Origin of the sequence: Pseudomonas sp. NY15435 (assembly GCF_048068295.1) — a bacterium.
GTDB lineage: Bacteria > Pseudomonadota > Gammaproteobacteria > Pseudomonadales > Pseudomonadaceae > Pseudomonas.
The window spans coordinates 109627-223908 of the sequence record NZ_JBLUQA010000008.1; the positions used below are offsets into that span (position 1 = coordinate 109627).

The following is a 114282-nucleotide window of genomic DNA, read 5'->3' on the forward strand; positions in this document are numbered from 1 at the left end:
CTTAGTAATCAATAACTTACAAAGTTCGAATTGCCTTTTGTCGGATTCTTGGCGTGTCGCGACATCGTTCATTGACATGCCTTCACCCCCCCCTCTATTACTATTCACATAGCAATATCGTGTGGTGTCTGGATGAGACACCTCAGGGAGCAGTCGCACGAGCAGTGTGTCACGGAAGATTCTGCCACCTCTTCTTCCTGTCACTTTCCTATCGCTGCCTGACAACTTCCGTCAGCACCCCTCGCTGCGGAAGCGCGATAGATTTTTGCTTTTGTTTTTCCAGATTTTCGGAACTTGGCCGAAGGGCGGTAGCTTTGCCCAGCGAAAAATAACGGCCACTCCAGGGACGAACAGTTGATTGTCGTTAATTGAATCGGGTCATTCGAACTCGGGCGGTAGCCTTGTCTTCGAAATTTGCATGTGGCCCGGCGCAGAGCATCTCCTGGACTGGAGTAAGTGACGATGGCCGCTGGAAGAATGGAAAACGACGGAACTTCGTGTGCCGTCCTTTCAAGCAAAAAGAGCAGCGCCTCCCCGGCGGGAATTGTTTCGCAAGTGAAACTGCGGAAGTTTGGCGCCAATCCCCTGGGTGCTAATGAAAAGTTTAGAAGGACTCTCTCGCTTAGTTCGAAATTTTGTTATGTCCCTATTTGTCGGCGCGAGTCAGGGTGTAACAAATATGAACTTATCGCTGAGAAAGAGCCACGCCAGACACTCTTTGTTTCATTCCTGAAACAGCAACTTCTGTCCATCACCGAAGTTCATCTGCAGGCGTTCGCCATCCATTCCGAACTGACTCCCGCGACCTTCCCGAATAAGGATCGTGCGACGGCGGCTGCGCCGCGAGTGACGGAATTCCGGCGCGTACGCCGCCACCCTGCCGGCCGACAGCGCCGGCATCACGAGAGCCGCGCGCCCCGCCGCGCTGGGAGTCAAGGCTGATGGCCGAGCAAACGCTTCGTTCCAATTATGCCTGTGTGGTCGGCGGCGCCGGCCCGGCAGGCATGGGATTCCTCTTCAACGCCTACAAGACCGGCGCGCTGGCGAGCCTCGCGCGCGATGGCCTGCTGGTCGTGGACGCTGCACTGGCGGTCGGTCGTGGCCGGCTGGGGGACTACCACATCACCGCCAACTCGGTGGGCGATGTGTTCCTCGATTGCCTGCGCGACCCGGCGCTGCTGCCGATCTTCGCGCCGCTGGCGCACTCGCCGGCGTTCCGCGCATTGCAGAACGACCCCCACGGCGCACCGATGCTCACCCAGGTGGGTGAGTTGCTGGCGCATGCCTCGACGCTGTTCATGCGCTACGTCACTGAGCATCTGGGCGTCGAAGTGGCGCTGGGGACGCGCATCGAGAAGATCACCGCGCAGGACGACGGCAGCTTCCAGCTGGCGCTGCGCAGCGGCTCCCATGGCGCGCAGATCGACGCCGGCGCATTGGTGATGAACCTGGGCGGCCGGCAGAACCGTGAATACCTCAACTGGAGCCTCGCCGAGCAGGACCTGATCCTGTCCCACGACGGCCCCACGGTGTACTCCTCCGACGCGCTGCTGAGCCTGAGTCCGGCCGAGCTGGTGGAGCTGTTCGGCGACCGGGTGACCCCGGGCAGCCGCTTCACCGTGGTTGGCGGTTCCCACAGCGCCTTCTCGATCCTCGACAACCTTGCCTGCGCCCTGGATTGCCTGGGTCTGGAACAGATCACCCTGCTGCACCGCGCGCCGATCCGCCTGTTCTTCGAGAGCGTGGAGGAAGCCCGTGCGGCCGGCTATGTGGTGGACGAAGGCATGGACGTCTGCCCGGTGTCCGGGCGGGTCAACCGTTCCGGCGGCCTACGCTATCGCGCCCACCAGGTCGGCACCGACGTGCTGTCCAACGGGGTGGTCAGCGGGACCCGCGTGAAGGTCGAACTGCTGTGCCTGGAAGACCGTTCGCCCGCCGTGCGCGAGCGCCTGGAGCAGTGCTGCAGCGAAGACGGCGTGATCGTCCAGGCCATCGGCTACCAGCCCTGCCTGCCGGCGCTGCGGCGTGCCAACGGCGAGCCGCTGCAGGTGCGCGAGAGCAAGGGCGGGCTGGATTCCGACGCCGCCGGTTGCCTGCGTGACCACACCGGCCGGCCGATTCCCGGCCTTTACAGCTTCGGCCTCGGCTCTGGCCTTGCGGCCAACCCGATGCTGGGCAGCGAGCGTTCCTTCGACAGCCGCATCTACGGCGTCTGGCAGTTCCACAACGACGCCAGCGGCCGCGTCATCGAGGCATTGCAGGAGCACCTGGCCAGTCGCACAGCACAGGCCGAACCCGCTTCGCAGGACCACAGCCACACCCGCATCGACGACGCGCCCTTCGCGCTGTCGGCACTGGGTTGAGCGGCGCCTGCGCCGGCTCTGGCCAACGGACTTTCCATCCAACAGAGGGATGCGACCGTGATCAATGTGACCAAGACCTACCTGGGCAACCTGGACAAGTTCAAGGCCTACGTGGAACAGATCTATGCCTCCGGCTGGATCACCAACCACGGCCCCTTTGTCACGGAGTTGGAAGAACGCCTGCAGGACTACTTCGGCGTTCGCCATGTGATTCTCACCAACAACGGCACCATCGCCCTGCAAGTGGCCTACCGGGCCCTGGGCGTGACCGGCAGTGCCGTGACCACCCCCTTCAGCTTCGTTGCCACCAGCAGCACGCTGCAGTGGGAGAGTATTCGCCCGCGCTTCGCCGACATCGACGCGCGGACCTGGAACCTCGACCCTGCGCGCATCGAAGCCAGCCTTGCGCCGGATACCACCGCCATCGTCGCCACCCACGTGTTCGGTAATCCCTGTGCGGTGGAGGAGATTCAGGCGGTGGCCCAGCGCAACCAGTTGAAAGTGATCTACGACGGCGCCCACGCCTTCGGCTCGCGCTACCGCGACCGCTCGGTGCTGGCCTGGGGGGACGCCACCACCCTGAGCTTCCACGCCACCAAGCTGTTCCACACCATCGAGGGCGGCGCCATCGTCACCTCCGATGACGAGTTGGCCAGGCAGATCCGCCTGATGTGCAACTTCGGCATTGCCGGCGTCGACCAGATCGTCGGGCTGGGCATCAACGCCAAGCTCAACGAGTTCTCCGCGGCCATGGGCCTGTGCGTGCTCGACGAAATCGACAGCATCCTCGCCCAGCGCGAGGAGATCGCCGCCCGCTACACCGCGGCGCTCAGCGGCTACTACGACCTGCAGGCCAGCGAGAGCTACGCGCGGCTGAACAACAGCTACTACCCCATCGGCCTGCGCGATGAGGCGCAGGTGCTGCGCGTGCGCACTGCGCTGAACGAGATCGGGGTCAACCCGCGGCGTTACTTCTACCCGTCGCTGGACACCCTCGATTACCTCGCCCCGCAGGTGCCGCAAGTGCAGTCCCGCGAGCTGAGCCAGCGCATCCTCTGCCTGCCGCTTTATCCGGGCCTGCCGCAGGAGATCCAGCGCGCGGTGATCGAAGTGCTGCTGCTGGAAAGCGGCCGCGTCGCGGTCGCGGTGTAAGGGGACGATCATGCGCACCGCACGCTCGCTGTCGATGGTCCGCAACACCCTGCTCAACTATGCAGGGCAGGCGTACGCCATCGTCATCGGCATCCTGATCCAGCCGTTCTACCTCGGCCACCTCGGGGCCGAGGCCTACGGCCTGATCGGCTTCTTCGCGGTGCTGCAGAGCTGGCTACTGCTGCTCGATGTCGGCCTGTCGCCGGCGCTGGTGCGGCAAGTCGCCCACGGCCGTGGGGTCAATGGCGAAGGCCAGCACCAGGCGCGCCTGCTGCGCTCCTTTGAGCTGATCCTGCTGCCGCTGACATTCCTCAGCAGCCTGGCGGTGTGGGGCGGCAGCACCTGGGTCGCCGGGCAGTGGCTCAACGTGCAGCAACTCTCGCCGGAGCTGGTGGCGCAGTGCATCAGCCTGATGGGGCTGCTGGTGGCCCTGCGGCTCTACGCCACCCTGTATCGCAGCGCGCTGCAGGGGCAGGAGCTGCACGGCTTCATCAATGCGGTGAACGTGTTCATCACCACCCTGCGTTACTTCGGCGGCCTGCTGCTGGTGGCGCAGGTCAGCCAGGACCCGCTGGTGTTCTTCCAGTTCCAGGTCGGTGTGTCGCTGATCGAGGCGCTGCTGCTGGGCGGCAAGGCCTACCTGTGGATGGATGTGCGTCTGCTGACCCGCTTCTGTTGGGACACGGTGCGCCCGGTGCTGCCTTTCGCCCTGGGCATGTCCTTCAGCTCCTGCCTGTGGATCGTGCTCACCCAACTGGACAAGGTCCTGCTGTCGAACCTGCTGCCACTGCAGCAGTACGGTTACTTCTCCCTGGTGGCGCTGATTTCCGGCGGCATCCTCACGCTGGTCAACCCGCTGGCGCAGTCGCTGCTGCCGCGCATGACCATGCTGGTCGCCGAAGAACGCCACGAAGACATGCAGCAGCTCTATCTCAAGGCGAACCGTTTCGTCTGCGTGCTGCTGTTCCCGATGGTCGCGGTGATCGCCGCTCATGGTCATGACCTGGTTCTGGCCTGGAGCGGCGATGCCGAGGCCGCCAGTTGGTGCCGGCCGATCCTCGCCTGGTACGTACTCGGCTCAGGTCTGCTGGCGGTGGCCAGCTTCCAGTTCTACCTGCAGTACGCCCACGGTCAGCTGAGCATGCACGTCTGGTACAGCGTCATTTCCACGCTGGTGACGGTGCCACTGGTGATCGCCAGCGCCTACCTCTACGGCGTGCTCGGCGTGGCGATGTGCTGGTTCGGCCTGCGCCTGCTGTCATTCCTGATCTGGCCGGCGATTGTGCACCGCACCTTCGCCCCCGGCCTGCATGGCGCGTGGATGCGCGACACCCTGCAGATCGCCGCGTTGAGCGCCGCCGGTCTACTGATCAGCGAACCCTTCTACGCGCTGCTGGCCCGTTCCGGCGAGCGCCTGTGGCTGCTGGTGGCGCTGGCCGTGTGCGGCCTGATCACCCTGTTCCTCGTGGGCGCGGGCTCTGCCCCGGCTTTGCTGCGCCTGTTCAAACCGTCCCACAAGCCGAGTGTCTAGACATGGATATCCGCTCCGAGCTGCAGATTCTCTCCAACTGGCCGGAAGACCCCAAGCCCCTTCTGAGCATCGTTTGCCTGGCCTACAACCAGGTGAACTACATCGGCCGCACGCTGGACAGCTTCCTCGAGCAGGTCACCGACTTCCGCTTCGAAGTGCTGGTCAATGACGACGCCTCCAACGACGGCACCAGCGAGCTGATCGCCGACTACGCCGCGCGCTACCCGCACATCATCAAGCCGATCTTCCACAAGGAAAACCAGTACTCCAAGGGCGTCTCCCACGGCCTGCCGGTGTTCCGCAAGGCGCGCGGCCGCTACATCGCCTACTGCGAGGGTGATGATTTCTGGACCGACCCGCGCAAGCTGCAGATCCAGGTCGACTTCCTGGAGAAGAACCCGGACTACGTGATCACCTACCACGACGCCTACACCTACAACGAGGACGGCGTGATCAAGCCCCGGCAGCTCACCGGCAAGTACCGCGGCGATGCCAGCCGCCTGGACCTGCAGAAGGCCCGGCCGATCTCCACCCTCACCACCTGCTTCCGTAACGTCCTCACCGAGATGCCCGAGGAGCTGCGCACCACGCGCATGGTCGATCTGTGCTGGTGGTCGCTGCTGGGTGCCTTCGGCAAGGGCAAGTTCATCGAGGAAATCCGCCCGGCCGCCTACCGCGTGCACCAGGGCGGGATCTTCTCCATGCAAGCCGATCGCGTGCAGCAGCAGATGACCCTGCACACCTACTACTGCCTGTCGCGCTACTACCAGCGTCTGGGGAGTCAGGAGCTCAACGAGTACTTCCTGATGCAGGTCTGCCGGATGTCCATGGCGGCTGTCTCGCCCATGCGCAAGGTGCAGGCCTTCCTGATGTTGATCGGCAATCACGGCGCCAACCTGCTCAAGCGGCTGAACCCGATTCAGGCGCGCTGAGCCGCGCCACCTCAATGGAGGATGGAAGTCCATGAGTGTCATGCCCCAATCACGCCTGGAAACGCTCCAGGACACCCGCATCGACGTTGCCGGCCTGCTGCGCCTGCTGTTCGATCACAAGAAGATGATCCTTGCCGTCACCGGCCTGTTCGCGGTGCTCGGGCTCTTCTATGCGGTGATCGCAACGCCCATCTATGTCTCCGGCGCGATGATCCAGATCGAGCAGAAGAAGAACGGCCTGAACGGCACGCCGGAGGTGATCAACCGCCCCGACTCGGTGTCGATCGCCTCCACCGAGATCGAGCTGCTGAAATCCCGCGCCGTGCTCGGCAAGGCGGTGGAGATTCTGAAGCTGGACATCATCGCCAAGCCCAAGCGGCTGCCGCTGATCGGTGACTACCTGGCGCGGCGCTATCACCCAGAGGCTGGGCAGGCTATCGCCGCGCCCTGGCTGGGCATGGGCGCTTATGGCTGGGGTGGCGAGCAGATCAAGGTGTTCGCCCTCGACGTGCCGGAGGAATACCTGGGCGAGCCGCTGACCCTGGTGGCCGATGGCGGTGAGGCCTATCACCTGCTCAACGCCGACGACCAGTTGATCCTGCGCGGCGAGCTGAAGAAAACCGTAATGGAGAAGGGCTTCAGCATCGAGGTGGACGAACTGGTGGCGCGCCCCGGCACCGAGTTCATCGTCGCCAAGAATCGTCTGCTGACCACCACCCTGAACTACCAGAAGCTGCTCAAGGTGGCCGAGGCCGGCAAGGACTCGGGGATCATCTACATGACCCTGGAGGACCCGAACCCGCTGCAGGCTGACCGCATCCTCGACAAGATCAGCCAGCTCTACGTGCTGCAGAACGTCGAACGCAGTTCCGCCGAAGCGTCCCAGCGCCTGCAGTTCCTGCGCTCGCAGCTGCCGGTGGTGCGCATGGACCTGGAAAAAGCCGAAGCCGCCTACAACGCCTACCAGACCACGGCCAAATCCGCCGACATCAGCGTCGAGACCCGTGGTGTGCTGGACCAGGTGGTGGGCATCGACAACCAGCTCTCCGAGCTCAAGCTCAAGCGCGCCGAGTACGACCGCCTGTACACCCCGACCCACCCGACCTACCAGGCCCTGCTCAAGCAGATGAGCAGCCTGGAAGACCGCAAGGCGCAACTGCAGAAACGCATCCAGACCCTGCCGGCGACCCAGCAGGAACTGCTGCGCCTGTCCCGTGACATGCAGGTCACCCGGCAGACCTACACCACCCTGCTGAACAAGGCCCAGGAGCAGGACATCATCCGCGCCGGCACCATCGGCAACGTGCGGGTGATCGACACCGCCCAGGCCAACGTCGAGCAGCCGGCCAAGCCCATGCGCAAGGTCATCGTGTTGCTCGCCACGCTGCTCGGCTTCTGCGTCGCGCTCGCCATCCTGTTCCTGCGCCAGGCCTTCTACCGTGGCGTGGAGAACCCTGAAGCCATCGAACAGCTCGGCCTCTCGGTGCTGGCCGCGATTCCGTACTCGCGGCAGCAGGAGCGTCTGGAGAAGGAGCGCAAGGGCGACATCCTCGGCCACACGCCGAAACTGCTGGCCGCCTCCACCCCCGGCGACCTGGCCAACGAGGCGATCCGCAGCCTGCGTACCAACCTGCATTTCGCCCTGCTCGAAGCGCGCAACAACGTGGTGATGCTCACCAGCCCCGCGCCGGGTGCCGGCAAGTCGTTCGTCTCCAGCAACCTCGCGGCCATCGTCGCGCAATCGGGGCTGCGGACCCTGTTGATCGACGCCGACATGCGCAAGGGCTATCTGCACCGGGTGTTCGGCCTGACCCCGCGCCATGGCCTGTCCGACGCGCTCAGTTCGCACCGTCCGCTGAGCGAAGTGATCCTGCCCACCGAGGTGCCGGAGCTCGACTTCATCTCCTGCGGCTTTGCTGCGCCGAACCCGTCCGAGCTGCTGATGCACGACAACTTTGCCCAGCTGCTGCGCGATGCCTCGGCGATGTACGACCTGGTGATAGTCGACACCCCGCCAGTGCTGGCGGTGACCGACGCCGCCCTGGTCGGCCGGCTGTGCGGCATCTGCCTGCTGGTGACGCGCTTCGGCCAGAGCCCGGCCAGCGAGATCGACACCGCTCGGCGTCGCCTTGGGCAGAGCGGCATCCACCTGCAGGGAGCAATCCTCAACGGTGTGAAACGCAAGGCCTCGACTGCGGCATACGACTACGGCGCCTACGCCTACCGCTACGACGCCAAGGATTGAGAAAGGAACTTAGGGAAAGGATGCAGCCATGGTCCATATCGTCAGTCTCATGCAGCCGTACCTGTTCCCCTACCTGGGGTACTTCCAGCTGATCGCCGCGAGCAGCCTGTTCATTCTCGGCGACAGCCTGCAGTACACCCGGCGTGGCTGGATCAACCGCAATCGCCTGCTGGTCGGCGGGAAGATCTGGCAGTTCAGTTTTCCCCTGGAACAGGGCTCGCAGAGCCAGGCGATCAACGAGCGCAGGCTGAGCCAGGAGATGCGCCTGACCAACCAGCGCCTGCTGCACACCATTCGCCACGCGTACCACCGCGCGCCCTGTTACGGGCAGGTGATGCCACTGCTGGAGGAGATCCTCGAACACCCCGAGCGCAACCTGTCGCACTTTGCCGAGCATTCGATCCGCAGCATCTGCCACTACATGGGTATCGATACACCCATGGCGCGGGTGTCCGAGCTGGACCTGGCCGAGGACATCGGCCGCGACCAGCGCCTGATCGAGGCGGTGAAGCAGAGCGGCGGCGACGTCTACCTCAACCCGGAAGGCGGCCGCCACCTGTACTCGCCCGAGGTGTTCCAGGCCCACGGTCTGGAGCTGCAGTTCCTGCGCATGGACGAGCTGAGCTACCCGCAGTTCAGCCCCGATTTCGTCCCCAGCCTGTCGATCATCGATGTGCTGATGTTCAACCCGCCGGACGAGATGCAGCGGTTGCTGGGCCGCTACACCCTGGAGCGTCCTGCTCCCTCGTCGGAAATCATTGGGGAGTACGAATCATGAATGCCGTGATCGGCGTGGACCTGAGTGCCGCGCAGTACCGCTGGTACCTGATCCAGAGCAAGCCGCACCAGGAACAGCGCGCCGAGGAAAATCTCGGCCGCCAGGGTTTCTCCTGCTATCGCCCGGTGGTGACGCTGGGCAACCGTTCGCAGCCGCTGTTCCCCGGCTATCTGTTCATCCGTCTCGATCAGCAGCATGACAACTGGTTCCCGATCCGCTCCACCCGTGGCGTGGCGCGCATCGTCAGCTTCGGCGCGCAGCCACTGGCGGTGACCGACGAACTGGTCGAAGGCATTCGCCAGCGCCTGGCGGCCATGCCCGAGCGGCCGTCCAGCGGCTTCCACGAAGGCCAGGTGGTGCGCGTGAAGTGCGCAGGCGAGTGCGAGGTGGAGGCCATCTTCCTCTGCGACGACGGCACCGAACGCGCGCTGATCCTGCTCAACCTGCTGCAACGCGAACAACGCATCCGGGTCCCGCTCAGCCAGCTTTCGGCGGTGGGCGGCAATGACGGCTGGCGCGCCTGAAGCGCGCAGCGCTCACAAGGGCAAGTACAAGGAGGAGTAGCGAGATGAATGGATCGACAGTGCTGGTGACGCTGACCTATGGCGATCGCCTTCAGTACCTGGAGGAGCTGCTGGCCCGAGCCTTCCGCGAGAAGGACATTTCCCGCGCCATCGTCGTCAGCAATGCCTCGGTGGCGGAGCTGGACCAGCTGTTCATGCTCTGGCCCAACCGCGTGCAGGTAATCGAGCTGGACAGCAATACCGGCTCGGCCAATGGTTACGCCGTGGGCATCGAGGCCGCGCTGCAGACCGGCTGCGATTTCATCTGGCTGATGGATGACGACAATGCGCCGACGCCGGGGTCCTTCCCGCTGCTCAAGCAACGCCTGATCGACTGCGCCCTGCGTCATGGCTCCGACAACACCGCCGTGCTGGGCTTCCGCCCGACCCACCAGGCTGACGTTGCCTCCGGCGTGCCGACCCGCTTCATCGCACCGCCGCGCTCCAGCTACTTCGGTTTCCACGTCCGTCAGTTGCCCTACAAACTCTGGCGCCGCACGCCCTGGGGCAAGCCTAAGCCGCGCCCGGCGCAGCCGCTGCTGGAGCTGCCGTTCGCCTACTACGGCGGGCTGCTCGGGCATGCCGACCTGTTCCGTCGCATCGGCCTGCCGCGCCGCGACCTGGTGCTCTACGCCGACGACACCGAATACACCTTCCGCATCGGCGCCCTGGGCGGCCATCTCTACCTGGTGCCGGAGGCCGGCCTGGATGACCTGGAGAACTCCTGGAACATCAAGGCGCGCACCTCCAACATCTACGAGACCTACCTGCTCGGCAGTTCCGACCTGCGCGCCTATTACGCGGCGCGCAACCAGGCCTGGTTCGACAAGAACCTCTGGGTCACCTCGCCGCTGATGTACCGCTTCAACCGCTGGGTGTTCATTCGCCTGCTGCACTTCTTCGCTCGTCGCCATGACCGTGGCAGCCGTCTGGCGCTGCTGCTGGAGGCGATCCGCGACGGCGAGGCCGGCGCGCTCGGCATGAACCGGGCCTACCCGTTATGAGACTGCTGCTGCTCAACACCCTCTACGCCCCGCACATCGGAGGTGGGGCGGAGGTCATGCTGCAGCACATGGCCGAGGGCCTGCGTGCCCGCGGCCATGACGTACAGGTGCTCTGCACCGGCCCGCAGGCGGGCCTGCAACACGAGACGCTGAATGGTGTGCCGGTGCTGCGCGCCGGCCTGCGCAACCTCTACTGGCCCTTTGACGAGCGCAACCACGGCTCACTCCAGCGCCTCGCCTGGCACGGGCTCGATCGCTACAACCGTGGCATGCGCAAGGTGCTGGCGCAGGTGCTGGAAGAGTTCGAGCCGGACCTGGTGGTCTGCCACAACCTGTCGGGCTGGTCGATCTCCGCCTGGGATGCAATACGCGCCGCTGGCGTGCCCATCGTGCAGATCCTCCACGACCAATACCTGACCTGCCCGCGCGGCGTGCGCTTCCACAAGGGGCGCCACTGTGAGCAGCAATGTGCGCCTTGCGCGCTACTGCGGCGCTCCCATGCCGCCGCATCGCGGGACATCGAGGCAGTGGTCGGGGTCAGTCGCTACCAGCTCAATGCTCTGCTCGACGCCGGGTACTTCACCGACAGCCAGGCCCATGTGGTCTACAACGGCTCGCCGATGGCGGAAGTGCCCGTTGCGCCGCCGGCCGGTGAGCGCCGTCCGCTGCGCTTCGGCTTCATCGGTGCACTGACGCCGAACAAGGGCGTGGAGTGGCTGATCGAGCAGTTCCAGGCGCGCGGTGACGATGCCTCGCTGCTGATCGCCGGACGCGGCGACGGTGCCTATGTGAACCAGCTGAAGTCCCTCGCCGACCCGCAGCGCGTGCATTTTGTCGGCTACCGCAAGGCGGCCGAGTTCTTTACCGAGATCGACGTTGCCGTGGTCCCCAGCCTGTCACCGGAATCCTTCGGTCTGGTGGCGCTGGAAGCCTGCGCCCACCACCTGCCTGTGATCGCTTCGCGCATGGGCGGCCTGGTGGAAATCGTCCAGGACGAAATCAATGGCCTGCTGTGCTCGCCCGACCAGCCTGATTCGCTGGGCGATGCGATCCAGCGCCTGGCGTGTGATGGGGCGCTGCGTCAGCGCCTGGCCGCGCGCGCCCGCGAAGTCGTGGCGCCGATGCTCAGCCTGGAGCGAATGCTCGACGAGTACGAAGCCATCCTGCGCCACACCCTGCTTACCCGCGGAGTCCAGCATGGAACTGCAATCCCCGTATCCCCGCTTTGAGCTCGACCGTCGCGTGACCTTCGACCGCTCGCTGCTGGCGCTCGGGGTGCTGGTGGCGTTGCTGCTGGTGGAGACGTTCAATGGCGCGCTGCGCTTCTACACCGACCAGGCCGGGCTGTCGGCCCTCGTCTACCTGCCCAAGGTGGCCTGTGTCATCGCGGTGGCCTGGGAGCTGTTCTCCCGCCCGCAGCAGCGCGGCCTGTGGTTGCTGCTGATCCTTGCGGCGGCTTCGCTGCTGCTCGGCCGGTTGCACGGCGCCGAGTTCAAGAGCGGCTTCTTCGCCGTGTTCATCTACGCGCCGCTACTGTTCGGCCTGCTCTGCGGCCCGTACCTGGAAATGCACCGCAAGGCGTTGGGCTGGATCATCGCCTTCTGCCTGATCGCCTCCCTTATCGGCATCGCGCTGGATCTGCTGATCAACGTGCCGTGGAAGGGATACACCTACTCGATGGGCGGGGTCGAGGTCAGCGCCAACCGCTCCTGGAGCGCCTATGGCCTGGACCGCATCGCCGGCTTCTCGCGGATGTCCTCGAGCCTGGCGATGATGCTGGCGATCTTCAGCCTCTACCTGGGGTCGTTCCGCCTCGCATTGCCGGTGCGCGGGCTGATCTACCTGGTGGCGCTGGTAGGCATTGTGCTGACCACCAACAAGTCCTCCGCCGGCGCCTTCTTCGTCGCCCTGCTGGTGATGAGCGTCAGCCGCCAGCGTCTGCTGTTCCTGCTGGCGGCGCTGCTGGTGGTGCTCGGCGCGTTGCTGCTGCCGCTGTACGGCCTCTACGCGCAGGTCGATCCGTACCTGGCCAGCGCCACCGGCGACAACCTGATGGGCTCGATGGTGGATCGCCTGGTCAATACCTGGCCGAACCTGATCAAGGTGATGGACTACAACGGCTGGATCTACACCGGCGCCGGCCTGGGCATGACCGGCAGTGCCTACGCGGCCTTCCCGATCTTCGGCGTCGAGCAACTGGCGGTGGCGGACAACTCGCTGCTCTACCTCTGGTGCCTGTTCGGTGTCGCCGGCGTGGCGCTCTACCTGATGGCGGTGCCGATGCTGATGCGCCTGCAACGCCAGCCCGGCCGCGAGGCTCGCGCGCTGCTCGGCATCGCCTACTGCATCCTGCTCATCGGCTGGACCAGCGACGTGCTCGAATCGCCGATACCCAGCCTGTTCCTCGGCCTGGCCATCGGCCGTGCCCTGCGCCTGCCGGGCGAGACCGCGCCACAACCGGCCCCGCGCACCCTGCGCCTGCAAGGCGGAATGCTCAGCCTGCTGGCGTGCGCGTTGCTGCTCGGTGGCCTGCTGCAATCGCCTTCCAGCATGGCCAAGGAAGCGCCGGTGGCGAACCTCGGTGCGCCGGAATTCATCGTCGGTGCCAGCACCCACCAGAACATCCGCGCGGGCAACCGTGACGGCATCAATCGCCTGGCCCGCGAGGCCGGCATCCTGTCGTTCCGCGATGACGCCTACTGGTCCAGCGTCGAGCGCGAGCCAGGCAAGCTTTCCATCGACGCCGCTTGGCGCGCGCAGTTGCGCAGCACCCGCAGCTTAGGGATAGACACCCTGCTGATCCTGGGCAACGAGAACCAGTTCTACGGCAACGCCAAGCCGCGCGACGACGCTTCCCGCGAGGGCTATCTGCGTTATGTGCGCTACGTGGTGCGCAGCTTCAAGGGGCAGGTTTCCTTCTACGAAGTGTGGAACGAGTGGGATTCGGAAAACGCCACCGACAAGGACTTCAGCGACGATTACCTGACCCTGGTGCGCGCAGCCGCCAAGGTGATCCGCGAGGAGGACCCGCAAGCCAGGGTGCTTGCCGGAGCCGTCACTCTCAAGGGCATCCGCCAGGGCTTCGCCGAGCGTATTGCCGGTGGCGGCGTGCTGGACGTCGTCGACGGCATTTCGCTGCACCCCTCGGTGTACTGCGAGGGCGAGATGTCCACGCCCGAGGCCTGGCTGAACTGGTTCCAGGGTGTGAACCAGAAGCTGGAGAACGCCGCCGGCAAGCCGGTGCCGCTGTACTTCACCGAGTTCAGTTGGCCGGCCCACGAAGGCGACTGCGGCATCAGCCGCGAGCGCCAGGCCGCGTACCTCGCCCGCGCCTACGTGCTGGTGCGCAGCCTGCCGAACGTGAAGGGCGCCTGGTGGTACGACCTGGTAGACGACGGCATCGACCGCACGGACATGGAGCACAACTTCGGCCTGCTCACCGCCAGCGGCCAGCCCAAGCCGGCCTACCACGCCATGGCCAGCATCGCCGACATCATCGGCCGCTACCGCTTCGTCGGCCGCGTGCCGAACCAGGACCCGAACGTCTACCTGCTGCGCTTCGCCAAGGCCAGCGAGGAAATCCTGGTGGCCTGGACCCTCGGTCACGAACAGACCCTGAACATCACCAGCAAGCCCGGCAGCAGCGACACCCTCTGGCGCCTGGACGCCGTGGAAGGCATCGCCCGCCGCGAGGGCCGGCCGGTGCCCTGGCAGTGCCCCGAAGGCGGCGGCGACTGCCAGGCCAGCATCCGCATCGACGAGTCGCCCACCCTGGTGCGCAGCGCGTCGGCCCCGCAGCTTTCGTTGCGCTGAACAGTGCGCGGAGAACCCCTCATGATCGTGATCAACGCGCGCTTCCTTACCCAGCAGGTAAGTGGTGTACAGCGCTTCGCCGAGCAGATATCGCTGTCGCTGGCGCGGCTGCGCAGCGACCTTCATTTCGTCGCCCCGCCTGGCGAAATCCTTCGCCCGGAGATCGCCCGTCAGCTCAACGTCGAACAGATCGGTCGCAACGGCGGCCACCTCTGGGAGCAGGTCGACCTGCCGCTGTGGCTGGCCCGGCATGGCCGGCCGTTGCTGGTCTCGCTGTGCAGCACGGCGCCGCTGGCGTACTCGCGGCAGGTGATGACGCACCACGACATCACCTACGTACGCCACCCGGAAAGCTTCTCCTGGAAGTTCCGCGCGCTGTACCGCCTGATGATCCCCCTGCTGCTTCGCCGCTCGCTGGCGCAGGTCACGGTGAGTGAGTTCTCCCGCCAGGAGATCGCCACGCACTACGGCGTCGAACCCAAGGGCATCCATGTGATCGCCAATGCGGTGTCCGCCGAGTTCTGCGCCGGCATCGAGCCGGCGGCGCTGGAGCGTCCCTATGTGCTGGCGGTGTCCTCGCCGGCCGCGCACAAGAACTTCGCCCGGCTGATCGAAGCCTTCCGCCTGCTCGGTGAGCTGGACGTCGAATTGCGCATCGTCGGCGCGGCCAACCGCAGCTTCGTCGATGGGCAGTTGCAGCAGAGCGGGCAGGCCGACCGGGTGCGCTGGCTCGGCCGGCTGGATGACGATCAACTGATCGAGCAGTACCGCAACGCCGCCGTCTTTGCCTTCCCGTCGCTGTATGAAGGTTTCGGCATCCCGCCGCTGGAGGCTCAGGCCTGCGGCTGCCCGGTGGTGGCCGCCAGCAGCGCCTCGATCCCCGAAGTGCTGGGCAACTCGGTGGTGTACTTCGACCCCCTCGATCCGCCCGGCATCGCTGCCGCGCTGCGCCGCGTGCTGCTTGACCACAAGCTGCGCGCCGACTTGCGCCGTCTCGGGCAGGAGAACGTCCTGCGCTACTCCTGGGATATCTCCGCGCTGCGGCTATCCAGCCTGATCGACACCTTTCTGATGGAGCGCTCGGACTACCCGGCGCGCTTCGACGCCAAACAGATTGCCAAGCAAGGAGGCAGACCGTGAAAGGCATCATTCTCGCCGGCGGCTCCGGCACGCGGTTGCACCCCATCACCCTGGGCGTGTCCAAGCAACTGCTGCCGATCTACGACAAGCCCATGGTGTACTACCCGCTGTCGGTGCTGATGCTGGCCGGCATCGACGACATCCTGCTGATCTGCACGCCCACCGACCTGCCGAACTTCCGCGCCCTGCTGGGCGACGGCGAACAGTTCGGGGTGCATCTGGAATACGCCGTGCAGCCGTCGCCGGATGGGCTGGCGCAGGCCTTCCTGATTGGCTCGCAGTTCATCGGCGACGACTCGGTCTGCCTCGTTCTGGGTGACAACATCTTCTACGGCCAGGGCTTCACCGAAACCCTCCGCGAGGCCGCCGCGCGACCCCATGGCGCCACCGTGTTCGGCTACCAGGTCGCGGACCCGACACGCTTCGGCGTGGTGGAGTTCGACGCTCAGGGCCGGGCGATTTCCATTGAGGAAAAGCCCCGCGCGCCGCGTTCGAACTATGCCGTCACCGGCCTGTACTTCTACGACAACCGCGTCGTGGAAATGGCCCGCCAGATTCGCCCTTCGGCCCGTGGCGAGCTGGAAATCACTGACATCAACAACCTCTACCTGGAGCTCGGCGAACTGCACGTGAGCCTGCTCGGCCGAGGGTTCGCCTGGCTGGATACCGGCACCCACGAGTCGCTGATGGAAGCCGGTCATTTCGTGCAGACCATCGAGGAACGCCAGGGACTGAAGGTCGCCTGCCTGGAGGAAATCGCGTACCAGCAGGGCTGGCTCAGCGAGACGCTGCTGGCCCTGCAGGCCGAGCGCCTGAGCAAGACCGGCTATGGCCGCTACCTGCAGCAGTTGCTGCTGGACAAGCGACAGTGAACCCGCACCCGGCGAGCCCGAGGAGGGCCCACCGGCACTGCGCCCGATAACGGACTGCGATAACGATGCAGCGGCGCCAGGAACGGCGCCGGCAGTCGTGAGGTCATCATGCCCAACAAGACGAAAGGAATCCTGCGCGCGCACCAGTCGCTGATCTCGCTGGCGCATCGCCTGAGTGACATCCTGGTGATCGTGCTCACCGGCGTGGTCCTGCTCAGCGCTGGCAACGGCGTGCTGGACGCACAGATCTGGGTCTCGGTGCTGCTCTGCGTGATGCTGTTCCACTGGCTCGGCGAGCTGAACCAGCTCTACGGCTCCTGGCGCGGTGAGTCGCTGCTGCGTGAATCGCTGAGCGTCACCCTGTACTGGTCACTGGCGTTCTTCGCCGTGCTGCTGCTGGACATCTCCCTGCGCCACGTGGAGCTGGAAGAGCCCCGGCGCCTGGGCTGGTTCGCGGCGGCGCTGCTGATCATGTGCGGCTACCGCCTGGCCATCCGCATGTTGCTGCGGGTCGCCCGCCGGCACGGCTTCAACAGCCGTAACGTGGCCATCTATGGCACCGGCGAAGTCGGCGCGCGACTGGCCGAGACCATCCTCGCCGCGCCCTGGATGGGCCTGCGCCTGATCGGCTTCTACGACGACCGCCCGCAGCAGATGGAGCTGGGCGAGCGCGTGCCGGTGAAGGGCGACCGCCTGGCTCTGATCGAGGCCGCCCGCTCGGGGCAGATCGACAAGGTCTACCTGACTCTGCCGCTGTCCCGCGAGCCGCTGCTCAACGAACTGATCCGCGAGCTCTCCGACACCACGGTGTCGGTCTACCTGATCCCTGACCTGTTCATGTTCGACCTGCTGCACGCGCGCAGCGAAAGCATCAACGGGCTGGCCACCATCAGCATCTTCGACACTCCCATGGACGGCCCCAACGCCGTGCTCAAGCGAATCGAGGACGTGGTGCTGGCCTCGCTGATCCTGCTGCTGATCGCCGTGCCCATGCTGTTCATCGCGGTGGCGGTGAAGCTCACTTCGCGCGGCCCGGTGCTGTTCCGTCAGACCCGCTACGGCATGGATGGCCGGCCCATCCGCGTCTGGAAATTCCGCAGCATGACGGTCATGGAAGACGGCGCCGCCGTCACCCAGGCCTCGCGCAACGATTGCCGCATCACCCCGCTGGGCGCCCTCCTGCGGCGCACCTCGCTGGATGAACTGCCACAATTCTTCAACGTCTTGCTCGGCGACATGTCAGTGGTCGGCCCACGCCCCCACGCCGTGGCGCACAACGAGCAATACCGGCGTCAGGTCAGCCGCTACATGCTGCGTCACAAGGTCAAGCCAGGCATCACCGGCTGGGCCCAGGTGAACGGCTGGCGCGGCGAAACCGACACCCTGGAGAAGATGCAGAAACGCATCGAGTTCGATCTGGACTACATCGAGAACTGGTCCGTCTGGTGGGACCTGAAGATCGTCATGCTGACCCTGTTCAAGGGTTTCGTACACCGCAACGCCTATTGAGTTTTCACACTCGTTTCAAGGAAGGATTGCCATGAAAAACCTGCTCGCTTTCAGCTTTGTAGTCGGCAGTCTGGCGCTACAAGGCTGCGTGTTCTCACCCGGTCAGCACATGACGGACTCCGATATCCAACGCGAGGCACAGAAAGAGGGGATGAACATCACCCTCGTGCCCATCACGCCCCAGGTGCTGCAACGCCAGGAGGCGGCCTTCGCCGCCAGGCCCGGCGTACCGGCAGAGCTGACGAACTACCGTCCGCCCCAGGAGGATTATGTGATCGGCGGCGGCGACGTGCTGCTGGTGACCGTCTGGGACCACCCCGAACTGACCAGCCCCGGCTCAACCCAGCAGATGGAAGCCAACGGCCGTGTGGTCGGCGCCGACGGCAACATCTTCTTCCCCTATGCCGGCGTTGTGCGCGCCGAAGGCCAGACACCGGCGCAACTGCGTAAACGCCTGTCCAGCCAGCTGGCGAAGAAGGGCATCGTCGACCCGCAGGTGGACGTCACCGTGTTGCGTTACGCCAGCCAGCACGTGGTTCTTTCCGGAGCCTTCCAGAACGGCGGACAGGTCGAACTGAACAACACGCCGACCACCCTGGTGCAGGCAGTCAGCAAGGCCGGGGTGATCACCGGCGAGGCCGACCTGTCCGGGCTGGTGCTCAAGCGTGACGGTCGCGAATACGTGCTCGATGTCGATGCGCTGAACCGCTCCGGTTCGACGCTCAGCGGCATCTACCTGAAGAATGGCGACCAGATCCACCTGCCGTACAACGACCGCAAGAAAGTCTACGTGGTGGGTGAGGTGGAACGTCCGCAGGTGGTCACCTACCGCACCACCGGCCTGTCACTGCTGGAAGTGCTTGGCAACGCTGGTGGCCTGGCCCCGGAAACCTCCGACGGTGACTCGGTCTACGTGATCCGCGGCAACCCGCAATCGGTCGCCGGTAGCGCACCGGGCACCTTCCAGGCCCAGGTCTTCCACCTGGAAGCCAAGCGCCCGACCGCCTACGCCCTGGCCAAGGAGTTCGCCATGCAGCCGCAGGACGTGGTGTTCATCGGCCCGGCCAACATCACCCGCTGGAACCGTTTCATCAGCCAGTTGCTGCCGTCGGCCAACATCGTCAGCACCAGCGCCGCCGTTGGCGGCAACTGATGGCATAGCCGGTCCGGTGGGCAACCACGGACCGGCCTGACCTGGGTGTCTCGCCGAGTCTCTGCGGCTAGGGAATTTTCTTACGGCTGAGGGAGGTTTGTTGGAATCGACTCTTTGCAGGCTGTTGGCCACTATCCCGCCAGCCGGCGCAGTGATGCGCCACTCCTTAAGGCTGACTGACGTCTGCCACTCTCCTTTGGGGCTTTCCCCTAGCACAAGGCCCCGACCCCGCCCGCGTTGCAGCGCCGGCGGGTTTTTTTTGCCTGGCATTTGATGGGCGAAGATTCCTACAACCAAATTGCTGGCAGGAGTACCACTAGCGATGGACTGCCAAAGGCATTCGAGACGCGTATCATATATTCCATAAAGAAATTACATATTAATAATTAATTCTTTTTGGATTTATGACGGTTCTTTTATCGTTGCCCTGCGTTGCCGCGAGCTGTCTCGGGCAGAGCAGAAGAGGGTGGCGATAAACCGCCAGTCCATTGCGGTAGTGTGGCGGTTTTCCGCTGACCTGGCCTTGGGGGAGTGGCTCTGAAATCGAGCCGGAGGCCGGAAAACGGGAGTGTCGGGCAGGACAGGCCGGTTGGCCTGGGGATTGCCTTGTCAGGTGGCGAATGCCCAGCGCATCGCCACAACAACAAGACACGAGAATCGATCCATGCCCTTCCCATCTTCTGCCGTATCCCTGTCCGCCTGCCTGCGCTTCGTTCCCGTCTAGCGGGGCGTCGAAACAACCAACGAATCCTGCATGCCCGTCGTGCTCGTCACGCCGTGGCCGCTGCCTGCCATTCGGTCGGACTCCCGGGGGAGCCAGTCGTCGTTGCGAATGGTGTGTTTCCAAGATCAATAAAATGGGGAAATTCCAATGAAAAGCCGCACTCTCACGCAATCGAGCCTCGCGCTCGCCATAGCCGCCGCAGGACTCGCGCAGTCCGCCGTCGCCGGCGGCTTCATCGAAGACAGCAAGGCCAACCTGACCCTGCGCAACTTCTATATCAACACCGACAACCGTAACGGCACCGCCGACCCGAGCAAGCAGGAAGAGTGGGGCCAGGGCTTCCTGCTCAACTACAGCTCCGGCTTCACCGAAGGCACCGTCGGCTTCGGCGTCGATGCACTGGGCCTGCTGGGCGTGAAGCTCGACAGCGGCGGCGGCACTCACTACGAGTCCTCTTCGCAGCGCGGCGGCACCGTCTTCCCGTCGGATAGCCACGGCGATGCGGTGGATGATTTCAGCAGCCTGGGCCTGACCGCCAAGGCCAAAGTGTCCAACACTGAATTCCGTTACGGCACCCTGCAGCCCAAGCTGCCGGTCGTGACCTACAACGATGGTCGTCTGCTGCCGGTCACCTTCGAAGGCGGCCAGGTCACCTCCACCGACCTGAAAGACTTCACCCTGACTGCCGGTCAACTGGAACACTCCAAGGGCCGTAACTCCACCGACAACCGCAGCCTGAGCATTGCCGGTGCCAACGGCAGCTCCGCCAGCTCGCGCGACAGCAACAAGTTCTACTACGCCGGTGGCGACTACAAGCTGAACAAAGACCTGACCCTGCAGTACTACTACGGTCAGCTCACCGACTTCTATCAGCAGCATTTCCTGGGCCTGCAGCACAACTGGGCCATCGGCCCGGGCGTCCTGAAGACTGACCTGCGCGCCTTCGACAGCAGCTCCGACGGCAAGAACGGCAGTTCCACCGGCCGCGCCGATGGCTATGTCAGCTCCGGCTATTACGGCAATGGTGTGACCAAGGGCGAAGTGGACAACCGCGCATTCAGCGGCCTCTTCACTTACTCCGTCAGCGGCCACAGCTTCGGCGCCGGCTACCAGGTGCTCAACGGCGATAGCGACTTCCCGTTCCTCAACCGTGGCGATGGCGAGGGTTCGACCGCCTACCTGATCACCGACGTGCAGATTGGCAAGTTCCAGCGTGCCGGCGAGCGCACCTGGCAGGTCCGCTACGGCTACGACTTCGCCAAGGCCGGCCTGCCGGGTCTGACCTTCCAGACCCTGTACCTGCATGGTGACAACATCGACACCAAGTACGGCGACAAGAGCGAGTGGGAGCGTGACATTTCCCTGGCCTACGTGATCCCGGATGGCACCCTCAAGGGCCTGGGCTTCACCTGGAAGAACGCTGCGCTGCGCAGTGGCCTGCCAGTCAGCGGCTCGGGCACCGCGACCCAGCGCGACCAGGACGAAAACCGTCTGATCGTCAGCTACACCATCCCGCTGCTGTAATCCTCGCAGGTTGAAAAAAGCCGCCGTTCTCGCAAGAGACGGCGGCTTTTTCATGTCTGCCCCACACCTTCGGGCGTTGCTCTTTGTAGGAGCGAGCTTGCTCGCGAACGGCTTCGCAGCCGGGATCGTTCGCGAGCAAGCTCGCTCCTGCAGAAGCATTTCTCTGCCAATGAAAAAGGCCGTCACTCCGTTAGGGGCGACGGCCTTTCATTACTCAGCGAATCAGCGAATCAGCGAATCAGCGTTTCTGCGGTGCCGGCTGCTGCTGGGTGATGCAGTGGATGTTGCCGCCACCCAGGAGGATCTCGCGGCCGGGCACCATCACGATTTCGTGCTCGGGGAAGATGCGCTTGAGGGTCGCCTCGGCCTCGGCGTCCGCCGGGTCGTCGAAGCGCGGGGCGATGATGCCGCCGTTGACGATCAGGAAGTTGACGTAGGAGCCGGCCAGGCGGATCGACGGATCGCGCGGCTGGGTACCGATCACCAGGTCGATGCCTTCGCACTCGGCTTCGGTCGCGTGGATCGGGCCGGGGATGACGATCTTGTGCACGGTCAGCTGGCGGCCCTTGGCGTCACGGGCGCTTTCCAGCACGCGCATGGCGGCCTGGCAGCGCTCGTAGTTCGGGTCGTTCACATCGTCGGTCCAGGCCAGCAGGACTTCACCCGGGCGCACGTAGCAGCAGAAGTTGTCGACGTGGCCATCGGTCTCGTCGTTGAACAGGCCGTCCGGCAGCCAGATCACGGTGTCGATGGCCAGGTGCTCGCGCAGCACGGCTTCGATTTCTTCGCGGCTCATGTGCGGGTTGCGGTTGTGGTTGAGCAGGCATTCCTCGGTGGTGATCAGGGTGCCTTCGCCGTCGACGTGGATGGAGCCGCCTTCCAGCACGAAGCCTTCGGTGCGGTAGCCGTCGCAGCGCTCGATGCCGAGGATCTTGCTCGCCACCTGGTCGTCGTGGTGCCAGGGGAAGTACAGGCCGCCTTCCAGGCCGCCCCAGGCGTTGAAGGTCCAGTCCACGCCGCGCACGTCACCCTGGCCGTTGGTGACGAAGGTCGGGCCGGTGTCGCGCACCCAGGCGTCGTCATTGCTGATTTCCACCACGCGGATGTTGGCCGCGTCAGCCAGCTGGGCGCGGGCGTTCTCGTACTGGCCGGCGGAAACGCCGATGGTCACCGGCTCGAAACGGGCGATGGCGCGGGCCACGGCGCTGAAGGCGGCCTGCGCAGGCTTGCCGCCCAGGCGCCAGTTGTCCGGACGCTCGGGCCAGACCATCCAGGTCTGGGTGTGGGGTTCCCATTCCGCCGGCATGCGGAAGCCATCGGCGCGGGGAGTGCTGGTCAGCGTGGTCATGGGGCGGTCCTTGGTCAGTGGTGCGAGGAAGGGGCGAGCCGATAGCCATCGATGGATATCGCCGCGCTCCACCCATCCTACGGAGAGGGTTGTGGCATTCGGGAGATCGTCGCCGGTAGCGCCGCAAGAGCGGTCCAGTATAGGTCGCCAGTGACGGCGTCGCGTCAGGACTCTCCCAGGGTGGGAGAATTTATATCCGATAAAAATCGGTTTATGAAGGGCGATCATGAAATATTTCGCCCGTCCATCCGGATATTTATCAGATAAAAATCGATTATTTAAGGGGCGACGGTCGTTTTGGCAGGCAGGGTGGCAGGTACAGCGACAGGTAGGCGTCGATCACCCGCATGCCTTCTTCGGCCAGGCGTTCGGTGATTTGCCCGTGGCGCTGCACGGAGAGGGCGTAGACGCGATCGCCCAGCTCGATGGCCAGGCTGAAAACCTCGATGTCCTGCGGCAGCGGCGGCAGCTCGAAGTGGCGCTCGAACAGTTCGCGCATGGCCTGGCCGAGTTGAACGTCGTGCTGGCTGTCGGCCTGGGTGACTTCGGCGAGGCCGTGGCTGGCGAGGATCAGTTGGCGGGCAGCGGCGTCTTCGGCGTAGACCGCCAGGGTGCGTTGCTCGACCAGTCGAGCGAGGTCGCGCCAGTCGCGCAGAGTGGCATGGTCGACGGGCTGTTCCAGGCAGGCGCGGAAGGCGGCGTGAACGTCGCTGGTCAGCCCCTGCAGCAGCGCCGGCACGCTGGGGAAGAAGTGGTAGACGGAGGAGGGCGGGATGTCTGCGCGCTCGGCCACCGCGTAGATCGACAGGCTCGCCGCGCCACTCTCGGCGAGCAGGGCGCGGGCAGCCTCGAGGATCACGGCGATGCGTGCCTGGCTGCTGGCGCGAGGCTTGCGAGTGGGAGAGGGAGCGGGCATGACGACCTCCGGAGCTGGGCGGCTATTGGACGCCAGCTCCGGGGTGCTCGGCAAGTCAGCTGCCGCCGGCGCGCAGTTTGTCCCAGACTTCGGTGATCACCGGGGCGGTCTTCTCCGGCGCGGTTTCCAGGGCGAACAGGCGACGCTTGGTCTCCTGGTCCGGATACAGGCCCGGCTGGTCGCGCAAGGCGGCGTCGAGGAACTGCGCGGAGTCCTTGTTGCCGTTGGGATAGAGGGTGGCGGCGGTGATCTGCGCGGCGACCTTGGGTTGCATCAGGTAGTCGATGAACTTGAGCGCCAGGTCCGGGTGTTCGGAGGCGGTGGGGACCACCAGGTTGTCGATGAACAGCACCGAGCCTTCCTGCGGCACCACGAAGCGCACCGGCTGGCCCGCATTGGCGGCGCCCAGGGCATCGCCGACCCAGGCCATGGCAACGCACAGCTTGCCGGCGTTGAGGTCCTGGATATAGCGCTCACTGTCGATGTAGCGCAGGTTCGGCCGCAGCTCGGCGAGCACCTCGCCGGCGCGGCGAATCTGCGACGGCGCGCTGCGGGCGAAGTTGCGGCCCTGGTAGTTCATCAGCACCGAAAAGGCTTCGTCCGGCGCATCCAGCAGGCTCATGCCGCAGGCCTTCAGGCGCTGGCTCTGCTGCGGGTCGAAGAGGATGCTCCAGCTGTCGGGCAGCTTGCCGCCGTAGGCCTTCTCCGCCTCGGGCTCGTTGATCGCCAGGCCCACGGCGCCCCACAGATAGGGCACGGCGTGCTGGTTGTTGGGGTCGACGGCGGCCAGTTTGCTCAGCAACTGGGTGTCGAGGTGGCTGCGGTTGGGGAGCTTGCTGAAGTCCAGCGCCTGGATGCGCTTGTCGCGGATCAGCGCTGGCAGGTCGTTGTGCGAAGGCACGGCGACGTCGATCTTCTCACCGCTCTCCAGGGCCTTCTTGACCTCTTCGGCGGTGCTATAGGTGGTGTACTCGACTCGAATGCCGGTGTCCCTCTCGAAGTCCTTGAGCACTTCGGGGGCAATGTAGTCGTTCCAGTTGTAGACGCGGATGACCTGGTCTGCCCAGGCGGACAGCGGGCACAGCAGCATCAGAATCAAGGCGTACAGGCGTGGCATTGGCGATCTCCCTGAATGAACCACGTAATCAGCGGATGCGGCTTTAGCCGCTCGAAAGCGCAACAGCAAAGACACGACAGACGCGATGGCGCCCAGGCGGGCGGATGGAGACATCGCGGGCAGGAAGGAACGACGGATATGACTCGCCCTGGCGCCCCTCCTCGCCGTTGCGATGTCGCAGTTCCCCGGATGTGCCAGAGGCACAAGGAAACGCCGGCGCGAGGGCCGGCGTTTCGATTACCACTTATACGGTGTGCAAGTACCAGTTGTACTCGAGATCGGAGATCGAATACTCGAACTCCTGCATCTCATGCTCCTTGCACGCGACGAAGATGTCGATGTACTCGGGGCTGATGTACTTGTTCATCACGTCGCTGTCGTCCAGCTCGCGCAGGGCATCGCGCAGGTTGTTCGGCAGGCTCTGTTCCAGCTGCTCGTAGGCGTTGCCTTCGATCGGCGCGCCCGGCTCGACCTTGTTGGTCAGGCCGTGATGGACACCCGCCAGTACCGCCGAGAGCAGCAGGTACGGGTTGGCGTCGGCGCCGGCGACGCGGTGCTCCAGGCGCACCGCTTCCGGCGCTCCGGTCGGCACGCGCAGGGCGACGGTACGGTTGTCCAGGCCCCAGCTCGGTGCGTTCGGCACGAAGAAGGCCGAACCGAAACGGCGGTACGAGTTGACGTTCGGGCAGAGGAACGCCATCGACGCCGGCAGGGTCTCGAGCACACCGCCGATCGCGTGGCGCAACGCGGCGTTCTGCTCGGGATCCTCGCTGGTGAAGATGTTCTTGCCGTCCTTGTCGAGCAGCGAGACGTGGACGTGCAGACCGTTGCCAGCCTGACCCGGGTAAGGCTTGGCCATGAAGGTCGAGTCCATCTCGTGGTCGTAGGCGACGTTCTTGATCAGGCGCTTGAGCAGGACTGCGTAGTCGCAGGCCTTCAGGGCGTCGTCAACGTGGTGCATGTTGACTTCGAACTGGGCCGGGGCGCTTTCCTTGACGATGGCGTCGGCCGGGATGCCCTGGGCGCGGGCGCCGTCGATGATGTCCTGCAGGCAGTCGGCGTACTCGTCGAGGTCGTCGATGGAGTAGACCTGGACCGATTGCGGACGCTTGCCCGAGATCGGCGAGCGCGGCGGCTGCGGACGGCCGTTCACGTTCTCCTGGTCGATCAGGTAGAACTCCAGCTCGAAGGCCGCGACGATGGTCAGGCCGATGTCGGTGAACTTCTGTACCACTTGACGCAGTACTTCACGCGGGTCGGCGAAGAACGGCGTGCGTTCTTCCATCTCGTGCATGGTCATCAGCAGCTGCGCGGTCGGGCGCTTCTGCCAGGGTTCCATGGAGAGTGTGTTGGGGATTGGGAAACAGACGCGATCCGCGTCGCCAATGTCCAGGCCGAGGCCGGTGCTTTCTACGGTGGAGCCGGTAATGTCGAGAGCGAAGAGAGAGGCGGGGAGGTTGATGCCCTTCTCATAGACTTTGGGCAGGTTGGTGCGTTCGATGCGCTTGCCGCGGACCACACCATTCATGTCTGCAATAAGGAGGTCGACGAACTGGACCTCGGGGTGTTCCTTCAGGAACTCACTCGCTTCTTCGAGCGACACGGCACTCTGGGGTACCGACATGATGTAACACCTTTATTGTTAAAAATTTCAATCATTCGAAAGCTGAGGTGTGAGTCAATCCGAATTGGCAAGGGTTGTCAATGTCGCACCAAAGTGGGGCGCACCGGTCGGGATGGGCCGTTTTTGGGGCGTTTCGAGCCGCTTTTGATGAGCGGAGAGCCTTTGCTGGCGGGCTGTTCAGTGGGGCGTGTTTGATTTTTTACATGGCTATTGTGTAAAAAAATGAACAAGGCTAAGCTCGGCCTCAAGCCCATAACACTTACAAACACGGGTGTCCCATGTCTCGCCTGCCGTTAATCGGCGTGTCCGCCTGCATCAAGCAGATCGGTTCCAAACCCTACCATGTTGCTGGCGACAAATACCTCAGAGCGCTGATCTCCGGGGCCTCGGGCATTCCTTTGATCATTCCCTCCCTGGGCGATGCCATCGACCAGGAAGACATGTTGGCCGCGTTCGACGGCCTGCTCTTCACAGGCTCGGCGTCGAACGTCGAGCCTCATCATTATAGTGGCTCCGCCAGCATTGCAGGCACCCCTCATGATCCCGAGCGCGACAGCACGACGCTGCCGCTGATCCGCCGCGCCGTCGCGGCCGGGATTCCGGTGCTGGGCATCTGCCGCGGTTTCCAGGAAATGAACGTCGCCTTCGGCGGTTCGCTGCACCAGAAGGTGCACGAAGTCGAAGGCTTCATGGACCACCGCGAACCCGCCGGTGAGCCGATCGAAATCCAATATGGTCTGCGGCACGTCGTCGACGTGCAGCCGGGCGGCGTTTTCGCCGGTATCGGGCTACCCTCGCAGTTCCAGGTCAACTCTATTCACGGCCAGGGCGTTGATCGTCTGGCGCCCGGCCTTCGTGTAGAAGCTCTGGCGCCTGACGGGTTGGTTGAAGCCTTCTCCGTCGAAGGTGCGGCCTTTGCCGTCGGGGTGCAGTGGCACCCGGAATGGCAGGTCGAAACGAACCCCAACTATCTCGCTATCTTCCAGGCATTCGGCAAAGCCTGCAGCAAGAGGGCGGGGAACCGCTGAGTCCGGCGTTGGGGCCGGGCTCTCAAACCCTGAGGTCTTTATGACTAGCAAGTTAGACCAGCTCAGTGGCTGGTTGAAGGAACGCAAGATCACTGAAGTGGAATGCATGATCGCCGACCTGACCGGGATTGCCCGGGGCAAGATCGCGCCGACCGCGAAATTCCTCAACGAGAAGGGCATGCGCCTGCCGGAAAGTGTTCTCCTGCAGACCGTGACCGGTGATTACGTCGAAGACGACATCTATTACGACCTGCTGGACCCGGCTGACATCGATATGGTCTGCCGTCCGGACGAGAATGCCGTGTTCCTCGTCCCCTGGGCCATCGAGCCGACTGCGATGGTCATCCACGACACCTACGACAAGCTGGGCAACCCCATCGAGCTGTCGCCGCGCAACGTGCTCAAGCGCGTGCTCCAGCTTTACGCCGACAAGGGCTGGAAGCCGATCGTGGCGCCGGAGATGGAGTTCTACCTGACCAAGCGCAGCGATGACCCCGACTACCCGCTGCAGGCTCCGATCGGCCGTTCCGGCCGCCAGGAGACTGGTCGCCAGTCCTTCTCCATCGACGCGGCGAACGAATTCGACCCGCTGTTCGAGGACATGTACGACTGGTGCGAGCTGCAGGGCCTGGATCTGGACACCCTGATCCATGAAGAAGGCACCGCGCAGATGGAAATCAACTTCCGTCACGGCGATGCCCTGGACCTGGCCGACCAGATCGTGGTGTTCAAGCGCACCATGCGCGAGGCCGCCCTCAAGCACAATGTGGCCGCGACCTTCATGGCCAAGCCGATGACCGGCGAGCCGGGCAGTGCCATGCACCTGCACCAGAGCATCGTCGACATCAAGACTGGCAAGAACATCTTCTCCAACGCCGACGGCAGCATGAGCGAGCTGTTCCTGCACCACATCGGCGGCCTGCAGAAGCTGATCCCCGAGGCGCTGCCGCTGTTCGCCCCGAACGTCAACTCGTTCCGCCGCTTCCTGCCCGATACCTCGGCGCCGGTGAACGTGGAGTGGGGCGAAGAGAACCGCACCGTGGGCCTGCGCGTACCGGATTCCACCCCGGACAACCGCCGCGTGGAGAATCGCCTGGCCGGCGCCGACGCCAACCCGTACCTGGCCCTGGCCGCCAGCCTGCTGTGCGGCTACATCGGCATGGTCGAAGGCCTCAAACCCAGTGCCCAGGTCAAAGGCCGTGGCTATGAACGGCGTAACCTGCGCCTGCCGCTGACCATCGAGGCCGCCCTGGAGTGCATGGAAGGTAGCAAGACCCTGGAGAAATACCTGGGTGACAAGTTCATTCGGGGCTACGTCGCGGTGAAGCGCGCCGAGCACGAGAACTTCAAGCGAGTAATCAGTTCCTGGGAGCGCGAGTTCCTCCTGCTTTCTGTCTGATCGGCGTGGGGTCCGGCGCGTGGCCGGGCCCCGTGTTTCTTAGAAAAGAGGTTTTATCAAGATGACTAACCAGACCAGCGCCAACACCCAACACTGGCAGGCGCTCAGCCGCGATCACCACCTGGCCCCGTTCACCGACTACAAGCAGTTGAACGAGAAGGGTGCGCGCATCATCACCAAGGCCGAAGGCGTGTACCTGTGGGACAGCGAGGGCAACAAGATCCTCGACGGCATGGCTGGCCTGTGGTGCGTGAACGTCGGCTACGGTCGCAAGGAACTTGCTGAAGTCGCCTACAAGCAGATGCAGGAACTGCCCTACTACAACCTGTTCTTCCAGACCGCCCACCCGCCAGTGCTGGAGCTGTCCAAGGCCATCGCCGACATCGCCCCCGAAGGCATGAACCACGTGTTCTTCACCGGCTCGGGCTCGGAGTCCAACGACACCGTGCTGCGCATGGTTCGCCACTACTGGACCATCAAGGGCCAGCCGCAGAAGAAAGTAGTCATCGGCCGCTGGAACGGTTACCACGGCTCCACCGTCGCCGGCGTCAGCCTGGGCGGCATGAAGGCGCTGCACGAGCAGGGCGACCTGCCGATCCCCGGCATCGAGCACATCGCCCAACCGTACTGGTTCGGCGAAGGCGGCGACATGGACCCGGAAGAGTTCGGTGTCTGGGCTGCCGAGCAGCTGGAGAAGAAGATTCTCGAAGTCGGCGAAGACAAGGTCGCCGCCTTCATCGCCGAGCCCTTGCAGGGCGCGGGCGGCGTGATCATTCCGCCGAAAACCTACTGGCCGAAGATCCGCGAGATCCTCGCCAAGTACGACATCCTGTTCATCGCCGACGAAGTCATCTGCGGCTTCGGCCGTACCGGCGAATGGTTCGGTAGCCAGTACTTCGGCAACGCCCCGGACCTGATGCCGATCGCCAAGGGCCTGACCAGCGGCTACATCCCCATGGGCGGTGTGATCGTTCGCGACGAGATCGTCCATACCCTGAATGAGGGTGGGGAGTTCTACCACGGCTTCACTTACTCTGGTCACCCGGTAGCCGCTGCGGTGGCGCTGGAGAACATCCGCATTCTGCGTGAAGAGAAGATTGTCGAGCGTGTGAAGAACGAAACGGCACCGTATTTGCAGCAGCGCTGGCAAGAGCTGGCCGACCATCCCCTGGTAGGCGAAGCCCGCGGGGTAGGCCTGGTGGCAGCACTGGAGCTGGTGAAGAACAAGAAGACCCGCGAGCGCTTCGAAGGCAAGGGTGTCGGGATGCTGTGCCGCGAGCACTGCTTCCGTAATGGTCTGATCATGCGCGCGGTGGGAGACACTATGATTATCTCGCCGCCGCTGGTGATCGAGAAATCGCAGATCGATGACCTGATCACCCTGGCGCGCAAGTGCCTCGATCAAACCGCCGCAGCCGTTCTGTCTTGAGTCTTTCACCGGACCTTTGACAGACTGCGCCTGTGCGTTGGCCAGGCTCACCGGGTGGTGACGGAAGGAGATGTCCACGCCACCCGGAACATCAAAAAAACAAACGGAGCTACCCGCATGTTCAAGACCTTCGGCAAATCCCTGCTCGCTGTAACGCTGGCGGGCGCTGTGGCTGGTATGGCGCAGGCAGATGACAAGGTGCTGCACGTTTACAACTGGTCGGACTACATCGCGCCGGACACGGTCGACAAGTTCACCAAGGAAACCGGAATCAAGGTCGTCTACGACGTCTACGACAGCAACGAAGTGCTGGAAGCCAAGCTGCTGGCCGGCAAATCGGGCTATGACATCGTGGTGCCGTCCAACTCCTTCCTGGCCAAGCAGATCAAGGCGGGCGTGTATGTGCCGCTGGACAAGTCCAAGCTGCCGAACTGGAAGAACCTGAATCCGGACATCATGAAGACTCTGGAGATCAGCGACCCGGGCAACCAGTACGCGATCCCCTACATGTGGGGCACCATCGGCATCGGCTACAACCCGGACAAGGTCAAGGCCGCACTGGGCGACAACGCCCCGGTGGACTCCTGGGACCTGGTATTCAAGCCGGAGAACATCCAGAAGCTGAAGGCCTGTGGCGTGAGCTTCCTCGACTCGCCGACCGAAATGCTCCCGGCCGCCCTGCACTACCTGGGTTACAAGCCCGATAGCCAGGACCCGAAAGAGCTGAAGGAAGCCGAAGCGCTGTTCCTGAAGATTCGTCCGTACGTCTCCTACTTCCACTCCTCCAAGTACATCTCCGACATCGCCAACGGCAACATCTGCGTGGCCATCGGTTACTCGGGTGACGTGTACCAGGCCAAGTCCCGCGCTGAAGAAGCCAAGAACAAGGTCACCGTGAAGTACAACATTCCGAAGGAAGGTGCTGGCGCGTTCTTCGACACCGTCGCCATTCCGAAGGATGCCGAGAACCAGGAAGCCGCGCTGAAGTGGATCAACTTCCTGCTCGAGCCGGCCGTCATGTCCGAGATCACCAACGTCGTGCAGTTCCCGAACGGCAACGCCGCGGCTACCCCGCTCGTGAGCGAGGCGATCCGCAACGACCCGGGCGTGTATCCGACTCCGGAAACCATGAAGAAGCTGTACGCCTTCCCGGATCTGCCGGCGAAGACCCAGCGTCTGATGACCCGCAGCTGGACCACCATCAAGTCCGGCAAGTAATCGGGTAGCCGCTGCCGCCTGGCGCGGCAGTGGATGGTCCGGGACAGCGGTGGGGGAGTGCCCTCCCTCGCCGCTACCGGCAGCAACAAACAGCTTCCATCGGTGGAATGGCTGCGCAAGCCCTGGCGCTCTCGTGCTGATGAAGGGTTCGGCGCTACCCACGGACCGGCCGTCGAAACCCCGGCAGCAACCGACTGAAGTAGTTAAAAACAACGAGAGGACTCACGTGTGCGCATTCCCTTCCGCAGAACCCTGATCGCTGCAGTCTCCGTCTTCGGCCTGACTTCGCTGGCACAGGCGCAGCAGACCGTCCATATCTACAACTGGTCGGACTACATCGGTGAAACCACCCTCGCCGATTTCGAGAAGGAAACCGGTATCAAGCCGGTGTACGACGTCTTCGACTCCAACGAAACCCTGGAAGGCAAGCTGCTGGCCGGTCGTACCGGCTATGACGTGGTCGTGCCGTCCAACCACTTCCTCGGTCGCCAGATCAAGGCCGGCGCGTTCCAGAAGCTGGACAAGAGCCAGCTGCCGAACTGGTCGAACCTTGACCCGCACCTGATGAAGCAGCTCGAGGCCAACGACCCGGGCAACCTGTACGGCGTGCCGTACCTGTGGGGCACCAACGGCATCGGCTACAACGTCGAGAAGGTCAAGGCCGTGCTGGGTGTCGACACCATCGATTCGTGGGCTGTGCTCTTCGAGCCCGAGAACATGAAGAAGCTCAGCCAGTGCGGCGTCGCCTTCCTCGATTCGGGCGACGAGATGATGCCGGCTGTGCTCAAGTACATGGGGCTGGACCCCAACAGCACCAACCCGGATGACTACAAGAAGGTGGAAGAGAAGCTGATGGCGGTGCGCCCGTACGTCACCTACTTCCACTCCTCCAAGTACATCTCGGACCTCGCCAACGGCAACATCTGCGTGGCGGCCGGTTTCTCCGGCGACGTGTTCCAGGCTGCCAACCGCGCCAAGGAAGCCGGCAAGGGCGTGAACATCGCCTACGCCATTCCCAAGGAAGGCGCCAACCTCTGGTTCGACATCCTCGCCGTGCCGAAGGATGCCTCCAACCCGAAGGCGGCTCACGCGTTCATCAATTACCTGCTCAAACCCGAAGTAATCGCCAAGGTCAGCGATTACGTCGGTTACGCCAACCCGAACCCCAAGGCTGGCGAATTCATGGATGAGTCCGTGCGCAACAATCCTGAGGTGTACCCATCCCAGGAGGTTCTCGACAAACTCTTCGTGCAGCATGAGCTGCCGCCGAAGATCCTGCGCCTCATGACCCGTTCCTGGACCAAGATCAAGTCGGGCAAGTAAGACGGGTTTCCCCAAATCCGTCCGCGCGGGCACGGAGCGTCGGAGAGCCTCTCGAAAGGTTTTCCGGCGCACGTAAACTGCGCCAGCCCTGAGTAATACCAAGCATGCCCGGCCGCGGGGGCCGGGCCTCTATGATTTGGGAGTTGTGGTAATGGCAATAGCCTCCGGTGCCTACAAGAAAGCCTTGAGTGGCGACCAGAAACCGAAAGAGGTTCTGGTAAAAATCGACCGGGTCAGCAAGCAGTTCGACGAAACGCTGGCTGTGGACAGCGTGTCTCTGGACATCAAGAAGGGCGAGATCTTCGCCCTGCTGGGTGGTTCGGGTTCGGGCAAGTCGACCCTGCTTCGCATGCTGGCTGGTTTCGAGCGTCCCACTGAAGGTCGCATCTTCCTCGATGGCCAGGACATTACCGACCTGCCGCCCTATGAGCGGCCGATCAACATGATGTTCCAGTCGTACGCCTTGTTCCCCCACATGAGCGTGGCGCAGAACATCGCCTTCGGCCTGAAGCAGGACGGCCTGCCCAAGGCGGAAATCGACAAGATCGTCGACGAGATGCTCAAGCTCGTGCAGATGACCCAATACGCCAAGCGCAAGCCGCACCAGCTCTCCGGCGGCCAGCGTCAGCGCGTGGCCCTGGCCCGCTCCCTGGCCAAGCGTCCGAAGCTGCTGCTGCTCGATGAGCCCATGGGCGCACTGGACAAGAAACTGCGTTCGCAGATGCAGCTGGAACTGGTGGAGATCATCGAGCGCGTGGGCGTGACCTGCGTAATGGTGACCCACGACCAGGAAGAGGCCATGACCATGGCCCAGCGCATCGCCATCATGCACCTGGGTTGCATCGAGCAGATCGGCAGCCCGATGGACATCTACGAGACTCCGGCCAGCCGCCTGATCTGCGAGTTCATCGGCAACGTCAACCTGTTCGACGGCGAGATCGTCGAAGACCTGCAGGACCACGCGGTCATTGCCTGTCCGCAGCTGGAAAACCCGATCTACATCGGCCACGGGATCAGCACCCGTGCCGAGAACAAGCGCATCACCTACGCGCTGCGTCCGGAAAAGGTCATGGTCAGCGCGCAGAAGCCTGACAACCTGGAGCACGAAGGCTTCAACGTCGCCCAGGGCACCGTCCATGACATCGCCTACCTGGGCGGTCACTCGGTGTACTACATCAAGCTGGCCTCCGGCTTCATCGTCCAGGCCTTCATGGCCAACGCCGAGCGCCACGTGGCGCGTCCGACCTGGGACCAGCCGGTTTACATCAGCTGGTACGACGACAGCGGTGTGGTACTGCAATCATGAACATCAGCAAATCGCTCATGAAACGCCTGCCGAACGGCCGGCATGCCGTGATCGGTGTGCCGTTCTTCTGGCTGTTCCTGTTCTTCCTGCTGCCCTTCGCCATCGTGCTGAAGATCAGTCTGGCGGCAGCGGACGTGGCCATTCCGCCGTACACCGAAGTGTTCCAGTACGCCGACCAGACGCTCCAGGTCGTGATGAACCTGGGCAACTACCTGATGCTGACGGACGACCCGCTCTACATCGACGCCTACCTGGGCTCGCTGAAGATGGCGGCGATCAGCACTTTCCTCTGCCTTGTGATCGGTTATCCGATGGCCTACGCCATCGCCCGCGCCAGCAAGGAAATGCAGACCGTCCTGCTGCTGCTGATCATGATGCCGACCTGGACGGCGATCCTGATCCGTGTGTACGCCTGGATGGGCATCCTGTCCAACAACGGCCTGCTCAACAGCTTCCTGATGTGGCTGGGCATCATCAACGAGCCGCTGACGATCCTGAACACCAACTTCGCGGTGTACATCGGCATCGTCTACTCGTACCTGCCCTTCATGGTCATGCCGCTCTACGCCAACCTGGTGAAGCACGACATGAGCCTGCTGGAAGCCGCCTCCGACCTCGGTGCGCGCAGCTTCACCAGCTTCTGGAAGATCACCGTCCCGCTGTCCAAGAACGGCATCATCGCCGGCTGCATGCTGGTGTTCATCCCGGCGGTGGGCGAGTTCGTGATCCCGGAACTGCTGGGCGGCCCCGAGACGCTGATGATCGGCAAGGTGCTGTGGCAGGAGTTCTTCAACAACCGTGACTGGCCGGTGGCGTCTGCCCTTGCCGTGGTGATGCTGGCAATCCTGATCATCCCCATCATCCTCTTTAACAAGAACCAGGCTAAAGAGCTGGAGGGCAAGGTATGAACAAGCGTTGGTCGTTCTCCAACATCATGCTGGTGTTGGGCCTGCTCTTCATCTACGTGCCGATGCTCATCCTGGTCATCTACTCGTTCAACGGCTCCAAGCTGGTGACCGTGTGGGGCGGCTGGTCGGTGAAGTGGTACGTCGGCCTGCTGGACAACCAGCAACTGGTCGGCTCGGTATTCCGCTCGCTGGAGATCGCCTGCTACACCGCGATCTCCTCGGTGGCCCTGGGTACCCTGGCCGCCTTCGTGCTGACCCGCATCCCGCGCTTCCGTGGCCGCACGCTGTTCGGCGGCATGGTTACCGCGCCGCTGGTCATGCCCGAGGTGATCACCGGTCTGTCGCTGCTGCTGCTGTTCGTTGCCATGGCCCAGCTGATCGGCTGGCCGCAGGAGCGCGGCATCGTGACCATCTGGATCGCCCACACCAGCTTCTGCTCGTCCTACGTGGCGGTGGTGGTGTCGGCGCGTCTGCGTGAGCTGGACCTGTCCATCGAGGAAGCGGCCATGGACCTGGGCGCCAAGCCCTGGAAAGTGTTCATGCTGATCACCATCCCGATGATCGCCCCGTCGCTGGCGGCGGGCGGCATGATGTCCTTCGCGCTGTCGCTGGATGACCTGGTACTGGCCAGCTTCGTGTCCGGTCCTGGCTCCACCACCCTGCCGATGGAAGTGTTCTCCGCCGTGCGCCTGGGCGTGAAGCCGGAGATCAACGCCGTCGCCAGCCTGATCCTGCTGACCGTCTCGCTGTTCACCTTCTTCGCCTGGTACTTCACTCGCCAGGCCGAGGAGCGTCGCAAGCGTGCGATCCAGGAAGCCATGGAGTCCAACGCGACCGATTGGCAGAAGGGTTCGACAGCCACCGCCTGACGCCGTCTTGTCGGCCGGTAGTATCCGGCGATTGTCGAACCACGGGCCACCTTCGGGTGGCCCGTGTTTTTTTGCTCACACGTTATTCCGAAGTGCTTGGAAATTCGGGAGTTATCGGAAAAATCCGTGCGTCGCAAAGGCTCGCTCCCGGCCGATTGCGAACTACGCTTGAAGTGTTCGGATGCGTTGCCCGGTCACCCCCCGAACCAGGACCGGACCGCGTAGCCGGCAAACTTCCAGTGACGCCTTATGGCACTCCGTGCGGGAGACGGCGCCCAATACAACACCCCGATCGTTATCCCTTGGGGAAATAAAGCGCCAGGGAGCTTCGGCATCTCCCGCAACACTCTCTACAACGCACCCATGAAAAACCCCGCAGGAGCGGGGTTTTTCATTTATGGGCGGTTCTTGTCGAAGTAGCTTCAGCGACGGACGGGAATCAGCCGCAGGATGCCCTTGGTGTTGGCCTTCACCTCGTTGTCGTCATAGTGCTGCGGCAGGTATTGGCCCTCGATATAGGCCTCGGCCTGGTCGTCGTAGTGCTTGTCGAAGGGCACGCCGCTCTGACCCACCGGGTTGATGCCCAGGCTGTGGGCCGGGTCGGCGAAGTCGATCAGGCGACGGGTGGACGGGCCGTAGATCACCTGCCAGGGAGCCGGGCCGACGCGGGCGGAGAGGTTGTTCGGTACCTCGTGACCACCCGGCGCGGCGAACGGGCCGACGTTGAAGATACGGTCCAGCGGCTTCTGCTGACCCAGCGGGTGGCCGTGGGTCAGGGTGTGCGCCTTGCCCCACTGCCATTGCTTCGAATCCTGGCCTAGGGTGGTGCGCAGGTGCGCCAGGCTGTCCTTCCAGGCGGCCTTGACGATATCAGCGCGAGTTTCCTTCTGCGGCGTCTTGCGGTTGTCCCACCAGGGCGAATTCTCGTCGGCGGCCAGGCGCGGCAGGGCCACGTCGAGCACACGGGTGGACAGCAGGTTGTCGAAGAAGGCGTCGCCCATCTCGTCGCGCATGGCGCCGTCGGCTACCTGATAGAGCAACTGGTTGAACAGAGTGGCGGTCACGGAGTCCAGCGGGTGGTCGCCCTGCCAGTTGGCCAGGTTCTCCACCAGTGCCTTCTCCTCGTCGGTTCCGGCGGCTTCACGCAGGATCGGCAGCACCGGCTTGAGGAAGCGCGGGCCGTAGCCGGTAGCGGTGTCCAGTTGCAGCGCCTGGCTGTTCTGCAGGTCCCACTTCACCGAATCGTCGGCCAGGCGCTTGTTCAACTGCTGGCCGCGATCGGGCAGGTTGTAGTAGCCGGGCACGGGGCGGCCGTTGGCCGGTACCGGCTGGAAGTTGGCGGAGACGATGTAGCCGCGCGCCGGGTTTTCTTCCTGCGGGTTCTCGCTGAAGGGGTAGAAGCCGGTCTTGTCGGCCTGGCCGCTGGCGCCGTCGAGCAGGAAGTTCGGGTTGACCCCGTCCGGGCGCACCGGCAGCTGCGCCGAGGCCCACCAGCCGATGTCGCCACGGGCGTTGGCCCAGACCACGTTGAGGCCTGGCGACTGGATCTTCGAGGCGGCCGTGCGCGCCTTGGCCAGAGTGTCGGCGCGGTTCAGCTCGTAGAAGGCGTCGAGGATGGGATTCTGGGTTTCCAGGAAGGCCCACCACATGGACACCGGCGTCTTGCCCGAGGCGGTGCCCAGCGCATCGTTGACCAGCGGGCCATGGGGCGAGCTGCGCAGGATGATCTTCACCGGCGCCTCGCCCTTCACCGCGATGCTCTGTTCTTCGCTCTTCAGGTCCACCCACTGGCCGTGGTACCAGACCTGGCTGGGGTTGTCCGGGTTGACCTTCTCGGCGACCAGATCGACGTCGTCGTTCTGGAACATCGTCAGGCTCCAGCCGAACTGCAGATTGTGGCCGAGCGAGGCGAAGGGGTTGAGCGCCTGATAGTGACCGTACAGTTCGAAGCCCGGTGCGCTGGCCTGCATCTCGTACCACACCGCCGGCACGGCGAAGCGGATGTGCGGGTCGCCCGCGAGCAACGGCTTGCCGCTCTTGGTGCGGCTGCCGGAGACGGCCCAGGCGTTGCTGCCCTCGAACTGCGGCAGGCCGGCCTTCTCCAGCGCCGCGTGGCTCAGCCGGGCAATGGCGCTGAGGTCCTGCCAGTCGGCGGCGGCCAGCGCCTTGGGAGTCATCACGCCTTCGGGATGCCAGTCGAGATCGAAGACCTTCAGGTAGTCCGCGCCCAGTTCGTCGCGCACGTAGGTCAGCACCGGCTCGGTGCGGAAGGCGGCAGCAAAGCTGTAGGCCATGTAGCCGGCGACGCTGACGGTGTCTTCGGGCGTGAACGGGCGCTTGGGAATGCCGAGGATGTCGAACTCCACGGGGCGCGGGTGGCTGTCCTGGAACTGGTTGACGCCGTCCAGGTAGGCGACCAGCGCCTTCCAGGCCGGGGAGTTCTTGTCCTGGGTCTTGACGTACTCCGCCGCGTGGTCGCGAATGCGCAGGCTGCGGAACATGCGGTCGGTGTCCACCAGCTTGGGCCCGAGCACCTCTGCCAGCTCGCCACGGGACAGACGTCGCAGGATTTCCATCTGGAACAGGCGGTCCTGGGCGTGGACATAACCGATCGCCCGGTACATGTCCTCCTCGCTTCCAGCCTTGATGTGCGGCACGCCGCGCTCGTCGTAGCGGACCGTGACTTCGCTGGCGAGGCCAGCCAGGGGCAGTTGTCCGTCGCGTACCGGCTGCTTGCCGTGCAGGTACCAGCCGCCACCGGCCGTTGCAGCGGCGATGACGACAGCGAGGACAGTCAAAGTGCGTTTCATGCGGCAACTCCTTGTTGTTATGGGGCGATTTTGCAGTGGTTGCCGCTCGCCGCTCATTGACCAAAGGTCTCGTGACTGGAATTCTCCGGTCAATCCCAGGAGTGACCATGGCCGCCCCCGAGCTGAACTTCCCCGCCACCCCGGCGCTGACCCAGTCCGCCACCCTGCGCCGCCAGCTGTATGAAGCGCTCTCGGTGCTGGGCTTCGACCCGACCGACATCTACCGCCAGGCGCTGCAGAAGGTCCGGCTGCCGCCGCCGGCGCAAAGCGGCCGCCTGGTGCATGACGACGCGCCATTGTTCTGGACGACCCTTGACGACATTACCGGTGATGCCGATATCGGCCTGCACCTTGGCGAGGCGATGAAGCCGCGCCTGCTGGATGTGGTCGGCTACTTGCTGATGGCCAGCGGCGACCTGCGCGAGGCACTGCACAGCTTCCTGCGCTTCCAGCACATCCTTTCCGGTGGTTTTGCTGCGCAGATGCGCGAGGAGGGCGAGCAGGTAAGGCTGATCCTCGACCTCAACTACCTCGGCACCATCAATCTGCGCCAGCAGATGGAGTGCCTGATGCTGCTGTTCCTCAAATTGCTGGCGCTGATCACCGATGATGAATTCCGCGTCCAGGCCATCGAGTTCCGCCACCCGCAGCCGCGCAAGCTCAGCGAGCATCGGCGGCTGTTTGGCCTGACACCCAGCTTTGGAAAGCCCAATGACGCCCTGCTGTTCGACCGCGCCCTGCTGGCCCGGCCGTCACGCACCGGTAATCCGGCGCTGCACCGGTTGCTCACCGAGCACGCGCGCGAACAGTTGGGCACGCTGGACGAGAACGACCTGCTCAATCGCCTGCGCTACCTGATCGGCGTTCGCCTGGGGGAGGAGGATTGCACCCTGCAAAGCTGCGCCCGCGAGCTGGGCGTGCGCGCAGGGCTGCTGCAGCGCAACCTGGCGAGCCGCGCGCAGACCTTCAGGGAAGTGCGCGAAGAAGTGCGTCGACAGCGTGCGGCGCAATTGCTGGAGCAGGGCGTGGCGATCCGCGACGTGGCGCGGGCCTGCGGTTTTGCCGAGCTGTCGCCGTTCTATCGCGCGTTCAAGCGATGGTACTCGGTGCCGCCCGAACGCTATCGCCAGCGCCTGCAGGGTGGCACCGAAAGCTGAGGGTTACTCGGCCAGCGGAATTTCGCGGCTGACTTCCAGCAGCGCCATGGCGTCGAGCTGGTCCTCGATCTGCAGGAAGCGCAGCGCGCGTTGCGGCGAGACTTCCTTGGCGATGCGCTTGAGGTACTTCTCCTTGAGTTCCTGGCGGTCGTCCTGCAGCTCCAGCACCTGTTTCTGCAGCTTGGCCGCGTCGTCGTTGCTCACCGAGCCGGTGTTATAGCTGTTGGCGTAGTCGATGATGATTGCCAGGGTCTGCTTGCTCAGCTTGTCCGCCTCGGTGCGGTAGCTGTTGTAGATCGGCCAGAACTTCTCGGTTTCCTGCTGGGTGAGCTTCATGTTGGCTTCGACGATGCGCTTGCGCTTGTAGTCGATGTCGGCAATGCGGTTGTTGATGGCCTGCTTGTGTTGCTCCATCACCTGTTTGCTGTTGGGGGCATCTTCGGCGTGGGCGGCCAGAGGCAGGACAAGCCCGGTGGAGAGGACGGCGCAGAAGGCGAGGGCGGAATGAAGACGCATGCGAAAAGCTCCTTGGTAGCGATCGGCCCTTCATGGGCCGGCGAACCAAGTGTAGTCACGGATTGGCCATCGTCTTCGTTGATGCGGCTCAGTGCTTCGCGCCATCCCAGGGGCAGTAGCAACCTACCGCCAGAGTGTGGGTAGCGTTCACGTGGCGCCCCTGCACCAGGGCATCGAGGATCGGCTCGATGAAGCTGTTGCCCGAGGTGCACACCGCACCCTCGCTGTAGGGGCCGAAGTAGGCCAGCTTGCCCTGGGCGTCCCAGATCGCCACCGCGGGGCTGGCCGGCAGTTGTTCGGCGCCAGGCAGGGAGTCCAGCGTACGCATGGCGTTCAGCGTGTCGGGCAGGTGGCCGCGGGTGCCGGGCTTCTGCACGGCGAAGAACTCCACGCCCTGCGGGCCGAAGCGCTGGATCAGCTCACCCAGGTGCTGCTGGTTGCCGACGTTGCAGGGGCAGGCCGGGTCCCAGAAGTGCACCAGGCGGATCTTGCCCGGGCCGGCCAGTTGGGCCGGCAGCATCAGGTGGTCGCCGGAAAACAGCTGCGGCTGGTGGCTGAACGGACGGATGAAGCGGTTCTCGTACCACCAGTAGGTGGCGAGCAGCGCGCCCAGGCAGAGCGCGGCGATCAGCCAGGTGAACAGCGATTTTCGGCGTGAGGGCATGGCGGCGACCAGTGGCAGAGTCGGTAAGATAGCCGACAAGCTTGCCACGGGGGCGAGCGCGGCAGAATATCCGGCTGCTGCACGCGCTCCTTTCTTCACCCGCCTGCCAGAAGCGAAACGCCCATGCCTGAAGCCTTCCAGCCCGATCTGCTGCGCACCCTGCTGCGACCTCTGACCGCAGAGGCGAACGAGGTCGGCATCGCGCTGTACCAGCATTTCTACGGCCTGGACCTGCACGGCCGGCATCCGGGCCTGCAGAGCCGCCTGGGCACCTTCGAGGCCGGCGGCTACCAGATTGCGGCGCAGTACTGGCGGCCGGTGCTGGCGCGCGGCACCGTCGTGCTGCTGCATGGTTACTACGATCACATGGGGCTGTACCGCCACGTGATCGACTGGGCGCTGGGCATGAACTTCGCAGTGCTGGCCTGCGACCTGCCGGGGCATGGGCTCTCGGGCGGCGCCGCCGCCAGCATCGGCGACTTTGCCGAATACCAGCTGGTGCTCGGCGCGCTACTGGCCCAGGCCCAGGCGCTGGACCTGCCGCAGCCCTGGCACCTCTGCGGGCAGAGCACCGGCGGGGCGATCCTGCTGGACTACCTGCTCACCGGCACGCCGCGTCCGGAGCTGGGCCGTACCATCCTGCTGGCGCCGCTGGTGCGACCGCGGGCCTGGGGCTGGTCGAAGTTCAGCTACCAGATGCTGCGGCCCTTCGTGGATTCGATTCCGCGACGCTTCAGCGAGAATTCCAACGACGCCGAATTCCTTTCCTTCCTGCGCGACCGTGATCCGCTGCAGCCCAAGATCCTGCCCACGGCCTGGGTTGGCGCACTGGCGCGCTGGATTCCACGCATCGAGGCGGCCGGCCACGGTGCGCAGAGCCTGCTGGTGGTGCAGGGCGACGCCGACGAGACGGTGGACTGGCGCTACAACCTGAAGGTGCTGGAGGAGAAGTTCGAGAAGATCGAATGCCTGCTGCTGACCGGGGCGCGACACCACCTGGCGAACGAGAGCGAGACGCTGCGCCGGCGTTACTTCGATTTTCTCAGTGAGCGGATGGCCTAGCGGGAATGATGCGGGGAAGGGAGCCACTGTAGTCGAGGGTGTGTCCTTCACTCCCTGCGCCATGCTCCTCAGGCGCCACCCTCTGTACAGCGGGCGCCATTCTAGAAGGGGTGTTCCTCGGAGTGGTCTTCAAGCAGGGTCGGTCTTTTCCGATCACTGCCCGCCGGAGGAAACCGATAACCCTGCCTTGAGGGCGGCCAGTGCGGCGCGGTAATAATCGCGTCCGGCCGGCGACTCGCTGAAGTCGGCGAACTGGCCCAGCTCGGCATCGCTAAGGCCGCGATAGACGTACAGCAGGGTGTTGTCGAGGTCGGCGCCGATCTGGCTCATCAGCTTCTGCCGCTGGCCTTCGAGCATGCCCTGGGTGGTGCCGCCACCGAGCAGGCCGGGAAGCATCTGGCTGAGGCTGTCGGCGGCCACGCTGGCCAAGGCAAGGCTCACTTCAGCGCCTGCTTCGCGGGCTGGCAGCACCTGGCTCAGGCGATGGACGATTTGCTTGCGTGCATCGCTGGCCTGCTGGCGCGGCAGGCCGTTGGCGTATTTCTGCAACTGGTCGCTGCGGGTGGCCAGGGTTTCGGCACCGGCGACCTTGCGGCCCAGCGGGGATTCGAAGAAATTCACCGCCGCCGCGCTGTCCGGCAGGTTCTGGCGCAGGCCGTTCAAGGCGCGCTGGTCGATGTCGGCGGGGGCGAAGCGTTGGTTGCTGTTGTCCACCAGCGTCTGGTACAGCGCCGGCGGCAGGTTGCCCTGGTAGCGCTTCTGCGCAGCGTGCAGGGCGTCATTGAAGTGTGCTCGCTGTTCCGGCCAGCCGGCGGCCTGGTACAGGCGCTGGTAGTTGTCGGCCAGGGCAGGCATGCCCAGTACAAGAAGGGTGAGGGCCAGCAGTACGCGCATTGCAACTCCTTTTGGGCGGCAGGGTTCGCTCGCCGGGGGCTATTGTCGGCAAGGCTTGCCCTGCTTGTCGAGACACTGGCGCTGGACGTTACAATGCGCGATGCATTTCGACGTCGATTCTCCGCTCCTGCAGAACATTGTTGATGACCTCGCCGAGAAGGGCTGGTCGCAGCAGGACGCCTTCCTTCCCGATGCCCTGATCGCCCAACTGGCGGCGGAGTGCCGTGCGCGTGACGCGGCCGGCAAGCTGGCCTCCGCGGCTATCGGAAGGGGGGACGGGCAGGCCGTGCGCGAAGGCATTCGCGGCGACCGCATCCAGTGGCTGGAGCCCGGCCAGTCCGAGGCTTGCGACCTCTACCTGGCTGCGCTGGACGAGCTGCGCCAACAGATCAATCGCGCGCTTTACCTGGGCCTGGAAGATTTCGAAGGGCACTTCGCGCTTTATCCGCCAGGGGCGTTCTACCAGAAGCACCTGGACCGTTTTCGCGACGATGATCGCCGCACCCTCTCCGCCGTGTTCTACCTCAATCGCGACTGGCCGGTGACGCAGGGCGGCGAATTGCGCCTGTACCTCCCCGACGAACGGACGCTGGACCTGCCACCGCTCGCTGGCCGGCTGGTGGTGTTTCTCTCCGGCGAGTTCCCCCACGAGGTGTTGCCGGCCAGCCACGAGCGTCTGTCGCTCACCGGCTGGTTCCGCCGCCGCGGCTAAGCCCCGCTCCGAACCCCGAAGGCGTCAGTGGCCCCAGATCTTCAGGGTGCCGCTGATGTCCTGGATGTCGCGCACCTCGATGCTGCCCAGCTTTCCGCCGCCCACGTAGAGATCACCGGCCACGCGCAGGCGGATGGTCTGCGACGGCAATCCGCTGGCGTTGAGTTGCTGGTTGATGGTGGTGAGGTCGGGCAGGGTCAGGGCCAGTTGCTGCTGGCCGCCGGCGCCCTGCACCACGTCTACCTGCAGGGTTGGTTGCTCGATGCCGAAGATCGGCAGGCTCAGGCCCAGCTGCGCGGGCCCGTATGGCAGGCTGCCGCCGCGTCCGTCGGGGCAGTCCCCGGCACTCACGCAGCCGTTGTCGATGAACACGTTGCGCAGCGAGACACTGCCGCCATCATCCTTCCACGCCACGCTGTCCATGCGTGCCAGCACGTCGGCGCGGATGCTGATGCCATCCTGACCGGTGACGGCGCCCAGGCGCTCGTTATCCAGGGCCTGGAGCTCGGCGAAGGCAAAGGGCAGGTAGGACAGTGCAGCGAAGGTGGCGGTGCAGAGCAAGAGACGCGGCATGACGAGGGCTCCATGGCGATTGGCCGATGCGCGAGTCTGGTTGGCGGCCGGTCTTGCGGCCAGTGCCGGACGGCTGTTCCCGTCGAAGGTTGTGTTTCAGCGCTGTGCCGACGACCGGCGCGCCGCTCTGGCGCCCGACTTTCGGCGGGGCGGAAACCTGTTGCGACACACCCCCCGATGAAACTTGCGTTACCCGGCGTGACCGGCAAACGGCGAGCGGCTAGTCTGTCCCCTTCCAAAAGGGAGTGATTCGCCCATGCAGAAGGTTCTCGTCAGCCGCTGCCTGCTTGGCCATCGCGTCCGCTACGACGGCGGCGCGCACGGGCCGTTCGACCTGCTGTCGCGCTGGCTGGACCAGGGGCGAGTGGTCGCGCTGTGTCCGGAAGTCGCCGGCGGCCTGCCGACGCCCCGCGCCCCGGCGGAAATCCCAGGCGGCCAGGGTCTGGCCGTGCTGGAACGGGCGCGCCCGGTGATGACGGTGGAGGGTGAAGACGTCAGCGATGCCTTCCTGCTCGGCGCCGAGGAGGCGATGGCGTTGGTGCGCCGCCACGACATCCGCCTGGCGGTGCTCAAAGCGCGCAGCCCTTCCTGCGGCAACCGCGAGAACTACGACGGCAGTTTCAGCGGCCAGAAGGTTGCCGGCGAAGGTGTGACCGCCGCTGCGCTCAAGCGCATGGGCGTACTGGTGTTCAGCGAGGAAGAGCTGGATGCCGCCGCCGTCTGTCTGGCCGGGCTGGAAGCCGGAGGCTAGAGCGCTCGCCGTCACTCGAAGAAGCACTATTTTGCTTGAGCCTCGCGCCGTGGCGCCTATGCTTGTGCGTTCCATGCGTGAGGCGAGGCCGGCCTGAGCGGCTCCTTCGCCTTTCGATTTCCATGTAGAAGGAGAAGAACATGAGAACCCTGCTGCCTTGCCTGGGCCTTGCCGCGCTGCTCGCCGGCACTTCCGCCGTTGCTGCCGACATCCCGCGTACCCCGGCTCCGGAAGGCGCGAAGGTGTACTTCATCGAGCCGGCCGACGGTGCCACGGTGGACAAGACCTTCACCGTCAAATTCGGCCTCAAGGGTATGGGTGTTGCGCCGGCGGGCGTGGATTCCCCGGCCACCGGCCACCATCACCTGCTGATCGACCTCAAGGAGCAGCCGGCGATGAACCTGCCGCTGCCGATGACCGACCAGATCAAACACTTCGGCAAGGGCCAGACCGAGACCCAGGTGACCCTGTCGCCGGGCAAGCACACCCTGCAGCTGCTGGTAGGAGACAAGAACCACGTGCCGTTCGACCCGCCGGTGGAGTCGCAGCAGATTACCGTCAACGTGAAGTAAATCCGCAAGGCTGACGTTCTTGTAGGAGCGAGCTTGCTCGCGAACAATCCCGCAACGATGCGGTTCGCGAGCAAGCTCGCTCCTACAGGGGGTGCCCTCGCCGTTGTGTCCGGTGCGGAAACAAAAAAGGAGGCCCGAAGGCCTCCTTTTTCTTTACCGCAATCAGCGCTTAGAACAGCACGCGGCTGCGGATGGTGCCGTTCACGTGCTGCAGCTTCTCCAGCGCCAGGTCCGAGTACTCGGCGTCGACGTCGATTACCACGTAGCCGACCTTGTCGTTGGTCTGCAGGTACTGGCCGGAGATGTTGATGCCGTTGTCGGCGAACACCTTGTTGATCTCGCTCATCACGCCCGGAATGTTCTCGTGGATGTGCAGCAGACGGTGCTTGCCAGGGTGCGACGGCAGGGCCACTTCCGGGAAGTTGACGGAAGAGACCGAGGTGCCGTTGTCGCTGTACTTGACCAGCTTCTCGGCTACTTCCAGGCCGATGTTGGCCTGGGCTTCGGCGGTGGAGCCGCCAATGTGCGGGGTCAGGATCACGCGGTCCAGACCACGCAGCGGGCTTTCGAACTCGTCGTCGTTGGACTTGGGCTCGACCGGGAACACGTCGATGGCAGCGCCGATCAGGTGCTCGTCCTTGATCGCGGCGGCCAGGTGGTCCAGCTCGACCACGGTGCCACGGGCGGCGTTGATCAGGATGCCGCCTTTCTTGATCGCGCGGATTTCCTTCTCACCGATCATCCACTGGGTGGACGGCAGTTCCGGTACGTGCAGCGAGACGATGTCGGACATGCCGAGCAGCTCGTGCAGGTTGCCGACCTGCTGGGCGTTACCCAGCGGCAGCTTGGTCACGGTGTCGTAGAAGAACACCTGCATGCCCAGGGCCTCGGCCAGGACCGACAGCTGGGTACCGATCGAGCCGTAGCCGACGATGCCCAGCTTCTTGCCGCGGATCTCGAAGGAGTTGGCTGCGGACTTGATCCAGCCGCCGCGGTGGCAGGAAGCGTTCTTCTCCGGGATACCGCGCAGCAGCAGGATGGCCTCGGCCAGTACCAGTTCGGCAACCGAACGGGTGTTGGAGTAGGGCGCGTTGAACACGGCGATGCCGCGCTCGCGGGCTGCGTTCAGGTCGACCTGGTTGGTGCCGATGCAGAAGCAGCCGACGGCGATCAGCTTCTTGGCAGCGTCGAAGACTTCTTCGGTCAGCTGGGTGCGGGAGCGGATACCGATGAAGTGGGCATCGGCAATCTTTTCCTTCAGCTCGTCACCGGACAGTGCGGTCTTGAGGTACTCGATGTTGGAGTAGCCGGCCGCCTTGAGGGTGTCGACGGCGTTCTGGTGCACGCCTTCAAGGAGAAGGAATTTGATCTTGCTCTTGTCGAGAGAAGTCTTGCTCATCTGCTTTGAACCTGTAGTCCCGGGATGTGGCGAGAAATTGAACAGCTCAGGCCGGACCGGCCGGTGCCAAGCTTGGCGCCAGGTGGCGATCTGCGTGGGGTGCGTATGCTAGCATGTTCTCCCTTTTCCTTGCCCGGTTGCGACCTGAGCTGTTCTCAGGACGACCATGAACCATTTGAGAGTTCCTCCAATGACCCGCGACGCCCTGATCGAATCGCTCAAGCCCCTGCTGGATGCCGGGAAGCTGCTGACAGACGCCGATTCCCTCGACACCTACGGCAAGGATTGGACCAAGCATTTCGCCCCGGCACCCCTGGCGATCGCCTTCCCCAAGAGCACCGAGCAGGTCCAGGCCATCGTCCGCTGGGCAAACGAGCACAAGGTCGCGCTGGTCCCCTCGGGCGGTCGTACCGGCCTCTCTGCCGCTGCCGTCGCCGCCAACGGTGAGCTGGTCGTGGCCTTCGACTACATGAACAAGGTGCTGGAATTCAACGAATTCGACCGCACCGTGGTCTGCCAGCCGGGCGTGATCACCAAGCAGCTGCAGACCTTCGCCGAAGAGCATGGCCTGTACTACCCGGTGGACTTCGCCTCGTCGGGTTCCAGCCAGATTGGCGGCAACATCGGCACCAATGCCGGCGGGATCAAGGTCATTCGCTACGGCATGACCCGCAACTGGGTGGCTGGCATGAAGGTCGTCACCGGCAAGGGCGACCTGCTGGAGCTGAACAAGGACCTGATCAAGAACGCCACCGGCTATGACCTGCGCCAGCTGTTCATCGGCGCCGAAGGCACCCTGGGCTTCGTGGTCGAGGCCACCATGCGCCTGGAGCGCACGCCGAAGAACCTCACCGCGATGGTCCTCGGCACTCCGGATTTCGATTCGATCATGCCGGTGCTGCACGCCTTCCAGAACAAGCTGGACCTGACCGCCTTCGAATTCTTCTCCGACAAGGCCCTGGCCAAGATCATGGCCCGTGGCGACGTGCCGCCGGCCTTCGAGACCGACTGCCCGTTCTACGCCCTGCTGGAGTTCGAGGCGAGCACCGAGGAAGTGGCCAACGAGGCGCTGGCCACTTTCGAACATTGTGTAGAGCAGGGCTGGGTCCTCGATGGCGTGATGAGTCAGAGCGAGCAGCAACTGCAGAACCTGTGGAAGCTGCGTGAGTACATCTCCGAGACCATCTCCCACTGGACGCCGTACAAGAACGACATCTCCGTCACCGTCGGCAAGGTCCCGGCCTTCCTCAAGGACATCGACGATATCGTTGCGGCCAACTACCCCGACTTCGAAGTCGTCTGGTTCGGCCACATCGGCGACGGCAACCTGCACCTGAACATCCTCAAGCCCGAGAACCTGAGCAAGGACGAGTTCTTCGCCAAGTGCGCGACCGTCAACAAGTGGGTGTTCGAGACCGTGCAGAAGTACAACGGCTCCATCTCGGCCGAGCACGGTGTGGGCATGACCAAGCGCGATTACCTGGGTTACTCTCGCTCCGAGGCTGAAATCGGCTACATGAAGGCGGTCAAGGCAGTGTTCGACCCGAACGGGATCATGAATCCCGGCAAGATTTTCGCCGAATAAGTCGCTGCATATAGAGGAGGGCCGGCTCTTTGGATAGAGGGGCCGGCCCTTCGCACGTCAGCGCCACGGGAAGTGGCGCGTGCGCCGGCAGGATGCGGGCAACCGCGCGGGATCACGAGCCCCGCGCAGAACATCTCTTCCATGCGTTCAGGAGTCGGTCATGAGTTACCAGCATCAGTACGTCGATGGCACCCCGATCCATTTCACCCTGGGCAAGGTGGTCTGCGTCGGCCGCAACTACGCGGAGCACGCCAAGGAGCTGAACAACCCGGTGCCGACCGAGCCGCTGCTGTTCATCAAGCCCGGTTCCTGCACAGTTTCCCAGGCGGGTGGCTTCGCCATCCCTGAAGATCGTGGCTCGGTGCACTACGAGGCGGAAATCGCCGTGCTGATCGGCAAGCCGCTGTCGCGCAAGCCGAGTGCCGAGGAAGTGCTGGACGCCATTTCCGGCTATGCCCCGGCGCTGGACCTGACCCTGCGCGACGTACAGGCCAAGCTGAAGGAAAAGGGCTTGCCGTGGGAGCTGGCCAAGTCCTTCGACGGCGCCTTCGTGCTGGCGCCCTTCGTCAGCGCTGACCATTTCCCGGACCCGACCGACATCGGCATTCGCCTGGTGATCGACGGCGAAGTCCGCCAGGACGGCAACAGCCGCGACATGCTCAACCCCATCGTGCCGCTGATCCAGCACATCTGCGGGCACTTCTCGCTGCAGCCGGGCGACGTGGTCTCCACCGGCACCCCGGTCGGCGTCGGCCCACTCAAGAGCGGCAGCGACGTGGTGCTGGAACTTCCCGGCGCCAGTCGATTCGAAAGCCGCGTGCTTTAACACCGTTGTCCCGCCGAAGGCCGCCGTTTGTGCGGCCTTCGCTTGTTGCGGGGCGCCTTCGTGCTGATCAACAAGAGTCGTCATGACCATGTCCGTCCTTCGTCCTCGCTGGCTACTGCTGGCTCTGCTGCTCGTGCTGATAGTGCTTGGCGTCCTGACCTCGCTGTTCCACTGGGATGACCGCGCGCGCCTGTGGCTGCGCGAGCAGGACACCAGCGCGCAGTCCCGCGCCGAGAGCATCTGGCTGCCGGGCTATACGGCGGTGATCCAGGCCAAGCCACTCAAGGGTGGCATCGAAGGACAGGAGACGTCGGACCTTGCCTATAACCCGGTGACCCGCACGCTCTTCACCGTCACCGGCAAGAAACCGCTGCTGGCAGAACTGTCGCTCAGCGGTGACGTGCTGCGGGTAATTCCGCTGCTGGGCATGGCCAACCCCGAAGGCGTCGCGGTGCTGGAGAACGGCAATGTCGCGGTGACCGACGAGCGCCAGAACTCCCTGACCATCTTCCATGTCGACCCGCAGACCCGTGAGCTGAGCACCGAGAAGCTCTCCAGCTTCGACCTGGGTCAGCGCGGCAAGAAGAACAAGGGCATCGAAGGTATCGCCTGGGACCCACGCCAGCACCGCTTGCTGCTCGGCCAGGAGCGTGACCCGATGACACTGTTCAGCCTCGCCAGTGATGGCAGTGCCAGCCTGAGTGGTGCGCTGCAGGCGCTGCCCAGCGAGCAGTTGATGATGCGCAACGTGTCGGCGCTGAGCATCGACCCGCGCACCGGCCACACCCTGGTGCTGTCGGCGGAGTCGCACCTGCTGCTGGAACTGGACGAGAAAGGCGAGCCGGTGAGCTTCATCAGCCTGCTGGGCGGGCTGAACGGCTTGCACGAGAAAATCCCGCGCGCCGAAGGGGTCGCCATCGACGAGCAGGGCACCATCTACATGGTCAGCGAGCCAGACCTGTTCTACGTGTTCAAACGTGAGGCGCAGCCGGCGCAGGATTGATTCAGATCGGAGTAAGCGGCGGTTTTGTGGTCTTAAGCTTGGATTAAGTCCTGATTCAGGCTGGTTTCAGCCATGGACACTAAGCTGAGCCCATCGAAAACGCCCAAGGAGGCACTTCCATGAAACTCCGTCATCTCCCCCTGATCGCCGCCGTTGGCCTGTTCTCCACCGTTACCTTCGCCGCGGGCGGCTACACCGGCCCGGGCAGCGATGCCCAGCCCGCTGCAGCCGCTGCCGGCCAGATCACCACGGTGAAGCAGGCCCAGGCCGCCGCCGATGACACCAAGGTCGTGCTCGAAGGCACCATCACCAAGCGCATCAGCAGCGAGCACTACGAGTTCAAGGACGCCACCGGCAGCATCCAGGTCGAGATCGACCACGACGATTGGCCGGCGGGTACTTCGGTCTCCGAAAACACTAAGGTGCGCCTGACCGGTGAAGTCGATCACCACAAGCAGAAGCCCACCGACATCGACGTGGACCGCGTGGAAATCCTCCAGTAATCCGCGCTCGATAAAGAAGCCGCGCCGGGAATTCCCATCCCCGGCGCGGCTTTTTTGTGGCTCTACTGTAGGAGCGAGCTTGCTCGCGAACCCTGGCGTTTCGCCGATTTCCCGGCGTGCCCGGTCGGATTTTCGCGAGCAAGCTCGCTCCTACAGCACAGCCCTCAACCGATGCTTTCGAAGCCCTGCAGCACGTTGATCGCGTTGATGCCGATCTCTTCCACTGCGTAGCCGCCCTCCATCACGAACAGCGTTGGCAGGCCGAGCTTGCCGATGGCCTCGCCCATGCGCAGGTAGTCCGGGCTGTCCAGTTTGAACTGGGAGATCGGGTCTTCCTTGTAGGTATCCACGCCCAGCGACACGATCAGCACGTCCGGCTTGTACGCCGAGATCTGCCGGATCGCCGCCTGCAGCGCCAGGCTCCACACCGACCAGTCGCTGCCTGAGGCCAGCGGGTAGTTGAAGTTGAAACCTTCGCCGACACCCTGGCCCTTTTCGTCGGCGTAGCCGAGGAAGTAGGGGTACTCGAAGCGCGGGTCGCCGTGGATCGAGGTGAACAGCACGTCGGCGCGATCGTAGAAGATGTCCTGGGTGCCGTTGCCGTGGTGGTAGTCGACGTCGAGGATGGCCACGCGGTTGGCGCCCTGGTCGAGGATCGACTGGGCGGCGATGGCCGCGTTGTTGAAGAAGCAGTAACCGCCCATGAAGTCCGCCGAGGCATGGTGACCCGGCGGGCGGCAGAGCGAGAACACCGAGCGCGCGCCCTTGGCCAGTTCGGCCTGGCCAGTCATTGCCACGTTCACCGAACTGAGCACCGCCTGCCAGGTGCCGGCGGTGATCGGCGCGCCGGCGTCCAGGCTGTAATAGCCCAGGCGCCCGTCGATGCTGTCCGGCTCCTTCTGCCGCAGGCGGCGGGTCGGCCAGCAGATCGGCAGCATGTCGTGGGTCCGGCCGGTGGCCAGCCAGTCACGCCAGGCATGCTGCAGAAACCGCACGAAGCCTTCGCTGTGCACCCTCAGGATGGGCTCCAGGCCGAAGTCGCGCGGGGCCTGGATGTCGCCCAGTTTCACCGCCTTGGCCCGGTCCAGTACCATGTCGGCGCGGCTGGGCTTTTCGAAGCAGGGGGTGAACTGGCCGCCGATCAGCTCATGCTGACCGTGGTGCAAGCGATGGTCGTCGGTATAGATCGTCAACATCACGCGCTCCTGAGGGCGCCTCCGGGCGCCCGTTGGGTTCTGAGTAGCTGGGCCGTCAGGCGTTTTCCTCGAAATTCACACTCGGTGCCTTGCGACGGAAGCCGCCGGTATGCACCGCCAGATAGGCAAAGCCGACTGCGAACCAGCTCAGGCCGACGATCAGCGTCAGCTGCGAGAGGCTGGTCCACAGCCACAGGGTCAGGCACAGGCCGATGAACGGAATCGCGCCATACAGCAGGACGTTCTTCGCGCCGCGACGGCGCTCCACGCCCAGGTAAGTGCGGATCACCGCCAGGTTGACCACGGAGAAGGCCACCAGCGCGCCGAAGCTGATCATCGAAGCGAGGGTGGTCAGGTCCAGCACGATGGCCAGCAGCGAGATCGCGGAGACCACCAGGATCGCTACCACCGGCGTCTGGAAGCGTGCGTGCAGGACGCCGAACAGGCTGCGCGGCAGGATACCGTCACGGCCCATGGTGAAGATGATGCGCGATACCGAGGCCTGGGACGCCAGCGCCGAGCCGATGCAGCCGGCGATATAGGCGGAGGTGAAGAAGTTGCCGAGGAACTGGCCGCCGGCCTTGAGCATCACTTCGTTGGCCGCCGAGTCGGCGTTCTGGAACACGCTGCCGGGGAACACCAGCTGGCTGATGATTGCCAGCAGGGTGAACATCAGGCCGGCGATGACGGTGGTGATGATGATTGCGCGGGGAATGTCGCGGCGGGCGTCGCGGGTTTCCTCGGCCATGGTCGAGACCGCGTCGAAGCCCAGGAACGACAGGCACAGCACCGCGGCGCCGGCCATCAGCGGGGCGAAGCCGGGCTGGGTACCGTCACCAACGAAGGGCAGGGTGAAGTCGATGGCCGCGCCACCGCTCAGGGTCTTGATCGACATGACCACGAACACCGCGATGAACACCAGCTGCGCGCCGACGATCACGTTGCTCATGCCGGCCACCTGGCTGATGCCGACGACGTTGAGCACGGTGACCAGGGCGATGGAAGCGACCACGAACATCCAGGCCGGGATTTCCGGGAAGGCGATGTTCATGAACAGGCCGATGAGCAGGTAGTTGATCATCGGCAGGAACAGATAGTCGAGCAGCAGCGACCAGCCGGACAGGAAGCCGACCACGGGGCCGAAGCTCAGGCTGGTGTAGGAGTACGCGGAGCCGGAAATCGGGTACTTGCGCACCATGAAGCTGTAGGACGCTGCGGTGAACAGCATCGCCAGCAGGGTGATCAGGTAGGCGCTGGCGGTACGGCCGCCGGTCATCTCGGTGACCACGCCATAGGTGGTGAACATGGTCAGCGGGACCATGTAGACCAGGCCGAAGAAGACCAGGGCGGGCAGGCCCAGGACGCGTTTCAGGCGGGCGTCGGCGCTGGCCGGGGTGCCTTGTTGGGTGCTCTGTGGAGCGCTCTTTGAAGTCGGAGCAGTGCTGGCGCTGTGTTGGCTGGCCATGGGGGAATCCTCGCGATTTTTATGATGGCTTGCGGGCGGGCGGCGTTCGGTGGCCGTCCTGATGTCGTCGGCTTACGGCTCAGCCGCAGCGCTGACGACGCGCGAGGAATGAGGGTGTGTGCTGCAGGTTGACGCAAAAGCTGGTCATGGGCGTTCTCGGGGCATTTGTTCTTGTGGATAACGCGCTCGCGTTCCCTCGGGATATCCCTGCGCCATCTGCGATGGTGCAAGGGCTGGCCGCCTTTCCAGCCGCTCCCTGCGCGAGCCGCCCGACTCTAGCAACCGAGGTCACCGGGCAGAACCCTGCAAAGGGTCAAAAAGGGATCGAAATGGCCAAAATGGCTGTCAGGATCACCCGGCGCGCACCGCCGCGCCGGGTGACCTCCCGGTCATTTCTTCAGCTTGGTCCAGACCTTGGAGCGCAGTTGCAGGGCCTTGGGCGAGCAGAGCTTGAAGGGCTTCAGGCGATCCAGCTTGTCCGCCGGGGTGTTGATCGCCGGATCGTCGAACAGCTCCTTGTCCATGAACTTGTCCGAGCCTTCGATCGCGTTGTTGTACTTGGCGAAGTTGGAGGCCAGGGCGATGTTCTCAGGCTGCATCATCCAGTTCAGGAAGGCGTGGGCCTCCTTGATGTTGGTGGCGTCCTTGGGAATGGTCAGGTTGTCGATGAACAGGCGCACGCCTTCCTTGGGATAGACGTAGACCAGGCTGGCGCGCTGGGCGTGGGCGCGGTGGAAGGCGCCGTTCCATTGCTGGTGCATGGAGACCTCGCCGGCGGCCATGCGCTCGATGGTGCCGTCGCTGTTGTACATGGCCAGCATCGGTTTCTGCTTGAGCAGCAGGTCCTGGATCTTCGCCGCCTCTTTCGGGTCCTCGGTGCATTCGTCGACGCCCAGGTAATAGGACGCCGGGGCGTAGAGCTCTTCGATGGAATTGAGCGCGACGACCTTGCCTTTCAGCTCCGCCGGCGGCTCGAAGAACGGCTTCCAGCTTTCATCTAGCTTGCCGCCGGGTACCTTGGCGCTGTCGTAGCTGTAGCCGGTGGTGCCCCACAGGTAGGGCACGGAGTAGTCGTGGCCCGGGTCGTAGGTCAGGGTCTTGAACTTGTCTTTCAGGTTCGCCAGGTTCGGCAGCTGCGACTTGTCGAGCTTCTGCAGCAGGCCTTCCTTGACGAAGATCTCGATGAAGCTGTCCGACGGCACGACCACGTCGTAGGCGCCGCCGCCGGCCTTGAGTTTGGCCAGCAGGGTTTCGTTGCTGTCGTAGGAGTCCAGGGTGGCGTGGATGCCGGTGTCCTTCTCGAACTTCTTCAGCAGTTCCGGCGGAAAGTAGTCGGACCAGTTGGCGAAGTGCAGGGTGCCGTCGGCGTGGGCGCTGCCGGCCAGCAGCAGGCTAGCGGCGACGAGCGCGCGGGCGATGGGGGTACGGCGGAATTTCATCGGTGAAGCTCCTTGCAATGTTGTTTTGTTTGGCGGCAGGAGGTCAGTGGCGACGCTGGCCGACGTAGTACGACAACGCAACGAACGCGATGGAAATCAACAGTATTATTGAAGATATGGCGTTGATCTTCGGGGAAATCCCCATTCGGATGGAGCTGAAGATGTACACCGGCAGGGTGGTGGCCCCGGCGCCGGCGACGAAGTAGGTGATGACGAAGTCGTCCATCGAGATGATGAACGCCAGCATCGCCCCCGACACGATCCCCGGCGTCAGCAGGGGGAAGGTCACCTTCCAGAAGGTCTTCCACGGCGAGGCATAGAGGTCCGCCGCCGCTTCCGCCAGCCGTGGGTCCATGCCTTCGAGGCGGGCGCGGATGGGCAGGTAGGCGAAGGGAATGCAGAACACGATGTGCGCCAGCAGGATGGTGAACAGCGACAGCTTCAGGCCGATGAAGGCAAAGAACATCAGGGTCGCCACGGCGGTGACGATCTCCGGCACCAGCAGCGGCAGGCCCAGTACACCACTCATCAGCGTCTGCCCGCGGAACGAGCGACCGCGCATGCCCAGTGCAGCGAGCGTGGCCAGGGTGGTAGCGACGACGGTGGCCAGGGTGGCGACGATCAGCGAGTTCTTCGCCGCGCGAAGGATTTCCGGGTCGTCCGCAACGACCGAGTACCACTTCAGGCTGAAGCTTTCCCACAGCGTGGCCGATTGGCCGCTGTTGAAGCTCAGCACCACCAGCACGAAGATCGGGATGTAGAGGAAGGCGAAGAACAGCCAGGCGGCGGGCCGGACCCCGGTGAAGCGCCAGAGCGGGTTGGCCGACTTCATGGATGACCTCCCGACGCGCCCTGTTTGAACCGCATGCTGTAGATCATCATCGCCAGCAGCACGAAGGCCAGCAGGGCGAAGGACAGCGCTGCGCCGAACGGCCAGTTGTGCGCCGTGCCGAACTGCAGCTGGATCAGGTTGCCGATCATCAGCGACTTACCGCCCCCGAGCAGCTCGGGAATGATGTAGCTGCCCAGCGACGGGATGAACACCAGGATGCAGCCGGCGACGATGCCGGGCATGGCCAGTGGGATGATGATCCGCTTCAGCGCCTTCCAGCGGTTGGCGCCCAGGTCGAAGGCCGCTTCCACCAGGCGCCAGTCCATCTTCTCCAGGCTGGTGTAGATGGGCAGGACCATGAACGGCAGGTAGGTGTAGAGCAGGCCGATGATCACCGCGTTGTCGGTGTAGAGGATGCCCAGGGAGGCGTCAGAGAAACCCAGCCCGTGCAGCCCCTCGTCGATCAGCCCGCCGTTGCGCAGCAACAGCATCCAGGCGTAGACCCGCACCAGCAGGTTGGTCCAGAACGGCACCGTGACCAGGAACAGCAGCAGGTTGCGCCGGCGTTCGTCCTGCAGCGCCAAGTACAGCGCGGTGGGAAAGCCGATCAGCACGCAGCCCAGGGTGGTCAGGATCGACAGCCAGAACGAGCGCTGGAAGATGCCCAGGTAGTCGGCGTTGAACGCCAGGCTGTCGTCCAGGTCGCGCTCCCAGAGGAAGTTGATGTAGGCCTCGACGGTGTGCTGGCCCCACTTCACGCCGCCGTAGTCCCCCGGTGCCTGGATCGACACGGCGAACATGATGCCCAGCGGCAGGACCAGGAACACCACCAGCATGATCATCGCCGGGCTGGTCAGGGCCAGGCGATTGAACAGTGATTTGCGTTCCGCTTGTGCGCGTAGTGTTGTACTCATTCGGCCAGCACCCGGATGGCGGTGGCGGGAACGCGGACCCGCACCCGCGCGCCGGGCGCGTGGGTGGAAAGAGCGCCGTCGCGGTTCTGCTGACGGACCCGGAAGCCGCCCTGACCGGCGACGTTGAGGTGGTACACGGTGTCGGTGCCGACGTAGACGATGTTCTCGACCACGCCTTCGAGCTGGCCGTCCTGCGCGAGCTCGGTGCGCTCCGGGCGGATCGCCAGGGTCACCTTGCCGGGCAGAGTGGTGGCGGCCGGCAGCAACTGGCCGTCGGCCAGGCGCACGTTGTCACCGCTGGATTCGCCTTCGAGGAAATTGGTCTCGCCGATGAAGTCGGCCACCAGGCGGTTGACCGGCGCCTCGTAGATCTCGGTGGGAGTGCCGATCTGCATGACCTTGCCACGGCTCATCACCGCGATGCGGTCGGACATGGTCAGCGCTTCTTCCTGGTCGTGGGTGACAAAGATGAAGGTGATGCCGGTCTCGTGCTGCAGGCGCTTGAGCTCGATCTGCATTTCCTTGCGCAGCTTGAGGTCCAGCGCGGAAAGCGATTCGTCGAGCAGCAGTACCTTGGGTCGGCTGGCCAGGGCGCGAGCCAGGGCGATGCGCTGTTGCTGGCCGCCGGAAAGCTGATCGGCGCGGCGCTTGCCGACGTCGGGCAGGCGCACCAGGTCGAGCATCTTCTGCACGGTGGCATCGATGTCGCTGCGCTGCTTGCCCTGCATCTCAAGGCCGAAGGCGATGTTCTCCGCCACGGTCATGTGGGGGAACAGGGCATAGCTCTGGAAGACGGTATTGACCGGGCGCTTGAAGGGCGGAAGGCCTTCCATCGCGTCGCCGTATAGGCGAATGCTGCCGGAGGAGGGTTGTTCGAAGCCGGCGATCAGTCGCAGCAAGGTGGTCTTGCCGCAGCCCGACGGGCCGAGGAGGGTGAAGAACTCGTTGGCGCGGATTTCCAGTGACACGTCGTCCAGGGCCTTGAGGCCTTGTCCGGGTGTACCGAACTCCATGCATATCCGCTCGATGGTGATCGCGCTGGTCATGCTCGTACCATGCAGTTAAGCAGTTGTTATTGTTGAGGTTTTACGGTTTCTAGGACCGTTTCACCTAGCTGCGGATTGATAATGACCAAGCGCCGGGACGCGCAGAACGATAGATCAGGCCAATAAGGGATAAATCAGGCCAAGTTGAAAATGCCGTCTGAAATGCTGGATTTCGGGCGTCAGCGGTGTGTCGTCTGCCGGGCTTTTTGTAGGAGCGAGCTTGCTCGCGAACCGATCGACTCAGGCGCGTGGACTGGCTTTGCCCTCTCCCCAGCCCTCTCCCTGAAGGGAGAGGGAGCCGTGCGGAGTTCTTCGGATGTAATGGAGTCAGCCGGCGAACGCGGGACTTTCCGCTTGCTCCGGAAAGTCCTCTCTCCCTGAAGGGAGAGGGAGCCGTCTGGAGTTCTTCGGATGGAATGGAGTCAGCCGGCGAGCGCGGGACTTTCCGCTTGCTGCGGAAAGTCCCCTCTCCCTGAAGGGAGAGGGAGCCGTGCGGAGTTCTTCGGATGTAATGGAGTCAGCCGGCGAACGCGGGACTTTCTGCTTGCTGTGGAAAGTCCCCTCTCCCTTAAGGGAGAGGGGACCGTGCGGAGTTCTTCGGATGTAATGGAGTCAGCCGGCGAGCGCGGGACTTTCTGCTTGCTGCGGAAAGTCCCCTCTCCCTTAAGGGAGAGGGGGCCGTGCGGAGTTCTTCGGATGTAATGGAGTCAGCCGGCGAACGCGGGACTTTCCGCTTGCTCCGGAAAGTCCCCTCTCCCTTCAGGGAGAGGGTTAGGGAGAGGGTGTCGCCGGTCTGCACCTAGCCCCGATACAGGCTCGGACTCGCCCCACTCCAGCGCTGGAAGGCATGCCGGAAGCTGGCCGTCTCGCTATAACCCAACTGCTCGGCGATCAGGTAGATCGGCAGGTCAGTATCCTTGAGCAATTGCCGCGCACGGTCGAAACGCACCTCGTCGAGCACCTGTTGATAACTGGTGTTCTGCTGCTGCAGGTGGCGGCGCAGGGTGCGGGTAGAGCGGTGCAGGTGGCGGGCCACGGTGTCCAGGTTGGCGGTGTCCTGCAGGTGGCTGGCCAGGTGCTGGCGCAACTGGTCGATCACGTCGCCGCGGCTGCTGAGCATCGCGCTCATGCGCAGGCATTGCTGCACACCATTGTGGCAGCTGACCGGGTCGGCCAGCGGCAGCGGCCGGTCGAGCAGCGCTGGGCTGAAGCACAGGGCGCTGGTGGGCGCACCGAAATCCACCGGGCAGCCCAGGCGCTCGGTGTAGGTCTCGGCGTGCAGCGGTGGTCGGTAGGCCAGCAGCATTCGCCGCGGCCGCACCGATTCGCCGAGCAGATCGCGGATCACCGTCAGCAGCGACGTCAGGCACAACTCGGTGTTGAACACCGTCAGCTCCGGCGCGTAGCGGTACCCGTCGGCGGTCAGGTGAACCTCGTCGCCCTGCGGCGTCAGCGCCAGGCGGAAGTAGGTGCCGAGCAGTTCGGGGAATGACAGTGCCAGGTGCAGCGCATCGCGCAGGGTGCGGCTGGCGAGCATGCTATAGCCGAGGATGCCGTAGGCCGAGACATGCATGCGCAGGCCAAGGTAGAGGCCCAGCGCCGGATCGTGGTGGCAGTTCAGGGCATTGGCGAAGACCCGCAGCTCCTGAGCGTGAGTGATCAGCTTTTCCGGGGTGAGCAGGTCCGCCTCCCCGATGCCACTGCCCTCCAGCAGCTTCGGCCGCGGCACGCCGGCGTGGTGCAGCACTTCGGTCGCCAGCACCACGGTGTGCAGGGTTGCCTGCTGGCGTTGTTCGGGAAGCAGATGCTGGGCCATCGATACGCCTCTTGCAGTCACTTGCAAAAGAATCACGGGACAGTCTTGCGCTAACCTGACTCTAGCCTGCCCGCGGTTGCTGGTGGCCTTTAAGTTTGGCTTCAGGCGCTGCTGTCACTCTGCCACGCCATCCCCACCCCGAGTCCTCCATGCGCCGTCTGCTCAAACCCCGCCGTCTGTTCCTGCTGCTGGCGCTGATCGCCCTGGCCCTGCTGCTTGCGCTGGGCCAGAGCTTCCGGGTCTACGAGCGCGGCTGGTTCAAGTTCAACGAGTGGCGCCACGCGGCGCAGTGGCAGGAGCAGTCCATCTGGCTGCCCGACTACCGCGTGGTGCTGGAGGCGCAGCCGATCGAGGGGCTGGAGGACAACGTCTCGGCGCTGACCTACGACCCGGACCGGCAGACCCTCTTCACCGTCACCAACAAGCAGAACGAGCTGGTGGAGCTGTCGCTGGAGGGCAAGCTGCTGCGCAGGATCGCGCTGCACGGTTTCGGCGATACCGAGGCCATCGAATACATCAGCCGCAACGTCTATGTGATTACCGACGAGACCCACCAGCGCCTGCTGCGTGTGGAACTGCGCGACGACACGAAGGAGTTGAACGCCGAAGACGCCCAGCAGCTTGCCCTGGCCCTGGGGCGCGGCGGCAACAGCGGCTTCGAGGGGCTGGCCTACGACTCGGTGGGCAAGCGCCTGTTCGTCGCCAAGGAGCGGCACCCGGTGCATATCTATGAGGTGCGCGGCTTCCCCTACGAGCAGTCGGAGCAGCCTATCGCTGTACACGTGGTGGAAGACCTGCAGCACAACCGCAACCTGTTCGTTCGCGATCTTTCCAGCCTGCAGTACGACGAGCGCAGCGGGCACCTGCTGGCGCTGTCCGACGAATCCCGGCTGGTGCTGGAGTTGAGCGCCGACGGCGAACCGATCAGCTCACTGTCGCTGCTGCGCGGCATGCAGGGCCTGCGGCGCAGCGTGCCGCAGGCGGAGGGCATCGCCATGGACGACCAGGGCACGCTGTACCTGGTCAGTGAGCCCAATCTCTTCTACGTGTTCAAGAAGCGCGAGGCGCACTGAGGGCGCCTCGCTTTCCCGCGATCAGAACTGCCACTGCACGCCGAGGGAGTAGGACGCCTGGCTGCCCTCGCTGTGGGCGAAGCGCGAGTTGGCCTCGGCGAATACGCCCAACTGCTCGGTGACTGCCAGCAGGGCGCCGAGCTGGGCGCGGCCGAAGTCCTTGTCCACGTCGCCCAGGTCGGCGACGCGGGTGCGGCCATCGCCCAGGGCGGTCAAGGCGATATCGTCCAGGCGGCCGTCGGCCAGTTCCTTCACCCAGCGCACGCTGGCGTAGGGCTGCACGGCCATGTGGTTGCCCAACGGCAACTCGCCGCGCAGACCCCAGCCAAGGCTGGCTTCGACCGAGTCATAGTCCTGCTTCTCGTAGCCCAGCGCAGTGCGCAGGTCGTCGTCTTCGTTGAAGTCGTCGATCTTGTAGTGCACATAGTCGAGCCCGCCCTGCGGCCCGGTCTTGATGCCGGCGATGTCGAAGTCGTAACCGCCGTCGACTCGTGCACCCCAGAACCAGGCGTTGGTGTCGCCGTCGATGCGCTGGTCGAGCAGTACCGGGCCGTTCTTCGCCTTCAGGTAAACCGAGCGCTTGCTGTCGAAGTCGGCATAGCCGGCGCTCAGTTCGCCGCCCAGCCAGGCCGGGCCTCCGTCGTTGAGCAGGCCGTAGAGGCCCAACTGCCAGGTTTCGGCCTCCAGGCGGGCGCTATGGTCCATATTGTCGCGGCTACGCTGGAAGCTCAGGCTACCGCCGACGGTCACGGCCTCGCTGGCGCGGTAGTCGCCCAGCAGGTTCACGCCGGCGCGGTGCGAGCGCGGGTCGCCGGGCATGTCGAAGCCGCTCTCGGGGCTGGTCTCGCCCTCCACGCCCACCGCGCCGTCGAAGCTGCCGACCGGGCGCGAGCTGCCCAGCAGCGTCAGCCAGCGGCGGTCATGCAGGCGGGTCAGGGCCAGGTGCTGGCGCTGCAGTTGGTCTTCCATTTGCCGCGCCATGGCGCCGCCGGAGGCGGTGGAGGCGAGCAGGTCGGCGTTGGTGAGCTCCAGCACCAGGCGGGTGAGCAGGCGCGAGAAGTCGCGCAGGCGCTGGTCGATGCGCTCCTGGCCGAAGGCCCCGGTGAGTACCTGTTCATTGTCCAGCGTTGGGTTGTGCCAGGTGGCGCCGCCAGGAATGGCGGGATTATCGGTCTGCTCGTAGCCGTCCAGATCGCCCAGTTCCCAGTTGGTGGCTTCGATGAACAGCACCGGGACGTTCAAGCCCTCGAAGCTTTCGCCGTCACTGCAGCAACCGGTGCCGGCGGGGTATTCCTCGTTCAGGCCGGGGTTGGTGAACAGCGGGATCTTCAGTTCCTGGGCGATGCGCAGGAGCTGGTCGCGGTAGGCGCCCAGTGCGGGGTTGTCGACGCTGTTGAAACCGGCGTGGGCGTACATCTTGTCGCCGGTGATCAGGCTGTCGAGATTGATCATGCCCAGCAGGTTGCTGCGCTGCTCGTCGCTGAGCGAGGCGACATAGGCGCGGGAGCCGCGCAGGCCCTCTTCCTCGGCGCCGAAGCCGACCACTTCCAGGCCGTTTTCCAGCGTGATGCCGCCCAGATTGCGGGCGATCTCGGTCAGCACGGCGGCGCCCGAGCCGTTGTCGTCCAGGCCTTGCAGGGTCGGACGGCCGTAGTAGGTATCGTAGTGAGCACCCAGTACCACGTACTGGCCGCTGCTGCCCGGGGCACTGGCGATGACGTTCTGCGAGCTGCGGTTGCCGGCCCAGGTGAAGTCCTGGACCTGCGTCTGGTAACCGAAGCCCAGGCGCGACTGCATCAGTGCGGTGGCGCCGGCGAAGCTGGCGGTGCCACGGTAACGGCCCGGGTACTCGTTGATCAGGGTGTCGAGGGTGTCCCCGGCATACTCCCCGTATTCGTAGGCGTTGGCGTCGGTCGCCAACGCAGCGCAGCCCAGGCTGACCGCAACAGCTATAGGTTTGAACACGGCACTTTCCTCTGTGTCGATTGGAATCGCATCGGTCTTCGATGCGTGCGCCGGAGGAAAGCAGGATGCAGGCCGGTTCGCCGGAGATGGGCGGAATTTGACGCGTCAGTGACCGAGGGTGTCGCGCCACTGTAACAGTAGTGATACACGGCCGGCGATAGAGCCGGCCGTGCGAAGCGGGTGCGCCGAGGCGCTCACCGAAACGGTGCGCTGTCAGGTGTCGTCGCTGATCGGCGCGTCTGGCGCATAGCGTTTGACCGCCGCCACGCCGGCCTCGGCGGTGGCCTTGCTGGCGTACATCTGGCTCTGTCCGACGACCTGGCCGTTGGTGGCCTTGAGTACGAAGTAATGCTTGCCGTTGGCGGCGACCTTGATCTCGAAGGCCCCTTCGCGCTGCGAGTTCTTGCGCACCGATTCGATGCCGTCTACGGCCGAGGTCTTGGCCTTGTACAGCTCGCTGGTCAGGACGATTTCGCCGTTGCTGGCGTGCAGATTGAAGTGGAACTGGCCATCACTGGCCTTTTTCAGATGGTACTTGGCGGCCATGCTGCATCTCCCTTTGGGATTAAGGTCATCCCAGCGTAGACGGCAGTGGGCGCTCTGGAAGGCGCCATCCGGCGGATGGCGCCTGGCGCGTCAGACCTTGAGGGTCTTCACCCCTTCGGCGGTGCCCAGCAGCAGCAGGTCCGCCGGGCGCGCGGCGAACAGGCCATTGGTGACCACGCCGACGATGTTGTTGATCGCTTCTTCCAGCTGCACCGGGCTGTCGATGCGCAGGTTGTGCACGTCGAGGATGATGTTGCCGTTATCGGTCAGCACACCCTCGCGGTACACCGGGTCGCCGCCCAGCTTCACCAGTTGGCGGGCCACGTGGCTGCGGGCCATGGGGATGACTTCCACCGGCAGCGGGAAGCCGCCGAGGATCGGCACCAGCTTGCTGGCGTCGGCGATGCAGATGAACTGCTTGGCCACGGCCGCGACAATCTTCTCGCGGGTCAGCGCGGCGCCGCCGCCCTTGATCAGCTCCAGGCGCTCGTTGGTCTCGTCGGCGCCGTCCACATAGAACTCCAGTTCGCTGACGGTGTTCAGGTCGTAGACCGGGATGCCATGGCCCTTCAGGCGCTGGGCAGTGGCTTCGGAGCTGGCCACGGCGCCGTCGAACTCGGCCTTGTGCTTGGCCAGCAGGTCGATGAAGAAGTTGGCGGTGGAGCCGGTGCCCACGCCGACGATGCTCTTGCTGTCGAGGTGCGGAAGGATGTGGTCGACGGCGGCCTGGGCCACTGCCTGCTTGAGCTGATCCTGGTTCATGGCGAAGGGTCTTCTTACCTGGCTGGGCGCGAAAGCGCCGGGGAATAATCGAAAGGGCGGATTATAGCGGTCGATGGCGCGCCGGTGTTGCGCCGCCGGGCAACTGTTACGGTCATCTGCGCGCGGATTGTTCGGTGGCCCGCGCTGCGCCCGCTGGAGTAGACTCGCGGTTCCTCGAAAAGCCGCCGATATAGCCCTTCCGATGCTCGAACACTACGTCAAGAAGATCCTCACCTCGCGTGTCTACGACGTTGCCGTGGAAACGCCCCTGCAGCCCGCCCGCCAGCTCTCCGAGCGCCTGGGCAACCAGATTCTGCTGAAACGCGAAGACCTGCAGCCGGTGTTCTCCTTCAAGATTCGCGGCGCCTACAACAAGCTGGCGCAGCTGAGCCCGGAAGAACTCGCCCGTGGCGTCGTCACCGCCTCTGCCGGCAACCATGCCCAGGGTGTAGCGCTGGCCGCCCGCGAGCTGGGCATCAAGGCCACCATCGTGATGCCACGCACTACGCCAGAGCTGAAGGTCCAGGGCGTGCGCGCCCGTGGCGGCAAGGCCGTGCTGCACGGCGATGCCTTCCCCGATGCGCTGGCGCATTCGCTGAAGCTGGTGGAAGAGAAGGGCTACGTCTACATCCATCCCTATGACGATCCGGACGTGATCGCCGGCCAGGGCACCGTGGCGATGGAAATCCTCCGCCAGAATCCGGGCCGCATCGACGCGATCTTCGTGCCGGTCGGCGGCGGCGGCCTGATCGCCGGCATTGCCGCCTACGTCAAATACCTGCGTCCGGAGATCAAGATCATCGGCGTCGAGCCCGATGACTCCAATTGCCTGCAGGCCGCCATGGCTGCCGGCGAGCGCGTGGTGCTCGGTCAGGTCGGGCTGTTCGCCGACGGCGTGGCCGTGGCACAGATCGGCAAGCACAACTTCGAGCTGTGCAAGGACCATGTCGATGAAGTAATCACCGTCAGCACCGACGAGATCTGCGCGGCGATCAAGGACATCTACGACGACACCCGTTCGATCACCGAGCCGGCCGGCGCGCTGGCGGTGGCCGGGATCAAGCGGTACGTCGAGCGTGAAGGTGTGAAGGGCGAGACCCTGGTGGCCATCGATTCGGGCGCCAACATCAACTTCGACCGCTTGCGCCACGTGGCCGAGCGCGCGGAGCTGGGCGAGAAGCGCGAAGCGATCATCGCGGTGACCATCCCCGAGCGTCCGGGCAGCTTCAAGGCGTTCTGCGAGGCCATCGGCAAGCGCCAAATCACCGAGTTCAACTACCGCTACAACACCGACAGCGAAGCGCACATCTTCGTCGGCGTGCAGACGCACCCGGAGAACGATCCGCGCGCGGCGCTGGTGCAGCAACTGCAGGACCAGGGTTTCCCGGTGCTCGACCTGACCGACAACGAACTGGCCAAGCTGCACATTCGCCACATGGTCGGCGGCCATTCGCCGCGCGTCTCCGGCGAGCAGGTGTTCCGCTTCGAGTTCCCCGAGCGTCCCGGCGCGCTGTTCAACTTCCTCAACCGCCTGGGCGGGCGCTGGAACATCACCCTGTTCCACTACCGCAACCATGGTGCCGCCGACGGTCGCGTGGTCGCCGGCCTGCAAGTACCGGAGGACGAGCGTCACCTGGTGGCGGCCGCGCTGGAAGAGATCGGCTACCCCTACTGGGACGAGACGGACAACCCGGCCTATCGCCTGTTCCTCGGCTGAGGATCAGGCAGAGGCGGCGCGACTGCTGCTAGGCTTGTCGGAACGCCGCCTTCTTCACAGGGAATTGAAATGGAAAGCCTGCAGACCTTCCGCATCCTCCACGGCATCGCCGCGGTGCTGCCGTTCCTGGCCATCATCGGCCTGGCCTGGTACGGCTGGCGCAGCTGGCGTGGCGGCGACGCCGGGGTGATCGCCAAGGCGCTGCAGCGCATCGGCCTGATCGGCTGGGTACTGGTCGCCGGTAGCGTCGCCAGCCTGCCGGTTACCGGCTATCGCATGGTGCAGACCATCGGCTGGCCGCTGGGGCAGACCTGGCTGCTGGGCAGTGCCTGCCTGCTGATCGTCGCGACGATCTTCTGGCTGCTTTTCACCACCCGCCTGTGGCGCATCCGCGACCTCGCGCTGGTGGCGCAAAGCAGCGGCGAACCGATCTCCGCCGGTGCGGCACGGCAGTGGAAGTTCGGCCTGGCCTTCTTCGCGCTGGCGCTGCTGTGCGTGGTCGCCATCCTGGTGCTGATGATCAGCAAACCGGTGTGATTCTGCACACTGGTTCCTGCGTCCGCTTCGATCTGTTCACGTAAGGTGGCGGATCGTCGGTTGATCGAAGTACGCCCATGAATGTTCTTCTGTTAGGCGCCCGGGGGTTCCTCGGTCGTCATCTGCTACCCGCGCTGCTCGCCGAAGGGCACCAGGTCTTCGCCTGCGCCCGCGCGATTCCTCATGGCCCTGCACTGCCGGGCGTGCAGTGGCTGGCGCTGGATCTTGTCTCGCTGGCGGATGACCCCGGCACCTTTGTCTGGCCGGCGCCGATTGATGTGGTGATCAATGCTACTGGCGTGCTCAGTGACGACATTGATGAGCTAGACAAGGTGCAGGCCCGTGGGCCACAGCAGCTGTTCGCCTTGGCCGCGCGCAATGGCGCGCGAATTCTGCAGCTTTCCGCACTGGGCGCAGGTGAGCATGCGGATATTCCCTTCCTGGTGAGCAAGGCCGTCGCCGACCAGGCGGCTCTGTCCCATACCCGTTCGGTCGTACTGCGGCCTTCGTTGGTGCTCGGCCCTGGCGGAGCCAGCAGTGGCTGGTTGGCGCAGTTGTCGAGATTGCCCTGGGTGCCGCTGCCTGACGCTGCGGCTCGTCTGCAGCCATTGCATGTCCAGGATTTGGTGGGCGCCGTCCTCGCGTTGCTACGCCGCTGGCCGGAGCGCAGCCTCGCCCTGCCGTTGGTGGGGCCGCGCGCCATGACGCAGCGCGAGTTGCTGAATCTGCTTCGTAACGCGCAGGGGCTGCGTGCGCGTCGGCCCCCACGACTGCCCTGGTGGTGTGCACGCGGACTGTCTGCCCTGGGCGCAAGGCTGGGGTGGCGCATGTTCAGTCCGCAGTTGCTGCGCCTTGCCCGTCGGGACAACCTGGCCAGCGCCGACGAGCTCGCTGGTGCCTGTGGCTATCGGGCGGCACCGCTGGAGTCTCGGCTGCTGGGCTGGCCTGATGCGCGTGCCGCGCTGTTCGAAGGCTTGCGGCCGGTCTGGTTGGGCGTGCTCGCCGCCATCTGGATCGGGACCGCTGTCGTCTGCCTGGGCCCCGGTTTCGACTGGGGGCTGCGAATCATGAGCGAGTTCGGGGTGGACGGCTGGCCGGCTGTTCTGGCAGTCGTCGTCGGTGCGCTGTTCGATGGCATTCTGGGCATCGGCCTTTTGTTGCGCCGGTGGCGCCGGCCGGCCTTGTGCGGGCAGATCGCGCTGATGCTGGCGTACATGCTGCTGATCAGTTGGCGACTGCCGCATTACTGGTTCGACCCGTTCATGGCGGTGGGAAAGAACTTTGCGATCCTGATTGCCAATATCGGTCTGCTGGCCAGTGAACCCGACAAGGACGCCGCGTGAACCTCTACCTGCTGCTCAAGACCCTGCACATCCTGTCTTCCACGCTGCTGTTCGGTACCGGGCTGGGTTCGGCCTACTACAGCTGGCGCGCCTGGCGCAGCGGCAACCTGGAAGCGATCCGCATCACCTTCCGCCACCTGGTCACCGCCGACTGGCTGTTCATCGCCACCACGGCGGTGTTCCAGCCGTTGAGCGGCATCGCCATGGCGCACATGGCCGGCTGGCCGCTGGATTCGGGCTGGCTGCTATGGAGTCTGGCGCTTTATGTGTTCGCGGGCGCCTGCTGGCTGCCGGTGGTCTGGCTGCAGATTCGCGTGCGGAACATGGCCGAGGCTGCGCACCGGGAAGGCACCGCGTTGCCGCCGCGAGCCTTCCTCTATATGCGCTGGTGGTTCGCTCTGGGTTGGCCGGCGTTCCTGGCCTTCCTGGCGATCTTCTACCTGATGGTCAACAAGAGCTTCTGATGACTTAGTCGCGCAGGCTGATCACCGGCCAGCCGCGTTCGATAGCGGTGGCGCGCAGGGTGTCGTCGGGGTCGACGGCCACCGGGTTGGCGACCTGCTCGAGCAGCGGCAGGTCGTTGCGCGAGTCGCTGTAGAAGTAGGCGTCGTCCAGCGTCAGGCCGGTTTCTTCCAGCCAGCGGTTCAGGCGCGTCACCTTGCCGCCCTGGAAGCAGGGCACGCCACAGGTCTGGCCGGTATAGAGGCCATCCCGCATCTCGCACTCGGTGGCGATCAGGGTTTCCACGCCCAGGCGCTCGACGATGGGTGCGGTGATGAAGCGGTTGGTGGCGGTGATGATCACCAGCTTGTCGCCGGCGGCGCGGTGCTCGGCCAGCAGGGCCTCGCCCTTGGCCAGGATGATGGGCTCGATGATCTCTTCCATGAACTGGCGGTGCCAGGCGGCCAGTTGCGCCAGGTCGGTGCGGCCGAGAATGGCCTGGGTGAAGGCCTGGTAGGCGAACACGTCGAGTGTGCCGGCGACATAGTCGGCATAGAAGGCATCGTTGCGCGCCTGGTACTCGCCAGCGTCCACCAGTCCCTTCTGGCACAGCCATTCGCCCCAGCTGTGGTCGCTGTCGCCGGCCAGGAGGGTGTTGTCGAGATCGAAGAGAGCCAGTCGCACGATGGATTACCGCCAGTTGCCAATACGGAAAAGTCGCCTAGAGTAACGGCTTTTGCCCACCCAGCACAGGACGCCGCAGCCCGCGTTGCCGCTGTCACAAGCTTTGTGGAACAATGCGGGCACACGCGATTTCGAGGATGTACCGCCGTGATCGATCCCGATGGTTTTCGCCCCAATGTCGGCATCATCCTTTGCAACGATGTCGGACAGGTACTGTGGGCACGGCGCATCAACCAGGAAGCCTGGCAATTTCCCCAGGGCGGCATCAACGCCCGCGAAACCCCTGAGGAAGCGCTGTACCGCGAACTGAACGAAGAAGTCGGCCTGGAAGAGCATGACGTCAAGATCCTCGCCTGTACCCGGGGCTGGCTGCGTTACCGCCTGCCGCAACGCCTGGTGCGTACCAACAGCCAGCCGCTGTGCATCGGGCAGAAACAGAAGTGGTTCCTTCTGCGCCTGACCGGCGAGGAAAGCCGGGTGCGCATGGATGTCACCGGCAAGCCCGAATTCGACGGCTGGAAATGGGTGAGCTACTGGTACCCGCTGGGCCAGGTCGTGACCTTCAAACGCGAGGTCTACCGCCGGGCTCTGAAGGAATTGGCACCGCGCCTGCTGGCGCGCGACTAGCACGAAGTTCAAGGAGTTAGACCCCCACGCCATGCTCAACACGCTGCGTAAGATCGTCCAGGAAGTGAACTCCGCCAAGGACCTCAAGGCGGCGCTGGGCATCATCGTGCTGCGGGTCAAGGAGGCCATGGGCAGCCAGGTGTGCTCGGTCTACCTGCTCGACCCGGAGAGCAACCGCTTCGTGCTGATGGCCACCGAGGGCCTGAACAAGCGCTCCATTGGCAAGGTCAGCATGGCGCCCAACGAGGGTCTGGTCGGCCTGGTCGGCACCCGCGAGGAGCCGCTGAACCTCGAGAACGCCTCCGAACACCCCCGTTACCGCTACTTCGCCGAGACGGGCGAGGAACGCTACGCCTCCTTCCTCGGCGCGCCGATTATCCACCACCGCCGGGTGATGGGCGTTCTGGTCGTGCAGCAGAAGGAAAAGCGCCAGTTCGACGAGGGCGAGGAAGCCTTCCTCGTCACCATGAGCGCGCAGCTTGCCGGCGTTATCGCCCACGCCGAGGCCACCGGCTCGATCCGCGGCCTGGGCAAGATGGGCAAGGGCATCAGCGAAGCCAAGTTCGTCGGCGTCCCCGGCGCTCCCGGCGTGGCCGTGGGCAAGGCCGTGGTGGTGCTGCCGCCGGCTGATCTCGAAGTAGTCCCGGACAAACCCATCGACGACGTCGAGGCCGAGGTCGAGCGCTTCAAGCAGGCGCTGGAGTCGGTCCGCGAAGACATGCGCAACCTCTCCAGCAAGCTGGCTACCCAGCTGCGCAAGGAAGAGCGTGCGCTGTTCGACGTGTACCTGATGATGCTCGACGACGCCTCCATCGGCCTCGAAGTCAAACGCATCATCCGCACCGGCCAGTGGGCCCAGGGCGCCCTGCGCCAGGTGGTGATGGAGCATGTGCAGCGCTTCGAACTGATGGACGACGCCTACCTGCGCGAGCGGGCATCGGACGTGAAGGACATCGGCCGGCGCATTCTTGCCTACCTCCAGGAGGAGCGTAAGCAGTCGCTGACCTACCCCGACCAGACCATCATCGTCAGCGAGGAACTGTCGCCGGCGATGCTCGGCGAAGTGCCGGAGGGCAAGCTGGTGGGCCTGATCTCGGTACTCGGTTCGGGCAACTCCCACGTGGCCATTCTGGCGCGTGCCATGGGTATCCCGACCGTCATGGGCGCGGTCGATCTGCCGTACTCCAAGGTCGACGGCATCGACCTGATCGTCGACGGCTACCACGGCGAGATCTACACCAACCCGTCGCCGCAGCTGGTCAAGCAGTACGGCGAAGTGGTCGCCGAAGAGAAAGAGCTGAGCAAGGGCCTCGCCGCGCTGCGCGAACTGCCCTGCGAGACGCTGGACGGCCATCGCATGCCGCTGTGGGTCAACACCGGCCTGCTGGCGGACGTGGCGCGTGCCCAGGAGCGCGGCGCGGAGGGCGTTGGCCTGTACCGCACCGAAGTGCCGTTCATGATCAACGACCGCTTCCCCAGCGAGAAGGAACAGCTCGCCATCTACCGCGAGCAGCTCTCCGCCTTCCATCCGCTGCCGGTGACCATGCGTACCCTGGACATCGGCGGCGACAAGGCGCTGTCCTACTTCCCGATCAAGGAAGACAACCCCTTCCTCGGCTGGCGCGGCATCCGCGTCACGCTCGACCACCCGGAAATCTTCCTGGTGCAGACCCGCGCCATGCTCAAGGCCAGTGAAGGCCTGGACAACCTGCGCATCCTGCTGCCGATGATCTCCGGCACCCACGAGCTGGAAGAGGCGCTGCACCTGATCCACCGCGCCTGGGGCGAAGTGCGCGACGAAGGCGTCGACATCCCCATGCCACCGATCGGCATGATGGTGGAGATCCCCGCGGCCGTGTACCAGACCCGCGAGCTGGCGCGCCAGGTGGACTTCCTCTCGGTCGGCTCCAACGACCTGACCCAGTACCTGCTGGCGGTGGACCGCAACAACCCGCGCGTCGCCGACCTCTACGACTACCTGCACCCGGCCGTGCTGCAGGCGCTGAAGAAGGTGGTCGACGACTCCCACGCCGAAGGCAAGCCGGTGAGCATCTGCGGCGAAATGGCCGGCGACCCGGCGGCCGCCGTGCTGCTGATGGCCATGGGCTTCGATTCCCTGTCGATGAACGCCACCAACCTGCCCAAGGTGAAATGGCTGCTGCGCCAGATGACCCTGTCCAGGGCCCGCGAACTGCTCGGCCAACTGATGACCTTCGACAACCCGCAGGTTATCCACAGCTCGCTGCACCTAGCCCTGCGCAACCTGGGCCTGGGCCGCGTGATCAACCCGGCGGCCACCATCCAGGCCTGACGCCGACCAAAGCCGCCTCCCGGAGCCGTGCATTTCCGGGAGGATCGAAGACGACACGGCCGGAACACCGGCCAGGACGAAGCTTATGGAAGAGCTCGACGTCACCCCTTGCACGGAGGGCGATAGCAGCGCCCGCACCCTGCGCTATGCCCTGAGTATCGTCAGCGACGGCATCTGGGACTGGGACATCCGCACCAACCATGTCACCCGCAGCCCGAGCTGGTACGCCATGCTCGGCTACGACCCCGACAGCCTTCCGGAAAACGTTGCCACCTGGCACGAGATCATCCACCCCGAAGATTTCGGCCGGGTCATGTTCGCCTTCGATGCCTACGTGCAGGGTCGCAGCGGCGTTTACCGCGAGGAGTATCGCTGCCGCTGCCTGGACGGCAGCTACCTGTGGGTCAGCGATCATGGGCGTTTCTTCGAGTTCGACGGGAGCGGCAAGCCCACGCGGATGATCGGTGCACACCGCAACATCCACGAACGCAAGCTGGCGGAGCTGGCGCTGCAGGAGAAGAACCACGAGCTGCACCAGCTCAACCTGAGCCTGGAGCTGCTGGTGCAGACCCGTACCGAAGCATTGCGCCAAGCCAACCAGGCGTTGGCGGAACAGGCGGCCGTCGCCCTGCGCCTGTCAGAGATCGACCCGTTGACCCAGATCGCCAACCGGCGACGCTTCGAACAGCAACTGCATGCCGAGTGGCAGCGCTTGCAACGGCACCACCACGGCTGTGCGCTGATGATGTTCGACCTCGATCACTTCAAGCGCATCAACGACAGCCTCGGCCACCAGGCTGGCGACCGCGTGCTGGTGGCGGTCGCCGAAGTGGTGCGGCGGCGCCTGCGTGAAGAGGACTGCTTTGCCCGCTGGGGCGGCGAGGAATTCATCGTGCTGCTGCCGGAAACCACCTGCGAAGCGGCGCGGGAACTGGCCGAGCGCCTGCGCCTGAGCCTGCGCCGGGCAGATATCTCGCTACCCACGCAACTCACCGCCAGCTTCTCGGTCACCGCGATGCAGCCCGGCGAGGATCTGATGGCGCTGTTGCGTCGCCTCGACGACGGGCTATACCGCGCCAAGGGCCAGCGCGACTGCATCGTTGTCTGCTAGACGATCAGGGAAACCTCGCCCAGACGCGCTCCGCTGGGGCCGAAGCTGTGCTCCAGGAACTCGCGGCGACCATCGGCGTGGACGATCAGCGCGGTGCTGGCGCGGGTGCCGTAGGTCGGGCTGGCGATGAATATGCTGGAAAGCAGGCGCTCCGTCGCCAGGCCGACGCCGGTGTCTGGCAGCTCCGCTTCGCTGGGCTGACGATTATCCGCCAGCAGCGCAACCAAGGAGCGGGTGTCTGGTTTCTCCAACGCTGTCACCAGGCCGTTGCGGGCGGCAAGCAGTTTTGGCCAGGGTGTGTCCAGCGCGGCGTTGGACAGACCGTGCACGCCCGGCGCCACCGCCACCGGCGGGCCGACGCGGGGATTGAAGTAGCAGAGCTGCGTGCGATCGCCCACCAGCAGATTGAAGCCGCTGTAGTCCGAGGTGCGGCGGGCCACCTGCTGCAGGTACTCCAGCGGCGATTGCCGGCCCTGCAGGAAGGCTGCCACCAGTTCGCCACGGGAGCGCGGGCCTGCCGGCTGGCCAGGGTCGCGCACGTTGGTCAGCGCGGCGAAGCGTCCGTCCGGCGCCACCCCCAGCCAGGTGCCGCCGGCCTCCAGGTCGCGGCCGGCGTAGAGGCCGGGATAATCCTCCCAGGCTGCCAGCGGCAGAGTCGGGCGGGCGTAGAACTCATCGCGGTTGGCCGCGACGATTAGGGGCGTGGCGTGTTCGGGACGCCAGGCGAAGACGATCAGGCACATGGGTCGAACTCCGTGGTGTGCCGGCAGTCTATCAACATCCGCCGATGTCCCGGAGTGGCTGGAGCGCCCGGGAGCCTTCGGCTACCATGCCCGCTTTGTTGCCCGAGGTTGCCCATGGAGTTCGTGCTCTACCTGGTGCTTGGCGCCTGCGCTGGCGTGCTCGCCGGCCTGTTCGGCGTCGGCGGCGGGTTGATCATCGTCCCGGCCCTGGTATTCAGTTTCACCGCCCATGGCTTCTCACCCGAGGTGCTGACCCAGATGGCGGTCGGCACGTCGCTGGCAACCATCATCTTCACCTCGATCAATTCGATCCTCGAACACCACCGCCGCGGCGCCGTACTCTGGCCGGTATTCGCCTGGATGACCGTTGGGATCCTGGTCGGCAGCGCGCTGGGCGCGGTCACCGCGTCGAAGATCCAGGGCCCGGTGCTGCAGAAGATCATCGGCACCTTCGCCATTCTGGTTTCGATCCAGATGGCGCTGGGTCTGCAGCCAAAGGGCGAGCGCGGACTGCCCGGGCGCTTCGGCCTGGGCGTGGCCGGAGGCGTGGTGGGCTGGGCATCGGCAATCTTTGGTATCGGCGGCGGCTCGCTGACCGTGCCTTTCCTGTCCTGGCGTGGCGTCTCCATGCAACAGGCAGTTGCGACTTCCTCGGCGTGCGGCCTGCCGATCGCCATCGCCGGCGCGATATCCTTCATCGTCGTCGGCTGGCACAACGAAAAGCTGCCGGAGATGAGCCTGGGCTTCGTCTACCTCCCGGCGCTGGTGGGCATTGCCGTTACCAGCATGTTCTTTGCCCGCATCGGGGCACGTCTGGCGCATCGGCTGCCGGCCAAGGTCCTGAAGCGTTTGTTTGCCCTGCTGTTGTTCAGCGTGGGTTTGAGTTTTCTGATCTGAGTTCCTGCTAGGAGAAGCGGATGTTGCCTTATCCACAGATCGACCCGGTTGCCTTGTCGCTCGGGCCGCTGAAAATCCACTGGTACGGCCTGATGTACCTGATCGGCATCGGCGGCGCCTGGCTGCTGGCGTCGCGCAAGCTGAAAGATTTCGATCCGACCTGGACCAAGGAGAAACTCTCCGACCTGGTCTTCTGGGTGGCGTGCGGCGTGGTGCTGGGCGGTCGCCTGGGCTATGTGCTGTTCTACAACCTGGACGAATACATCGCCAATCCGACGCTGATCTTCGAGGTCTGGAAGGGCGGCATGTCGTTCCACGGCGGGCTGATTGGCGTGATGCTGGCCACCTGGTGGTTCGGCAAGCGCAACAACAAGAGCTTCTTCCAACTGATGGACCTGATCGCGCCGCTGGTGCCGATCGGCCTGGGCGCCGGGCGCATCGGCAACTTCATCAACGGCGAACTGTGGGGCAAGGTGACCGATGTGCCCTGGGCGATGATCTTCCCCACCGGCGGCCCGGAGCCGCGCCACCCGTCGCAGCTGTACCAGTTCGCGCTGGAAGGCGTGGCGCTGTTCGTCGTCCTCTGGCTGTTCACCCGCAAGCCGCGGCCGACCGCCTCGGTGTCCGGCCTGTTCGTGCTGTGCTACGGCATCTTCCGCTTCATCGTCGAGTTCGTCCGCGTGCCGGATGCCCAGCTGGGCTACCTGGCGTGGGGTTGGCTGACCATGGGGCAGGTGCTGTGCGTACCGATGGTGCTGGGCGGGATTGCGCTGATGGTCTGGGCCTATCGCCGCGCCCCGGCGCAGCCAGCGGCGAGCTGAGCATCGCCTGAATAAAAAAGCCCGCCAATTGGCGGGCTTTTTCATGGTTTTTGTAGGAGCGAGCTTGCTCGCGAACAGGTCCCGCGGTGGGGATTGGGTTCGCGAGCAAGCTCGCTCCTACAGTAAAGGCTGGGGACGGGCGCCCAGAGCGTAGGGCGGATAACGTTCGACGTTATCCGCCGTTTGGCCTTGATTTCAGGACATTCCGAGGCTGGCCCCACAACTTCGATGATGATCGTTGGATCGGCGTACAGCCGCTAGCGGCTGTACGCCCTACGGAAGGGCGCGTGTACCAGTGGGGCGGTGGTCAGACGGGCTCGACGAGAAGCAGCACGCCCTCCTGTCCGGTCACGCGCACTGGCGCGCCCGCCGGCAGGTCCGGGCCGCTGACCAGCCACACGCTGTCGCCGACGCGGATCTTTCCGCGACCGCCGACGATGGCGTCATGCAGGGCGAACTGGCGGCCCACCAGCTCGCTGCCGCGACGGTTGAGGCTGGAAGGTTGCGCGGCGCGCTTGTTCAGGCGCTGGTGATTCCACCAGTACAACGCGGTGAGGATCGCCAGCACGCCGAAGGCCAGGCATTGCCAGACCCAGTCCAGCCCCGGCAGCAGGAACGACAGCACGCCAGTCAGTGCGGCGGCGATACCGATCCACAGCAGGTAGCCGCCGGCGCCGAAGATTTCCAGGATCAGCAGGACGATGCCCAGGCCCAGCCAGTCCCAGAAACCGAGGTTCTGGAGAAAGGCGGCCATCAGCTGCGCCCTTTGCTTTCGCCGAAGGTGGCCTTGACGATTTCGCCGATGCCGCCCACCGCGCCGATCACCTGGCTGGCCTCCAGCGGCATCAGCACGATCTTGCTGTTGTTGGAGCTGGCCAGCTGGCCGAGGGCGTCGACGTACTTCTGGGCGACGAAGTAGTTGATCGCCTGCACGTTGCCGCTGGCGATGGCCTCGGAGACCACCTGGGTCGCCTTGGCTTCAGCCTCGGCCTGGCGTTCGCGGGCTTCGGATTCGAGGAAGGCCGATTGGCGCAGGCCCTCGGCTTCAAGAATCTGTGCCTGCTTCTTGCCTTCGGCGGTGAGGATTTCCGCAGCGCGGCGGCCTTCGGCTTCGAGAATCTGCGCGCGCTTGAGGCGCTCGGCCTTCATCTGGCTGGCCATGGCTTCCACCAGGTCGGCCGGCGGGCTGATGTCCTTGATCTCGATGCGGGTGACCTTCAGGCCCCAGGGCGCGGTGGCCTCGTCGACGGTGCGCAGCAGGCGTTCGTTGATCGCGTCGCGCTGGCTGAGCATGTGGTCCAGCTCCATGGAGCCGAGCACGGTGCGGATGTTGGTCATGACCAGGTTGCGCACGGCGTTTTCCAGCCCGCTCACTTCATAGGCCGCCTGCGCCGCGTCGACCACCTGGAAGAAGCACACGGCGTCGATCTGCACGATGGCGTTGTCGGCGCTGATGGCTTCCTGCGGCGGTACGTCGAGCACGCGCTCCATCATGTTGATCTTCTGGCCGACGCGGTCCACCACCGGAATGATGAGGCTCAGGCCCGGCTTGAGGGTGACGGTGTAGCGGCCGAAGCGCTCGATGGTCCATTCGTAGCCCTGGGGCACGACTTTGAACCCCATCAGGACGATGACGATGGCGAGGATGACGAAGAGCAGGGCGACACTGCCGATTTCCATGCAAAGGACTCCTTGTCTGCTGGATGAAAGGTCTGGCGTGGATCGAGTGAGGCTCGAGTGTAACTGCCCGGCCAGACTGGCATGCAGGAAAGTGCAGCAGTCTGCGCCGGATATTTCCTGGTGTGCCTGACGGGCGGCTTACTTCTGCTCGCTTTGCGGAGTGACCCGCATGACTTCCTCGATGGTCGTCAGGCCCGCCGCGACCTTCTGCGCGCCGGAAAGGCGCAGGCTGCGCATGCCTTCCTTGAAGGCCTGGCGGCGCAGCGGAATGAGGTCGGTGTCGGCGGTGATCAGCTCCTTCAGCGATTCGCTCAGCAGCATGATCTCGTACACGCCAGCGCGCCCGCGGTAGCCGGTGTCGCGGCACTCCAGGCAGCCGACGGCCTGGTGCGCGCCGGTGGGCAGCGGGGCGTTCCACGGGCGGGTGACTTCCTGCCAGTCCTCCTCGTGCAGCTCCATCGGTGCCTTGCAGTGCGGGCACAGGGTGCGCACCAGGCGCTGGGCCATGACGCCCAGTACGGTGGCGCGGATCAGGTAGTAGGGCACGCCCAGTTCCAGCAGGCGGGTGATGGCGGTGGGCGAGTCGTTGGTGTGCAGGGTGGAGAGCACCAGGTGGCCGGTGAGCGCGGCCTGGATTGCCATTTCGGCAGTCTCCAGGTCGCGGATCTCGCCGACCATGATGATGTCCGGGTCCTGACGCAGCAGGGCGCGCACGCCGCTGGCGAAGGTCAGGTCGATGTTGTGCTGCACCTGCATCTGGTTGAACGAGGGCTCGATCATCTCGATCGGGTCCTCGATGGTGCAGAGGTTCACCTCGTCGGTCGCCAGTTGCTTGAGCGTGGTGTAGAGCGTGGTGGTCTTGCCCGACCCGGTGGGCCCGGTGACCAGGATGATGCCGTTGGGCTGGCTGGTCATGCTCTCCCAGCGGCGCAGGTCATCGGGGGAGAAGCCGAGCTGGTCGAAGCTCTTGAGCAGCACCTCGGGGTCGAAGATCCGCATCACCATCTTCTCGCCGAAGGCGGTGGGCAGGGTCGAGAGCCGCAGCTCCACCTCGGCGCCGTCGGGGGTCTTGGTCTTCACCCGGCCGTCCTGCGGTTTGCGCTTTTCGGCGACGTTCATCCGGCCCAGGGTCTTCAGGCGGCTGACCACCGCCATGCTGACCTGCGGCGGGAACTGGTAGACGTTGTGCAGCACGCCGTCGATGCGGAAGCGCACCGTGCCCTGCTCGCGGCGCGGCTCGATGTGGATATCGCTGGCGCGCTGCTGGAAGGCGTACTGGAACAGCCAGTCGACGATGGTGACGATGTGCGCGTCGTTGGCATCGGGCTCCTGGTCGCTGGCGCCCAGGTTGAGCAATTGCTCGAAGTTGCCGATACCGCTGATCTTCTGGTCTTGCGAGCTGGCGCCGGTCACCGACTTGGCGAGGCGGTAGAACTCCACGGTGAAGCGCTGGATGTCCACCGGATTGGCCACTACGCGCTTGATCGGGCGCTTGAGCACGTGGGTGAGGTTGCTCTCCCAGGCGTGCACGAATGGCTGCGCGCTGGCGATGGTGACTTCATCCGGGGCCACCGCGACCGCGAGGATCAGATGGCGCTGGGCGAAGGCGTAGGACATCAGCGGGGTGACCGCGGCGACGTCGATCTTCAGCGGGTCGATGCGCAGGTAGGGCTGTCCGGAGAAGTCCGCCAGCCACCTTACCAGGGTATCCAGGTCCAGCTTGTGCCCCGGCCGCTGGCGGTCCGCGACCTGCTGCGCGGCGAGGAATTCCAGCGGGTGCTGCTGGTTCTTCACGGCGCTGCGGCGGATCGCCAGGCACTGCTCGGCGTCATCCTGGGCGACACGGCCCTGGGTGACCAGTTCGCGCAGGATGTCGCCCAGGTCGAGCGGACGGTCCTGGGCGGATGGGGCAAAGACGGACATCGGAACTCCTGTTGGTCGTGAAGAACGACGCCGCAGCGAAGATTCCTGTAGGAGCGAGCTTGCTCGCGAACCCGGCTTGGCACCGCGCCGGCTCTGTTCGCGAGCAAGCTCGCTCCTACAAAAAAGCCTGCACCGCGGTACGCGCGAAGCTTATTTCAAAAGCGCCTTCCACGGCTTGAGGGTCAGCACAGTATGGGCCTGGGCCGCGAGGGCATCCAGGCGCCCCTCGGCGTCGGGAGTGACGAGCAGCTCCTGCAGCTTGGCCAGTTCGCCATACAGGCGATCGGTTTCCGGCAGCTCCAGCACGCCGCGCGCCAGGCGCAGCCAGACCAGCATGCGTTGCAGGCGTGGCAGTTGGTCGGCGAGTACTTCGGGCAATTGCTGGGCGCGTTGCAGCGGCATGGCCTGGGCCTCTTCGGCCAGGGTGCGCTGCAGCCACTTGCCGACGGCGGAGCCGCCCAGGCGGTTGGCGCGCTCATTGCGCTCAAGGGTCCAGGCCTTGCCCAGCAGCCAGCGCGAAGTACTCAGGGAGAACTGACCCCAGCGCACGTTGGCCAGTTCCTCGAGGAAGACCGCCGGCATCTGCTGGCGCACGGCGTCGTCGTGGCGGCCCTGTTCGATGCGCGGTTGCCAGTCGGCGATCAGTGCGTCGAGGGCTGCGCGCAGCTCGCGGGTGCTGGCGCGCGGCACGGCCTGGCCGAGGCTGCCGAGCAGGGCGCGCAGGTCGACCAACTGTTGCAGCCAGCTTTCCAGCAGGCTCCAGTGGCCGTTGAAGCGGTACTGCTCGGCCAGACGCTGGCTGCTGCCCAGCAGCGCCCAGGACAGCGCGGCGAAGGCGCCGTCCAGCGGGGTTTCATGCAGCAGCTTCTGGGTGTCGGGCTGGATGCTGTAGCTGGCCGGGTCGAACAGGCGGTAGCCGCGCTCGGCCTTGCTGATGTCGCAGGGCATCAGCGCCAGGTCGGCGGCCAGCTCGATGGCCAGTTCCAGCAGCGCCTCGGGCTCGCCCTGGCGCAGTTCCAGTTCCAGCTCGCAGATTTCCTCCTGCTGCTTGCCGGCGACGACCTTGCCCAGGTCTAGGGCGGCCTCAATCACCACCTTGGCCTTGCCGCGACCCCAGGCGATCTCGGCGCGCTGGCGGGTGAAGTCGGTGCTGAAGATCGGCTTCAGGCTCTTCTTGTCCAGGTCGGCGAGGGCGGCCGGCCAGCACTGGTCGTCGAGTTTCTTCAGGTCGAGCTTGTTCTTCTCCAGGTACCAGTCCCACTCGTTGCGCTCGGACAGGCCGGCAACGCTCTGGCCGCGCGTCTTCAGGGTCTGGATGAACTGCTCGCCATCCTTGCGCATGCGCAGCGCCACGCGGGCGCGAGCCAGGTCGCGGGCGGGGGTGTCGTAGTACTGGTTGAACAGCTCGCGGGGCTCCCAGCCGGATTTGTTGCGCTTCTTCAGCGCTGGGTGATCGCGCAGGGCTTCGAGGGTCTCGCGGCTGACGCGCAATTTGATTTCGGTTTCTTTCTGCATGGCGGGGGTCCGGTTCAGAGCGGCCGCGCCCGTTTCCGAGCTTGTTGTACGAAGGACGGAACGACGGGCGCGAAAAAGACTTCAAAGTCATGCAGTTTACAGGACTTCGGCGTTCCTGCCGGGCGCCGCGAGGTTTTACCGCACCGTCGCATGGTCCATAGTGGTGTCCATCTTCTGGAGAAAGCCATGCCGTTGCCGCCGCTGAAACAACGCTTCGCCGAACTGATCGCCATTCCCTCGGTGAGCTGTACCCAGCCCGCGCTGGATCAGTCCAACCGTCCGGTGGTCGAGTTGCTGGGCAACTGGCTGGTTGACCTCGGCTTTGCCTGCGAAATGCAGCCGGTATCGCCGGGCAAGTTCAACCTGGTCGCGACCCTCGGCAGCGGCCCTGGCGGCTTGGTGCTGGCCGGGCACACCGATACCGTGCCCTACGACGAGGCCCTGTGGAAAAGTGACCCGCTGGGCCTGAGCGAGCGCGATGGGCGCTGGTTCGGCCTGGGTTCCTGCGACATGAAGGGCTTCTTCGCCCTCGTCATCGAAGCCCTGCTGCCGCTGCTGGAGCAGCCGTTCAAGCAGCCGCTGATCATCCTCGCCACCTGCGACGAGGAAAGCTCCATGGCCGGCGCCCGCGCGCTGGCCGAGGCGGGGCGGCCGTTGGGCCGCGCGGCGGTGATCGGTGAGCCGACCAACCTCAAGCCGATCCGCCTGCACAAGGGCGTGATGATGGAGCGCATCGACATCCTCGGGCAGAGCGGCCATTCCTCCGACCCCAGCCTGGGGCGCAGCGCGTTGGAGGCGATGCAGGCGGTAATGGGCGAATTGCAGGGCTTGCGTAGCCAGTGGCAGCGTGAGTTCAACAACCCGCAGTTCAGCGTGCCGCAGCCGACCCTCAACCTGGGTTGCATCCACGGCGGCGACAACCCCAACCGCATCTGCGGCCAGTGCGCTCTGGAATTCGACCTGCGCCCGCTGCCGGGCATGGCTCCGGAGGCTCTGCGTCAGGCCATCCGCGAGCGGCTCAAGCCCGTCGCCGAACGCCACGCGGTGAAGATCGACTACGCGCCGCTGTTCCCGGCCGTGCCACCCTTCGAGGAGCCGGCACAGAGCGAGCTGGTGCGGCTGGCCGAAAGTCTGACCGGGCACACGGCGGAAGCGGTAGCCTTTGGCACCGAAGCACCGTATCTTCAGCAGCTCGGCTGCCAGACCCTGGTGCTGGGTCCTGGCGACATCGCCTGTGCCCACCAGCCGGATGAACACCTCGAGCTCGAGCGCATCGAGCCCACCGTGGAACTGCTGCGCGGACTGATCCGTCATTACTGTCTGTAAGACTGTTGTTCCTGCGTCAGAAACTGTTGATGAAGAGTTGCCTGTAGAGCGCCCCGACAACGGGCCCGACCTATCCAAGAGGAGAAACCTGTCGATGTTCCTGCGACGACGATAACCGCGCCGCCCCTGGCCGTGCCCTCGGCCGCATCCGACAGATTTCCGCCCACTCGAACGACAGGCTTTTCAAGCAATGCACGACTACGTCAACTGGCTGCGCCACGCCTCGCCCTATATCAACTCGCACCGGGACTGCACCTTCGTGGTGATGCTCCCCGGCGAAGGCGTCGAAGATCCCAATTTCGGCAATATCGTCCACGATCTGGTTTTGCTCCACAGCCTGGGCGTGCGTCTGGTGCTGGTACACGGCTCGCGCCCGCAGATCGAGGCGCGCCTGGCCTCCCACGGACTGGCGCCGCGCTTCCACCGTGGCCTGCGCGTCACCGACGCGCCGACCCTGGGCTGTGTGATCGATGCGGTGGGCAGCCTGCGCATCACCATCGAGGCACGCCTGTCCATGGGCATGGCCGCCTCGCCCATGCAGGGCTCGCGGATGCGCGTGACCTCGGGCAACTTTGTCACCGCGCGGCCGATCGGCGTGGTCGACGGTATCGACTATCACCATACCGGCGAAGTCCGTCGGATCGACCGCAAGGGCATCAACCGCCAGCTCGACGAGCGCAGCATCGTGCTGCTCTCGCCGCTGGGCTATTCGCCCACCGGCGAAATCTTCAACCTCGCCTGTGAGGACGTGGCCATGCGCGCGGCCATCGACCTGGGCGCGGACAAACTGATTCTCTACGGAGCCGAGCGCGGTCTGATGGACGAGGCCGGCAAGCTGGTGCGCGAGCTGCGCCCACAGCAGGTGCCGGCGCACCTGGAGCGCCTCGGCACGAGCTACCAGGGCGAACTCCTGGATGCCGCTGCCCAGGCGTGTCGCGCGGGTGTGCGTCGCAGCCATATCGTCAGCTACACCGAAGACGGCTCGCTGCTCAGCGAACTCTTCACCCGCACCGGCAACGGCACCCTGGTGGCCCAGGAGCAGTTCGAGCAATTGCGCGAGGCGGGCATCGAGGACGTCGGCGGCCTGCTGGAGCTGATCCGCCCGCTGGAAGAGCAGGGCATTCTGGTGCGCCGTTCCCGCGAAGTGCTGGAGCGCGAGATCGAGCAGTTCAGCATCGTTGAACGCGAAGGGCTGATCATCGCCTGTGCGGCGCTCTATCCCATCGCCGATTCGGACTCAGGCGAACTGGCGTGCCTGGCGGTGAACCCGGAGTACCGCCACGGCGGGCGCGGCGACGACCTGCTGGACCGCATCGAACAGCGCGCGCGCAACCTCGGCCTGAAGACCCTTTACGTGCTCACCACGCGGACCGCCCACTGGTTCCGCGAGCGCGGCTTCCAGCCCAGCAGCGTGGAGCGCCTGCCGGCGGCGCGGGCGTCGCTGTACAACTACCAGCGCAATTCCCAGGTGTTCGAGAAGACCCTCTGATCAGATTGGCGCGTGCTGCTTCACCGAGTGCCTGATCCGCACCATCAGTGGTAGCGCTTTGCGAGGCGCTGCCTTGGGGCGGCTCTGGTGCTGGCGCAACCGTTTGCTGCCATCGAGCCAGCCGGCTTCCCAGCTGGCGGCCAGGACTTCATGGATGGGGCGGCGAGGCTGTCGTTCGAGCAGCGCTTCCAGATAGCCCTGCTTGTAGGTGGTCTCCAGTTGCTGGAGGGTCCAGGGGGATGAAGGGGAAGACATGAATCGCTTTCCTGAGAAGGCTTGCGCGGATCGCGCCGGTGGTGCCGGTTGCGATCCGCAGGGAGGGGAATTCTCTCCCCGCCCTCACAGGATGCCGATCAGAACTCTTTGAGCTGCATGTCAGCGATTTCTTGCTCCGTCAGACGCTGAGCAGGCCCAGGATGCTCGCCTGATACGCGGCGACGAAGGTGTCGAAATCGCCTTCGGGCTGTTTCTCCAGCTCCGCCTGCTCGGCCAGGGATTCGCTGGCCATGCTTTCGAAGCGTGCCTGCTCCTCGGCCGGCAGCGGTTCGCCCTGCAGGGTGGCGGCATGCTGGCGGCTATAGCGCAGGGCGAAGGCTTCGAAGCTTTCGCCACGCTCGCGCATTTCCGCCAGAACGCGGGCGGACGGAGTCAGGCTGGAATCGGCGATCTTGGCGCGCTGCTCGGCCAGGCTCTGCGCGTGCAGGTCGCTGTCGTTGGCGCGGTCGAGCAGGTCGATGATCGGTGCGATGCCGTCGAGCAGAGCGCTCGCCCATGCCGTCATCTCGATCTGCTGGCCACCGCGTTCGAGTTTCAGGCCCGGACGACGACCCTCCTTGACCACCTTGAGGAAGTTGCTGGTGGCCGAGCCGCACTCGCAACCACCCAGCGGCGGGCTGTCGGAGAGTGCGCAGTAGAGCAGGAAGGCGTCGAGGAAGCGTGCTTCGGTGACGTCGATGCCCAGCGGCAGGAAGGGGTTGATGTCCAGGCAGCGCGCCTCGACGTACTGCACGCCACGGGCCATCAGCGCCTGGATCGGACGCTCGCCGGTGTAGGTGACGCGTTTCGGGCGGATGCTCGAGTAGTACTCGTTCTCGATCTGCAGGATGTTGGTGTTGAGCTGAACCCACTCGCCATCGACCTTGGTGCCGACCTTCTCGTACGGCGCGTAGGGCGTGCTCACCGCGCGGCGCAGGCTGTCGATGTAGCTGTCCAGGTCGTTGTAGCAGGGGGTCAGGCCGGCCTGGGCGTTGTTCTGGTAGCCCAGGTCGCTCATGCGCAGGCTGGTGGCGTAGGGCAGGTAGAGCGTGTGCTCGTCGAAGGATTCCAGGCCGTGCGGGCGGCCGCGCAGGAAGCCGGCGTCCAGGGCGGGCGATGCGCCGAACAGGTACATCAGCAACCAGCTGTAGCGGCGGAAGTTACGGATCATCGCGATGTAGCGGTGCGACTGGAAGTCCCGTGCGCTCTTTTCGCTGCCTTCTTCCTCGCGCAACAGCTCCCAGATGCCTTCGGGCAGGGAGAAGTTGTAGTGGATGCCGGCGATGCATTGCATGGTCTTGCCATAACGCAGGGCCAGGCCCTTGCGGTAGACGTACTTCAGGCGGCCGATATGCGAGCTGCCGTAGCGGGCGATCGGGATGGTTTCTTCATCCGGCAGCTCGCAGGGCATGGACGGGCTCCACAGGTATTCGCCGTCGAGCTTGCCGCTGGCGAAGCGGTGGATTTCACCCAGCTCGTCCAGGGTCTTCTCGACGCTGGTGGACGTCGGGGTGATGAATTCCAGCAGTGACTCGGAGTAGTCCGTGGTGATCTGCGGGTTGGTCAGCGCCGAGCCCAGGGCACGCGGATGCGGGGTCAGGGCGAGCTTGCCGCGTTCATCGACGCGCAGGCATTCGCGCTCGATACCGTGCAGGCACTGGGTGAGCAGGGACAGGTTGGCGGCATCGCCAAGCAGGGCCAGGCGGCGGGAGAGTTGGTCGCTCAAGTTGGAAGTCCTTCACACGGCAATCGCCCCACTATGGGGGTGGACTGGGCGGTCTACAAGGGGAGAACAACCGGCGTGGTCGCCTGGCTTTATCGAGGCGCTGCGCCGGCGCCCGCAAATCCGGGGCTCCGGCATACAGCATAGGTCAGTTGTCGCGGCGCGAATTACAACTGGGCGAAGGTGCCTTGTCCCTTGGCGACCAGCTTGTCGCCCTGGTGGATGTCGGCCTCGACCACCAGCGAGCGGCGCCCGGCGTGCAGGACCTTGGCCACACAGCGCACTTCGCCTTCGGATACCGCGCGGATGTAGTTGATCTTGCATTCCAGGGTGACGCTCTGCCGGTCGAAACCATGGGCGCTGGAGCAGGCCAGGCCCATGGTCATGTCCATCAGCGTGAAGAGTGCGCCGCCATGCATGACGTTGCCGCGATTGCGCAGGTGCTCGGCCATTGGCAGCAGCACCTCGGCTTCGCCGTCGGCGACACGGATCGGCTGCACGCCGAGGGTATCGCTGAAGCGGCTGATCATCAGCTCGCGGGCGGGCATCTCGCTCATGGACCTTCCTTACTTCTTCTTCAGTTGCTTGGCGTTGGCGAACAGCGAGGCCATGGCGTTGTTCGCCGGGGCCTTCTCCTGCTGGCGCGGGGCAGCGCTGCGTTCGCCACGCGGCGCGCCATTGCCGGGACGGCCACCGCCGCGTGGGCCGTCGACCTTCTCGCCGGGGGTGTCGCTCATGCGCATGGACAGGCCGACGCGGTTGCGCGGGATATCCACTTCCATGACCTTGACCTTGACGATGTCACCGGCCTTGACCACTTCGTACGGGTCCTTGACGAACTTCTCCGACAGGGCGGAGATGTGCACCAGGCCGTCCTGGTGGACGCCGATGTCAACGAAGGCGCCGAAGTTGGTGACGTTGGTCACCACGCCTTCGAGCACCATGCCGGGGGTGAGGTCCTTCAGGCTCTCGACGCCGTCCTGGAACTCGGCGGTCTTGAACTCCGGGCGTGGGTCGCGGCCGGGCTTGTCGAGTTCCTTGAGGATGTCGGTGACGGTGGGCAGGCCGAACTGCTCGTCGGTGAACTTCTTCGGGTCCAGGCGCTTCAGGAAGCCCGAGTCGCCGATCAGCGAGCGCACGTCGCGGCCGGTGTCGGCGGCGATGCGCTGCACCAGCGGGTAGGTTTCCGGGTGCACCGCGGAGGCGTCCAGCGGGTTGTCACCGTTCATCACGCGGAGGAAGCCGGCGGCCTGTTCGAAGGTCTTGTCGCCCAGGCGGCTGACCTTGCGCAGGTCGTCGCGGGTGCGGAACGCGCCGTTGGCGTCGCGGTGCGCGACGATGTTCTGCGCCAGGGTGCTGTTGAGGCCGGAAATGCGCGCCAGCAGGGCGGCGGAGGCAGTGTTGACGTCCACGCCGACGGCGTTCACGCAGTCTTCCACCACCGCGTCCAGGCTGCGCGCGAGCTGCAGCTGAGACACGTCGTGCTGGTACTGGCCGACGCCGATGGATTTCGGCTCGATCTTCACCAGCTCGGCCAGCGGGTCCTGCAGGCGGCGGGCGATGGAGACGGCGCCACGCAGCGATACGTCCAGCTCCGGGAATTCCTTGGCGGCCAGTTCGGATGCCGAGTACACCGAAGCGCCGGCCTCGCTGACCATGATCTTGGTGCACTTGAGCGCCGGGTATTTCTTGATCAGCTCGGCGGCCAGCTTGTCGGTCTCGCGGCTGGCGGTGCCGTTGCCGATGGCGATCAGCTCCACCTGGTGCTTGGCGCACAGCGCGGCGAGCACGGCGATGGTCTGGTCCCACTGGTTCTTCGGCACGTGCGGGTAGACGGTGGCGGTGTCCAGCAGCTTGCCGGTGGCGTCGACCACGGCGACCTTCACGCCGGTGCGCAGACCCGGGTCGAGACCCAGGGTGGCGCGCGGGCCGGCCGGGGCGGCCAGCAGCAGGTCGTGCAGGTTGCGCGCGAAGACGTTGATCGCCTCGAGGTCGGCGCCTTCGCGCAGCTCGCCCAGCAGATCGGTTTCCAGGTGGGTGTAGAGCTTGACCTTCCAGGTCCAGCGCACCACTTCGGACAGCCACTTGTCCGCGGCGCGGCCCTGGTTACTCACGCCGAAGCGCTCGCCTATCATGACTTCGCACGGGTGCGAGGTGCCCGGCAGCTCTTCGCCGACCTTCAGGGCGACGCTCAGGATGCCTTCGTTGCGGCCGCGGAAGATCGCCAGGGCGCGGTGCGACGGAGCGTTCTTCAGCGGCTCGTCGTGTTCGAAGTAGTCGCTGAACTTGGCGCCTTCGGTTTCCTTGCCGGGGACCATGCGCGCGGTCAGGGTGGCGTTGTCCTTGAGGAAGCTGCGCAGACGATCCAGCAGGGTGGCGTCCTCGGCGAAGCGCTCCATGAGGATGTACTTGGCACCTTCGAGCACGGCTTTGGTATCGGCGAAGCCCTTCTCGGCATCGACGAAGCGCGCGGCTTCGGTTTCCGGGGGCAGGTTCGGGTCGTTGAACAGGGCATCGGCCAGTTCACCGAGGCCGGCTTCCAGGGCGATCTGGCCCTTGGTGCGGCGCTTCTGCTTATAGGGCAGGTAGAGGTCTTCGAGGCGGGTCTTGGTGTCGGCGAGGTTGATCTCGCGGGCCAGTTCCGGGGTCAGCTTGCCCTGTTCCTCGATGCTGGCGAGGATCGCGCCACGGCGCTCGTCCAGTTCGCGCAGGTAGCGCAGGCGCTCTTCGAGCATGCGCAGCTGGGTATCATCCAGGCTGCCGGTGACTTCTTTCCGGTAACGGGCGATGAAGGGAACGGTGGAGCCTTCATCGAGCAAGGCGACGGCAGCGGCGACTTGCTGCGGTTGAACGCGGCCGGAGGGCAGTGCGGAAAGCTCTTCGGCGATACGGGTGTTGATGCTGTCCATAAATCCACCTGGTGAAACCAACAAAATACGGGGCGCATGATCTGCTGCGCGTCGGCATAACTGCGTTGAGGCCAACCGAGAAATGCTCATTGACTGCAGTCAACTTCGCTTTCTCAGCTGTCCTCGCCTTGTTCTGCTCTAGCTCGCAAGATCATGAACAGGCTCATAACAGAGCATCTGGACCGGGCTTCCCGGTCATTCGACAGGCTCTGTGACAACGCCCCGCCGCAAAAGCGCCGCATTATACCCACGACAATTTCACCGGGTGGGCGGCTGGTCGGGGAAAAATCTGCTAACAATGGACAAGCCGTGAAGCACGGCGGCTGGGCGATAATGCCCGCCGAATCAGATTCTGGGAGTTTCCATGAGCAACGCTGCCACCCTGCCGGAAGGCGAAAAGATCCTCGTGGTCGATGACGACGCGCGCCTGCGCCGTCTGCTGGAACGCTTCCTCGATGAGCAGGGTTACCGTGTCCGCGCCGTTGAAAACACCGAGCAGATGGACCGCCTGCTGGCCCGCGAACTGTTCCAGCTGGTGGTGCTCGACCTGATGATGCCCGGCGAGGATGGCCTCTCCGCGTGCAAGCGCCTGCGCGACTCGAACAACCAGATCCCGATCATCATGCTCACCGCCAAGGGCGACGAGTCCAGCCGCATCTCCGGCCTGGAACAGGGCGCTGACGACTACCTGGCCAAACCCTTCAATCCGCGCGAGCTGCTGGCGCGGATCAAGGCCGTGCTGCGCCGCCAGGCGCCGCTGGTGCCGGGCGCGCCGGCGGGCGAGGACGAGATCGTCACCTTCGGCGACTATGAACTGCACCTGGCCACCCGCGAGCTGAAGAAGGGCGAGGAAGTGCACATGCTCACCACCGGTGAGTTCGCCGTGCTCAAGGCCCTGGTGCAGCACGCCCGCGAGCCGCTGACCCGCGACAAGCTGATGAACCTGGCCCGCGGCCGCGAGTGGGACGCTCTGGAGCGCTCCATCGACGTGCAGATTTCCCGCCTGCGCCGACTGATCGAGCCCGATCCATCGAAGCCGCGCTACATCCAGACCGTCTGGGGCGTGGGCTACGTATTCGTGCCGGACGGCGCTGCGCGCAAGTGATTCAACCTGTAGGAGCGAGCTTGCTCGCGAACAATGTTTCGCTTCGATGCGGGTTCGCGAGCAAGCTCGCTCCTACTACAGCCGTTCCCTGGTAAGCCGTTCTTGAAAACACCCCTCTGGTTCCCGCAAAGCTTCTTCGCCCGCACCCTCTGGCTGGTGCTCATCGTCGTGCTGTTCTCCAAGGCGCTGACCTTGGTCTACCTGCTGATGAACGAAGACATGCTGGTTGACCGCCAGTACAGCCACGGCGCGGCGTTGACCGTACGCGCCTACTGGGCCGCGGACGAGAAATCGCGGGAGGCCATCGCCCAGTCCGCCGGGCTGAAGTGGGCGCCCCACGAGCAGGGGCAGCCGGAGGAAGTGCACTGGCCGTACACGGAAATCTTCCAGCGGCAGATGCGCATGGAGCTGGGCATCGATACCGAGACGCGCCTGCGCATCCATCATCCGTCGATGCTCTGGGTGCGCGCGCCGACCCTGGGTGACGGCTGGATCGGCGTGCCGCTGTACCCGCACCCACTGCGCGGCCAGCAGATCTGGAGCGTGCTGGGCTGGTTCCTCGGCATCGGCCTGTTGTCCACGGCGGCGGCCTGGATCTTCGTGCGGCAACTCAGCCAGCCGCTCAAGCGCCTGGTCTTCGCCTCCCGCGAGTTCGGCAAGGGGCGCAGCGTACGCCTGCCCCTGGGGCAGGAAACGCCCAGCGAAATGGCCGAGGTATACCGCGCCTTCAACCAGATGGCCGACGATGTCGAGCAGGCCGGGCGCGAGCGCGAGCTGATGCTGGCTGGGGTCTCCCATGACCTGCGTACGCCGCTGACGCGTCTGCGCCTGTCGTTGGAGCTGATGCCTGACAGCGACCGCGAGATGGTCGAGGACATGGTCCGTGACATCGAGGACATGGACGCCATCCTCGACCAGTTCCTCGCCTTCATTCGCGACGGCCGCGACGAGCCGGTGGAAGAGGGTGACCTCGCCGACCTGATCCGCGAAGTGGCCGATGCCTTCAACCAGACCGGCAACCGCGTGCGCTTGTGCCTGGAAACGCTGCCGCTGTTCCGCTTCCGAAGGGTTTCGATCAAGCGCCTGCTCGGCAACCTGATCGAGAACGGCCTGAACCATGGTGGCGGCAAGGTCGAAGTGGCGGCCCATGTGGCCGGCGGTGGCGGTGCGCCCTACGTCGTGCTCAGCGTGCTGGACCGTGGCGCGGGTGTCGATCCGCAGGAACTGGAGAACATCTTCAACCCCTTCTTCCGCGGCGACAAAGCCCGCGGCGGGAAGGGCACCGGCCTCGGCCTGGCCATCGTCAAGCGCATCGCCGAACAGCACGGCGGCAGCATCGAGTTGCGCAACCGCGAGGGTGGTGGCGTGGAAGCGCGCGTCTGTCTGCCGCTGGGCCTGCTGCTGCCGCGCGACGCACATTAAGAGCCTGCTAGCGATCTGCTGCGCGTCGGCATAACGGCGTTGAGGCCAGCCGAGAAATGCTCATTGACGGCAGTCAACTCCGCTTTCTCAGCTGTCCTCGCCTTGTTCTGCTCCAGCTCGCGAGATCGTAAACAGACCCTAATCCCAGCGCAGGGATTTTCCTTCCAGCACCACCTGGCGACCATAGGGCCAGGCGCGGTTGTGCGCGCCGTGGCCGCTGGGCAGGCCATGGTAGAGCGGCACGCCCAGTTGCGCGGCGTACTCGGCGAAGATTTCTTCCAGGCTGTGGGCTACACCCTTGCGCGGGCAATCGGTGAAGGTGCCGAGGCAGATCGCGCCCAGGCGTGCGCCGTGCAGGCTGTTGAGTAGTTGCCAGAGGCTGCGCTCGATGCGGTAGTAGGGCTCGCCGACGTCTTCGAGAATCAGGATCGCGCCGTCGGGTACGTACAGCGCACCTTCGGTGCCGGCCATGCAGGCCAGCGCGGTGAGGTTGCCGCCGATCAGTTCGCCTTCTACAGCCGCTTTCGGCCCTGCCAGATGCTGCACTGCCAGTTTGCCGGGGCCGCCGGCCAGCACATGGCTGATCGAGGCCAGCGAGGCCAAGCGTTCACGCTGCTCGCTGGGGGCGCTCAGCGGCTGCAGGCCCAGTCCGGTAGCGACCATGCCGTGAATCGCCGGCAGCCCCTGCCGATGGAAGGCGCTGAGCAGGATGGAGATGTCCGAGAAGCCGATCAGCGGGCGCGGCGAAGCTGCCTCGATGCGCTGCCAATCCAGCAGCGGGATGAGTTGTCCACAACCGTAGCCACCGCGCAGGCACCAGACGGCGCTGACATCTGTCAGCTCGAAGGCGGCGTGGAAGTCTTCCAGGCGTTGCTCCGGCGTACCGGCCAGGTAGCGGTAGCGGGCGTCGGCGTGTGCGCCCAGGTGGTAGTCGATGCCCTGCACCTCCAATTGACGAAGGGTGGCCTCCAGCACTTCTTCGGCGATCGCCGAGGCCGGCGCGACCAGCGCGACGCGGCCTTCGATGGGCGACCATTTGAGTTCGGCGTGGGGGCGGGAAGCGGGCATGGTTGGATTCCGATTACTTCAGGAGAAACTGTAGGAGCGAGCTTGCTCGCGATGGGTTCCGTGGGGCAATGAAGCTTGGAGCTGGAACTTCGGGGGCTCGGTGCTTCATTCTGATTTGGCTGCCATGCGGCTCCTCACCCTCACCCTGGCTACGGGCCTCGCTCCGAAGGGAGTGGGGACTGATCGGTGCAGGACGAAACCATGGTGTCAGCCGGCACGGACGGCTCCCTCTCCCTCCGGGAGAGGGCTGGGGTGAGGGTAGGACCCGGCGCAGTGCTTGAAGGGAGCTTTATGAGAGTTTGTTCCTGACATCCATGTCGTCACTACGTGCCTCTCTGAGACCCCTGCCAGGCCATCCGTGGCCTGGCGTTCGCCGGCGCGACGCATGCGTCGCGAAGCCCCGGCTCACCCCTTGCCCTTGGTCCGCGCCAGATGCGGCCCGCCATTCTTCTCCAGGTACTCGATGATCACCCCGGCGATGTCCTTGCCGGTGGTGGTCTCGATGCCTTCCAGGCCCGGCGAGGAGTTCACCTCCATGACCAGTGGCCCGTGGTTGGAGCGCAGGATGTCGACGCCAGCCACGTGCAGGCCCATCACCTTGGCGGCGCGGACGGCGGTCATGCGCTCCTCCGGGGTGATCTTGATCAGGCTCGCGCTGCCGCCGCGATGCAGGTTGGAGCGGAACTCACCGGCTGCGGCCTGGCGCTTCATCGAAGCGATCACCTTGTCGCCCACCACGAAGCAGCGGATATCAGCGCCGCCGGCTTCCTTGATGTACTCCTGCACCATGATGTTGTGCTTGAGCCCCATGAAGGCTTCCAGCACGGACTCGGCAGCCTTCTCCGTCTCGCACAGCACCACGCCGATGCCCTGGGTGCCTTCCAGCAGTTTGATCACCAGCGGCGCGCCGCCGACCATCTGGATCAGGTCCGGCACGTCATCGGGGGAGTGGGCGAAGCCGGTCACCGGCAGGCCGATGCCCTTGCGCGAGAGCAGCTGCAGCGAGCGCAGCTTGTCGCGCGAGCGGGCGATGGCCACCGATTCGTTGAGCGGGAACACCCCCATCATCTCGAACTGGCGCAGTACTGCGCAGCCATAGAAGGTCACCGAGGCGCCGATGCGCGGGATGACTGCGTCGAAGCCTTCCAGCGATTGGCCGCGGTAGTGGATCTGCGGCTTGTGGCTGGCGATGTTCATGTAGGCGCGGAGGGTGTCGATCACCACCATCTCGTGGCCACGTTGCTGCCCGGCCTCCACCAGCCGACGGGTGGAATACAGGCGCGGATTGCGCGACAGCACAGCAATTTTCATTGATCACCTGGAAGGGTGGCGGGAACCATGATGAGGGGTTTGTCTTGTACGTAGGTCAGGCCAGGATTGACCACCAGCTGGCCCTGGACCAGGGCCTTGGAGCCTAGCAGCACGCGGTAGCGCATGGTCTTGCGGCAGGCCAGAGTGAATTCCACCGACCAGGCGCGGTCGCCCAGGGCCAGCAGGGTGCGGATCACGTAGCGGGTCTGGGCCTGGCCGTTGGAGCTCTTGATGGTCTTCATCGTCACCACCGGCGCTTCGCAGCGATGACGGCGCTGCACCTGGGTGCCCAGGTGGGCGACGAAGCGCACCCAGCTCTGGCCATTGCGCTTGAACGGCACGATCTCACTGGCATGCAGGCTGGAGGTACTGGCGCCGGTGTCGATCTTCGCGCGCAGGCCGACCATGCCCAGTTCGGGCAGGGCAATCCACTCACGCAAACCAATTACCGACAGCTGGTCGAAAGTCTTCAAGGCTGGTGTCCCCGGCGTTTGCCGGCATTCTAGTCAGGCCGGTTGTACCCCGCCAGCGGGGCGCGGGTACACTCTCAGACCCGCATGACGAGGTTGTGAAGTGAGCGAAAAAGACGACGACAAGGTCCGCCTGGACAAGTGGCTGTGGGCGGCGCGCTTCTTTAAGACCCGCTCCCTGGCCAAGGAAGCCATCGACGGTGGCAAGGTGCATTGCCGGGGCGAGCGCTGCAAGCCGGGCAAGGAGCCGAAGGTGGGCGAGGAGTATGTCATCCGCACCGGTTTCGACGAGCGCACCGTGGTGGTGAAGGCGCTGTCGATGGTGCGTCGCGGTGCGCCCGAGGCGCAGCTTCTTTATGAAGAGACCGCTGACAGTGTGAAGCGCCGCGAAGACGCCTCAGCGATGCGCAAGGCCGGTGCACTGGGCGTGCAGACCGACGGGCGCCCGACCAAGAAGCAGCGCCGCCAACTGTTCAGCTTCCGCGATCAGGAGTGATTCGCCGGTGAGGGCCGCAGGGGCCTCACTGGGAATGGCTTGTGGTCAGCCCGCGACAACGCTCAGGCGGTTGACCAGCGGAATCCTTGCCACGAGGCGGAACAGCGGCTCGGTCCAGCGCACCAGCGCGGCACTGCCCTTGGCGGCGAACGGAGTGAAGCAGCTCCAGGCCAGGGCCACCAGGGCCATCTGTACGCCGCCGATGTAGTCGTCCTGCCCCCAATGCGCGCCGGCCACCAGGCGCGGCAGCATGAACAGCAGCGCCAGGCCCCAGATCGCCACCCACTGCAGGGCGTTGCGGGCGAACAGGGTGAGGAACAGTGCCCAGATCAGCAGCACCGAGGCATGGTCGCCGGGGAAGCTGCGGGCGGACTCGTCCTTCACCTCGAACGCGGTGTTTTCCCACTGCGGGAAGAAGTGCTCCAGGCGCACGGCATCCGGCGCGATGCTGGAAATACTCGCGTGCTGCCAGCCGAGCTTGTGGGCGATCTTGGCGTAGAGGATGCGTACGACCACCAGCACCACGGCCGCGCATAAAAAGCCGAAGGTCGCCGCACGGGCCTGGGTGGCCTTGAAAATCCAGTCGCCACGGATCAGCAGGAGCAGCAGGATCACCCCGACCAGCAGGTCGAACGGCCGGGTGCTGGCTACGGCCCAGGTCAGGCGCCAGGCTTCGTTGGTCGCCAGCGGCTGGTTGAGCAGGCTGAACAGGCTGAAATCGAACAGGTCCATCGCGCTGCGCGTGGGCTCCCAGAGCCACAGCAGGAGCAGGGCGAGGGCCATCAGGTGACAGGCGATGAAGGGTTTCCAGGACCAGGTGGCTTGGAACGGCGTGGTTTTGTCCATAAAATCGATACCCCCTTACGGAACCACCCGACCGTGGGTGGTGCTGCAAAGCGCGCTTTATATGCCTTTGCCATTAACTTGTCATTTATTTGTGCCTATCGCAGCGTTGTGCCCAGCATGTCCCAAATCGATCAAAGTCAGCGTTTCCTGTTCGACAACACCGATGTCCGCGGTGAGCTGGTGGAGCTCGACCGCAGCTACGCCGAAGTGCTGGCCAAGCACCCCTATCCGCAGCCGGTCGCCCAGTTGCTGGGAGAAATGCTAGCCGCTGCCGCGCTGCTGTGCGGCACCCTGAAGTTCGACGGCCTGCTGGTACTGCAGGCGCGCTCCAGTGGCGCCGTGCCGCTGCTGATGGTGGAGTGCTCCAGTGATCGCGAAGTGCGCGGCCTCGCTCGCTACGACGCGGACGCCATCGGCGATACCGCCGGCCTGCCGGAACTGATGCCCCATGGTGTGCTGACCCTCACCGTCGACCCGAAGAACGGCAAGCGCTACCAGGGTATCGTGCCGCTGGAGGGCGCGACCCTGGCGGACTGCCTGTCGACCTACTTCGCCACGTCCGAGCAATTGCCGACCCGCTTCTGGCTCAACGCCGACAGCCGTCGCGCCCGTGGCCTGCTGCTGCAGCAACTGCCGGCCGACCGCCAGCGCGATGCCGAGTCCCGCGAAGCCAGTTGGCAGCACGTCACCACCCTGGCCGACACCCTCACGGCCGAGGAACTGCTGGGCCTGGACAACGCCACCGTGCTGCACCGCCTGTACCACGAAGACGATGTGCGCCTGTTCGAGCCGCAGCCGCTGGTGTTCCGCTGCAGCTGCTCGCGGGAACGCTCGGCCAATGCGCTGGTCAGTCTTGGGCAGGAAGACGCCGAGCGTCTGCTGGCCGAAGAGGACGGCGAGATCGTCATCGACTGCCAGTTCTGCAACCAGCGTTATAGCTTCGACGGTTCGGACGTCGCCCAGCTGTTCTCGGGCGGCGGTAGCCAGACACCGTCAGAAACTCGCCATTGACCGCGTCGATTTGTCCGATAGCCGAACCAATGGCGCTCTCGCCAGATCAGAGGCTGCACGAGAACAGTTCTTTTCTGGCATAATCCCGCGACTTTTTTCCGCGGTAGTGGGAATCAGAAGTCACTACGCAATGTTTGGAGGACTCGGCTTCGGCCGACGGGGACCCACATGACGCAAGCCAATAAAGCCGTTTACACCGACATCAGCGTTGCCCAACTGGTCGAGGAAGCCATTCGCCGCGGCGAAGGCGAACTCGCCGACAACGGCTCGCTGGTCGTACGTACCGGCCACCGCACCGGCCGCTCGCCTGCCGACCGTTTCATCGTCGAAGAGCCGGGCAGCAAGGATTCCATCGCTTGGGGCGCCATCAACCGTCCGTTCCCGGCCGACAAGTTCGATGCCCTGTGGGACCGTGTCCAGGCCTTCAATAACGCCCAGGACCATTTCGTTTCCCACGTCCATGTAGGTTCGGCACACGAGCACTACCTGGCCGTGAAGATGACCACCGCCACCGCCTGGCAGAACCTGTTCGGTCGCGCGCTGTTCATCGAGCCCGAGCAGTACAACCCGGCCGGCCGCGAAGAGTGGCAGGTTCTCAACGTCGCCAACTTCGAGTGCGTGCCCGAGCGTGACGGCACCAACTCCGATGGCTGCGTGATCCTCAACTTCGCCCAGAAGAAAGTGCTGATCGCCGGTATGCGCTACGCCGGTGAAATGAAGAAGGCCATGTTCGGCGTGCAGAACTACCTGCTGCCGGAAAAAGACGTGCTGCCGATGCACTGCGCCGCCAACATCGGCGAAGCGGGCGACGTGACCCTGTTCTTCGGTCTGTCGGGCACCGGCAAGACCACCCTGTCCGCTGATGAAAGCCGCTACCTGATCGGCGACGACGAGCACGGCTGGGGCGAAGGCGTTGTCTTCAACATCGAAGGCGGCTGCTACGCCAAGTGCATCGACCTGTCCGAGAAGAACGAGCCGGTCATCTGGAAAGCCATCAAGTTCGGCGCCGTGCTGGAAAACGTCGTTCTCGACGAAAACCGTACTCCGGATTACGCCGATGACAGCCTGACCCAGAACTCCCGCGCGGCCTACCCGCTGGAGAACGTCGAGAAGCGTTCCGAGCAGAACCTCGGCGGCGAGCCGAATGCCGTGATCTTCCTGACCTGCGACCTGACTGGCGTTCTGCCGCCGGTGTCGATCCTGAACAACGAGCAGGCGGCCTACCACTTCCTGTCCGGCTACACCGCGCTGGTCGGTTCCACCGAAATGGGTTCGGGCGGCGGCATCAAGTCGACCTTCTCCACCTGCTTCGGCGCGCCGTTCTTCCCGCGTCCGGCCGGCGTCTACGCCGAGCTGCTGATCAAGCGCATCAAGGCCTTCGGTTCCAAGGTCTACCTGGTCAACACCGGCTGGACCGGTGGTGGCTACGGCGTCGGCAAGCGCTTCAACATCCCGACCACCCGTGGCGTCATCGCCGCCATCCAGAGCGGTGCTCTGATCGGCGCTGAAACCGAGCACCTGGACATCATCAACCTGGACGTGCCCAAGGCCGTTCCGGGCGTCGAGACCGTCCTGCTCAACCCGCGCAACACCTGGGAAGACAAGGCCGCCTACGACGAAGCCGCCAAGGGTCTGGCCAGCAAGTTCATCGACAACTTCAAGAAGTTCGACGTGAGCGACGCCATCAAGAACGCCGGCCCGCAGCTGTAAGCGAGCCTGTTCTGGAAAGAGCCGCCTTCGGGCGGCTTTTTCATTGGCGCCTCGGAACCGTCCTGCTTCAGGGGCTCTTCGTAGGAGCGAGCTTGCTCGCGAACAGTCCAGCTCCGGTTCGCGAGCAAGCTCGCTCCTACAATGACGCTTTCTAGGCTGGGTGGATGCCCATGAAAGGAGTTATCCCCATGCACGACACCCTCGAACGCGTCTTCGGCTTTCGCCAATTCCGCCCCGGCCAGGAAGCGGCGGTCAGTGCGGTACTGGCCGGGCGCTCGGCGGCGGCGATCTTCCCCACCGGCTCGGGCAAGTCGCTGTGCTACCAGTTGCCGGCGCTGCTGCTGCCGCACCTGACCCTGGTGGTCTCGCCGCTGCTGGCACTGATGCAGGACCAGCTCGCCTTTCTTGCCCGCCACGGTATCGCCGCCGCCAGCATCGACTCGGCGCAAAGCCGCGAGCAGACAGCGCAGACCATGGCCCGCGCGCGTAGCGGCGAGCTGAAGGTGCTGATGATCTCGGTGGAGCGCCTGAAGAATGAGCGCTTCCGCAACTTCATCAGCGAAGTGCCTATCTCCCTGCTGGTGGTGGACGAGGCGCACTGCATTTCCGAATGGGGGCACAACTTCCGTCCCGACTACCTGAAGCTGCCGGACTACCAGAAGCAGTTCCGTATTCCCCAGGTGCTGCTGCTCACCGCCACAGCGACGCCGGCGGTGATCGCCGACATGCGCGCCAAGTTCGCCATCACCGAGAGCGATGTGGTCACCACTGGTTTCTACCGCGCCAACCTCGACCTGCAGATTGAGCCGATCTCCAGCGCCGCCCGCCGTGCGAGGCTGGTGCAGTGGCTGGGCGAGCGCGCCGGGCAGCCGGCCATCGTCTACGTCACCCAGCAGAAGACCGCTGAGGAAGTCGCCACGCACTTGGCCGAGCGCGGCATTCCCGCCTGTGCCTACCACGCGGGGATGGAACACCCGGAGCGCGAAGGCATCCAGCGCCGTTTCATGGATGGCTCGCTGAACTGCATCGTCGCCACCATCGCCTTCGGCATGGGTATCGACAAGAGCGACATCCGCCAGGTGGTGCATTACGACCTGCCAAAGTCGCTGGAAAACTACAGCCAGGAGATCGGCCGCGCCGGCCGCGATGGCCAGCGCTCGGAGTGCCTGGTCCTGGCCAACCGCGACAGCCTCAACGTGCTGGAGAACTTCGTCTACGGCGACACGCCCGAACGCGAAGGCATTCGCAACGTGCTGGAGGAAATCCGCCAGGCACCCAATGGCCAGTGGGAAACCATGCTGGTGCCGCTGTCGGACCAGTCCAACATTCGCCAGCTGCCGCTCAAGACGCTGTTGGTGCAGCTGGAATTGCGCGGCATCATCGCACCACGTTTCGCCTATTTCGCCGAATATCGCTACAAACTGTTGATTGATTCCTCCGCATTGCTGAGTCATTTCGAAGGCGAGCGGCGGCAGTTCGTCGAAGCCATCCTCAGCACCTCTGCACGCGCCCGAACCTGGGCGACCCTGGACTTCGACACGCTCTACAGCCGCCATGGCGCCGAGCGCGCGCGGGTGGTGAAGGCGCTGGACTACTTCCAGGAGCGCGGCTGGCTGGAGCTGGAGAGCAAGCAGATGACCGAGGTCTACTCGGTGCGCGACGCGTCCTTCTCTGTGGATAACCTGAGCGAAGAGCTGCACAGCTACTTCAAGCGTCACGAGGAAAGCGAGATCGCCCGCATTGGCGCCATGCTCGACCTGCTGGGCAGCTCGGAATGCCTGAGCTGGCGCCTGGCGCAGTACTTCGGCGACCAGCAGGCGCCGCGCCACTGCGGCCACTGTTCGGTCTGCGCCGGCCGCGTCGCCCGGCTGCCGGAGCCGCCCGCGTTGCCGCTGCTGGACGGCCGGTCGCTGCACGACCGCTGTGCCGCCTTCCTGGAAAAGTACCGTAGCGCCCGCGGCTCAGAGCCCAGCGCCGACTGCATCACCCGCTTCCTCTGTGGCATCAGCGTGCCGGCCTTCGCCCGCATGCGGGCGCGCACCTTGCCGGGCTATGCGACGCTGGAGGACTACCCCTACGCCCAGGTGCGCGACTGGGTTCAGGCGCAGCTCTGAACGCCGGAATACGGCGGCGCCACGCACGACTAAAGGTCGGCGTGATGCCGGCCGAGCTGCTTGTAGGGTGAGGGGAGGAAATTCCTCCTAGACTCACCAGGCACTGCCTGCCCAACGGCCGAGGAGCCCCAAGCATGTCCGTCGAGCATCTGGATGTACTGATCATCGGCGCCGGCCTGTCCGGCATCGGCGCCGCCTGCCATCTGCAGAAGCAATGCCCCGGCAAGTCCTACGCAATCCTCGAAGGCCGCGAGGCCATGGGCGGCACCTGGGACCTGTTCCGCTATCCGGGCATTCGCTCCGACTCGGACATGTACACCCTGGGCTACAACTTCAAGCCCTGGACCGATCCCAAGGCCATCGCCGACGGCCCGTCGATTCTCAACTACATCCGCGAGACCGCCCGCGAGTACCGCGTCGAGGACAAGGTGCGCTACCGCCACCGCGTGCTCAAGGCCGACTGGGACAGCAACACGGCGCGCTGGAACCTTACCGTGCAGCGTGGTGACGAGGCGGAGCCGGTGCGGATGAGCGCGCAGTTCCTCTTCATGTGCACCGGCTACTACCGCTACGACGCCGGCTACACCCCGGATTTCCCTGGTCGCGAAAGCTTCGCCGGGCAGGTCATCCACCCGCAGCTGTGGCCGGAAAACTTCGACTACAGCGGCAAGCGCATCGTGGTGATCGGCAGCGGCGCCACCGCCGTCACGCTGATCCCCTCGCTGACCGACAAGGCCGCCCACGTCACCATGCTGCAGCGTTCGCCGTCCTACGTGATCACGTTGCCGGCGAAGGACCCGATCTCCAACTTCCTGCGCAACTTCCTGCCGGAGAAGTGGGTGTATCGCCAGGCGCGGGCGCGCAACGTGACCATGCAGATGATCTTCTTCATGGCTTCCAAGGCGTTCCCCGGCGCGGTACGCAAACTCATGCTCAAGCTCGCCAACCTGCAGCTGGGCAAGGATTTCGACATGCGCCACTTCAGCCCGCGTTACAAGCCGTGGGATGAGCGTGTGTGCTGCGTGCCCGACGGTGACCTGTTCAAGGCGCTGCGCCAGGGACGCGCCTCGGTGGTCACCGACCACATCGAGCGCTTCACCGAGAAAGGCATCCTGCTCAAGTCCGGGCAGTTGCTGGAAGCGGACGTGATCGTCACCGCCACCGGGCTGGACCTGGTGATGTTCGGCGGCGCCGAGCTGGCCATCGACGGCAAGCCCTTCGAGGTCACGAAGAGCATGGGTTATCGCGGCATCATGCTGCGCGATTTGCCCAACCTCGCGGCCATCGTCGGCTATACCAACGCCAGCTGGACGCTCAAGGCGGACCTTTCCAGCGAGTACTTCTGCCGGTTGATCAATCACCTCGATGCCGTCGGCATGCGTCAGTGCACGCCGCGCCAGGCCGATGGCTCGGTGAAGGAAGAGCCCTTCCTCAACCTCAACTCCGGCTATATCCAGCGCGCCGCCGACCGCATGCCCAAGCAGGGCGACCGCACGCCGTGGAAGCTCTACCAGAACTACGCACTGGACCTCGCCCTGCTGCGCTTTGGCAAGGTCGAGGATGGCTACCTGGCCTTCACCTCGCCCAAGCAGCGCCAGGCCACGGCCGCTCCGGTGGAAGCGCTGGAGAGCTGATCCCCGGTCGGAGCCCGCCGGTCCTGGCGGGCTTCGTTCTATCGAGGCATCGGATAGACATTATCGATACGTCGCTCTGCAACAGGGCTGCCTCTCGGCTTACCATGCGCGCCATTCCCGCCCATGCCAGCCAGAGGACTTTCCATGCTGATCGAAGACGCCATCCGCAGCCGCCGCTCCATTCGTGGTTTCGACACTTCCTACGTGATGAGCCGCGAGGAGAAGGACGACCTGCTGCAACAGGCGCTGCTCGCTCCCACCTCGTTCAACCTGCAGCACGTGCGCCTGGTGGAAGTCAGCGACCCGCAGCTGCGCGCACAGATTCGCAAAGCCGGCTGGGACCAGGTGCAGATGACCGAGGCTTCGATGCTGGTGATCGTCTGTGCGCAGGTCGACAGCTGGGAGCAGAACGCCGAGCGCGTGTGGGACGGCGCCCCGGTTGAAGTGAAGAACTACATGGTCGGCGCCATCGACGGCTACTACCGCGACAAGCCGCAGACCCAGCGCGACGAAGCCATGCGCAGCTGCGGCCTGGTGGCCCAGACCCTGATGCTCGCCGCCCGTGGCCGCGGCCTGGACAGCGTGCCGATGGTCGGTTTCGACTTCGATGCTGTGGGCAAGCTGATCAACCTGCCAGCCAACCATGCCATCGGCCTGATGATCGCCGTGGGTAAACAGGCGGTGGAAGCCAAGCCGCGCATCGGCCGCCTGCCGCTGGAAGAGACGATCGTTCGCGATCGCTTCTGATCCCCACGAAACGCGCCTCCGGGCGCGTTTTTCTTTTCGTAGGAGCGAGCTTGCCCGCGAACCAGCCCAACACCAGTGTTTCGGGGGACGTCTGTTCGCGGGCAAGCTCGCTCCTACAACTTGGGCCTGGCCACGTCACTCACTCCGGCGCCGCCTCGACGATCCGCTCCACCAGCCATTGCAGCGCCGCATCCCGCTCGCGCTGGGCGAGATAGACCAGATCCAGGTGGAACTGCCCCACGTCGAATGGCAGCTCCAGCACCTGCAACGGCAGCAACTGAGCGAAATGCGCCGCCAGCCGCGTCGGCAGAACCGTCAGCAGATCCGTGCTCGCCACCAGATGCGCCGCCTGCAGGTAGTTGGGCGTGGTGTAGGCAATCTCGCGCTTGAGCCCCTGGCTGGCGAGCCACTGGTCGACCATGCCCTTGGTCTGCCCGCCGGAAACCCACAGGTGCCGCTGGCCGAGGAAGGTCTGCAGATCGATTGCGCCGTCCACCTGCGGATGCCCGCGCCGGGCCAGCAGGCGCAGCGTTTCGCTCGCCCAGGGACGGCGCTGGAAGCGCGCCGGCAGATCCTCGAAGCGGCCCAGCACCAGGTCGAGGTTGCCCTTGTCCAGCGCCTCGGCCGGCAGCGTGGGGGTCAGGTGCTGAATGGCGAGGCTCATGCCAGGCGCCGTGCTGCCCAGACTTTCGAGCAGGTGCGGCATGCACAACGCTTCCACATAGTCGGTCAGCGCCAGGGTGAAGCGCTGGCGGCTGCGTGCCGGGTCGAAGGTATCGCCGCCGGCCAGGCTCTGGCCGATGCGCTGCAGCGCATCGCGAATCGGCGCTTCGAGCTCCAGCGCCCGGGGCGTCGGCTGCATCGCCCGGCCGACGCGCACCAGCAGCGGATCATCGAGCAGTTCGCGCAGGCGGTTCAGCGCGTTGCTCACTGCCGGCTGGCTCAGTGACAGGCGCTCCGCCGCGCGCGAGACGTTGCGCTCGCGCAGCAGCGCGTCCAGGACGCGCAGCAGGTTGAGGTCGAACGTATTCATATTCATCAGCTGAATGCCACTTATCACAACTCAAAATTTCAAAAATAGTACCGCCTTCCCTAAGGTGAGTGGTCTTCAAACGAGCGCTTCAGGCTGACAAGAGGAACAACATGAGCCAGAACATCCGCATCGCCAGCGCCGCCGTCATCGGCGCCGGCACCATGGGCCGGGGCATTGCCATGTGCCTGGCGAACGCCGGGGTGCAGGTCCTGTGGCTGGACAACAACCCGCAGATGCTCACCCAGGCCCTAGGCGCCGTGGCCGACACCTACGCCCACAACGTCCGCCAGGGGCGCATCGACGAGGCCGAGGCGGCCCGCCGCCGTGCGCGCATCTCCCAGGTGGCGAATTACGCGGCGATCCGCGAGGTGGACCTGGTGATCGAGGCGGTGTACGAAAACCTGGAGCTCAAGCAGTCGATCTTCCGCGAGCTGGATGCGGCGCTGAAACCCTCGGCGATCCTGGCTTCCAACACTTCCTACCTGGATGTCGACGCGATCGCCGCGGTGACCTCGCGTCCGTCCCAGGTGCTCGGCCTGCACTTCTTCAGCCCGGCGCACATCATGAAGCTGCTGGAAATCGTGCGCGGCGCGAAAACCTCCCCCGCCGTGCTCGAAGCCGCGCTGGAACTGGGCGAGCGCATGGGCAAGGTCAGCGTGGTGGCCGGCAACTGCCACGGCTTCATCGGCAACCGCATGCTGGAGAAATACGTCCAGGAATCGCGCCGGTTGATCCTCGAAGGCTCGTTGCCGCACCAGGTGGACGCGGCGATCCAGGGCTTCGGTTTCGCCATGGGGCCGTTCCGCATGTTCGACGTGGTCGGCATCGACCTCGAATGGCGCGCCCGCGAGCTGGCCGGCAAGGGCCAGGACGCGCCGACCGTGCAGGTGGACAACCGCCTGTGCGAGATGGGCCGCTTCGGCCAGAAGAGCGGCAACGGCTTCTACCACTACGAGCCGGGCAGCCGGCAGGCCGAGCATGACCCGGAAGTCGACGCCCTGGTAGTGCGCGAATCCGAGCGCCTGGGTTACGCCCGCCGCGACATCGGCGCCGAGGAAATCCTCGAGCGCTGCCTGCTGGCCCTGGTCAACGAAGGCGCGAAGATCCTCGACGAAGGCATCGCCTCCGCCAGTGCCGACATCGACACCGTTTACCTCAATGGTTATGGCTTCCCGAAGGACAAGTCCGGCCCAATGGCCTGGGCCGATGCCCAGGGCCTGCAGAGCGTGCTGGCGCGCCTGCGTGACCTGGCCGGCGAGCACGGCGCGCACTGGCAGCCGGCCGCGCTGATCGAGCGCCTGGCCGCCGCCAATGGCCGCTTCGCCGACGTGAAACAGGAGTCCTTCGCATGAGTTACCAGGCACCCCTGCGCGACATGCGCTTCGTCCTTCATGAACTGTTCGACGTTAGCGCCCACTGCGAGCTGCTGGGCAACGGCCTCGACCGCGAGCTGATCGACGGCGTGCTGGAAGAAGGCGCGCGCTACACCGGCGAAGTGGTTGCGCCGTTGAACCGCAACAGCGACGAGCAGGGCGCGACCTTGCTCAATGGCGAAGTCACCACGCCCGATGGCTTCCGCGAGGCCTACCGGCAGTATTGCGACAATGGCTGGGCGAGCATGACCGGGCCGACCGAGTTCGGTGGCCAGGGTTTCCCGCAGATGGTTTCGGCCAGTTTCCACGAGATGCTGATGGCCGCCTCGCTGTCCTTCCGCGTCTATTCCGGCCTCACCGAAGGCGCAGTGCTGGCGCTGTACAAGCACGGTGCGCCGGAGTTGCAGCGCGACTACCTGGGCAAGATGGTCAGCGGCGTGTGGACCGGCACCATGTGCCTCACCGAGCCGCAGGCCGGCACCGACCTCGCGCTGCTGCGCACCCGCGCCGAGCCGCAGGCTGACGGCAGCTATCAGGTCAGTGGCAGCAAGATATTCATCAGCGGCGGCGAGCAGGACCTGTCCGAGAACATCGTTCACCTGGTGCTGGCGCGCCTGCCGGATGCGCCGGCCGGGGTGAAGGGCATCAGCCTGTTCCTCGTGCCGAAATTCATCGCCAATGCCGACGGCACGCCCGGCGCACGCAACTCCCTGAGCTGCGGCGCCATCGAGCACAAGATGGGCATCAAGGGCGCGTCCACCTGCGTGATGAACTTCGACGGCGCCTCCGGCTGGCTGATCGGCCAGGCCAACCAAGGGCTGGCGTGCATGTTTACCATGATGAACGACGCGCGCTTCCAGGTCGGCCTGCAGGGGTTGGGCATCGCCGAGCGCTCCTGCCAGGGCGCGCTGGCCTATGCCCGCGAGCGCCTGCAATCGCGCGCGCTGACCGGTGCGGCGGAGCCGTCGAAAGCTGCCGACCCGATCATCGTCCACCCCGACGTGCGGCGCATGCTCTTGACCCAGAAGACCCTCACCGAGGGCTGCCGCATGGTGTCCGCGCTCTGCGCCCGTGAGCTGGACCTGGAGCACGGCCACCCCGAGGCCGAGGCCCGCAAGGCCGCGAGCAAGCGCGCAGCGCTGCTGATCCCCATCGTGAAGTCGTTCTTCACTGATGTCGGCCAGGAGGTGTCCAGCCTCGGCGTGCAGGTCTTCGGCGGCCACGGCTACATCCGCGAGTGGGGCATGGAGCAACTGATGCGCGACAGCCGCATCACCCAGATCTACGAAGGCACCAACGGCATCCAGGCCCTCGACCTGATCCGCCGCAAGTTGCTGGGCGATGGCGGCACGGAGCTGAACGCGCTGATCGGCGAGCTCGCCGCTATCTGTGAAACCGCCGGTGCTCGCGCTGAGCTGGCCGTTCTGGCTGAAACCGTACGTCAGCGCCTGCTGGAGTGGCGCAGCCTGACCAGCGAAGTGATCGCCGCCTGCCAGCGTGACCCACAGGAAATCGGTGCCACTTCGGTGGACTTCCTGCAGTACTGCTCCTACGTGCTGCTCGCCGGACTCTGGGTGCAGGCCGCCGGCGTGGCCGAGGCGAAGCTGGCGGCCGGCGAGGGCGACGCGGATTTCTACCGCGCCAAGCTCGCCAGCGCCGAGTTCTACGTCAAGCGCATCCTGCCGCGCGCCAGCATGCACCGCGAGGCGCTGCTGGGCGGCGCGGATTGCCTGATGGGGCTGGATGCGGAGCACTTTGCGTTCTGATGGCCTGAGGTAAAGAAAAACGCCGCGCCGGGGGGGCCGGGGCGGCGTTTTTCTTTGAAGGTACGGAGTTGGGCGTTCCCTCTCCCTAACCCTCTCCCTGAAGGGAGAGGGGATATCCGAGTGAGGCGCACTTGCTTACGTCACCGGCGAGCACGGTGTGTTCATTTCGCTCCGAACCGCTCCCTCTCCCTGAAGGGAGAGGGCTGGGGAGAGGGCACTTGCGCTGAAAATCTCAAGCCCGCTCCCAAACCTCGAACGCATAAGCCGGCGTCTCGCCTTCGGCGTCATGTTCGATGCTCGACGCCAGGTGCCAGTGCGCTTCATCCACTTCCGGGAAGTGCGCATCACCCGCCGGGCTCAACCCCACGCGGGTCAGGTACAGCCGCTCGGCGCGCTCCAGTGCCTCACCATACAGCTGCGCACCACCGATCAGCATCAGCTCGTCGGCTTCCTCTTCCTTGGCCCACTGTTCGGCCCGCTCCAGCGCGGCGTCGAGGCTGGTGAAGACTTCCGCACCTTCAAGCTTCAGCCCGGCCTGGCGAGTGACTACGATGTTCAGCCGGCCCGGCAGCGGGCGGCCCAGCGAATCCCAGGTCTTGCGGCCCATGATCACCGGCTTGCCCAGGGTCATCGCCTTGAAGTGCTTGAGGTCCTGCGGCAGGTGCCAGGGCAGGCGGTTGTCGACGCCGATCACGCGGTTGTCGGCAAGGGCGGCGATCATCGCCAGGGGCAGGGCTTCGGACATCGTGACTCCAGTGCTGAACATCAGTGGGAACTCCCAGTGCCAGAGGATACCAGCCGCTCGCCCTCGGCGGGGCCGGCGGCGGGCGGAACGCGCATGAAGAAGGTGCCGTCCTCGTTGACCTGGGTGATGCCGGTGGAGAGCACCTTGCGATAGTCCTTGAGGTTGAAGACCAGCGTCTGGTCCGGACGCTCGGCCTTGAGCAGCACCTGCGAGTAGGTGATGAGAATCTCGAAGATCTTCAGGTCCCCCGATTGCAGCCAGATATAGGACGGTCCCGCCTGGCGCGGCGGCTCGAAGGCCAGCGAAGCGGTGCCGGGCTTGGGCGCGAATTTCAGGTGCAGGCCCTTGGTGTCCAGCCAGCTGGATTCCACCCGGCCATCGATGCCCACCAGCGGGAAGACCTGGTGGTAGTTCAGGTGCATCACGTTGTCCTGCAGCACCGCACCGGGTCGCTCAAGCGTCACCAGCGAATCCAGGCGCAGGCCCACCAGGCTCATGGCGCCGTAGCTGGGCACGCCGAGCACCTTCACGCTGTCGGGCTGGTAGTCGAGGTTGTCGCCGTCGAGCTTCACCGTGCCGGAGAGCCGCAGCGGCAGCCAGGGCCCGACGCCCAGCGGCTGCACCTCGCCGGCCACCAGCAGGCGGTCGCCCTCGATGCTCAGCTTGAAGTCGCGCAGCATGGTCTCCGGGTAGGCGAGGATGTGTTGGTTGAACAGGTTGGCAAGCTGCTCGGGGCTGAGGATCACCTCGCCCTCGGAGACGTTGATGCGCATGTCCTGCGGGCGGTCGAAGTCGATCGGCTCGCCGGCCTTGAGCGGCACCAGCCAGCCCTTGAGCAGCGGGCTGTGGAAGCCGATGTTGCCCTGGAAGTACATGTCCACGTTGTTCAGCAGGATGCCCACGCCGTCCTGGCCGGAATCGCGCAGGCCGCCCGGCCGGCTGGCCTTGAAGTCCGGCGCTGGCGGCGTCTGCTGGAACCAGCCCTGGCGCAGCACGCCCAGTTCACGCTGCTGCTTGTCGATGGCGCTCTCGGCGACGGCCTGGCCGGCCAGCGCGAGGCAGAGTAGGGAAGCGAGGAGGGTTCTCATAGGGCTTTCTCCTCCGGGGCGGGCGCTTTAACGGGCGAGACGGCGATGTGCACCATGCCGTCCTCGCGCAGGCGGATCTCGCCGTACTGCAGCTGGCGGCGGTAGTCGTAGAGATTGAACAGCAGCGGCGCGTCGGGACTCAGGCTGGTGAACAGCGCGTAGGCCTTCACCAGGATGGTCCGCGCCATCTTGATGTCGCCGCCCTCGATGAACATGTAGCTCTTGGGTGCCTTGAGCTGCGGCCATTTCAGCTCGGCCAGATCGTTGCCCAGCAGCAGGTCCATCCCGCCGTCGGCGAGCTTCAGGCTGCTGACGGTGAAGTCCAGGCGCGGCGGCGGGAACAGGCCGTCGAGGTCGACCAGGATGCGGTTGCCGATCAGCTGCATGTGCGCGGTGTGCAGTTGCAGCACCTCGGACATCTCGATGGACGCGGCGGTCAGCGAGGGCGTGACGTCCACGTTGTCGACGAAGATCCGCTGCGGCACCAGCGCCACCTTCAGCGGCCCCGCCTGCTCGATCCCGGTGACCATCCGCAGCGGTCGCCAGCGCCCCTTGCGCAGCAGTTCGCCATGGACTTCCTGGCCGTCGGCGCGGGTGCTGAGCTTGAGGTTGCGCACCGGCGCGTTGGCGTTACGCAGCTCCTCGTTGAGCAGGCTGGCGAGGGTGGCGTCGGTAACGAAGATGTCCCCGGCCTGGATGCGCGCGACCATGGACTTCGGGTCGTCGAGCATCAGCGGCGTACCGGCCCCGGCCACCGGGCTCATCTGGATCAGCATCTTGCGGATGAAGAAGCCGATGTCGTCGTGCAGGCGAAAGTCGGTCTGGCTGATCCACAGTTGCGAGGTGTTGCTGGCGGACTGCCGGGCGCTGACGTGGGCGTCCAGCACGCGCGGTGGCACGGCCCGCATCAGCGGAGTGTCAGGGCCCCAGTTGGAAGGGCGCACCGGGGGAGTTTCCACGGCGGCCGCGGTGGCGGCGGCCAGCAGCAGGGGCAAGGCACTGAGCATCGAGCGCAGCATGGCGAGGCCTCATTGTTGTAGTTATCCCCTGAGTCTGAGGCTGGCCGGGCGCGGCGAGAGCCCCTCCTTGGTTTGGTTGACGCCACTGGGTGTTACCGGCGGTGCCGGGACGCGGCGGCGAGCAGCGGTTATCCTTGGGGCCGAGTACCGACTGTCGGAGACCCCGTGAGCGAAACCCCCGCTTCCGCCCTCGAATCCCTGTGGCTGTGCGAGGCCGTGCGCCTGCGCGAGGAGCAGGTCGGCCCGCTGGAAGACAGCGAAGCCAACCGCCGCGCCATCGTCAGCGGCGGTGACCTCGCCCGCCGCCTGCAACAGCGCGCGCTGCTGCTCGCCGAACGCGACGGCCAGCTCGGCGCTCTGCGCACCTGGGTACAGGGCTCGCGCCTGGCGCTTTATCTCTTGCTGGCGCTGGCGCTGTTCACCGGCGGTGGCCTGGCCTTCGCCGCGCTGGGCGACGGCCAGCGCCCGGTGAATGTGTTCTGGGCCCTGGCCAGCCTGCTCGGCCTGCACCTGATCACCCTGATCGGCTGGGCCCTGGCCTTCTTCGCCGGCGGCGAGGCGGCTGGTGCACTCGGTCGCCTGTGGTTGTGGCTGAGTGGCAAGCTCGCCCGCGACGCGCACGCCGCGCAGCTGGCGCCGGCGCTGCTGGTGCTGCTGGACCGGCAGAAGCTCACGCGTTGGGCGCTCGGCCTGCTGGTCCATGGCCTCTGGTTCGTTGCACTCACGACCGCGCTGGGCGTGATGCTGGCGCTACTGGCGACGCGACGCTACGGCTTCGTCTGGGAGACCACCATTCTCGGCGGCGACACCTTCATTGCGTTGACCCACGGGCTCGGCGCGTTGCCCTCGCTGCTCGGCTTCCCGCAGCCGGATTCGGAGCTGGTGCGCGCCAGCGGCGATGCCCTGGTGGCCAGCGAGAATGCGCGCCACGCCTGGGCCGGCTGGCTGGTGGGCATCCTGCTGGTGTACGGCGTGCTGCTGCGTGGCGCGCTGTGGCTGCTTTGCCTGTGGCAGTGGAAGCGTGGGCGTGCGCAACTGGCGCTGGATGTCTCGCTGCCCGGCTACGCCCTGCTGCGCGAGCGGCTGATGCCGGCCAGCGAGCGTCTGGGCGTCAGCGATGCCGCGCCCGATGAACTGGTCGAACCGCAGGCGCAGGCCCCGGCGGCCACTGCCGATGGCGCGGTGCTGGTCTCCATCGAACTGCTCGACCGGCCCAACTGGCCGCCGAAGCTGCCGGACAGCATCGCCAATGCCGGCGACCTCGATGACGGCGCCCAGCGCCGCCGCCTGCTGGAGCAACTCACCCGCTACCCGCCGGCGCGCCTGGTGATCGCCTGCGACCCACGCCGCTCGCCGGATCGCGGCACCCTGGCGTTGATCGCCGAGCTCTCGCGCTGCGCCGCCGCTACCCGTGTCTGGCTGCTGCAGGCGCCTGCCGGCGAAGCGCTGGACGCCGAGCGCCTGGGCGATTGGCACGCCAGCATCGAACGGCTGCAACTGCCGCACACCTCGGCATCCCCGCTGGGCTGGCTGGAGACCGGGCATGACTGATTCGCTGAAACTGGCCGTGGTTGGCCACACCAATGTCGGCAAGACCTCGTTGCTGCGCACCCTGACCCGCGACGTGGGCTTCGGCGAAGTCTCCCACCGACCCAGCACCACGCGGCATGTGGAAGGTGCGCGGTTGTCGGTGGACGGCGAGCCGCTGCTGGAGCTTTACGACACGCCCGGCCTGGAGGACGCCATCGCCCTGCGCGACTTTCTCGATGGCCTGGAGCGGCCCGGCGAACGCCTGGATGGTCCGGAGAAACTGCGGCGCTTCCTCGATGGCAGCGAGGCTCTCGGTCGGTTCGAGCAGGAAGCCAAGGTGCTGCGCCAGTTGCTCGCTTCCGACGCCGGCCTCTATGTGATCGACGCTCGGGAGCCGGTGCTGGCCAAGTACCGCGACGAACTGGCGGTGCTCGCCGCCTGTGCTCGACCCTTGTTACCAGTACTCAACTTCGTCGCCAGCCCGCAGCACCGCGAGGAGCAGTGGCGCGAGGCGTTGTCCCGTCTCGGCCTGCATGCATTGGTGCGTTTCGACAGCGTGGCGCCGCCGCTGGACGGCGAGCGGCGCCTGTACGAAAGCCTGGCGCTGCTGCTGGAGCGTGCGCGCCCGCAGCTGGATCGGCTGGTGGCCGATCACGAGGCCCAGGCCGTCGCCCGTCGTGAGGCTGGTGCGCGGCTGATCGCCGAAATGCTGGTGGATGTCGCCGCCTGCCGCCAGTTGGTGCCCGCTGGCGACGCCGCGGTACGGGATGCCACCGAGACGCTGCGCAACCAGGTGCGCAAGCGCGAAGACACCTGCGTGAAGGCGCTGCTCAGCCTCTACGCGTTCCGCAAGGACGACGCTCGCGCAGTCGACCTCCCGCTGATGGATGGCCGCTGGGGCGACGACCTGTTCAACCCGGAAACCCTGCGGCAGCTGGGCATTCGCCTCGGCGGCGGTGTCGCGGCCGGTGCGGCGGCGGGGGCGGGGATCGACCTGCTGGTGGGTGGCCTGACCCTGGGTGCGGCCACTGCGCTGGGCGCCATCGCTGGTGGCGCCTGGCAGACCGTCGGCCATTACGGCCAGCGCCTGCTGGGCAAGCTCAAAGGCAGCCGCGAGCTTTCCGTGGACGACAGCGTGCTGCGCTTGCTGGCGCTGAGGCAGCGGCAATTGCTGGCGGCCTTGCAGGTTCGCGGGCATGCGGCGGTGGAGGCGATCCACCTGCAGTCACCGGAAGACAAGCAATGGCGTGAGGGCAAGCTACCCGATGCTCTGCGCAAGGCGCGGGCGCATCCGGAGTGGTCGGGTCTCAATGGTCGCCGCCGCAGCGAAAAAACCGAGCGGCAGGAGGCGGTAGCGCAGTTGGTCACGCAGTTGCTCGAACCGTAAATGCGGTGTGGCGGCGGTTCGCGAGCGAGCTCGCTCCTACAGGGGCGCCGCTCTTCTGTAGGAGCGGGCTTGCTCGCGAATACTCCTAGACCAGCGAAACCATCTCCACCTCGGCCGTCCCATCGACCACGGTCAGGATCGCCAACGCAATCGGCAACTTGAACCGCCGTGGCCCCGCGCTGCCCGGATTCAGATACAGCACCCCATCGCGCACCTCGCTCAGCGGCTTGTGCGAATGCCCCGCGACCACCACGTCGATACCTTCGGCGACGGGATCGATGGCCAATTGCTTGAGATCGTGGATCAGGTAGAGCCGCAGCCCGCCCAGCTCCAGCAGCAAGGTCTCGGGCAACGCGCCAGCCCAGTCGTCAGTGTCGTTGTTGCCGCGCACCACCTCCAGCGGCGCGAGTTCGCGCAGCTGATCCAGCAGCGTGGCAGGGCCGATATCGCCCAGGTGCAAGATGCGTTCGCAGCCTTGCAATGCCGCCAGCGCTTCGGGGCGCAGCAAGCCGTGGGTGTCGGCGATGACGCCGATGCGCAGGGAAGTGGTCATGCAGGGGAGCATAAACGACGACGCCACCCGAAGGTGGCGTCGTGGCAGATCAGCCGTTGTGCGAGGCCCTGGCGGCTTCGGACTCAGGCAGGAACCAGTTCAGCAGCAGGGCGCAGATGCCGCCGGTGGCAACGCCGGACTCCAGCACGTTGCGGATCGCGTGGGGCATGTGCGCGAGGAACTCGGGCACCTGCGAGATGCCCAGGCCCAGCGCCAGGCTGACGGCGATGATCAGCAGCGCGCGGCGGTCCAGGTGGGTGCCGGCGAGGATGTTGATGCCCGAGGCGGCGACCGCGCCGAACATCACCATCACTGCGCCGCCGAGCACCGGCTCGGGAACGGCCTGGATCACGCCGGCCACGCTGGGGAACAGGCCCAGCACGATCAGCATCGCGGCGATCCACAGGCCGACGTGGCGGCTGGCGACGCCGGTCAGCTGGATCACCCCGTTGTTCTGCGCGAACACCGAGCTGGGGAAGGTATTGAACAGGCCGGCCAGCAGCGAGTTGGCGCCGTTCACCAGCACGCCACCCTTGATGCGCTGCATCCACAGCGGGCCTTCGACCGGCTGCTTGGAGATCTTGCTGGTGGCGGTGACGTCACCAATGGCTTCCAGCGAAGTGACCAGGTAGATCACCAGCATCGGGATGAACAGGCTCCAGGAGAAGCCCACACCAAAATGCAGCGGCACCGGGATCTGGAAGGCCGGCGCCTCGTGCATGCCGGTGAAGTCCAGGCGGCCCAGGTAGCCGGCCAGCGCATAGCCCACGGCCAGGGCGATGACGATGGCGCCGCTGCGCATCCATACCACCGGAATGCGGTTGAGGATGACGATGATCGCCAGCACCAGGCCCGACAGCATCAGGTTCTCGCCGTTGGCGAAGGTGCCGTTGGCCATGGCCGAGAAGCCGCCGCCCATGCTGATCAGGCCAACCTTGATCAGGGTCAGGCCGATCATCAGCACCACGATGCCGGTAACCAGCGGGGTGATCAGGCGCTTCACGAAGGGCAGGATGCGCGACACGCCCATCTCCACGAAGGAGCCGGCCATGACCACGCCGAAGATGGCCGCCATCACTGCTTCCACCGGGGTGCCGTTCTTCACCATCAGCGCACCGCCAGCGATCAGCGGACCGACGAAGTTGAAGCTGGTGCCCTGGACGATCAGCAGGCCCGCGCCGAACGGCCCGAAGCGCTTGCACTGGACGAAGGTGGCGATGCCGGAGATCACCAGCGACATCGACACGATGAGGTTGGTGTCGCGCGGCGACACGCCCAGCGCCTGGCAGATCAGCAGGCCGGGGGTGACGATCGGCACGATGATCGCCAGCAGATGCTGCAGCGCCGCCAGCAGGGCGATGGGCAGGGCGGGGCGGTCTTCCAGGCCGTAGACCAGGTCGGGCTGGTCCTTGGCGGCGGACGGGTTCTCGAGGGAGCTCATGGGCGGCGGTCCGGGAAAAAAGAGCGCGATTTTACTGGCCCACGGCGGGATCGCACAGTGCCATGAGGCAAGGAGGGATGAGTGGCGGAGAGGAAGTTGGAACCTGTCTTGTAGGACAGAGCTTGCTGTAGGCCTGGTTTTCGTAAAAAAGGGCAGAAATTCAGAGGGTTATGAGGAAGCGTCTGAATGTAGGGCCTCGTTTCCGCGACTTCACTGCATTGCATCCGGCGCCACTGGAGGCTCCGGATGCCATTCACAGAAGGACTTGATGATGAAGAACGTGCAGCGCGGTTTTACCCTGATCGAATTGATGATTGTCGTGGCGATCATCGGCATCCTGGCCTCGGTTTCCCTTCCCCTGTATTCGGACTACTCCTCGCGTTCACGGGCTGCGGCGGCCAAGACCGAGTTGTCCGGCGTGAAGACGGCGGTCAGCCTTTGTCTGGCGGAAGCCAAGTCATCGGAGTGTGTTGCCGGGGCATTCGGTATCCC

Annotated in this window: 97 protein-coding genes (1 of these 97 only partly in view); 57 read left to right on the plus strand and 40 right to left on the minus strand. The window is 65.0% G+C overall.

What is annotated here, in order from left to right; genetic code table 11:
• Positions 1–941: 941 nt before the first annotated feature.
• From ACNFH5_RS19870 to ACNFH5_RS19940, 15 genes are all read left to right on the plus strand, one after another.
• Complete coding sequence (locus tag ACNFH5_RS19870) at positions 942–2363, plus strand: hypothetical protein (protein ID WP_416748850.1); 1422 nt, start codon at positions 942–944, stop codon at positions 2361–2363.
• Between the two features lie 57 nt (positions 2364–2420).
• Positions 2421–3515, plus strand: coding sequence for a DegT/DnrJ/EryC1/StrS family aminotransferase (locus ACNFH5_RS19875; RefSeq protein ID WP_416748851.1), 1095 nt, complete (start codon positions 2421–2423; stop codon positions 3513–3515).
• A gap of 10 nt (positions 3516–3525) precedes the next feature.
• The gene (locus ACNFH5_RS19880; RefSeq protein ID WP_416748853.1) at positions 3526–5046 is read left to right on the plus strand and encodes a lipopolysaccharide biosynthesis protein; all 1521 of its coding nucleotides are present in this window, start codon (positions 3526–3528) and stop codon (positions 5044–5046) included.
• 2 nt (positions 5047–5048) lie between these two features.
• Positions 5049–5978, plus strand: coding sequence for a glycosyltransferase family 2 protein (locus ACNFH5_RS19885; RefSeq protein WP_416748855.1), 930 nt, complete (start codon positions 5049–5051; stop codon positions 5976–5978).
• A 31-nt stretch (positions 5979–6009) separates the two neighbouring features.
• Complete coding sequence (locus tag ACNFH5_RS19890; RefSeq protein WP_416748857.1) at positions 6010–8223, plus strand: polysaccharide biosynthesis tyrosine autokinase; 2214 nt, start codon at positions 6010–6012, stop codon at positions 8221–8223.
• A gap of 28 nt (positions 8224–8251) precedes the next feature.
• Complete coding sequence (locus tag ACNFH5_RS19895) at positions 8252–9001, plus strand: WbqC family protein (protein ID WP_416748859.1); 750 nt, start codon at positions 8252–8254, stop codon at positions 8999–9001.
• Positions 8998–9525, plus strand: coding sequence for a transcription/translation regulatory transformer protein RfaH (rfaH, locus tag ACNFH5_RS19900; RefSeq protein ID WP_416748861.1), 528 nt, complete (start codon positions 8998–9000; stop codon positions 9523–9525). Before ACNFH5_RS19895 ends, rfaH begins: the two co-directional genes overlap by 4 nt.
• A 44-nt stretch (positions 9526–9569) precedes the next feature.
• Positions 9570–10568: a glycosyltransferase gene (locus ACNFH5_RS19905; RefSeq protein ID WP_416748863.1), complete on the plus strand. Its 999-nt coding sequence runs from the start codon at positions 9570–9572 to the stop codon at positions 10566–10568.
• Entirely contained in the window at positions 10565–11797 is a 1233-nt protein-coding gene (locus ACNFH5_RS19910) for a glycosyltransferase family 4 protein (protein ID WP_416748864.1), read from the plus strand. The genes ACNFH5_RS19905 and ACNFH5_RS19910 overlap by 4 nt, the downstream gene beginning before the upstream one ends.
• Positions 11766–14381, plus strand: coding sequence for a GH39 family glycosyl hydrolase (locus tag ACNFH5_RS19915; RefSeq protein WP_416748866.1), 2616 nt, complete (start codon positions 11766–11768; stop codon positions 14379–14381). Before ACNFH5_RS19910 ends, ACNFH5_RS19915 begins: the two co-directional genes overlap by 32 nt.
• Before the next feature lie 21 nt (positions 14382–14402).
• Positions 14403–15521, plus strand: coding sequence for a glycosyltransferase family 4 protein (locus ACNFH5_RS19920; protein WP_416748868.1), 1119 nt, complete (start codon positions 14403–14405; stop codon positions 15519–15521).
• Complete coding sequence (gene rfbA, locus ACNFH5_RS19925) at positions 15518–16393, plus strand: glucose-1-phosphate thymidylyltransferase RfbA (protein WP_416748870.1); 876 nt, start codon at positions 15518–15520, stop codon at positions 16391–16393. Before ACNFH5_RS19920 ends, rfbA begins: the two co-directional genes overlap by 4 nt.
• 108 nt (positions 16394–16501) lie before the next feature.
• On the plus strand, positions 16502–17902 hold the full coding sequence (locus ACNFH5_RS19930; RefSeq protein ID WP_416748872.1) for an undecaprenyl-phosphate glucose phosphotransferase: 1401 nt from the start codon (positions 16502–16504) through the stop codon (positions 17900–17902).
• 31 nt (positions 17903–17933) lie between these two features.
• Positions 17934–19055: a polysaccharide biosynthesis/export family protein gene (locus ACNFH5_RS19935; protein WP_416748874.1), complete on the plus strand. Its 1122-nt coding sequence runs from the start codon at positions 17934–17936 to the stop codon at positions 19053–19055.
• A gap of 871 nt (positions 19056–19926) precedes the next feature.
• Complete coding sequence (locus tag ACNFH5_RS19940) at positions 19927–21303, plus strand: OprD family porin (RefSeq protein WP_416748876.1); 1377 nt, start codon at positions 19927–19929, stop codon at positions 21301–21303.
• Between the two features lie 238 nt (positions 21304–21541).
• On the opposite strand, the gene aguA is transcribed toward ACNFH5_RS19940, so the two are convergent.
• The 4 genes from aguA to ACNFH5_RS19960 all read right to left on the minus strand — a co-directional run bounded on the left by aguA (position 21542) and on the right by ACNFH5_RS19960 (position 26308).
• Positions 21542–22651, minus strand: a complete 1110-nt coding sequence (aguA, locus tag ACNFH5_RS19945) for an agmatine deiminase (RefSeq protein WP_416748878.1) — start codon at positions 22649–22651, stop codon at positions 21542–21544.
• Positions 22652–22925: 274 nt separating this feature from the next.
• Positions 22926–23567 (minus strand): TetR/AcrR family transcriptional regulator, encoded by a 642-nt coding sequence (locus ACNFH5_RS19950; protein ID WP_416748880.1) that lies wholly within the window; start codon positions 23565–23567, stop codon positions 22926–22928.
• A gap of 55 nt (positions 23568–23622) precedes the next feature.
• Positions 23623–24684 carry a polyamine ABC transporter substrate-binding protein gene (locus ACNFH5_RS19955; protein WP_416748882.1) on the minus strand — a complete coding sequence of 354 codons (1062 nt, stop codon included), beginning with the start codon at positions 24682–24684 and terminating at the stop codon, positions 23623–23625.
• Positions 24685–24928: 244 nt separating this feature from the next.
• Positions 24929–26308 (minus strand): glutamine synthetase family protein, encoded by a 1380-nt coding sequence (locus ACNFH5_RS19960; RefSeq protein WP_024762139.1) that lies wholly within the window; start codon positions 26306–26308, stop codon positions 24929–24931.
• Between the two features lie 278 nt (positions 26309–26586).
• Between ACNFH5_RS19960 and ACNFH5_RS19965 the strand changes: the two genes are divergently transcribed.
• The 8 genes from ACNFH5_RS19965 to ACNFH5_RS20000 all read left to right on the plus strand — a co-directional run bounded on the left by ACNFH5_RS19965 (position 26587) and on the right by ACNFH5_RS20000 (position 35788).
• A complete protein-coding gene (locus tag ACNFH5_RS19965; RefSeq protein ID WP_045215528.1) occupies positions 26587–27336 on the plus strand; it encodes a gamma-glutamyl-gamma-aminobutyrate hydrolase family protein in 750 nt (249 codons plus the stop codon).
• Between the two features lie 40 nt (positions 27337–27376).
• On the plus strand, positions 27377–28735 hold the full coding sequence (locus ACNFH5_RS19970) for a glutamine synthetase family protein (RefSeq protein ID WP_138213740.1): 1359 nt from the start codon (positions 27377–27379) through the stop codon (positions 28733–28735).
• A gap of 61 nt (positions 28736–28796) precedes the next feature.
• A complete protein-coding gene (locus ACNFH5_RS19975) occupies positions 28797–30164 on the plus strand; it encodes an aspartate aminotransferase family protein (protein ID WP_045215532.1) in 1368 nt (455 codons plus the stop codon).
• Positions 30165–30281: 117 nt separating this feature from the next.
• Positions 30282–31382 (plus strand): polyamine ABC transporter substrate-binding protein, encoded by a 1101-nt coding sequence (locus ACNFH5_RS19980; protein ID WP_416748885.1) that lies wholly within the window; start codon positions 30282–30284, stop codon positions 31380–31382.
• A 252-nt stretch (positions 31383–31634) separates the two neighbouring features.
• Positions 31635–32705, plus strand: coding sequence for a polyamine ABC transporter substrate-binding protein (locus ACNFH5_RS19985; protein ID WP_225614920.1), 1071 nt, complete (start codon positions 31635–31637; stop codon positions 32703–32705).
• Positions 32706–32856: 151 nt separating this feature from the next.
• On the plus strand, positions 32857–34011 hold the full coding sequence (locus ACNFH5_RS19990) for an ABC transporter ATP-binding protein (RefSeq protein WP_416748887.1): 1155 nt from the start codon (positions 32857–32859) through the stop codon (positions 34009–34011).
• A 26-nt stretch (positions 34012–34037) separates the two neighbouring features.
• Positions 34038–34919 (plus strand): ABC transporter permease subunit, encoded by an 882-nt coding sequence (locus tag ACNFH5_RS19995; protein ID WP_089285861.1) that lies wholly within the window; start codon positions 34038–34040, stop codon positions 34917–34919.
• Positions 34916–35788 carry an ABC transporter permease subunit gene (locus ACNFH5_RS20000; protein ID WP_081515243.1) on the plus strand — a complete coding sequence of 291 codons (873 nt, stop codon included), beginning with the start codon at positions 34916–34918 and terminating at the stop codon, positions 35786–35788. The genes ACNFH5_RS19995 and ACNFH5_RS20000 overlap by 4 nt, the downstream gene beginning before the upstream one ends.
• Positions 35789–36210: 422 nt before the next feature.
• Here ACNFH5_RS20000 and ACNFH5_RS20005 read toward each other — a convergent pair whose 3' ends face one another.
• Positions 36211–38598, minus strand: coding sequence for a penicillin acylase family protein (locus tag ACNFH5_RS20005; protein ID WP_416748890.1), 2388 nt, complete (start codon positions 38596–38598; stop codon positions 36211–36213).
• 107 nt (positions 38599–38705) lie between these two features.
• Between ACNFH5_RS20005 and ACNFH5_RS20010 the strand changes: the two genes are divergently transcribed.
• The gene (locus ACNFH5_RS20010) at positions 38706–39755 is read left to right on the plus strand and encodes an AraC family transcriptional regulator ligand-binding domain-containing protein (RefSeq protein ID WP_416748892.1); all 1050 of its coding nucleotides are present in this window, start codon (positions 38706–38708) and stop codon (positions 39753–39755) included.
• A 3-nt stretch (positions 39756–39758) separates the two neighbouring features.
• Here the strand turns inward: ACNFH5_RS20010 and ACNFH5_RS20015 are convergent, their stop codons facing one another.
• Together ACNFH5_RS20015 and ACNFH5_RS20020 are read right to left on the minus strand one after the other, a co-directional pair.
• Positions 39759–40271 carry a transcriptional regulator gene (locus tag ACNFH5_RS20015; RefSeq protein WP_416748894.1) on the minus strand — a complete coding sequence of 171 codons (513 nt, stop codon included), beginning with the start codon at positions 40269–40271 and terminating at the stop codon, positions 39759–39761.
• Between the two features lie 88 nt (positions 40272–40359).
• A complete protein-coding gene (locus ACNFH5_RS20020; protein ID WP_416748896.1) occupies positions 40360–40935 on the minus strand; it encodes a DUF6436 domain-containing protein in 576 nt (191 codons plus the stop codon).
• 123 nt (positions 40936–41058) lie between these two features.
• Between ACNFH5_RS20020 and ACNFH5_RS20025 the strand changes: the two genes are divergently transcribed.
• Positions 41059–41997, plus strand: coding sequence for an alpha/beta hydrolase (locus ACNFH5_RS20025; protein WP_416748898.1), 939 nt, complete (start codon positions 41059–41061; stop codon positions 41995–41997).
• Positions 41998–42150: 153 nt separating this feature from the next.
• On the opposite strand, the gene ACNFH5_RS20030 is transcribed toward ACNFH5_RS20025, so the two are convergent.
• Complete coding sequence (locus tag ACNFH5_RS20030) at positions 42151–42891, minus strand: hypothetical protein (RefSeq protein WP_416748899.1); 741 nt, start codon at positions 42889–42891, stop codon at positions 42151–42153.
• A 100-nt stretch (positions 42892–42991) separates the two neighbouring features.
• On the opposite strand from ACNFH5_RS20030, the gene ACNFH5_RS20035 reads away from it, so the two are divergent.
• Positions 42992–43603, plus strand: coding sequence for a 2OG-Fe(II) oxygenase (locus tag ACNFH5_RS20035; protein WP_416748901.1), 612 nt, complete (start codon positions 42992–42994; stop codon positions 43601–43603).
• A gap of 24 nt (positions 43604–43627) precedes the next feature.
• Here the strand turns inward: ACNFH5_RS20035 and ACNFH5_RS20040 are convergent, their stop codons facing one another.
• Positions 43628–44176 (minus strand): DUF6160 family protein, encoded by a 549-nt coding sequence (locus ACNFH5_RS20040; RefSeq protein ID WP_416748903.1) that lies wholly within the window; start codon positions 44174–44176, stop codon positions 43628–43630.
• A 256-nt stretch (positions 44177–44432) separates the two neighbouring features.
• Between ACNFH5_RS20040 and ACNFH5_RS20045 the strand changes: the two genes are divergently transcribed.
• Both ACNFH5_RS20045 and ACNFH5_RS20050 read left to right on the plus strand, forming a co-directional pair.
• Positions 44433–44927 (plus strand): DUF523 domain-containing protein, encoded by a 495-nt coding sequence (locus tag ACNFH5_RS20045; RefSeq protein ID WP_416748905.1) that lies wholly within the window; start codon positions 44433–44435, stop codon positions 44925–44927.
• 140 nt (positions 44928–45067) lie between these two features.
• The gene (locus ACNFH5_RS20050; protein ID WP_416748907.1) at positions 45068–45499 is read left to right on the plus strand and encodes a DUF4399 domain-containing protein; all 432 of its coding nucleotides are present in this window, start codon (positions 45068–45070) and stop codon (positions 45497–45499) included.
• Between the two features lie 169 nt (positions 45500–45668).
• Here the strand turns inward: ACNFH5_RS20050 and serA are convergent, their stop codons facing one another.
• Positions 45669–46898, minus strand: coding sequence for a phosphoglycerate dehydrogenase (gene serA, locus ACNFH5_RS20055; RefSeq protein WP_045215566.1), 1230 nt, complete (start codon positions 46896–46898; stop codon positions 45669–45671).
• A gap of 190 nt (positions 46899–47088) precedes the next feature.
• Between serA and ACNFH5_RS20060 the strand changes: the two genes are divergently transcribed.
• From ACNFH5_RS20060 to ACNFH5_RS20075, 4 genes are all read left to right on the plus strand, one after another.
• Complete coding sequence (locus ACNFH5_RS20060) at positions 47089–48483, plus strand: FAD-binding oxidoreductase (RefSeq protein ID WP_416748910.1); 1395 nt, start codon at positions 47089–47091, stop codon at positions 48481–48483.
• 160 nt (positions 48484–48643) lie between these two features.
• Complete coding sequence (locus tag ACNFH5_RS20065) at positions 48644–49309, plus strand: fumarylacetoacetate hydrolase family protein (protein WP_045215570.1); 666 nt, start codon at positions 48644–48646, stop codon at positions 49307–49309.
• Between the two features lie 82 nt (positions 49310–49391).
• Entirely contained in the window at positions 49392–50312 is a 921-nt protein-coding gene (locus ACNFH5_RS20070; protein WP_416748912.1) for an SdiA-regulated domain-containing protein, read from the plus strand.
• 119 nt (positions 50313–50431) lie between these two features.
• Complete coding sequence (locus ACNFH5_RS20075; RefSeq protein ID WP_416748914.1) at positions 50432–50815, plus strand: NirD/YgiW/YdeI family stress tolerance protein; 384 nt, start codon at positions 50432–50434, stop codon at positions 50813–50815.
• A gap of 164 nt (positions 50816–50979) precedes the next feature.
• Here ACNFH5_RS20075 and ACNFH5_RS20080 read toward each other — a convergent pair whose 3' ends face one another.
• From ACNFH5_RS20080 to ACNFH5_RS20110, 7 genes are all read right to left on the minus strand, one after another.
• Positions 50980–52011 (minus strand): histone deacetylase family protein, encoded by a 1032-nt coding sequence (locus tag ACNFH5_RS20080; protein WP_017520827.1) that lies wholly within the window; start codon positions 52009–52011, stop codon positions 50980–50982.
• 55 nt (positions 52012–52066) lie between these two features.
• Positions 52067–53476 carry an APC family permease gene (locus ACNFH5_RS20085; protein ID WP_416748917.1) on the minus strand — a complete coding sequence of 470 codons (1410 nt, stop codon included), beginning with the start codon at positions 53474–53476 and terminating at the stop codon, positions 52067–52069.
• A 389-nt stretch (positions 53477–53865) separates the two neighbouring features.
• Positions 53866–54915 (minus strand): extracellular solute-binding protein, encoded by a 1050-nt coding sequence (locus ACNFH5_RS20090; protein ID WP_416748919.1) that lies wholly within the window; start codon positions 54913–54915, stop codon positions 53866–53868.
• Positions 54916–54958: 43 nt separating this feature from the next.
• Complete coding sequence (locus tag ACNFH5_RS20095; RefSeq protein ID WP_416748921.1) at positions 54959–55747, minus strand: ABC transporter permease; 789 nt, start codon at positions 55745–55747, stop codon at positions 54959–54961.
• On the minus strand, positions 55744–56661 hold the full coding sequence (locus tag ACNFH5_RS20100; RefSeq protein WP_416748923.1) for an ABC transporter permease: 918 nt from the start codon (positions 56659–56661) through the stop codon (positions 55744–55746). The genes ACNFH5_RS20095 and ACNFH5_RS20100 overlap by 4 nt, the downstream gene beginning before the upstream one ends.
• Positions 56658–57707, minus strand: a complete 1050-nt coding sequence (locus tag ACNFH5_RS20105; RefSeq protein WP_416748924.1) for an ABC transporter ATP-binding protein — start codon at positions 57705–57707, stop codon at positions 56658–56660. The genes ACNFH5_RS20100 and ACNFH5_RS20105 overlap by 4 nt, the downstream gene beginning before the upstream one ends.
• Positions 57708–58506: 799 nt before the next feature.
• The gene (locus ACNFH5_RS20110) at positions 58507–59523 is read right to left on the minus strand and encodes an AraC family transcriptional regulator (RefSeq protein ID WP_416748926.1); all 1017 of its coding nucleotides are present in this window, start codon (positions 59521–59523) and stop codon (positions 58507–58509) included.
• A 149-nt stretch (positions 59524–59672) separates the two neighbouring features.
• Here ACNFH5_RS20110 and ACNFH5_RS20115 point away from each other — a divergent pair, with 149 nt between their 5' ends.
• A complete protein-coding gene (locus ACNFH5_RS20115; RefSeq protein ID WP_416748928.1) occupies positions 59673–60596 on the plus strand; it encodes an SdiA-regulated domain-containing protein in 924 nt (307 codons plus the stop codon).
• A 21-nt stretch (positions 60597–60617) separates the two neighbouring features.
• On the opposite strand, the gene ACNFH5_RS20120 is transcribed toward ACNFH5_RS20115, so the two are convergent.
• The 3 genes from ACNFH5_RS20120 to rpiA all read right to left on the minus strand — a co-directional run bounded on the left by ACNFH5_RS20120 (position 60618) and on the right by rpiA (position 63869).
• The gene (locus ACNFH5_RS20120; RefSeq protein WP_416748930.1) at positions 60618–62561 is read right to left on the minus strand and encodes an autotransporter outer membrane beta-barrel domain-containing protein; all 1944 of its coding nucleotides are present in this window, start codon (positions 62559–62561) and stop codon (positions 60618–60620) included.
• A 213-nt stretch (positions 62562–62774) separates the two neighbouring features.
• Positions 62775–63107, minus strand: a complete 333-nt coding sequence (locus tag ACNFH5_RS20125) for a YegP family protein (RefSeq protein WP_416748932.1) — start codon at positions 63105–63107, stop codon at positions 62775–62777.
• A gap of 90 nt (positions 63108–63197) precedes the next feature.
• Complete coding sequence (gene rpiA, locus ACNFH5_RS20130) at positions 63198–63869, minus strand: ribose-5-phosphate isomerase RpiA (protein WP_088420080.1); 672 nt, start codon at positions 63867–63869, stop codon at positions 63198–63200.
• Positions 63870–64071: 202 nt separating this feature from the next.
• On the opposite strand from rpiA, the gene ilvA reads away from it, so the two are divergent.
• From ilvA to ACNFH5_RS20150, 4 genes are all read left to right on the plus strand, one after another.
• Complete coding sequence (gene ilvA, locus ACNFH5_RS20135) at positions 64072–65586, plus strand: threonine ammonia-lyase, biosynthetic (protein ID WP_416748935.1); 1515 nt, start codon at positions 64072–64074, stop codon at positions 65584–65586.
• 69 nt (positions 65587–65655) lie between these two features.
• Complete coding sequence (locus ACNFH5_RS20140) at positions 65656–66123, plus strand: DUF2269 domain-containing protein (RefSeq protein WP_416748937.1); 468 nt, start codon at positions 65656–65658, stop codon at positions 66121–66123.
• Positions 66124–66200: 77 nt separating this feature from the next.
• A complete protein-coding gene (locus ACNFH5_RS20145; protein ID WP_416748938.1) occupies positions 66201–67466 on the plus strand; it encodes an SDR family oxidoreductase in 1266 nt (421 codons plus the stop codon).
• Entirely contained in the window at positions 67463–67930 is a 468-nt protein-coding gene (locus ACNFH5_RS20150; protein WP_416748940.1) for a DUF2269 family protein, read from the plus strand. Before ACNFH5_RS20145 ends, ACNFH5_RS20150 begins: the two co-directional genes overlap by 4 nt.
• A gap of 4 nt (positions 67931–67934) precedes the next feature.
• Here the strand turns inward: ACNFH5_RS20150 and ACNFH5_RS20155 are convergent, their stop codons facing one another.
• The gene (locus tag ACNFH5_RS20155; protein ID WP_416748942.1) at positions 67935–68591 is read right to left on the minus strand and encodes an HAD family hydrolase; all 657 of its coding nucleotides are present in this window, start codon (positions 68589–68591) and stop codon (positions 67935–67937) included.
• A gap of 147 nt (positions 68592–68738) precedes the next feature.
• Between ACNFH5_RS20155 and ACNFH5_RS20160 the strand changes: the two genes are divergently transcribed.
• The 3 genes from ACNFH5_RS20160 to ACNFH5_RS20170 all read left to right on the plus strand — a co-directional run bounded on the left by ACNFH5_RS20160 (position 68739) and on the right by ACNFH5_RS20170 (position 72640).
• Positions 68739–69218: an RNA pyrophosphohydrolase gene (locus tag ACNFH5_RS20160; RefSeq protein WP_416748944.1), complete on the plus strand. Its 480-nt coding sequence runs from the start codon at positions 68739–68741 to the stop codon at positions 69216–69218.
• A gap of 31 nt (positions 69219–69249) precedes the next feature.
• Positions 69250–71529, plus strand: coding sequence for a phosphoenolpyruvate--protein phosphotransferase (gene ptsP / locus ACNFH5_RS20165; protein ID WP_416748946.1), 2280 nt, complete (start codon positions 69250–69252; stop codon positions 71527–71529).
• Positions 71530–71614: 85 nt separating this feature from the next.
• Positions 71615–72640, plus strand: coding sequence for a diguanylate cyclase domain-containing protein (locus tag ACNFH5_RS20170; protein ID WP_416748948.1), 1026 nt, complete (start codon positions 71615–71617; stop codon positions 72638–72640).
• Here the strand turns inward: ACNFH5_RS20170 and ACNFH5_RS20175 are convergent.
• Complete coding sequence (locus tag ACNFH5_RS20175; protein ID WP_416748950.1) at positions 72637–73383, minus strand: NRDE family protein; 747 nt, start codon at positions 73381–73383, stop codon at positions 72637–72639. The two genes, ACNFH5_RS20170 and ACNFH5_RS20175, sit on opposite strands and share 4 nt — an antisense overlap.
• 114 nt (positions 73384–73497) lie before the next feature.
• Here ACNFH5_RS20175 and ACNFH5_RS20180 point away from each other — a divergent pair, with 114 nt between their 5' ends.
• Positions 73498–74280 carry a sulfite exporter TauE/SafE family protein gene (locus ACNFH5_RS20180; RefSeq protein WP_416748952.1) on the plus strand — a complete coding sequence of 261 codons (783 nt, stop codon included), beginning with the start codon at positions 73498–73500 and terminating at the stop codon, positions 74278–74280.
• 20 nt (positions 74281–74300) lie between these two features.
• Positions 74301–75101 carry a prolipoprotein diacylglyceryl transferase gene (gene lgt, locus ACNFH5_RS20185; RefSeq protein ID WP_416748954.1) on the plus strand — a complete coding sequence of 267 codons (801 nt, stop codon included), beginning with the start codon at positions 74301–74303 and terminating at the stop codon, positions 75099–75101.
• 307 nt (positions 75102–75408) lie between these two features.
• Here the strand turns inward: lgt and ACNFH5_RS20190 are convergent, their stop codons facing one another.
• The 4 genes from ACNFH5_RS20190 to ACNFH5_RS20205 form a co-directional block, all read right to left on the minus strand.
• The gene (locus ACNFH5_RS20190) at positions 75409–75855 is read right to left on the minus strand and encodes an NfeD family protein (RefSeq protein ID WP_416748956.1); all 447 of its coding nucleotides are present in this window, start codon (positions 75853–75855) and stop codon (positions 75409–75411) included.
• Positions 75855–76781, minus strand: coding sequence for an SPFH domain-containing protein (locus ACNFH5_RS20195; RefSeq protein WP_416748958.1), 927 nt, complete (start codon positions 76779–76781; stop codon positions 75855–75857). Before ACNFH5_RS20195 ends, ACNFH5_RS20190 begins: the two co-directional genes overlap by 1 nt.
• 138 nt (positions 76782–76919) lie before the next feature.
• Positions 76920–78704 carry a GspE/PulE family protein gene (locus ACNFH5_RS20200; protein ID WP_416748960.1) on the minus strand — a complete coding sequence of 595 codons (1785 nt, stop codon included), beginning with the start codon at positions 78702–78704 and terminating at the stop codon, positions 76920–76922.
• A 150-nt stretch (positions 78705–78854) separates the two neighbouring features.
• The gene (locus ACNFH5_RS20205; protein ID WP_416748962.1) at positions 78855–80219 is read right to left on the minus strand and encodes an inorganic triphosphatase; all 1365 of its coding nucleotides are present in this window, start codon (positions 80217–80219) and stop codon (positions 78855–78857) included.
• Between the two features lie 186 nt (positions 80220–80405).
• Here ACNFH5_RS20205 and argE point away from each other — a divergent pair, with 186 nt between their 5' ends.
• Positions 80406–81545, plus strand: a complete 1140-nt coding sequence (argE, locus tag ACNFH5_RS20210; protein ID WP_416748964.1) for an acetylornithine deacetylase — start codon at positions 80406–80408, stop codon at positions 81543–81545.
• 190 nt (positions 81546–81735) lie between these two features.
• Positions 81736–83034 (plus strand): amino-acid N-acetyltransferase, encoded by a 1299-nt coding sequence (gene argA / locus ACNFH5_RS20215; RefSeq protein ID WP_416748966.1) that lies wholly within the window; start codon positions 81736–81738, stop codon positions 83032–83034.
• Here argA and ACNFH5_RS20220 read toward each other — a convergent pair whose 3' ends face one another.
• From ACNFH5_RS20220 to ACNFH5_RS20235, 4 genes are all read right to left on the minus strand, one after another.
• On the minus strand, positions 83035–83289 hold the full coding sequence (locus tag ACNFH5_RS20220) for a hypothetical protein (RefSeq protein WP_416748968.1): 255 nt from the start codon (positions 83287–83289) through the stop codon (positions 83035–83037). It abuts the gene before it with no gap.
• 139 nt (positions 83290–83428) lie between these two features.
• Positions 83429–85015 (minus strand): glutamate--cysteine ligase, encoded by a 1587-nt coding sequence (gene gshA / locus ACNFH5_RS20225; RefSeq protein WP_416748970.1) that lies wholly within the window; start codon positions 85013–85015, stop codon positions 83429–83431.
• Between the two features lie 164 nt (positions 85016–85179).
• On the minus strand, positions 85180–85542 hold the full coding sequence (locus ACNFH5_RS20230; RefSeq protein ID WP_416749141.1) for a PaaI family thioesterase: 363 nt from the start codon (positions 85540–85542) through the stop codon (positions 85180–85182).
• Positions 85543–85578: 36 nt separating this feature from the next.
• Entirely contained in the window at positions 85579–87921 is a 2343-nt protein-coding gene (locus tag ACNFH5_RS20235) for a Tex family protein (protein WP_416748972.1), read from the minus strand.
• Between the two features lie 364 nt (positions 87922–88285).
• Here ACNFH5_RS20235 and ompR point away from each other — a divergent pair, with 364 nt between their 5' ends.
• Together ompR and ACNFH5_RS20245 are read left to right on the plus strand one after the other, a co-directional pair.
• Positions 88286–89026, plus strand: coding sequence for a two-component system response regulator OmpR (gene ompR, locus ACNFH5_RS20240; protein WP_416748974.1), 741 nt, complete (start codon positions 88286–88288; stop codon positions 89024–89026).
• A 102-nt stretch (positions 89027–89128) separates the two neighbouring features.
• On the plus strand, positions 89129–90448 hold the full coding sequence (locus tag ACNFH5_RS20245) for an ATP-binding protein (protein ID WP_416748976.1): 1320 nt from the start codon (positions 89129–89131) through the stop codon (positions 90446–90448).
• A gap of 138 nt (positions 90449–90586) precedes the next feature.
• On the opposite strand, the gene ACNFH5_RS20250 is transcribed toward ACNFH5_RS20245, so the two are convergent.
• The 3 genes from ACNFH5_RS20250 to ACNFH5_RS20260 all read right to left on the minus strand — a co-directional run bounded on the left by ACNFH5_RS20250 (position 90587) and on the right by ACNFH5_RS20260 (position 93267).
• Positions 90587–91516 (minus strand): S66 peptidase family protein, encoded by a 930-nt coding sequence (locus ACNFH5_RS20250; RefSeq protein WP_416748978.1) that lies wholly within the window; start codon positions 91514–91516, stop codon positions 90587–90589.
• A 405-nt stretch (positions 91517–91921) separates the two neighbouring features.
• Positions 91922–92827, minus strand: a complete 906-nt coding sequence (rimK, locus tag ACNFH5_RS20255) for a 30S ribosomal protein S6--L-glutamate ligase (RefSeq protein WP_184587846.1) — start codon at positions 92825–92827, stop codon at positions 91922–91924.
• Complete coding sequence (locus tag ACNFH5_RS20260; RefSeq protein WP_416749143.1) at positions 92824–93267, minus strand: ATP-dependent zinc protease; 444 nt, start codon at positions 93265–93267, stop codon at positions 92824–92826. The genes rimK and ACNFH5_RS20260 overlap by 4 nt, the downstream gene beginning before the upstream one ends.
• A 133-nt stretch (positions 93268–93400) precedes the next feature.
• Between ACNFH5_RS20260 and ACNFH5_RS20265 the strand changes: the two genes are divergently transcribed.
• Positions 93401–93793: an RNA-binding S4 domain-containing protein gene (locus ACNFH5_RS20265; protein WP_416748980.1), complete on the plus strand. Its 393-nt coding sequence runs from the start codon at positions 93401–93403 to the stop codon at positions 93791–93793.
• Positions 93794–93838: 45 nt separating this feature from the next.
• On the opposite strand, the gene ACNFH5_RS20270 is transcribed toward ACNFH5_RS20265, so the two are convergent.
• Complete coding sequence (locus tag ACNFH5_RS20270) at positions 93839–94639, minus strand: phosphatase PAP2 family protein (RefSeq protein WP_416748982.1); 801 nt, start codon at positions 94637–94639, stop codon at positions 93839–93841.
• Positions 94640–94756: 117 nt separating this feature from the next.
• Here ACNFH5_RS20270 and hslO point away from each other — a divergent pair, with 117 nt between their 5' ends.
• The 5 genes from hslO (at position 94757) to ACNFH5_RS20295 (ending at position 101855) form a co-directional block, all read left to right on the plus strand.
• The gene (hslO, locus tag ACNFH5_RS20275; protein WP_416748984.1) at positions 94757–95650 is read left to right on the plus strand and encodes an Hsp33 family molecular chaperone HslO; all 894 of its coding nucleotides are present in this window, start codon (positions 94757–94759) and stop codon (positions 95648–95650) included.
• Between the two features lie 168 nt (positions 95651–95818).
• Complete coding sequence (locus ACNFH5_RS20280; RefSeq protein WP_416748986.1) at positions 95819–97360, plus strand: phosphoenolpyruvate carboxykinase; 1542 nt, start codon at positions 95819–95821, stop codon at positions 97358–97360.
• Between the two features lie 188 nt (positions 97361–97548).
• Positions 97549–99474 carry a RecQ family ATP-dependent DNA helicase gene (locus ACNFH5_RS20285; protein ID WP_416748988.1) on the plus strand — a complete coding sequence of 642 codons (1926 nt, stop codon included), beginning with the start codon at positions 97549–97551 and terminating at the stop codon, positions 99472–99474.
• Positions 99475–99608: 134 nt separating this feature from the next.
• Entirely contained in the window at positions 99609–101108 is a 1500-nt protein-coding gene (locus ACNFH5_RS20290) for a flavin-containing monooxygenase (protein ID WP_416748990.1), read from the plus strand.
• Between the two features lie 144 nt (positions 101109–101252).
• The gene (locus ACNFH5_RS20295) at positions 101253–101855 is read left to right on the plus strand and encodes a nitroreductase family protein (protein WP_416748992.1); all 603 of its coding nucleotides are present in this window, start codon (positions 101253–101255) and stop codon (positions 101853–101855) included.
• A 139-nt stretch (positions 101856–101994) separates the two neighbouring features.
• On the opposite strand, the gene ACNFH5_RS20300 is transcribed toward ACNFH5_RS20295, so the two are convergent.
• Entirely contained in the window at positions 101995–102894 is a 900-nt protein-coding gene (locus ACNFH5_RS20300) for a LysR family transcriptional regulator (RefSeq protein ID WP_416748994.1), read from the minus strand.
• Between the two features lie 104 nt (positions 102895–102998).
• Here ACNFH5_RS20300 and ACNFH5_RS20305 point away from each other — a divergent pair, with 104 nt between their 5' ends.
• Both ACNFH5_RS20305 and ACNFH5_RS20310 read left to right on the plus strand, forming a co-directional pair.
• Entirely contained in the window at positions 102999–104240 is a 1242-nt protein-coding gene (locus ACNFH5_RS20305) for a 3-hydroxyacyl-CoA dehydrogenase NAD-binding domain-containing protein (RefSeq protein ID WP_416748996.1), read from the plus strand.
• Entirely contained in the window at positions 104237–106027 is a 1791-nt protein-coding gene (locus ACNFH5_RS20310) for an acyl-CoA dehydrogenase C-terminal domain-containing protein (protein ID WP_416748998.1), read from the plus strand. Before ACNFH5_RS20305 ends, ACNFH5_RS20310 begins: the two co-directional genes overlap by 4 nt.
• A 232-nt stretch (positions 106028–106259) precedes the next feature.
• Here the strand turns inward: ACNFH5_RS20310 and ACNFH5_RS20315 are convergent, their stop codons facing one another.
• The 3 genes from ACNFH5_RS20315 to ACNFH5_RS20325 are packed head-to-tail and all read right to left on the minus strand — an operon-like array spanning position 106260 to position 108879.
• Positions 106260–106772: a dihydrofolate reductase gene (locus tag ACNFH5_RS20315; protein ID WP_416749000.1), complete on the minus strand. Its 513-nt coding sequence runs from the start codon at positions 106770–106772 to the stop codon at positions 106260–106262.
• Positions 106773–106792: 20 nt separating this feature from the next.
• Positions 106793–107860: a hypothetical protein gene (locus tag ACNFH5_RS20320; RefSeq protein ID WP_416749002.1), complete on the minus strand. Its 1068-nt coding sequence runs from the start codon at positions 107858–107860 to the stop codon at positions 106793–106795.
• Entirely contained in the window at positions 107857–108879 is a 1023-nt protein-coding gene (locus ACNFH5_RS20325) for a hypothetical protein (RefSeq protein ID WP_416749004.1), read from the minus strand. The genes ACNFH5_RS20320 and ACNFH5_RS20325 overlap by 4 nt, the downstream gene beginning before the upstream one ends.
• A 165-nt stretch (positions 108880–109044) precedes the next feature.
• Here ACNFH5_RS20325 and ACNFH5_RS20330 point away from each other — a divergent pair, with 165 nt between their 5' ends.
• Together ACNFH5_RS20330 and ACNFH5_RS20335 are read left to right on the plus strand one after the other, a co-directional pair.
• Complete coding sequence (locus ACNFH5_RS20330) at positions 109045–110430, plus strand: DUF2868 domain-containing protein (protein WP_416749006.1); 1386 nt, start codon at positions 109045–109047, stop codon at positions 110428–110430.
• The gene (locus ACNFH5_RS20335; protein WP_416749008.1) at positions 110423–111796 is read left to right on the plus strand and encodes a GTPase/DUF3482 domain-containing protein; all 1374 of its coding nucleotides are present in this window, start codon (positions 110423–110425) and stop codon (positions 111794–111796) included. Before ACNFH5_RS20330 ends, ACNFH5_RS20335 begins: the two co-directional genes overlap by 8 nt.
• A gap of 85 nt (positions 111797–111881) precedes the next feature.
• Here the strand turns inward: ACNFH5_RS20335 and ACNFH5_RS20340 are convergent, their stop codons facing one another.
• Complete coding sequence (locus ACNFH5_RS20340) at positions 111882–112349, minus strand: metallophosphoesterase family protein (RefSeq protein WP_416749009.1); 468 nt, start codon at positions 112347–112349, stop codon at positions 111882–111884.
• A 49-nt stretch (positions 112350–112398) separates the two neighbouring features.
• Positions 112399–113790 (minus strand): nucleobase:cation symporter-2 family protein, encoded by a 1392-nt coding sequence (locus ACNFH5_RS20345; protein ID WP_416749011.1) that lies wholly within the window; start codon positions 113788–113790, stop codon positions 112399–112401.
• A gap of 268 nt (positions 113791–114058) precedes the next feature.
• Between ACNFH5_RS20345 and ACNFH5_RS20350 the strand changes: the two genes are divergently transcribed.
• On the plus strand, positions 114059–114282 hold the 5' end (the start) of the coding sequence (locus tag ACNFH5_RS20350) for a pilin (protein WP_416749013.1). It continues 241 nt past the right edge of the window; only the first 224 of its 465 coding nucleotides appear in the window; it begins with the start codon at positions 114059–114061; the stop codon falls past the right edge of the window.

Bases quoted from the DNA above. Each gene is read 5' to 3' on its own strand.
- ACNFH5_RS19910 (WP_416748864.1), top strand. From the start codon at position 10,565: ATGAGACTGCTGCTGCTCAACACCCTCTACGCCCCGCACATCGGAGGT.
- aguA (WP_416748878.1), bottom strand. From the start codon at position 22,651: ATGACCACGCTGACCAGCACTCCCCGCGCCGATGGCTTCCGCATGCCG.
- ACNFH5_RS20090 (WP_416748919.1), bottom strand. From the start codon at position 54,915: ATGAAATTCCGCCGTACCCCCATCGCCCGCGCGCTCGTCGCCGCTAGC.
- ACNFH5_RS19895 (WP_416748859.1), top strand. From the start codon at position 8,252: ATGGTCCATATCGTCAGTCTCATGCAGCCGTACCTGTTCCCCTACCTG.
- ACNFH5_RS20290 (WP_416748990.1), top strand. From the start codon at position 99,609: ATGTCCGTCGAGCATCTGGATGTACTGATCATCGGCGCCGGCCTGTCC.
- ACNFH5_RS20295 (WP_416748992.1), top strand. From the start codon at position 101,253: ATGCTGATCGAAGACGCCATCCGCAGCCGCCGCTCCATTCGTGGTTTC.
- ACNFH5_RS20335 (WP_416749008.1), top strand. From the start codon at position 110,423: ATGACTGATTCGCTGAAACTGGCCGTGGTTGGCCACACCAATGTCGGC.
- ACNFH5_RS20115 (WP_416748928.1), top strand. From the start codon at position 59,673: ATGCGCCGTCTGCTCAAACCCCGCCGTCTGTTCCTGCTGCTGGCGCTG.
- ACNFH5_RS19970 (WP_138213740.1), top strand. From the start codon at position 27,377: ATGACTAGCAAGTTAGACCAGCTCAGTGGCTGGTTGAAGGAACGCAAG.
- ACNFH5_RS19920 (WP_416748868.1), top strand. From the start codon at position 14,403: ATGATCGTGATCAACGCGCGCTTCCTTACCCAGCAGGTAAGTGGTGTA.
- ACNFH5_RS19880 (WP_416748853.1), top strand. From the start codon at position 3,526: ATGCGCACCGCACGCTCGCTGTCGATGGTCCGCAACACCCTGCTCAAC.
- ACNFH5_RS20340 (WP_416749009.1), bottom strand. From the start codon at position 112,349: ATGACCACTTCCCTGCGCATCGGCGTCATCGCCGACACCCACGGCTTG.
- rimK (WP_184587846.1), bottom strand. From the start codon at position 92,827: ATGAAAATTGCTGTGCTGTCGCGCAATCCGCGCCTGTATTCCACCCGT.
- ACNFH5_RS20015 (WP_416748894.1), bottom strand. From the start codon at position 40,271: ATGCGTCTTCATTCCGCCCTCGCCTTCTGCGCCGTCCTCTCCACCGGG.
- ACNFH5_RS20040 (WP_416748903.1), bottom strand. From the start codon at position 44,176: ATGCCGCGTCTCTTGCTCTGCACCGCCACCTTCGCTGCACTGTCCTAC.
- ACNFH5_RS20005 (WP_416748890.1), bottom strand. From the start codon at position 38,598: ATGAAACGCACTTTGACTGTCCTCGCTGTCGTCATCGCCGCTGCAACG.
- ACNFH5_RS20175 (WP_416748950.1), bottom strand. From the start codon at position 73,383: ATGTGCCTGATCGTCTTCGCCTGGCGTCCCGAACACGCCACGCCCCTA.
- ACNFH5_RS20045 (WP_416748905.1), top strand. From the start codon at position 44,433: ATGCAGAAGGTTCTCGTCAGCCGCTGCCTGCTTGGCCATCGCGTCCGC.
- ACNFH5_RS20195 (WP_416748958.1), bottom strand. From the start codon at position 76,781: ATGGAAATCGGCAGTGTCGCCCTGCTCTTCGTCATCCTCGCCATCGTC.
- rpiA (WP_088420080.1), bottom strand. From the start codon at position 63,869: ATGAACCAGGATCAGCTCAAGCAGGCAGTGGCCCAGGCCGCCGTCGAC.
- ACNFH5_RS20065 (WP_045215570.1), top strand. From the start codon at position 48,644: ATGAGTTACCAGCATCAGTACGTCGATGGCACCCCGATCCATTTCACC.
- lgt (WP_416748954.1), top strand. From the start codon at position 74,301: ATGTTGCCTTATCCACAGATCGACCCGGTTGCCTTGTCGCTCGGGCCG.
- ACNFH5_RS20060 (WP_416748910.1), top strand. From the start codon at position 47,089: ATGACCCGCGACGCCCTGATCGAATCGCTCAAGCCCCTGCTGGATGCC.
- ACNFH5_RS19950 (WP_416748880.1), bottom strand. From the start codon at position 23,567: ATGCCCGCTCCCTCTCCCACTCGCAAGCCTCGCGCCAGCAGCCAGGCA.
- ACNFH5_RS19940 (WP_416748876.1), top strand. From the start codon at position 19,927: ATGAAAAGCCGCACTCTCACGCAATCGAGCCTCGCGCTCGCCATAGCC.
- argA (WP_416748966.1), top strand. From the start codon at position 81,736: ATGCACGACTACGTCAACTGGCTGCGCCACGCCTCGCCCTATATCAAC.
- ACNFH5_RS20220 (WP_416748968.1), bottom strand. From the start codon at position 83,289: ATGTCTTCCCCTTCATCCCCCTGGACCCTCCAGCAACTGGAGACCACC.
- rfaH (WP_416748861.1), top strand. From the start codon at position 8,998: ATGAATGCCGTGATCGGCGTGGACCTGAGTGCCGCGCAGTACCGCTGG.
- ACNFH5_RS20315 (WP_416749000.1), bottom strand. From the start codon at position 106,772: ATGTCCGAAGCCCTGCCCCTGGCGATGATCGCCGCCCTTGCCGACAAC.
- ACNFH5_RS20325 (WP_416749004.1), bottom strand. From the start codon at position 108,879: ATGCTGCGCTCGATGCTCAGTGCCTTGCCCCTGCTGCTGGCCGCCGCC.
- ACNFH5_RS20100 (WP_416748923.1), bottom strand. From the start codon at position 56,661: ATGAGTACAACACTACGCGCACAAGCGGAACGCAAATCACTGTTCAAT.
- ACNFH5_RS19980 (WP_416748885.1), top strand. From the start codon at position 30,282: ATGTTCAAGACCTTCGGCAAATCCCTGCTCGCTGTAACGCTGGCGGGC.
- ACNFH5_RS19965 (WP_045215528.1), top strand. From the start codon at position 26,587: ATGTCTCGCCTGCCGTTAATCGGCGTGTCCGCCTGCATCAAGCAGATC.
- ACNFH5_RS20035 (WP_416748901.1), top strand. From the start codon at position 42,992: ATGCATTTCGACGTCGATTCTCCGCTCCTGCAGAACATTGTTGATGAC.
- ACNFH5_RS20205 (WP_416748962.1), bottom strand. From the start codon at position 80,219: ATGCAGAAAGAAACCGAAATCAAATTGCGCGTCAGCCGCGAGACCCTC.
- ACNFH5_RS20270 (WP_416748982.1), bottom strand. From the start codon at position 94,639: ATGGACAAAACCACGCCGTTCCAAGCCACCTGGTCCTGGAAACCCTTC.
- ACNFH5_RS19930 (WP_416748872.1), top strand. From the start codon at position 16,502: ATGCCCAACAAGACGAAAGGAATCCTGCGCGCGCACCAGTCGCTGATC.
- serA (WP_045215566.1), bottom strand. From the start codon at position 46,898: ATGAGCAAGACTTCTCTCGACAAGAGCAAGATCAAATTCCTTCTCCTT.
- ACNFH5_RS20280 (WP_416748986.1), top strand. From the start codon at position 95,819: ATGACGCAAGCCAATAAAGCCGTTTACACCGACATCAGCGTTGCCCAA.
- ompR (WP_416748974.1), top strand. From the start codon at position 88,286: ATGAGCAACGCTGCCACCCTGCCGGAAGGCGAAAAGATCCTCGTGGTC.
- ACNFH5_RS20010 (WP_416748892.1), top strand. From the start codon at position 38,706: ATGGCCGCCCCCGAGCTGAACTTCCCCGCCACCCCGGCGCTGACCCAG.
- ACNFH5_RS19870 (WP_416748850.1), top strand. From the start codon at position 942: ATGGCCGAGCAAACGCTTCGTTCCAATTATGCCTGTGTGGTCGGCGGC.
- ACNFH5_RS19890 (WP_416748857.1), top strand. From the start codon at position 6,010: ATGAGTGTCATGCCCCAATCACGCCTGGAAACGCTCCAGGACACCCGC.
- ACNFH5_RS19915 (WP_416748866.1), top strand. From the start codon at position 11,766: ATGGAACTGCAATCCCCGTATCCCCGCTTTGAGCTCGACCGTCGCGTG.
- hslO (WP_416748984.1), top strand. From the start codon at position 94,757: ATGTCCCAAATCGATCAAAGTCAGCGTTTCCTGTTCGACAACACCGAT.
- ACNFH5_RS20345 (WP_416749011.1), bottom strand. From the start codon at position 113,790: ATGAGCTCCCTCGAGAACCCGTCCGCCGCCAAGGACCAGCCCGACCTG.
- ACNFH5_RS20250 (WP_416748978.1), bottom strand. From the start codon at position 91,516: ATGCCCGCTTCCCGCCCCCACGCCGAACTCAAATGGTCGCCCATCGAA.
- ACNFH5_RS19960 (WP_024762139.1), bottom strand. From the start codon at position 26,308: ATGTCGGTACCCCAGAGTGCCGTGTCGCTCGAAGAAGCGAGTGAGTTC.
- ACNFH5_RS20050 (WP_416748907.1), top strand. From the start codon at position 45,068: ATGAGAACCCTGCTGCCTTGCCTGGGCCTTGCCGCGCTGCTCGCCGGC.
- ACNFH5_RS19935 (WP_416748874.1), top strand. From the start codon at position 17,934: ATGAAAAACCTGCTCGCTTTCAGCTTTGTAGTCGGCAGTCTGGCGCTA.
- ACNFH5_RS19905 (WP_416748863.1), top strand. From the start codon at position 9,570: ATGAATGGATCGACAGTGCTGGTGACGCTGACCTATGGCGATCGCCTT.
- ACNFH5_RS20000 (WP_081515243.1), top strand. From the start codon at position 34,916: ATGAACAAGCGTTGGTCGTTCTCCAACATCATGCTGGTGTTGGGCCTG.
- ptsP (WP_416748946.1), top strand. From the start codon at position 69,250: ATGCTCAACACGCTGCGTAAGATCGTCCAGGAAGTGAACTCCGCCAAG.
- ACNFH5_RS20025 (WP_416748898.1), top strand. From the start codon at position 41,059: ATGCCTGAAGCCTTCCAGCCCGATCTGCTGCGCACCCTGCTGCGACCT.
- ACNFH5_RS20080 (WP_017520827.1), bottom strand. From the start codon at position 52,011: ATGTTGACGATCTATACCGACGACCATCGCTTGCACCACGGTCAGCAT.
- ACNFH5_RS20070 (WP_416748912.1), top strand. From the start codon at position 49,392: ATGACCATGTCCGTCCTTCGTCCTCGCTGGCTACTGCTGGCTCTGCTG.
- ilvA (WP_416748935.1), top strand. From the start codon at position 64,072: ATGCTCGAACACTACGTCAAGAAGATCCTCACCTCGCGTGTCTACGAC.
- ACNFH5_RS19975 (WP_045215532.1), top strand. From the start codon at position 28,797: ATGACTAACCAGACCAGCGCCAACACCCAACACTGGCAGGCGCTCAGC.
- ACNFH5_RS20105 (WP_416748924.1), bottom strand. From the start codon at position 57,707: ATGACCAGCGCGATCACCATCGAGCGGATATGCATGGAGTTCGGTACA.
- ACNFH5_RS20285 (WP_416748988.1), top strand. From the start codon at position 97,549: ATGCACGACACCCTCGAACGCGTCTTCGGCTTTCGCCAATTCCGCCCC.
- ACNFH5_RS20020 (WP_416748896.1), bottom strand. From the start codon at position 40,935: ATGCCCTCACGCCGAAAATCGCTGTTCACCTGGCTGATCGCCGCGCTC.
- ACNFH5_RS20310 (WP_416748998.1), top strand. From the start codon at position 104,237: ATGAGTTACCAGGCACCCCTGCGCGACATGCGCTTCGTCCTTCATGAA.
- ACNFH5_RS20125 (WP_416748932.1), bottom strand. From the start codon at position 63,107: ATGGCCGCCAAGTACCATCTGAAAAAGGCCAGTGATGGCCAGTTCCAC.
- ACNFH5_RS20230 (WP_416749141.1), bottom strand. From the start codon at position 85,542: ATGATCAGCCGCTTCAGCGATACCCTCGGCGTGCAGCCGATCCGTGTC.
- ACNFH5_RS19990 (WP_416748887.1), top strand. From the start codon at position 32,857: ATGGCAATAGCCTCCGGTGCCTACAAGAAAGCCTTGAGTGGCGACCAG.
- ACNFH5_RS20170 (WP_416748948.1), top strand. From the start codon at position 71,615: ATGGAAGAGCTCGACGTCACCCCTTGCACGGAGGGCGATAGCAGCGCC.
- ACNFH5_RS20190 (WP_416748956.1), bottom strand. From the start codon at position 75,855: ATGGCCGCCTTTCTCCAGAACCTCGGTTTCTGGGACTGGCTGGGCCTG.
- ACNFH5_RS20180 (WP_416748952.1), top strand. From the start codon at position 73,498: ATGGAGTTCGTGCTCTACCTGGTGCTTGGCGCCTGCGCTGGCGTGCTC.
- ACNFH5_RS20300 (WP_416748994.1), bottom strand. From the start codon at position 102,894: ATGAATATGAATACGTTCGACCTCAACCTGCTGCGCGTCCTGGACGCG.
- ACNFH5_RS19885 (WP_416748855.1), top strand. From the start codon at position 5,049: ATGGATATCCGCTCCGAGCTGCAGATTCTCTCCAACTGGCCGGAAGAC.
- ACNFH5_RS20200 (WP_416748960.1), bottom strand. From the start codon at position 78,704: ATGTCCGTCTTTGCCCCATCCGCCCAGGACCGTCCGCTCGACCTGGGC.
- ACNFH5_RS20305 (WP_416748996.1), top strand. From the start codon at position 102,999: ATGAGCCAGAACATCCGCATCGCCAGCGCCGCCGTCATCGGCGCCGGC.
- ACNFH5_RS20030 (WP_416748899.1), bottom strand. From the start codon at position 42,891: ATGCGCGTACTGCTGGCCCTCACCCTTCTTGTACTGGGCATGCCTGCC.
- ACNFH5_RS20110 (WP_416748926.1), bottom strand. From the start codon at position 59,523: ATGGCCCAGCATCTGCTTCCCGAACAACGCCAGCAGGCAACCCTGCAC.
- ACNFH5_RS20140 (WP_416748937.1), top strand. From the start codon at position 65,656: ATGGAAAGCCTGCAGACCTTCCGCATCCTCCACGGCATCGCCGCGGTG.
- ACNFH5_RS20075 (WP_416748914.1), top strand. From the start codon at position 50,432: ATGAAACTCCGTCATCTCCCCCTGATCGCCGCCGTTGGCCTGTTCTCC.
- ACNFH5_RS20145 (WP_416748938.1), top strand. From the start codon at position 66,201: ATGAATGTTCTTCTGTTAGGCGCCCGGGGGTTCCTCGGTCGTCATCTG.
- ACNFH5_RS20320 (WP_416749002.1), bottom strand. From the start codon at position 107,860: ATGAGAACCCTCCTCGCTTCCCTACTCTGCCTCGCGCTGGCCGGCCAG.
- ACNFH5_RS20095 (WP_416748921.1), bottom strand. From the start codon at position 55,747: ATGAAGTCGGCCAACCCGCTCTGGCGCTTCACCGGGGTCCGGCCCGCC.
- argE (WP_416748964.1), top strand. From the start codon at position 80,406: ATGCCGTTGCCGCCGCTGAAACAACGCTTCGCCGAACTGATCGCCATT.
- ACNFH5_RS20085 (WP_416748917.1), bottom strand. From the start codon at position 53,476: ATGGCCAGCCAACACAGCGCCAGCACTGCTCCGACTTCAAAGAGCGCT.
- ACNFH5_RS20235 (WP_416748972.1), bottom strand. From the start codon at position 87,921: ATGGACAGCATCAACACCCGTATCGCCGAAGAGCTTTCCGCACTGCCC.
- ACNFH5_RS19955 (WP_416748882.1), bottom strand. From the start codon at position 24,684: ATGCCACGCCTGTACGCCTTGATTCTGATGCTGCTGTGCCCGCTGTCC.